This is a genomic window from Xenorhabdus yunnanensis (assembly GCF_028598805.1).
GTDB classification, from domain to species: domain Bacteria; phylum Pseudomonadota; class Gammaproteobacteria; order Enterobacterales; family Enterobacteriaceae; genus Xenorhabdus; species Xenorhabdus yunnanensis.
On record NZ_JAQRFI010000016.1, the window covers coordinates 1 to 90371 of the forward strand.

The window sequence follows — 90371 nt, forward strand, 5'->3', positions numbered from 1 at the left end:
GAGGGCGAGGTTGAAGAGCAGATGGCGGCGCTCTGGTCGGCGCTACTGGGCATCGGGCAGGTGGGTCGCCATGACGACTTCTTTGCTCTGGGAGGGCACTCTTTGCGGGCGATACGCCTGATCAATCTCGTGCAACAGCACTTTGCTGTACACATCGAGCTGTCCCGCTTATTCAGGCATAGCACGCTAACCGATTTTTCCCGCCAGGTGCTACTTGCGGTGCTGACGAATGAATTCAATTCAGATGAGTTGAATGAGCTTGTATCGACGAAAGGTGAGAATAATGAGTAATCTAGATATTGATAAGCTGAGCATTAAAGAGCTTGAGCAGCTACGAGCGCGAGCAAAAAGCAAAGGCCTCAAACAGAACATCAATAAAAAAGATCGGCTGACTAAAGTTGACAGAACAGGTGAACTTCCCGTTTCGTTTGCACAAAAAAGCCAATGGTTTGTTGATCAAGCACCTGATATTGGCAGCGGTTCTAATATTATTCTGGCTTCGCGTATTAACGGTGACCTGAATAGTAAGGTCTGGCAACGTTCTCTAGATCAGATCCTGGCACGACATGAAAGCCTACGCACCGTGTTTATTCAGCGCAAAGGTCAATTGCAGGCTCAGGCATTGGATGTGGGAACCTCTATGCCCATGCAGTTTTTCGATCTGAGTGAACGGACGGATGCACAGCAAGCGCTGTCTGAGATTATTGCTGATAATGAGCTGCAAGCTTTTCACCTTGACCAGGGCCCATTAATTCGCTGCCACCTTATCCGCATGGACAAGCATCAGCACGTCTTCTTACTCACGGTGCACCACATTATTTGTGATGGTTGGTCACTGAGTATTTTTACACAAGAATTAAATGCGCTGTATCAAGGTTATTTGGCAAATAGTGGTGAAACACCCCCTGATTTAGCAGTGCAATACGCCGATTTTGCGCAGTGGCAAAACGAGATGCTGCAAGGGGATCTCGTGGTGAAACAGCAAAAATTCTGGGCGGACTACTTAGACGATATTCCGGTTTTGCTGTCATTGCCTTGGGATCGCCCTAGACCAAAACTGCAGGACTTTCATGCCGGTTATGTCAGCTTTACCCTGGATAGCGAGCTGGCAGCAGGACTACGGGCATATTGCCAGCAACAAGGGTGCACGTTGTTCATGCTATTCATTGCCGCATGGGGCGCACTTTTGTCGAGACTATCCGGCCAGTCGAGCGTGGTTATTGGTACCCCAACCGCAGGGCGAGTACGGCCAGAACTTGAGCCACTGATCGGCTTGTTTATGAATATGTTGGCGATTCGTATCGATGCACCTACGGGGATAACGGCGCAAAGTCTGCTGAAAGAAGCTCGAGACAATATTCTACATGCTTACGATCATCAGGACTTGCCATTTGAAAAAGTGGTTGAGGCCATCGGGGTGGAGCGTAGTCTGGGTCACCTCCCACTCTATCAGACTATTTTTAGCTTACGAACAAATAGTGATGGTGATAGCAAACTGGCACTCTCTGGGTTAACCATTGAAAACTTATCGGTAAGTAAAAGCTATCTGAAAGCGGACATCGAGCTGCATTGTACCGATAGCAGTTCCGGGATAACGGGGGTGATAAGCTATGCCCTCTCCCTATTTGATGAAGCGACGATTGAACGCTATCAATCGTATTTTATTGAGCTACTACGCGGCATTATTTCGCGCCCGGAACAATTACTTTCTGAAATTACACTGATATCAGAAAAAGAACGCAATTGGCTGCTATATGAGATCAATGAGACCTCTCAACCCTTTGATCGAAATTGCTTCTTATCTCAGCGCTTTGAGGAAATTGCGGCGACATACCCAGACGCTTTAGCCCTGGTGTATGGCAATCTTCGCTTCAGTTATCGCGAGCTAAATGGCGCTGCAAATCAGCTAGCCCATGCGCTGATACGCCAAGGTGTCGGCCCTGAAGCGCGAGTCGCGCTCTGTATTGAGCATAATGCGGCGGTTGTCGTTGGGCTTTTGGGAATATTAAAAGCAGGAGGGGTTTATGTCCCTATGGATGCGTCTTATCCCTCTGAGCGTTTAAAAAGCATTCTGGAAAATGTTGAACCCTATCTCGTGTTGGCAGATGCCGCAGGTAAACAGGTACTTAATGCTGAGCTGCTGGCGGAAAACAAGGTGTGGACACTGGATTTAACGAACTGGGCATTCGGGAGTGAGAGCCGAGATAATCCACAGCTAGATACGCTGCATCCAGAGAATTTAGCCTATATCATCTACACCTCCGGTTCGACTGGCAAACCTAAAGGGGTAATGATTGAGCATCGCAGTTTAACCAACTTCTTCATGCAACATGAGCTGCGGTATGGTGCAAACGTTGAGCACCGAATTTTGCAATTCGCTTCTTTTAGTTTTGATGCGAGCATTGTTGAGTTAACGCTCGGGCTGACGCAGGGGGCTGCGCTTTATCTACTGACGCCAGAACAACGTGTTTTCAGCGATATCTTTGTCGACTTTCTCCTAGAAAATAAAATAACGCATCTATTTTTAGTGCCCTCTGTCGTGCTGGCTATCATCAAAAACTCAAGGTTTATTCAGGTTATTAAGGGCGTCACTATTTCCTTGATGGGTGAAGAGGCTCCAGCATATCTGATACGGCAATTGGCAGAACATAATCGGGTTATCAATGATTACGGGCCGACGGAATGTACTGTATTTGCGAGTAGCTGGTTATATCACTCAGAGGCTATCGAAGGACTGGTCAGCTTAGGCAACCCGCTGGTCAATAGCCAACTGTACGTGCTTGATCAGCATCGGCAGCCTGTACCACGTGGTGTGATTGGCGAAATATATATCGGTGGAGAAGTTGTCGCACGAGGATATTTTAAGCGCGAAGACTTAAATCAAATAGCATTTTTGCCCGATCCTTTTATCAAATCTCAGGCGGATAAGCAGATTTATCGCACCGGCGATCTTGGTTATCACTTGAATAATGGCGAGATAGTCTATTGCGGCAGAAATGATAACCAAGTGAAAATCCGCGGGTTCCGCATAGAACTGGGGGAAATTGAGAGTCAACTACGGCAATATCCGCAGGTTTCACGATGCGTTATTATTGCGGCGGTACCAAAAGGGAAAGAGAAACATTTATTGGCCTATTTTACGACCAGTGAACAAGAAGAAAGGATTTCAAGTCAGCTCTTGCGCGACTATCTTTCCGAAAGATTACCCGCTTATATGATACCTACCGCCTTTGTGCAGCTGGATGTTTTACCAACAAACAGTAACGGCAAACTCGATCGCAAAGCGTTGCCGTTGCCAAGTCAGGGAGACTATGCCCGTGAAATTTACGAGGCACCTAAAGGGTCCGCGGAAATCACGCTGATGAAACTCTGGCAGAAGTTGTTAGGAATAGAAAAAATCAGCCGTTATGACAACTTTTATGCGCTAGGCGGTAACTCATTGCTGGTAATACAGTTGAGTTATGAGGCGAGGCAAGCGGGTATCGATTTATCGGTGTTAAAGATTATCCGTAGCCCGATACTGCATAAGATGGCTCAGGATGATCTAGCAAGCGCATTCTCTGTTGATGAGGCATTACCAGCACGGAAAACCGGCTATAAGCCACCGATATTCTTCTTCCCCGCTGGCACCGGGAATATTGAATATTTTTATGAGTTAGCTGCGACTATCGATCCTGACTATCCGATATATGGATTGCCCTGGCTACCTGAGCATGCTGAGCAGGAGCCGACTCTGGAAGCGATGAGCCACCGTTTCCTAAAGATGGTTAAGCAAATCCAGCCAGAAGGCTCTTATCATTTTATTGGTTATTGCTCAGGTTCTGTTGTCATTCACGCGTTGGCGAAACAGCTGATAGGACAGAATGAAAAAGTGGGGTATATCGGGCTTATCGATGCGCTCTGGATTAAAGCGCATGACTATGGATTGAACGAAAAACGTTATTTATTTGGCCAAATAGAGTCCCAGGCCGAACGTATAGAGTTAGATATTGAGCGTTATGATGAATTACGTTCACTTGAAGAAAAACTATCAGTAGAAGAATTGATGCGGTTAGGGAAACAATGGAAATTGATTCCCGAAGAGGTTGACCTTGAGAGACATCGAAAAATCTTACACCAGCAGGTCAATTATGCTTGTATGGTCGATGATTACTACGCCGAACCACTGGATATAGATGTTTATCAATTTAATGCGAGCGAAGATATTACCGAGAGACTGGTAAAAATAGACTGCAAATCCAAATCAATATTTTCTGATAAGTCATGGAAAAAGCGAATTGGAAAATACTTAGGATGGGAGCAGGCTTTTTCTCGCGGTCGTATTCATATCCATAAAGTGCCGGGCGATCATCAGTCGATAATCACTAATCAGGAAAATCGGCAGGTACTAGGTGACATGATTTCGCAAACTCTTGGTGATAGCGGCTTACAGGAAAAAAGCAAAACCGAATTCGATCCTTTGATTCCTTTTGTCACTTATTCTGACAGTGTGGTGCCTTTAATCTGTCTGCCGGGCGCAGGGAACAGTATCACCAGCTTGAGGCACTTTATTAGCGCACTGGAGCCTGGTCGTTCCGTGTATGGCCTGCAACCTCGCGGCATTGAGCTCTCTATGCCACCTCATTCATCATTTCAAACTGCCGCGGCTGACAACCTGAAGGCAATCGCGCGTATTACGGAGAGTGGACCCATTCATTTAGTGGGGCATTCTCATGGTGGTTTAGTGGCGTTGGAAATGGCTCACCAATTAAACCTTCAGGGGCGTAAAGTCGCCTCCATTACCTTGATTGACAGCCAAACACCTCGCTTACTGGATGATGCCTGGAAACTCACGAATCAACAGGCCATGGATGATTTTGTTGAGGCAATATTCAACACGTTGAATATTCGACCTGAAAACATCTTCTGGCAGATTCAACATGGTGATGTTCTGACGGTATTAGCTTCCCTGCACCAATTGCTCGAAGCACATGGGCAAGTGCCAAAGAATAGCACGGTGGACCTTTTGACCGGCACTTTCCATACCTATCTCGCGGCTCGCCGTTGGACTTATACCTCACCACCGACATACCCACAAAACCTGCATATCGTCTTAGCCAGCGAGACTTCACCACGTGTCTTGAAAACAGATAAAAAGCCAGTCGATCTCGGTTTGGCCTGGCAGAAAGAAATTGAGGGTATTCAGTTGGATAGAATAAATGGCAATCATTACAGTATGTTATCTGAAATTAATGGGCCTGAATTGGCACGCTGGTGGCAGAAAAACGTAGCCAAGAAGGAGTGAGCATGCTGATGAGTTTCATCATGTGACTTGATAGGCAGACGAGCTAAATAGCTTAGGCAAACGCAATCCATATAACGAATTGGTAATTTTTGAATAGGGGTTTAATCATGTTTTTTATTATCGAAAATATTTTAATGCCTGAAGAGGTTTTTGAAGCCCAAAGGTTATTAAACGCAGCGAATTTTTTGGATGGGCGGGCGACAGCGGATGTTGGATATAGCGTGAAAAACAATTTGGAAATGAAGGTGGATAAGGATTATTTGTCCGTTGTAAATTTAGTGAGCACAGCGTTAGAAAATTCGACTGAAGTGAATATGCGCGTTGTTCCCAGAGCAAGAACCAACCCTATTGTGAATCGTTACGACGAAGGAATGTATTATCACAATCATGTTGATCTTCCTATTCAAGGAGGGAGTACCCAGATGGGGAAAGCCCCTGGTCGTTACGGGCAAAACTTTCTTCGCACGGATTACTCAATGACACTTTTTCTCAGCCACCCCGAAAGTTATGAAGGCGGGGAGTTGGCTTTGGAGATCGCCGATGAGCTCAAACTGATCAAACTGCCTGCGGGGAGTGCCGTTTTTTACTCGACAGGGGTTTATCATGCGGTGCAACCCGTACTTTCTGGTTCACGTGTTGCAGCCGTATGCTGGTTCCAGTCAATGTTCCAAAACGCTCAGGTCCGCAATCTGCATTGGCAGCAATACTGCTTAGAGAGAGAGCTTCAGCAACAAGGGGCTCACGATCTCGCGGATCAAGCCTCCGCAGTCCGTAATAATCTAATACGGTATTTGGCCGTGATTTGATAATGATTTTTGACCGCTTCTTGTGAAGGGGTTTGGTGCTTAATGCTTTTTATTTAACAAACGTTATCAAGAGATTTGAATGATGAAACAAAACACCTTTATCGATATGAGAGACGAAAACGAAAAGATAGCAGATAACTTTTCTTATATAGAGGTGGATAGAAAAGATATTGATGGGGATATTATATCCGACCTTATTCTTAATGGGGAGCGAAATGGCAGTGTGCTCTATGTGATACGCAACGCTTTTACACCTGATGTTGCTCAATCATTAGTTGATTCATTTGATGCAAAACTAGACGAAACTCAAGGCGGGAACCGACCTTATGATGGTTATGTGAACGCCGCTCAAATTGGTGCGACGCAATTTTTGTTAAAAGGCGAAGAGTATGTAAAAGGTGTAACTGAAAACAACTTAAATCTTGTTCCTGTTGTGAATTCGTTGCGGGATGAGGAAGTTGAGTCTATTTTTTTGACCAGCTTTTTGGAGCAGGTTTTTATTCAGAAAGGAATCCACTTTGGTCCCGCCAGATTAAAGGGAGGGTATGGTTCTTTTATTTCTTTACGCCGCTGGTTGGATAATGGGGAGATGTCTCTTTGGCCGCACGACGATTATGCTCAGCTGTCTATCGCCATGCAAGATAATTTTGAGATTGCTAAAACGCGCCGGGACGTTGTGTCGTTTAATGCTTGCGTGGAAGCGGCTAAAGGCGGAGGCATGTTAAAGGTTTGGAATTATAAACCGAATGAAAATACTCGACGTCGACTTGGTGTAGAGGGAAAAGGCTACCCTTATCCTCTGGAACTGCTTGAAAACTTCGAGGCATTAGAAGTCAAGCTTAACCAGGGAGATGTGTATTTTTTAAATGCGAGCTACTTGCATGGCGTGACTAGCGTCTCCGAAGGAAGAAGATTTAGTGCAGGTAGATTTATTGGCCATATTGGTGACCATAAAATTGTGTATTGGACTTAATAAGAACTGTGGGCTACGCCATTAAATTGATGAGTTCTGAAATAGGTTAATACTTTTTAGACTAAACGCCCGATAAATTTCATGGGGCGTTTAGTCTTTGCCATGTAGTGAAGGGGGTTGAGGGGGCTTTGTTGAATAAATCAGAGTCAACCGACAAGGTTTCTTCTTGCGGGGCACCCGTTATGAGATCCGCGTGCTGTCCGGCATTCCCAACAGCGTTATCCGGTTAAGCGCTTTCGCTATCGCCATCACCTCCCCCACCTGCCCATCATAGTCCCGCAGGCTCAAATTACCACCCAGGAGGGTTTTGATGCGGAACATGGTCGTTTCTGCCACTGAACGCCGGTGATAACCCACTTTCTTTTTCCAGGTATCATTAGTGCGGTAAGCGTCACATACAGGCCGCTTCCTTGATGCGCCCATTTTCGTACAACGCGTTGTAGCCGCCGTAAGCGTCCGCCTGCAGGATACCGTTGTAGCCCGCAAGGTGCTCTGTGGATGGATACCTTTACGATCCGGTGAGTACGCGAACCACACAGCCGCCCACGGGTCAGCAATGATAATGCCTATGCGGAATCGTTGTTCCGGACGCTGAAATATGTGCCGGCGTGGCCGGAGAGCGGCTTCAATGCTCTGACACAAACGCGTGTCTGGGGGAATAATTTTACCGACTGGTATAACGAAGGGCACCGTCATAGTGGGATAAATTATGTGACACCCGGTCAACGGCACAGAGGAGAAGACAAAGTGATTTTAAAACAGCGAGATGCCGTTTATCGTCAAGCTAAGTTCACACATCCGGAACGCTGGCCGCGCAGCACAAGAAACTGGCAATGGATAGAAACAGTGACGTTGAATCCCGAACGAGAAGAACGCGTGGCTTAAATTCATTAATGGTGCCAACTATGTTGACAATTACCGGGGGATTTGAGTTACAGATGGTCAGGATTGAAGCAAAGCTTCAATCCTGACCATCTGTTGTTGTTATGGATTTATACCATCAAAAGGCAAAATAAAGAAAGGATCACATTTTTTTGCTTCACAACCGAAGAAAATTTCTTTATTATTCTTTATAAGAGTAATCATTCCTCCACCATTTATATAATATTTCCATATTTCATTACCTATCTTTGCTTTTCCAACTATGTCACATGGAGTTTGATAGAATATACTATATGGAGAAGAGTCATATTCCTTGCTAAGACTTAAAATATTATTTACATCATTTTTACTTAATTTCCATTTTTTGCATATATCAATAATGTCTCTATCATTGCTATCTGTTATTTCCAATCCCGTTACATTAATTATTTCCACTTTGTTTTTTGAATAAGTATAAGGGCTAAATACTATTAGAGTAAAGATTAGCACCTTCACCTTCTGTTTTATAAGATATTTTATCATGTTCATATATATCACTATCACCTAAATTATAATTACATTTTAGTAAACTAACCAATTTTTTAATTGCTTCATTTTGTTGTGTAGTAGCTTGATCCCAAGACTTAGATGTCTTGTTATAAGCTGCAACAACCTCAATTCCTACACTATCAGTATTCATAGGATATCTATCAGGATATTCTTTTAATTTTTCATGATCATGAATTTTCTTTGTATTCCATCCCCAACCACTTATTTTTTTTGCTTCATTAGTATTGCAATTATTTTCTGCCATACACTTAGACTTTATTCTTCCTATGTGATATGTATATTGTTTTAAGCTGGCTGTTTGTTTTATTGTACCATCCTTATCTATAATAAAATGTGTTCCAATACCAGTTGATTTGAATGATGATATAGCTGGTGACATCTTGGAGCCTCCGGTCCTATGTAATACTGTAGCATTCACGGCACTCATTTCACCATGTTCTAAAGTGCTAACACGATCTTGAGTTATATCAGCGTTTTTAAAAAATCCATCATCATTAACATATGGAATTTGACTTAATACATGCTTAACAAAATCATCTCTTGCTTCTGGAGGTGGACATGTAGCACAGGCTTTACCTGCATTCCATGTATTATTTTCATCATGCTTAGATAGTTCTTTTATTAACTCTTCTTTTTTATTAAAGCAAATATTATCATTAAGTGCTATTAACAGTGTTTTTTCCTTTTCATTGATAGGTTTCATTTAGTCTTCCTTTTGACGATAAATTAATTGAGTTTAAGTAATAAATGATGCTTAAATATAACTCATAAACTAAGGCCTTTCTTGTATGAGCCAAAGTGTATTTATAGGTACTTTTTCAAGTCTCCTCAGCCAATATTTACACTGCCTCCACCGATAACAACACCTCCACAATCAACGGCATCTCCTGTTCTGGCGGCAGGTTTTCCTTCAATAAATACAGAGCCGGAACCTCCCGCTATCGCCCGTGAATGTGATGAATGTGATTCCAAAGCATCTCCTTGTCTGGCCAGATAGGCACCGTCTACCTTAACGCTGCTGGCACCAGTAATAACAGGTGTTGCTGGGTAATCACCATGTTCTGTACCCATATCACCGATTCTGATGGCATTTCCCATATTGTCTTTTCCTAAATTAGTATCAAGATACACATTGATTATTATTAAATATTAAGAAGAAATTTCTTAGCTCTATACCAGCCAGGAGTCCCATCATCAGCCAGTCTGGTTAAAATGGCTTTATCAAACTCATCAATATCAAAATCATCTTCTCTGATAATTTTCTTAAGAATTCCCTCCATAGAACGCGTATCTGTGATTTTTTCAGAAAGTAGATAATCATAGAAAAAAGCTAAAAATGGTAATGAGTTATCGATGCTAATACTTTTTCTAAGGTTTGCTAATTCAGATAGCAGAATAGAGTCAAGTTTCTGTAAATATCTTTCTTTTTGCCTTATTTCTATCAATTCATACTGTTGCTCACTGATTTTGAAAATCTTATATTTCCCCTTGGCGTTATCAGGAAAAGGTTCTCTGATTTTTACAAAGTTATCTGTGCGTTCTTCTTCAAGGTAAACTGTTGTGATCCGCGTGATTGGCCCCAAAAAACAATGCGCTTCCCAATCGCTCAATACCCCCAGAAAATCCCAGATATTGCGTGGATCATAAAAACGGAAAAAGACCGGTTTTTCTTGTTGGGGGAGCAATACTTGCAGGTATTTTCGTAAATGCTGACGCACGGTTTTCATATCCGCGTCGCTGTGAACGAAAATTCCCCACGGGGTTTTGCGGCATTCCAGCCAGATTTTGACCTCTTCAGTAACCTGTACCAGATAAGGGGCAATTTCCACCAGTTCTGGCTGGAGGGGTTCACCATAAAGACAGGCTGAAGGCGGGTCATAGCGCTCCAGCATCAAAAACAGGTCGGATTCCGCCGCACCATCAATAATAGCGTAGAGCTTTTCCTGACTCATTCCTGCTTCTCCTTCTCTTTCATTGGGCAATGGGCAACAAACATTGAGCCTTCGCTTGCGGCGGCCAGCAGGATGGCGGGGTTAGCCGGTGCCAGTAAATCACCGGGGCTGCCACCGGAATTCAGGTTAATCGCCGCGCCTTTGATATCAATACCGCCCGCATGAAGCACAACAAAATTTCCACCGACATTTAATGTGATTTTACTGCCACTTTGCAGAGTGAGATCGCCCTGTGCATCCACACTGACTACCCCCTGAATTTTTTCAGCCAGATCGCCTTTGAGCTGTAATGAGCGATCACCGTCAATCTGCTCAATATAATTGCCCGTGGTTTTATGATCCTGTTGACCTTCTACGGTCACCTTGCGGTTATTGGCTATCACCAGTTCATCGTCATGACCAATGCTGGTTGTGCGGTCATAGTTAATGCGTTCTCCCCGTGAATTGCGCACCTGAATGGCGAGGTTTTTCTGAGCATGAATAAAAACTTCTTCGCGATCTTTCTCATCTTCAAAGCGCAGTTCATTAAACCCTTCACCTTTATGGGTTTTCGAGCGGATAGACATCTGGGTTTTCGCCATCGGCAGGCGGTTTGGTGGAATATTATTGGCGTGATAGGCCCGACCGACAATAATCGGCTGGTCGGGATCGCCGTGGACAAAATCCACCAAGACTTCATGACCAATACGGGGAATGGCAATCATGCCCATTAATTGCCCTGCCCACGCCTGACTGACTCGTACCCAGCAAGAACTGCGGTCATTAAATTCACCGTATCTGTCCCAGTCAAACTGGATACGGACTCGCCCGTATTCGTCACAGAAGATTTCTTCGCCCTCCGGCCCAACAACCGTGGCAATATGTGGGCCTTCCATTTGGGGTTTCGGGTAGGGGGAAGGTCGGTAAGAGTTTTTTCGGGTGGTGAAGGTAAATTGATTAGACAGCCACGTACCGCTACCGCCTGGCTGGGTTTCATCGGCTTGTGGCTGTTGACCTGAATGGGTTATCTGAATTAATTGCCATTGGTCATTAAAAACCTCTCTGGGATGATCCATCAGGTTAAATAACTGCCCCGGCCACATGGCAAAACAGTCACCCTGACCGTTACCAAGCTGAGTGTCCCGGCGCAAGTATTCCAGACGATACTGGCTTGCCCGTTGACCTAACTCATCATCTTTATAGCGGCTGGGAAAATCGTAATAGTGATAGCTGTTCAGTATTCGCTGATTGTCAAGATTGCGCCCTTCATACCAGAATTCCCGATTCCAGCGAGGGTTTTTAAAAGTCCTGTCTTTGGTCGTGATATTGGCAACACCAACGCGTTCTGACCAGCTAAATTGGCGGATACAAGTTGTTTCACCAGTCACATCACTTTCTGGGCGATAGGGGACGGTAATTACCTGATTAAGAGACAGGCAGGAGTCGTGAAATACAATGCGTTGCTCGTGCTGATCCTGATCGAATGTGAAATAGTAAAAAATGCCCTCATCAGCCAGTAAGCGCTGGATAAAGGCCAAATCACTTTCATCGTACTGAACACAAAGTTCTCTCGGCGGATGTTTGTAGCCAAGCGCAAAGAAAAAATTCCGCACCCCATTTTCTCTGAGCAGGCTTTCCACGATATCCATAACAGACTGATTTTGGAAAATCCGGCTATTAACCCGTAAGGATGCGCGCCATAAAGGGGGCTGAATAGTGATATGGTAGTGGCTTTGATGGCGCCCGGTTGATTGCAGTGAAAAATGTGTCACCATACCGGTCACTTGGCGTTCAACCTGCTCATTACGATGTACGGCAAAAGCGGCATTTCTGTCAAGGATATCGGCAAAGTCAATTTCAGGGGTTTTGCAGGTCAGTGTGGCTTCCAGCCGAAAGGGGGAAGAGAGTGACTCATGAAGTGAAAAATCTACGACTGCGAATGTTTGTTCGGGTAAGTTTTCTGTAATCAGTGTGAATATTAAACCTGAGCGATCAAGTAATTGATTGATTTTATCCATTACCCTGCTCATTTGTACTCTCCATAATTTTTTAGTGTATCAATCCTTATTTACTGCCTAAATAGTAAAAATAATTTAATAATGAAACTGTTATTGCATATTTTTGGTACAATACGGGGCAGGATATAATAGAATTGTTTATACATGCAACCATGAATAAAAGTTCAGCAGGGAAATTGTGATTAACTTCTCCTCTTAAATAAAATCAATTAATTACATCATTTTAATTTCACATAATACAACAGATTAAAATCATCCTGACGTGCTGCGCTTGTCTTCTCCGTGTTACCGGGCTAAGCATTAACCCGGTAACACGGAGAGCTGAAAAACACCTGCCAGAAAAAATATTTCCTCACCTTCGCCTCATTTTTTCCCTCACTTTTTATTTTCCTCACTGCGAAAACAGGTGAGGAATCGATTGTTTTTTATCCTTAAAAATCAACGTTTTTTGTGCTCCTCACTTTTTCCGTATATAGGCGAAAAAAGTGAGGAAAACGGTGAGCAGTAAAATCCCTCTCCTCACCGTTCCTCACTTTCGGACTCACTTTTTAATCTTCATTATTCTGGTTAACAATGCTGAGCTCCTGCCCGTGGCGGGTAATCAGTCCGTCCTGTTCTAACTTGGTCAACCAACGGCTGAAATTCTTCACATTCACCCCCATCGACTTTAAATCATCACGTATAAGGGCAATGGAACAAGGCTCTTTCAGGGCAGTGCGCGACCGGATACACTGCCATAATGTCGTGTGGTTATCTGTTTTATTGGGGATGCGTTCAATTTCTTCTTCCTCAACTGGATCGCGTGGCCTGTCAACCAGAACCAGTGATGTAATATTCTCACCGTCTTTATCAGTAAAAAGCTCCACCACGTGCATATCATAGGCTTTGGCTTCCGGCTCTTCGGCATCTTTCATTTTGGTGCAAGTGATAACCAGTGCGCCGCCTTTCTTCCCTTCGCGGCTGATCTTGTATTCAACATCCAGCGCAGCACGAAAGGCACTGGAACCCCTTGCGCCTTTGCTTTCATCTTTACCAGAATGGTGAACCACGAGAATGCTTGCGCCTGTTTTGGCTTTCAGCTCGTCACAACCCCGAACAAACGCGCCCATATCTTTTGAATCATTCTCATCAGCACCGCCAAAACAGCGGGCGAGCGTATCGAGAATAATCAGACGTACAGGCTCGCCTGTTTCCGATTCAACCTGTCGGGCAGCAATCACCAGCTCATGCACTTCGGCAGGCGAGGCCGGAAATACCGGCGTATTAATCAGATACATATTTTCAACCGTCTGGCCGTTGACGATTTCCCATGCTTTGATGCGCCGGGGCACACCGATCCCGCCTTCACCGACCACGTACAGTACAGCACCTTGAGCAACCGATTTTCCAGCCCATGCCTTACCCGTAGCAATATGACAGCCCCACGCCCCGCCAGAAAACTCTTATATGAACCGCTCGCCCCGTAAATACTGCACAGGGAATGCGCCGGAATAATGCCCTTAACCACGTAGTCTAACTGGGCATCAAAGCCTGCTGAACCGACTGACAGCGGTAACTTTGTTTTGCGCTGCGGATAAAGGGTTTTGACATTGTCATGACTGCGGTTTACTTTGGCGTAACTGTTCATTGGCTCCCTCACCTGATATAACCCCTTACTGAATGCCTGCTTTGCGGCTTCAACACCGTGTTGCCGGCGATAATCATCCCAGTCGGCTTTATGTTCTGTAGGCGGTAACGAAATCCAGCCATTCACCGCAAGGGCGGCTTTTTCTGCCGAGATCTTGCCAACGTTATTTTTGGGTTTACCGGTCTTATCCAACTCGCCGGGGCTGTGCCAGTCATTATCTGCGGCAATAATGATTTTTGTATCCGGCCAGCGTTCCCGAACCGCTTTCGCGACAGAGTACAAATTGCCTGCATCTAGGGCTGCCAGAACGGTGCCTTTATAGAGCTGGTTAACGGTGAATGCCGTGGCATAACCTTCTGTAATGATCACCGTGTCTGGATGTCCCTCCAGCGCTGATATGGCGATAAACGCACCTTTCTTTTGGCTACCGGACAGTAATTTTTTCGTTCCATCTGGTTTGATGATCTGCGCACCGGTGACTTTTTTATCCAATGCTGTCAGTGCCAGCATGGCTGAATTATCGAACAGTAGTCGCTGATTAGGGCAGTACAGTCCCTTTGCGGCCAGATAGGGCGATTGCCCGGCGACAGTTTGCGCCATCAGTGCCGCGACTCTTTCGGCAATCGGCTGTGTTGGATAGGTGTTTTCTCTGGCGGGCTTTAGTTCCGGTAAAGGCAATGACTGCACGTTAGCAACAATTTTTGCTGCTTCAAGAATCGAGATCCCTGTGGTTTTTGCCACTAAATCCAGTCCATCACCATAATTCGGGGTATCACATTGGCGGCAGTGCCAGTTGCCGTGATAGTGATCGTCAATAAAGTGGAAACGGTCAGTGCCACCGCAGACAGGGCAGGCACCATGCTTTCCCTTTGCCGGAACATCAATACCGCAAGCAGGCAACAGGTTTTGCCAGGAATACATAGCCGATGTTTTTACGGTCTGGATCAAATCAAGCGGTTTTGGGTTGCCTACTGTTTTTTGAGCTGTAAATTCAGGGCGAGTTTGGGTATGCTGTATCAGCCATCTTTTTTACCTCAATTAACGGTTGTTGGTCAGGTGCCTCAGATGTGTTCCCGCACACTGGGGCGTTGTGTTTTTATCTTGTTCTTATGTCATCTTCTTTTCTGTGTTATGCCGCCCGCGATTCAGCGATACGTTGCGCAATCCAGTCATCAATCTCTGCTTCGATAAAAGCGACTGAGCGCGAGCCGATTTTGACCTGTTTTGGGAATGCTCCGTCACTAATCAGTTTGTAGATCCACGCTTTGCTATAACCCGTTCTGCGCTGCACTTCCGGCAGACGGATCAGGCTGGTTTTCAATGTTGTCACTGTCATTTTAATTCTCCTGTTACCGAGTCCTTGAGCGCTCATCGTGGACGTTGTTTGATGACAGGCGAATTATTTAAAAAGCAAGACTAAATGAACAGCGTTAATTCTTTTTTTCTCGATTAGAATTAATGGGTTGCAAATTTTACTAGCGGTTTTTTCTGTCACGCAGCGGTTTGGCGAAATCATACGGTGTGATGGGTTTTTCCCGGTTTGCATCCAGATAATCCGCCCACCATTGCACCATCAGCCGCCGTTCATCCAGATGTTTGGAGGTGTGAATATACGCCGCTCTAACGTTGTTGCGTTCGATATGGCTTAACTGGCGCTCAATGGCATCATCACTCCACAGGCCGGATTCGCCCATTGCACCACGTGCCATTGTACGGAAACCGTGCCCGCAGATTTCAGTTTGGGTGTTGTAGCCCATATTGCGCAGAGCACTGTTAACGGTGTTTTCACTCATGACTTTCGCGGAATCATGATCACTGGGGAACATCACTTCACAATTGCCGCTCAGTTCCTGTAATGCTTTGATGAGTCGAACAGCCTGATGGCTCAGGGGCACAAGGTGACCGGTTTTCATTTTCATACCGCGTTCAGAGAAGCGAACACCTTTAATGGGTTGTCTTGTGGCAGGAATTTTCCACACGGCGTTTTCAAGGTCGATTTCCTGCCAGCGGGCAAATCTCAGTTCGCTGGAGCGGACAAACGTCAGCAGAGCCAGCTCTACCGCGATTTTGGTCAGTAAGCGCCCGCGATAAGCCGATAAGCGGTTCAGGAAATCAGGTAAACATTCATGGGGCAGGGCGGGATGATGACGGGATTTTGCGGTGGTGAGTGCGCCGGTCATATCATTAGCCGGATTGGTTTCCAGAATATCATTCTGGACGGCATAACGCATAATAGCAGTGATACGCTGGCGCAGACGTTGGGCGATATCGTGTTTACCCTGCTCATCAATGGCCTTGACTGGCGCTAAAAGCTGGCTGGTGCGTAATGTGGTAATATCGCGGGCACCGATATGGGGGAAAATGTACTGCTCAAGATTGCGCAGCACTTTTTGACAGTGGCTGTCGCTCCAGCGTTTGTTACTGGCGTGCCATGCACGGGCGACTTGTTCAAACGAATTGATTTTGGTGGGCGTTGGTGTGCCTTTTTTCTCGGCTTTGGGGTCGATACCCTGAGCCATCAGCTTTTTGGCTTCATCGCGTTTAGCGCGGGCATCTGCTAACAATACTGTCGGATAGACACCGAACGCCAGCCGATCTTCTTTTTTATCGGTCGGACGGTAATACTTCATGCGCCAGTACTTCGAGCCGCGTGCTGTGATTTCTAAATAGAGGCCACCGCCATCAGCGAGTTTGTAGGTTTTTTCTTTGGGCTTTGCAGTTTCGATTTGTCGTGCGTTAAGTTTCATTATTAAGGGCATTCCTTTAATCGAACGGTAAGTGCCCCGAATTATGCCCTTCGCTGCATATTGATTGCAACAGACTAAACTAGACGTAGAAATAGGAATGGATATTGATTTTACTGAATTTAGTATGAATTGTTTTGACTTGGCTGGACTTCACTGGAAGTTGAAGTGGTGCCGGAGGCGGAATCGAACCACCGACACGGGGATTTTCAATCCCCTTGTAAGTTAAGAAAATGTAACATATTGATTTTTTGCTTATTTTGTATGCTCAAACTACTGAGTGTACAACATGAAAATACTTCCTATAATTTCTCCCAAAGGCGGCGAAGGTAAATCCACCCATGCTGCAAATCTGGCTGGATTTTTTGCTGATGCCGGTCTGCACACCCTCCTGATTGACGCCGATTACTCACAGCCCACCTCCAGCAGCATTTTTATCCTGGAATATGAAGCCCCTGCTGGCTTGTATGAATTGTTGATGCAGACGGTCGATCTGAGGGAATCTACGCGGATCATTTCCCGTTCAACGATCCGTAATCTCGATATCATTGTCTCCAACGATCCCGATGAACTCCTGCCGACAGCGATGCTGCACGCGCCTGATGGACGCCTGCGCCTGCGCAATATTTTGCAGCATCCTCTCTTCAATCAGTACGACATCATTATCATCGACTCCAAAGGGGCAACCGGGGTAATGACGGAACTGGTAGTGCTGACTGCCATATATAGTGTGCTGGGGATAATCAAACCGATATTACCGGATGTACGGGAGTTTCTGCGCGGCACGTTACGGATGCTGATCCGCCTTCAATCCTTTGAAAATTATGGCATTCAGCTTCCGCTGATCCAGATACTGGCCAATGGCATTGAAGGCACTAATCTTGACAGGGATACACTTCATGAGCTGACCGACATTATCAACTATCAACGTTATGACGCCTCCGCACTGGGCGGCAGGCAGGTTTATCAGTTGCTGAATACCCGAATAGACCTGCTGGATATCTACAAACTGGGACACGTTCGTGCCCAGCCTGTCCATTGCCTGGAATATAAAACCACCCGCAAAAGCCCCGCTGCGGCGCAAACCCTGCACTGTCTGGCCTGTGAACTGTTCCCTGAATGGAAAGCGAAATTTGATGCCGTGCTGGTCAACCAACCGACGGGGAACGCGCAATGAATGTTATCTGGCGAGCCGTTTGTTTTTGTTATGGTAATGCGGAATTACCGTTTACGGATACGCAGGAGGAGTGGTTTGTGTTTATCGATGCGCCTGATCGGAAAGCGGCGTTGGCGAAATTCCGGACATTATTATCCATTATCTGGGATGTTTTCCCTGAGCAGGTGGATCATTTCAGCCCCCGTCATGAAGCCGAGTTGCATGAACTGTCACTGATGCCCGGTACACCGGATGATTGGGCACTGCTGGAATGCGGCTGGGAAAATGGCCGGCCACAGTATTTAACCGCACAAGATGTGCTGTTCTGGGTCTCTTCCCCGCATCTGCAACAACGGTTAGTGGCTGCGCTGAATAGCGTCAGTCAGGAGGTGAATAATGAAGCGGGATCATGAGGCCTTACAGGCCATCAGTGAAGCGGCGCCCAGCTACGCTTATGCCGAGGTGGGAGTGATTGGCGGACTGGTACTGGACAATGATCGTTGGGATAGCGTGGTTCAGCGGCTGTCTGCCGACGATTTTTTCTTCCCGGCACACCGGATACTCTATCAGGCCATTACTGAACTGAGCGAAAAAACTGTCCGTTTGACCTGATCACCCTGACCGATAGGCTGACACAGCGGGGGCAAATAGACAGCGCTGGCGGTTTTGCCTATGTGGCAGAAGTGTGCAAAAACACGCCCAGCGCGGCCAATATTGACGAATATGCCCGCATTGTGGCCGAAAAAAGCCGGTTACGTCAGTTACTGGCACTGGGTAAATCCCTCAGCGCAGACGTTTTTCAGCCTAATATCCAGTCAGAAACCCTGATTGAGCAGGCAGAACATCAGCTGTTTAATCTGGCGGAAAAAGGTGCAGCCCGGCAACATCAGGCCGTGACCCTGCTGCAAGGGGCGGATGCCCTGATTGCCCATCTGGAACGCATACAGGGCAGCAACGGCATCACCGGGACACCGACCGGTTTTCAGGCGCTGGATGACATGACCTGTGGCTTACAGGCGGGCGACCTCATTCTGCTGGCTGCCCGTCCTTCCATGGGAAAAACTGCGCTGGCGCTGGCCTGTTGCCTCGGTGCAATTCGGCATCGGGACGATGCGGTGGTACAGATTTTCAGCCTGGAAATGCCAACGGCACAACTGATGCTGCGTCTGTCTGCGATGGAAGGCGGCGTGGCGTTAACCGCGCTGCGCAGCGGCCTGCTGGACGATGAACAGTGGGGGCGCATTAGCCAGAGTCTGGAGCAGTTTGCCCAATGGGATCAGCGGCTGATTATCGATGATTGCAGCCATCAGACCCCGGCGTTATTGCGTGCCCGTGCCCGCCGTTATACCCGTCAGTACGGTAAACCTGCCCTGATTATGGTGGATTATCTCCAGCTGATGTGCGCCCCCGGACAGGAAAACCGCACGCAAGAAATCGCCGATATCTCCCGCAATCTGAAAGCGTTAGGCAAAGAGCTGGAATGCCCGATACTGGCGCTGTCACAGCTGAACCGACAAGTCGAAAACCGTATCGATAAACGCCCCAATAATGGGGACTTGCGTGATTCCGGCTCGCTGGAGCAGGATGCTGATTTGATCCTGCACCTTTACCGCGATGAAGTCTATCACGAGGGAACCCCGGATAGCGGGGTTGCCGAAATAATTATTGGAAAGCAGCGTCAGGGACCGACAGGTACGGTGCGTGTGCGGTTTGAGGCGCAATATACGCGTTTTTCTGATTTCGATGGCAGCGGGAGGTAAAGGATGGGACGCAATACACTGAATTTAGGCAATGCCTTGTTACAGCAGGGGCGACAGGCGGTGACCACTCTCAATGACAGCCCGCCGATGGCGGAAATGCCGATGGTACTGACGCTGGATCAACTTCGCCCGAATCCGGATAACCCCCGCACCAGCCGCAATCCCCGCTATGACGATATCAAAGCCTCGATAAAAGCGCGCGGGCTGGATACGGTGCCGAAAATCACACGTGATCCGGACGGTGACGAGGTTTATATCTTCAGTGATGGCGGGAATACGCGCTATCAAATTCTGTCCGAGTTGTGGCAGGAAACCGGGGAGGAACGTTTTTATCGTGTGCATTGCCTGTTTAAGCCATGGCCGGGGCGCCTACAGTGTGTTATCGGGCACTTAGCTGAAAATGAACTGCGGGGCGATCTCAGTTTTATTGAAAAAGCATTAGGGATCTGCAAGGCAAGAGCGATTTATGAAGCGCAGAAACAGAAAAAAATCAGCCTGCGTGAGTTGTCTGCGCTGCTCAGTGAAGCCGGTTTTCCTGTCAGTGCCAGCCATATCAGCCGGATGGAAGATACCGTGCAGTACCTGTATCCGTGGATGCCTAATCTGCTGGAATCCGGGCTGGGAACACCACAGATACGTCCTTTATTGGTGTTGCGTCAGAATGCGGATACAGTCTGGCAGCAACATATCTTCAGTATAAACCCGGAACCAACCGTAATCTTTGATGAGGTTTTTGGTCTCTGTTGCCATAAGTTTGATGCACTGGAAAACTGGTCACCGGAGATGTTCCTCGATGAACTGATTGGCGACTTATTGCAGGCATTGTCGCACCCGCAGCTGAATTATGACCGCTGGGTACTGGAATTAGATCCGAAGGAAAGTAACCGCCGACAACTCTTTGGTGAACAGGCCGCTACGTTTGATCCGGTGCCGGTGCCGGAAGAGCCTGAGACGAATAAAGCGGATCGGGTTCGAGTGCCAGATAGGGAATCGAACCTGCGAATAATGGCTCAACCTGACACGGGTACGGTGCAGATACCGGAGGCAACCCGTTTTCCGGCCGATAAGGTACAAACACCTGCGACATCTCCCCGAAAAAATCCGGTGATCCCACCTTATCAGCCGGATTGTGCTGATAACCCGCCTGAAACAGTGATACCTGTTCCTGAAACCGAATGTCTGCACTTTGCCCGAACCGGGCTGGAGCCGGTCAGTTCCATCTGGGATATTTCGCCGATGCAGGACGATATCGAGCATCTGCAAAACATGGCCTTTCGGCTGGCGTTTGAACTGGCGGAAGTGATGGGCTGCGACGGCGATTTGCTGCCCGTATCGGATGCGGGAGCGGTGGGATTTTGCCTGATTGACGGGCAGGATGCTCATCCTTTTTCGTCTTTATTGCACTCCCTGACCGGAGAAATTGCTAATGATGGCAATGAACTGACATTGACAGCTGTTTTGCTGGGGACGGCCGGACGGGAAGAAGTGCCTTTACTGGACGACACCCAGACCGTGAAGTTCTTACGCCTCATTCGGGTTATCCGTCGTCTGCGTGAGCTTCAGCGTGGGGTCGCACCGGAGATGTTAACGATGTAGCGATATCGGTACGGAGTGCCTGCTTTTCAGTGTGTTGTTCATTCATTGTGTTTTGACTGGCCTGATAGTGGAGGAAGTGTATGAATCATTTATCGCAAGCAACCAACAGTCTGTTGTTGCAGTTGGTGATGGATTTGAAAAACGGCTATATCCGCCGTTGCGAGGCACTGGGGCTGGCACCCTCGGAGATGCTGATGTTACAGAGCCTGACAATTGAAGATCTGCATTATCTGGGCAACAGCCCGGTGTCGGTGCTGACCATCCAGATCCATCACAGTAATCTGGTGCGCATCTTACATCAGGCGCGGATTGAGCAGCAGCGGTTGCAGCGCATTGACCGGGCACTGGAATTAGGCGGTTCTATTGAACTGATGCGGTATTTTTTCGGCTTGTCCAGTCTGGAAATCGCCGCCCGCCGACGTATTTCCGGGGTGACCGTAAAACCGGGACGCAATTCGCCCCTGACAGAAGAGGAAAATCGTGAGTTGTGGCAACGCTGGCAGGCCGCGGCGATTGTCGATGTGGACAGCGCCGAAGGACTGGATATGATGCTGGAGATGGCCGCGCATCATCAACTCTCGCTGACGGCCGTCTGGCATGCGGTGAAAGACTGGCCGCACAACGAAGCGTCTGAATCTGTCAAAAAACAGGCCTGAAAGCCTTCAATGAAAAATAAACAGAAAAGGAAACGATGTCAGGAAAATTAACGGAAATGATGCCCGGCTTGCATGTCCCTGCAACGACACCGCTGTCACTGCGTCGCAAGGCGCAGCATCAGGTGCGGTGTTATCAGCGGGGCGAGCGCAATTACGTCCGGCTGAAAGAAAGAGGCACCGGGTATCTGAAAATCAATGTGGGGTTTGGCGGTTGTTAAGCCGGGATGACGGACAATCGTGGGAGCTGATGCTCCATGAACGTTACAACAATGAAATTCGTAAATAGTCAGTATTGAAGTGGTGTCATTCTGCATCTTGTTCAAGGCAACAGGATGCAGCCCTGACATTATTTTTACCGATTAAATTGAAAGGCAAAGGCCGGAGATACGGGATCATGATAAACCTGTCAGCAGACAGCATAATTGCTCATACCATCGCCAAGATGAAAATACGTCTGGAACAACATTCAGACGATGACGTTTCACAACTGCGCAGTGGTCTGCTGTTTATGGGTAACATTCAGGATGCCTATCCCCGCCGCCTGTTACTGGATGACCGCCTGTCGCCGCTGGATAAAACGGGCTGGATGATGATCAGGTTGTATGCACAGCAAAATGAAGGTGCGGTTTTTCCCAGCTATGACGAATTGCAGGGACTGCTGGCTTCCCCCTATAAAGGCAAGGCATCACGTGAAACCGTCAGCCGGGTGTTGCTGATGCTGCGAATCACCGGCTGGCTGAGTTTATGCAAGCGTATCCGCGATGAGCACGGGCGGGTGCGGAGCAATATCTATGCGCAACACGATGAGCCGCTGACCTGCCGTGATGCCGAAATTCTCGATCCTCACTGGCTGGATACCGTGGTGGAAGCCTGTTGCAGCAAAAACCGCACTATCAGCCAGACGGCCCGGGATGTCCTGACTGACATCAAAGAAGATCCGCTGATGCGTCATCGCCACAGTCATATCCGTTTGCTGGAAGAGAGGCTGAATGCGGTGCAAACACCGCAGCAAAGAGTGATGCGTCAGTCGCTTCAACAAGGAAAACATCAAACCGAACTCAGGGAAATCAAGCTGGGTTCGGAAACCGAACTGAGTCAGTCAAAGGGGCAGACTGAGCTGAATTCGGTATCCGAACTCAGTCTGAAATCAACGCCTTATAGTGATTCAGCTAAACCGAACCGTTATGTACGTTCTTTTACACAGAATGTGAATAAAAAAACATACGTAGATCTGCAATCCGCTGTTTTTCTACCGGAAGGGCTGTGTCGACAACTGGAGCCGGAAGATGTGACGATGCTGAACAGCCAGTTGCAGGCGCTGCCCGCTGAACAGGCGCAGACCGTGTTGAGTTGTCTGGACAAAGCGTTATGGGCCGGAAAAATTGGCAATCCGGTCGGCTGGCTGCTGACGATGATGAAACGGGCACGGGACGGGAAATTATACGGGCAGGCTGAAACTGCGGCTACCACGCCTGCTGCTGCAAAGACATCTGTTGAATTCACTCAACCTGTTGAGCGGCCTGTATCACCTTCCTCGCAAGCCCATGTGCGCAGTGTCGTGAAAGACATCCGTCAGCGACTGACCATGGCGAAATACCGTCATGATAATATTGATTAAAAAGAAAACGACTGTGCCCGTGGCACACGAGATTAAAAAACAGACTGTTTTAACCCGCGTAATGAAGATGGAAAATCCTGCTGTGTTGTCTGAATCAATAGCGGTTGAAAATCATACAAGTGTGCCCGTGGCACACAAGATTAAAAAATAAACTGTTTTGACCCGTGTAACGAAGACGGAAAACCCTATTGTATCGTCTGAGTCAATGATGATTAAAAATCATACGGTTGTGCCCATGGCACACAAGACTAAAAAATCATCATTTCTGACAATAAATAACATCCTTCAATCTTCTCTTTTTCGATAACTGGTTATTCATTGAGCCACCGCCTGTTTTGCCCTGATAGTTTGACTGACTTATCAAGGCTAAACAGGAGTTTTGTGTATGTCTGATGCAGAAGAAAAAACCGCATCTCAGCCGCGTTTACGCGCCGGTGTTTTAACATCTTCGTTAACGATTGAATTACATACCCACTATGCCATTCGATTATGGGCAGGGCGTCGACGGGAAGACATCAGCGAGTCGCATAAGATTACGGAGATCCTGGGGATGCCGCAGGTGATTAGACGGGCGGCCAACATCAGTGTGGATTCCGCAGCGGATAATCCGTATGCCGATGCCTGGCTGGTGAAACTGGAGCAGAAGCTGGAAGCTGCGTCCACCAATCTCCAACAGAGTCTTGCCACCTTGCAGGATATTCTGAATGCTGTACCAAAGCAGATCACCTTATCCGCTGTTTCTTCTGTCGAACCACTGAATATCGGGGTTTACAGTCACTCTCCGTTAGGCTATCGCTGTGTCTGGCTGCTGGTCGGTTATGACCAGCTGGCGATGAAAACGTTTCAGGCTTTTCATTATGGGCTGATTTCACGTGCAGAGCGGGATGCCTTTCTGCACAACGGCAGCCGTGTCATTCGCCAGATTTACGGTCTTGTGCGCTCTTACCATTCACTGGCGGTCACCCGACAGGATATTGCTGAGAAAACCCCGATAGGGCTTGACGCCATTAAACTGCTGGGTGAACCGCATCCCGATATTTTGTCAGGCAAGCAGAGTTCAGCGTTTTCCTCCCCATTACGTTCCACAGAACAAGGTTAATGGAGGTGGAAAGATGCAGCTTTATTTATGTGAAAAGCCCTCTCAGGCCAAAGACATTGCCAACGTTCTGGGCGTAAAACAACGTGGGCAGGGATTTCTCTTTGGTGTCGGTATCACGGTGACCTGGGCCATCGGGCATTTGCTGGAAGTGGCCGCCCCCGAACATTATGGTGAGCAGTTTGGTCCGCCGTGGCGGCTGGAGGTGCTGCCGGTGCTGCCCGTGCAGTGGCAGTGGTCGGTGAAGGAAGCGACAGCGGGACAGTTTGCCGTCATCGAACAACTGTTGAAACAGGCGGAGGAAGTGATTATCGCCACCGATGCCGACCGTGAAGGGGAAATCATCGCTCGTGAGTTGCTGGAATATTGCCGTTTCACTGGTTCGGTCAGGCGGTTGTGGTTGTCGGTATTGGATGAAACCAGTATCCGGCAGGCACTGGCGTCAATTTTGCCGGGTGAGCAGACGGAAGCACTCTATCAGGCAGGGCTGGGGCGGGCACGCGCCGATTGGTTAACGGGTATCAATCTGACCCGTTTGTATACCCTGAAAGCCCAGACGCTAGGGTTCGGGGACGTGTTATCCATCGGTCGGGTACAGACCCCGGCGCTGGCTCTGGTGGTGAACCGAGATAAAGAAATCAGTCACTTTGTGCCGAAACATTACTGGCAGGTGATGGTGAAGCTGGAAAAAGACAACACCCACTTTCAGGCGAAATGGCTGCCCGCCGCGGAGGAGGGCGATGCCGAAAACCGCTGTCTCCGGGAGGCTGTGGCGCAGGCAGTACAACAACGTTGTCAGCAGGCAATGCAAGCCACGGTGATGGCGGTCAGCAAAAAACGGGAGAAAACCCCGCCACCACTTTGCTTTGATTTGGGGACATTGCAGCAGACGGCTTCCCGTCTCTGAGGCATGGGGGCGAGTCAGGTGCTGACGATTGCCCAGTCCTTGTATGAAACCCATAAAGCCACGACTTACCCACGCATGGATTGCGGATATCTGCCCGTGTCCATGCAGGCTGATATTCCGGTGGTGCTTACAGCACTGGTGCGAACCGATCCGGCGATGGCCGATATTATCAGCCAGCTGGACGAACAACTGGTTTCCCGCGTCTGGAATTAAAGATAATTATAACTGATTGAATATAATAAGTATATTTTCATGTTTTCCTTTTGTGCCTCTTTTAGTGCCCCTATATTCTTTCACTTGCTTTAGTTCATGTATCTGACTGATTTTACTTATTTATATTACTTATTGTGTGCTTTTTCATCATTTTAAAGCAAAAAAGCCGTGAGGGTTAAAAATGGTCAAATTGGGCAGCCATTTTACGCTCAGGGCTTGATATAAAAAATTCTCATTTTTACGACGTCGATCACAAATTGAAGCGGGTTATTCCTGTGGTTTATTGCGAGCCTTACGCTCAACTAATCGACCATAACTATCAAAATAACGACTAGGCCAGATCTCTGAAGGGTGGATACCGAGATAATTTGCGATAATCCATTCGCCTTTAGGCCACTGCCTGCTGAGTGCGTTTGCTAATGTTGATGAACTGAGTCCCGTCTTACGGGAGAGCGCTGCTAAGGTTGTACCGCGTTTACGTAATGCTGCGATGATATCGGCCTGATGCCAGTCATTTTTAACGTTGTTAGTCATTCCTGCTACCCCTTCCATTAATTAATATTGATGGTGGCGATCCAGACAGGGTTAGCACTACTGGGAGCTATCTTCCAGCGAGGCCGAAGCCTCCCCCGCCTGAACCGCCATTGAAAGGGCGAGCGCAGACACACTGGTAGAAACTTCCTACCAGTGGATAGCTCTTTGCAAGGGTGCTAATCCTTGACCACTAGATTTTGCTAATGGCGGGAATACTTTAACTGATTGTTTTATCGGACTCAATAACTAAACGACTAAGTTTAACGGCTATAAACCCGCTCTACATAACGCCCGCGACCATCACCGTGCCCCAAATCCATTGAAACCAGTGCCCTTGCCTCCTGACGACTAAAACCATTCTGTTGGTAATAATTCAGTGCATCCTGCGCCCATGCATAGCGTAAACTATGGGGAGAATGGCAGCCTGTTAAACCAATCTTTGTGGTATGTGTCCGCCAGTAGTTCATGGCCTGCTTGAGATCGGGTTTATCAATCAGCCTGCCGCCACGTTGTTCTGCAATAGTAATGGCCTGTTCGACAGCCTCTTTTACCGCTGCGATATCCAGTACACGGGTTTGTCTTGCCCGGCCGCCTTTTGTACCGAAAACAACATGCAGTTTTGGCTCTGGTTGCTCTAACTGTTTGCGCCAGCTTTTCAATGAAGCACTGCATTGCACCGCTTCCTGAGAACATAACCCCAACAATCGGGCAAGTGTCAGTGTGACGGCAAATCCGGCATCACGTTCACGTGCCTTCTGATAAACAACCTGAAACGTGGCATCAGGGATCGCTTGTTTTGTTCCGGCGCGGCTGGTTCCACTTAATCCCAATGCCTGATTGCTTAAACGCGGCGAGGTTTCCAGCTTCTCCCGACCTGCCATGCGAAAGATATTACGCAGTGCGGACATTTCATTTTGCACCGTTCGCTTGGCGATCCCCTGAGACAAACGGGCATCAACATACTGTTCCACATGCTTGGCTTTCAAATTCTTAAGGCTTTTGACCTGAATATTCAGGCTCAATAACAACACGCCTAAACGTTCGGCGATCTGAATGCGATCATGGCAAGTTTTATGACTGCCGCCGCCTTGTCGGGCAAAAAATTTTAATTCCTTAATCAATCGACTCATTAGCTTCTCCCGCGACCTATACCTGACAACATGCAATCTCTGGCGCGCGACCATTCTGGCAAAACAGAAAAACCTGCTTTGCCCTTGATCGATATCTGTGCGCCAGAGTGAACGCAGGTTGAGGTATTGCGGGGTATCGGTTGAGTACGCGGTACTGCCGCCTGTATAAACAGGTCATCCCCACCGGCTAAAAGCCAGCCTCGATATCGTCAAGTTCTCCTTTTTTAATCTAAAAATGCAGTGTCAGATTCACTGCGTGGTGAAGCAGGCGTGAGCCTGTCAGGGTTGTGGTACTCTTTGGCTGCGGCGTCACTTTCAGCGGTAACCCGCAAAAAGTGACGCCTTGAGTTTTCGAACAATCAGCAAAGACTATTAAAGCGTTGAAATACCAACGGGTACAGCAAAACGCCGCCAGATTCAATGTCAAACGGTAGTCATGCGTTAATGGTTTAGCGGTAAAAAAATTGTCTGTTGAATAATTCAGACAGGGATAGATAAAAGTATGAACGGATGCGCAAAAGCCATCCTGTTGTTCATTGAAGATAAACAGGATTTATGTTGATTTGAAAAGTCAGTGTATGAACCCACGTTCAACACCCTTCGGCGACAAGATAAAAACACCTTTTGGGCGTATTTTTAGTTTAATAAACCTTCATTACCAGACAAGGGGTTTATGTCTGACAATATCTGCTTCCAAAGGTGGGCAGATGTACCGCAATGCTTGCTCTCCCTTGCAGGCTACGGGAGTTTTCATTCGCCGCTTAACGCTGATCCTTGCAGGCGATAGGATCGTTTTAGTTACAGCTCCATACATTATCTATTAGATTGAAGCGAGTCAAATGTTTGTTCAAGGTAGAACAACACACAACTTTTACCAGCTAGTAAGATGCCCGCGATAATTATCGCGGGCGCTATTACCCATTACATTTAGTGCCAGTTGGCAGCCAGTACAGGTTGCAGCCGTTGTTGCTCAACATCGCTGAACATTGTAGTTGCAGGAGCTGATGGTGCAAATGCAGCTATGGCTTGAACAAGGTGCTCAATCTCACTATCCATCAAGCGATGACTCTCACCGACCATAATACTTGCTGGTCGTTCAGGAGAGCTAGCATACCAATTATGCAGCATGACCTCCTGTTTGCTACCAATGACCGAAATCTGCAAATCCTGCCCAGCATGCTGGAATCTCAGATTATCAAGACTGATATCCTTTCCTAACACCAATTTGCCCATATCACCGCTAAATTCTAACTTATTGAATCCATGCCCGACTTCTACCGTCGACATAGTACCACTGGTCAAAATATTGTTATTACCATCACCAACTTTTACCTTCGACATAGTACCGTTAGCAACGATATGGTTATTACCATTTCCTACTTCTATTTTAGCCATAGTACTACTGGACTCGATATTGTTATCTCCATCTCCGGCTATGAATTTGCCAACATTGCCGGTAATGATATTATTACCATCACCTAGCGTGATATTGGCATCTCGTCCTGTTACATTGATCTTATTATCACCACGCCCAGCGACTAGTTTATCAACATTGCCGGTAATGATGTTATTACCATCACCTAGCGTGATATTGGCATCTCGTCCTGTTACATTGATTTTATTATCACCACGCCCAGCGACTAGTTTATCAACATTGCCGGTAATGATGTTATTACCATCACCTAGCGTGATATCAGCTCTATGTCCTGTCACATTGATCTTATTATCACCATGTCCAGCAGCTAGTTTATCGACATTGCCAGTAATGGTGTTGTTACCACCACCTACTTTTATCGTCGGCATTGTACTGCTGGATTCGATATTATTATCTCCATGTCCGGCTACTAGTTCGTCGACATTACCAATAATAATGTTATTACCATCACCTAGCGTGATATCAGCTCTATGCCCTGTCACATTGATCTTATTATCACCATGTCCAGCAGCTAGTTTATCGACATTGCCAGTAATGGTGTTGTTACCATCACCTACTTTTATCGTCGGCATAGTACTGCTGGATTCAATATTGTTATCGCCATTTCCGACGATTAGCTTTTTAACACCACCAATAACGGTATTGTTACCATTACCTAGAGTGATATCGGAACTACTTCCCGTCACATTAACCTTATTATCACCATTTCCAGCGACAACTTTATTAAGGTCAGCTTCCACAATGATTGTTTTACTCTCATCTCCCAACGTAACCTCGGCAAAAGTATTTTTAACTATAACAGTATTGGGATCAGTGGTTATTGGTGTCGGTTCTACTACTGGATCAATTTTCGGAATAGTAATTGGTTCCCGATCAACAAGAGGAATCATAATTGCTTCCCAGTCAATAGGTGGAATAGTAATCGGTTTCCAATCAGGAATAGTAATTGGCTTCCGATCAATATCAATAGAAGGTATGCTAGGTGTCAATGAGTCCGGCACTGTAATAGTTGATGTATCAGGAGATTGCGGTACGACTGGTTTGACCGTGGGTACTAAGTCTGGTGCATGTTCCGCAAAAATGAAGTCGGCTGCATCTATCTGTGAAACATCCAGAGTATCGAGATAAAGCAGTTCCACTTTTGAATCAGCGGCGTTTGCCCCATTAAATGTGACGTTAACGCCATGAATTTGTGACAACCCATTGATCGTACCACGATTGCTTTTAGTGATAGAAAGTTGACTAAAGTCAGTGACGCCAACTTGACGCAGATCGATCTTATCGATACCGTGGCGGAATCCACGTAATGCGTTTCTGTAATTGCTAGCACCTGGTTGGGCTGCTACAACGAAAACGTCTGATGTTGCACTATCGTGGCTATAAATAGTCCCATCCAGGCTAAATTTCATCTGACCTTGAGCATCAGTACTGAACAAGACTCTATTGCCTCCGCCATTAAGGATCACTGTTCCCAGGCCTTCTTGTGGTTGGTGCGTTGAGGTGTCACTACTGGTGTAGGTCATTGGCGCGATAAAGGAATCTTGGAATTTGAAATTCTCAGCACTAATTCCAGTGATTTGCTGATTTTTCAGGGTAATATTCTGGTTATTACCCAGATCAACCTTAACATCATCCCCCTGTTGAGTTATTAGCAAGTCAGCAAAGGTTTTTCCACGAAATCCGACCAGATCGATGATTTCGCCACGGGCGGCCTCGAAATTACTGATAATATCGCTGCCAGCTTCACGGCGGTGAACCACAAAGAAGTCCTTACCCGCACCGCCAATCAGCGTGTTGTTTCCACGCCCGCCATCTAGCAAGGCATCAGTATTACCTGCAACCAGCGTATCGTTGCCATCACCGGTGACAATGTTATGAATGCCCGACGGATCCTTGATAGTTAACGCGGCACCGCCAATGCTGGCAACACCGGTCTGCAAGTTGACCGAGGTATCGCGTGAAACCGCCGCCGCATTGAGGGTATTACGCCCACCCGCCACGCCATTAACTGCATCATCCAGTACCGCACGGTTGGCTTGCCCGACCACCGACTGGATATATTCGTCGGTGTAAAAGTAAGTATTATCCGGTGTACTCTTGCTGCCGTACAAACGGAGTGACCAGGCATTTAGTGTGGTTGGCAGGCCCGAATTTGCACTGGTGACTTGCAGCGTCCAGTTACCCGCCGAGTTTTCACCAAAATCGTGGGTCGACATAAAGCTGTACTTGAACGTTCCCGACTGGCTGCTACCCATATCGGTATCACTCGCGCCCGACACATCATCTGGAACCTTGCCCTGACGATTGAGTAATATACTTTGAGTGCCATCAGGAGAGATCAGTTTGAGCGTCAAATCGCCAAGACGACCCACTTCGGCGTCAAAATCAATTTCAATATGTTCGATATTCAGACCGGCATTCATCGCAATGGAGGATGTCAGCGTTTCACCCGCAGCCAGGGTTTTGCCAAGAGCACCGCTGGATGCGCTATAAACATACTCGTTGGCTGCTGTGCTTTGCGTCATCCAGGACTCGGCCAAGCGAACAGCGGCTCGTGCATCGACGGCGCCAAATCCATAATCATTACTGGTGTGCATGCCGCCGCCATTCCAGTGATGGGCGCTATTGTCGCTCCATTCGGTGGATGGGTCATTGACCTTGCGAGCAGATAGTGCAAGGATCTGCTGCACGTCACGATAGCCCAGGTTAGGGTTGGCCTCAAGCATCAGTGCAACAATGCCAGAGACGATCGGTGCGGCAAAGCTGGTGCCTTGCATACTGGTGTAGTCATTGCCGAAGGTCGAACCACGGTCAGTTTTCAGCATATGGCTGGTCGATACCACATTACTGCCCGGTGCAGAAACCAGCAGGCTGGCACCCGGGTTCGAGAAGGGTGAAGAACCAATCTGCAAAGTCGATAAGTCGCTTTGTGCGTTGATCGCACCGACTTGTACAGAAAAACGGTTGTTACTGGTCAGTGACCCCTGGGCATTGCCGCCGGCTTCTCGATTGTTACCACCCGCCGCCACGATGACGGTACCCAATCCGCCACGGCCATTAGCCGCTGCGTACTGCGCATTCAGGCTCAGCGATGCGGCAGTATTAATGGAACCATCCTGAAGATTGCTGAGCGCGAAATCATTGGTGAATCCCCAGCTATTGTTGGCAATGTCAAAGCTGACCATATGCCCAAGTCCCGCAAGGTCGGCTCCGTCATTAGCCAGATAATAGCCACCCAATGTAGCGCCATGGGCAACCCCTACGCCACCAATATTATTCTTCGTGGCAACCATCACACCCGCCACCATCGTCGCATGGTTGGAAACCACGTTTGGCAAGGTACCATTGGCTTGTTGAGTTTGCAGCCAGGCTTTATCAACATTTGCTGCAAGATCGGGATGAGCGATATCAAAGATTTCTGGCCCGGTGGCGAACTTGCCGCCCGGTTCGAACTGACCGATACGCACGCCTTTGCCGGTATAGTCTTTCCAAACCGGCAGGATGTTGGCATCGCTCAGATACCATTGCTGAGCAGCCAGTGGATCGAGCGGGACTTCGGGGGTCAGTAAGGTAGCAACGGCACGCATTGGTGCGGTTTCCCCGCTGCTCAGATCCACTACTGAGGCTGAAGGATTACCGGCTGCATCAGTTACACCATATTTGAAGCTAATGACACCAGTGTAATCTGCATCCGGCGTAAACAAGACATCGCCCTGGGCGGTGAGACTGACCGTACCGCCTATCGCATCTCCAACATTGGCAATACGCAGTGCCCCCTGGCTGTTGAGGTGTTGATCATTGGCCAACAGGCTCTCTGCGGAAATCAGATGAGGTTGGGTACGAGAAAAGACTTTGCCATCCTTGTCGTGGGTGAGGACATCCTCAACAGGCATCGCATTGGGTATTTGTAAATCCACCGCTGAAATATCCGCAAAATTGAGTTTTTGGATATTTTTCAGCGTCACTGTGCCATCACGCCCGGCAACCTTGTCGGTCACGATATATCCACTGTCGGTACGGGTGATTTGGTAGTCGCCGTGGTTACCGTGCAGGCTAACGATGTTAACGCCCCCATCGCCATCAATGGTGGCATTACCGTGTCCTACCTCAATAATGTCATCACCTACACCGCCGAAAATCTTATCGTCTCCGCCACCGGCATGAATGATGCTGCCTCCCTCAGAAGCGTAAATTATATCGCCTTGAGAACCTGCATAGATGACTGACTTTCCACTACCACCAATAATGGTGTTATGCCCACTACCACCGACTAAAACGTCGTTACCCATCCCACCAACCAGAACAGAATCACCGGAGCCTCCCTTGATAAAGACACCATTGGCTCCTCCGCTCCTGATAACATCACTACCACTTCCACCTTGAGCGACGGTTAAACCAGCCTCAGCCATGTTTAGCTCGACGCCTTTGTTGCCAATAATAAGCGCTGTATCGTATCCCCCATTGCCATGAATGTTTTTCGTATCGTCAGAAGCGCTGATAACAAAAACGTCATCACCGGTACCGCCAATATAAGTATTGCTTCCTTCTCCCCCAACCAGCCAGCTGCCAGTTTTTGCTGCAATCAGGGTATCATTACCGCTACCACCATACAGATGACTCACACCTAGCTGTTCTGCATCCAGAGTTTCACCTGTTTCACTCTGGCTGGCGTAAGCCGTGGTCGTGATATCGTTGTACGTAGAAGTCACCCGCGTACCCGTCCCCTGAGTGCTCAGTATGTTGCTGACAGGGTCACCGAGAAAATCAACCGCCAGCATTTCCCGGATTTCGCCATTGATGGTGAAAGATCCACTGGCAACAACTTTGTTCCCATCACGCACTTCGACTTTATCAGAAGAGCTGACATTAATCTGGGTAATACCCAATTCTGCTAATGTCTTGAGCTCGCCCGTATCGACTTTCGCATCGTGTGAACCATCAACCCAAATCCTCAATTGGTTCCAGATAGGATCACGCTCATCAATCATCCCGTCCTTATTGGCATCTGCACTGACCAGTGCACCGAAACCATTCTTGAATTTTTTCTCGCCTGCAGCACCGTTTATCCCGGACTTGCCGCCGTAATACTCAGAGAACATCTGGCTAGCATTTTTTATCTGACCACTACCATCGTCAATGACCAGTATTCCGGTATTGCGATCCGCCCAGCCACTGCGCTTGAGCGTGCCACTGTTATCCATGTCGAACAACACGCCATCACGGATGTCAGTCATGTGTACGCCATTACCACTCAGATCCAATAACAGCGGGTCAACATAAGTGTTGAACGTTGTCATCGCTGATAAGCCGTTCAACGTCACGGCGTTGCGTAGGCCAAAGTCCAGTTTGCTCGAGTCTCCGGACTGGTAGAAGGGTTTGTAGAACTCCGATAGATAGGTGTTGGGCCGCACATTGGGGTCAAGCTGCATTTCACCAGGACGAATACCTCCGGTGGCAAGGCCGGCCATCTGGGTAGAGGTAAAGTCTGTTTTGTTGAGAATATCTCCGATGACAGATATTTTGTGTGTCGCCGCATTTTGGATATAACCGTTGGCGACATCCTGCTGCGCCTTATTTTCGCCCTGAATATGTTTTTGGGGCTGTGGGGAGGAATTAATATCAATGTTAATCAAGTTTGTTGACGGTCCAGGGACACGCTTACTTTCATCCGGGGTTAACCATAAAGTTTTAGTGACATCTCTTGCATCATGATACTCATAATATTGACCATCATGAACCAGATGGTTACTAATGATTTCAGCCCCATTAAATTTTAACAAGTTATTCATAGGAATAATGTTATTTACGGGAAACAGATTTCCTTGCATACCATGCGTATTGTATCCAATGGATGTTAATGAAAAGAATACGAAATCGACGCAACTGTTGCTGTGCAAACTGTATTCTGTATCCCTAAATCCACCTATCTCCTTTGGATTTTGCGAAAATGCGATTAACTTCTTATACTGAGATTCATTCAAAGCTACTGTAACTTCATAAGAGGTCTGTTGGTAGGCGGCATTATCATGAGTTGTTACTCGCCCTTCCCCCCAGGGTTGATCATACACTGACTCGAAACCGTAACTTCTTTCATTACCGTTGCCATCATTTATCACATACCACATATGCCCGCCAGATGAAGAATGCACATCTCCTGCTTTATGTTCGTTCTTATCGGCCTGATAAACATACTTAGCCCCCACCGGAGCAACTTTGTAGGTTACGGTATATTTCTTTTCCATATTTTTTATTTCCTCTAGTTGTTATTTCTCTTGATTTTCTATATAAATTAAATTTTCGGATTGAAATAATTGACCTCAACAAAACTCTCTATGCCATTAAAATCTGGAAGACTCTCCAGGGTAGTAATAACAGCAGAATAACTCCCAGGGGGTAACTCAAGTATTTTGATATTTCGCACAGCCATATTTATACTTCTTCCTTCATAATCTATGCGCTGTCCCCAACCATGCCCTCCTGCATTTATTTTTTTGTCAAAAAAAACCTCATCATCCTTAACAACATGGAGTAAAACAGAGGTTATTATCCCGTCATCATCAGTACTTCCGAAAAACTTACCTCCGAACAATCTAAGTCTTCTTAACATTTCATCGTAGTTATCACCTTTACCCTTATCAAACAGTAGAGCAAATTGATAATTTCCAGTTTTGCTGATTTCAAAATCAAATTTTACTGATTGGCCAGACTTTGTTATATCAATCGGTTTGTAGATATGAATAGGCTTAGAGCAAGCCACCAGCCAGGTACAACTTAAAAAAATTATAATATTGCGCCAATATTTGAACCTTCCGTATACCTGTAATACCTTCATCTCATTACCTCCAACCTTTTCTACAAAAATCAAATTTTCGGATCGTAATAAGTAAATTCTGCAAAACTTTCAATTCCATTAAAATCAGGAATATTTTCCAGAGTGGTAATGACAGCAGAATAACTCCCTGGGAGTAGCTCAAGTATTTTAATGTTACGAACAGCTAGATTTATTCTTCTTCCTTTGTAATCTAAAGACTGTCCCCAACCACGTCCTTTTGCATTTATTCTCTTGTCAAAAAATACCTTGCCATCTTTAACTATCTTAAGTGAGATAGGAGTTATCATTCCGTCCTTATCAATCTCCCCAAACAATTCGAGCCGTTTTTTCAATTCTTCAAAATCATCGCCTTTATCAAACAGCAGAGCAAACTGATAATTCCCTTTCTTACTGATTTCAAAATTAAATTTGACTGATTGACCCGCCTTCGATGCATCAATCGATTTGTATATATCAATGGGTTTAGACCATGCGTTCAACCAGACACAACTTAAAAAAAGAATAATCCAGCGCCAATTCCTAACTCTTTCATGTGTGAGTAATACCGTCATCTCGTTACTCCAAAAAATAAGACTGCGAAAAATATTAACGGGAGCTTATCTCAGCCCCTGTTCCCTTCACGAATACGAATACCCACGTTGTTACCGTTCCCTCAAACTTTCATCTAAGTGCTGTTGCAGCGGACTCAAGAAGTAATCGATCACCCGCCGCTGGTCGGTTTTTATTTCTGCAGTGATCGACATGCCCGGAGACAACGCAACTCGCTGTCCATTGATCAGCAAGTGATCCGACTTTAGACGAATACGGGTGCTATAGATGAGTCCCCGCTTTTCGTCTTCAATGGCATCGTTCGATACGCTCAGCACTTCACCGTCAACGGTGCCGTACTTAGTGAAATTAAAGGTTTCCACTTTAACAGTGACCGATTGACCAATATGTACGAACCCCACATCCTTGTTTTCCAGCATGGCTTCCACTTCTATCGGTTGGTTTGCGGGGACAATGACCATCAGCGGCTGAGCCGGTGTCACCACGCCACCGACAGTATGGACAGCCAGTTGTTGAACTGTGCCGGCCACCGGTGCTTTGAGGATGGTCAGGTTTTCATGATGACGAGCTTTCGTCAGTTCCTGATTCAGGATCGCTGCTTTCTGGTTAGCTTCCTGCTGTAAATCGAGCATGGCGCGGCGATTTTGCGCAACAACCGCTTCACGCCGACGCCGCGCCTCTTCCTGGGCAGCGGTGTTCTGCAAGACACTGGCCTGCTGCACGCTTAACTGACGTTGCAGATCTAGCCGGGCTTGCTCTTTTTCCAGATACGCATGTCGTGACACATACTGTTTCGTCAATAACCGTTGGTAGTCCTCGGCCAATCGCGTAGCGATCGGCAACGTTTTTTGCAGGCTGGTTACCTGGGCCTGGGCAGACTGGATTTCGGCGCTGCGTTGACGGATCTCTGCATCCACCAACTCCAGATTGCTACGGTATTCCTGATATTGCCCTTGAAGCCAACTCTGGGCACTGAGCACCTGATCTGGGTTGGCGTTGGAAATCGTTCCTGCCAGCGACGCCGGCGGCTGTTGTTGATTGATCGCATCAAGCATGGCTGTGCTGCGTGCACTGTCGATACGGGCGGCCAGTAACTCGCTCTGGATCCGGCTGACATCAGCATTCGCCGCCGTCGGGTCGAGTTCGATCAACAACTCGCCCACTTTCACCGCCTGACCGTCATTGACATGGATCGCTCTGACTACCGCCGTTTCGCTGGGTTGAATCAGCTTGGTTTTGCCATTGGGAACGACCTTGCCCGGTGCGACCGCTACCACCTCAATTTTACCGATGCAGGCCCAGAGCACTGCCAATAAAGCGAAGCCCATGATGCTCCAGATGAAAATCCTTGGTGCTGGGTGAACCGGCGTTTCCTGCAACTCCAACGCCGTTGGTAAAAACTGTAATTCATGAGGAAGACGCGGCGGCGTATCCATGTTTTTACGCTGGCGCCAGGCCTGACGCCATATGCTGCGATAGCGCTGCAATAAAGAAAGAGTGGCACTCATACGAAATTATTTTCCTTGAGTCGGGGTGTATTGTCTTGATCACGTCTGCTTCTGGTAACGTTACTAGCCAGTATCATCGACGAAGCCTTCAGCCTTGCTGCATTTGGTACAGTCGTGAATAGTGACCATCCTGACGCGCCAGTAACTCAGCATGGGCACCCTGTTCAACGATCTGCCCGCGCTCCATCACAATGATACGATGAGCGTCGCGCACTGCTGACAATCGATGGGCGATAATAATGACCGTACGTCCTTTGCAAATGCTCTGCATGTTCTGCTGAACCACCCGTTCAGATTCGTAATCCAATGCACTAGTCGCTTCGTCGAAAATCAAAATACGGGGATCACCGATCAAAGCGCGGGCAATAGCCACCCGTTGCCGTTGACCGCCCGAAAGTGACGCACCGTGTTCACCCACTATCGTGTCGTAACCTTCCGGCAGCTCAAGGATGAACTCATGGGCTCCTGCCATTTTTGCAGCATGCATAACCACTTCGAGTGGCGTCCCCGGGTCGCTCAAGGCAATATTTTCACGAATGCTGCGGTTAAATAGCATATTGTCCTGCAACACGACGCCAATCTGCCGGCGCAATGAGGAAACATCAGCCAATGCCAGATCCATGCCATCGACCAGTACCCGCCCGCGCTCCGGTACATAGAGCCGCTGCAACAGGCGAGTCAGGGTACTTTTGCCTGAGCCTGAACGGCCAACCACACCAATAATTTCTCCGGCACCCATGCTCAGGTTGACGCCACTCAGCACCTCAGAGCCATCGGGGCGATAGCGAAAATGCACCTGTTCGAATGTAACCTGCCCTTTAAGCGGCGGTACTGTACTGCGTGTAGACTGAGACAATTCAGTATGGGAATTGAGGATGTCTCCCAGACGCTGCACCGAGACGCCGGTTTGCTGGAAGCTGGTCCATAGCTGAGCCAGACGCATAATAGGGCCGCTGACACGGCCAGCCAGCATATTAAAAGCGATCAGTTCTCCCACCGATAGTTGCCCTTCTATCACAAGGCGGGCACCCAGCCAGAGGGTAGCAACCGTGACAAGTTTGCCGATAAGCGAAACACTTTCGTTAGCGAGCGTCGATAAAGTCTGGGTTTTGAAACCCGCTGCCACATAAGCCGCCATCTGGTTATCCCATTTACGGATGATTTGCGGTTCAACCGACATTGATTTCAGGGTATCAATGCCGTTTACTGTTTCAACAAGAAATGCCTGATTTTCAGCGTTGCGTGTGAAGCTGTCCTGTAACCGCTTACGCAAAAGCGGGGTTATTAAAGCCGAAACCAGGGCATAGAGAGGCAAAGACACCAACACAATGAGGGTCAGCCAGCCACTGTAAAAGAGCATGACCAAAATAAAGACTAAGGAAAAAAAGACATCAATCATCAGCGTAATGGCATTGCCGGTGAGGAAACTACGAATGTTTTCCAGTTCGCGTACACGTGCAACAGAATCACCGACGCGCCTGGCTTGAAAGTACGCCAGTGGTAAATTGATTAAATGCCGAAACAGACCTGACCCCAACTCTACATCAATCCGGCTGGTCGTATGCGCAAACACATAGCTACGCAGACCACTCAAGGCCGACTCAAACAGCATAATGCCTAACAGCCCTGCCGCGACAACATCCAATGTCGTCAGGCCGTGGTGTACCAGCACTTTGTCCATGACCACCTGAAAGAACAACGGTGTCACCAAGGCAAACAACTGCAAGGCAAAAGATCCCAACAAAACTTCGCCCAGCAACTTGCGGTATTTGACGATAGCCGGGATAAACCAGGTGAAATCAAAACGTGAAGATTCACCAGATACACTATTTCCAGAGCGCACGAGTATCAGTTGCCCAGTCCAACGTTGCTCAAGTCCCTCGAAGCTGATAACTTCAGCGCGAGCTGAACGCGGATCCTGAATCAACGCTTGTTCCTGATCGACCTTGGCTAAAATGAAAAACTTCCCCTTCCGGTCAATAGCAATAGCAGGTAATGGTGTGTGTTCAAGTCTGGCAGGTGTGGTGCACACAGCCTTGGCTTTCAGCCCCGATTTCCGTGCAGCCAGCAGCAGCTCCTGCTGGGTCACACCTTGATTAGCGGCAGAGAATTCATGTGATAGTTGTTCGATTGAGATGGCTATGTTGTGAAACTTGGCCAACATGGCCAGACAAATCAGTCCGGTATCCAGTTCCGGGGGAAAATTCGGCGACTCAGTGCTCATTTATTCTTTTTTCCGTATTGCGTATGTGACTATCTTGCAAACTAAAAATATTAAGTCATGCAGTGGCAGCAGATTGGGTATTATTAATTAGCGTTACATATATATTCAATAAAACTTATGTATATCGAATGAAAATTAAAATATTCAGTAGGTTTAACTGTCTACTGTGACTAAATGATAATTAATTGACTTTTAATAAACGCATTAATACCATCACTTAGCACATTCGTCTGAAATTAAATAAAATACTATAAAATACTATAAAATCATTAAGATATGTAATATTGGTAAGGGAATTCAAAATCAACAATATAAATTAAATTTATCTTTAGTGGGGGGTAGGAGGATTGAGCGGTATTGATGTCTGTTTTTCTGAATGGGACAAGGTGCATTGGCCTGTTCCACGGCGCATTCAATAAAAGATTATTTTCATTTCAGCAATTCCATTTGTATCATAATCTGCCAGAGAAGACAGACTGATTGTCTGGTCATCCCTACGTTTTGCTTCAACTGACGCGCTGCGCTTGTCATCTCCGTTCTACCGGGCTAATACATTAACCCGGTAGCACGGAGAGCTGAAAAACACCTGCCAGAAAAAATATTTCCTCACCTGCTCCTCATTTTTCTCCTCACTTTTTATTTTCCTCACTGTGAAAACAGGTGAGGAATCGATAATTTTTTATCCTTAAAAATCAACGTGTTTTATGTTCCTCACTTTTTCCATATATATGCGAAAAAAGTGAGGAATTTGGTGAAGCATAAATTTCCTCTCCTCACCGTTCCTCACTTTCTGACTCACTTTTTAATCTTTATTGTTCTGGTTAATAATCGTGAGTTCCTGCCCGTGGCGGGTAATCATCCCGTCCTGTTCTAACTTGGTTAACCAGCGGCTGAAATTCTTCACATTCACGCCCATAGATTTTAAATCATCACGGACAAGGGCAATGCTGCAAGGTTCTTTCAAAGCAGTGCGCGAGCGGATACACTGCCACAAGGCTGTGTGGTTATCAGTTTTATTGGCGATATGATCGATGTCTTCCTCTTCAACCGGATCACGCGGCCTGTCAATCAGCGCCAGTGACGTAATCTCTTCACCGTCTTTATCGGTAAAAAGTTCAACTACGCGCATGTCATAAGCTTTGGTTTCCGGTTCTTCGGCATCTTTCATTTTGGTGCAGGTGATAACCAGTGCACCGCCTTTTTTCCCTTCCCGGTTGATCCGATATTCAACATCCAGCGCCGCACGAAAGGCACTGGAACCTCTTGCGCCTTTGCTTTCATCTTTGCCGGAATGGTGAACCACGAGAATGCTTGCGCCTGTTTTAGCTTTCAGCTCGTCACAGCCCCGGACAAACGCGCCCATATCTTTTGAATCATTTTCATCAGCGCCGCCAAAACAGCGGGCTAAGGTGTCCAGAATAATCAGGCGTACCGGTTCGCCTGTTTCAGATTCAACCTGCTGGGCTGCGACCACCAGTTCATGCACTTCGGCAGGCGAGGCCGGAAAGACTGGCGTATTGATCAGATACATATTTTTAACTGCCTGACCATTAACGATTTCCCATGCTTTGATGCGCCGGGGCACACCAATTCCGCCTTCGCCGACAACGTACAGCACAGAACCCTGAGCAACCTGTTTCCCTGCCCATGGCTTACCCGTGGCAATATGACAACCCCATGCGCCTGCCAGAAAACTTTTATATGACCCGCTAGCTCCGTAAATGCTGCATAAGGAATGTGCTGGAATAATACCTTTAACCACGTAGTCTAGCTGGGCATCAAAGCCTTCTGAGCCGATTGATAACGGTAATTTTGTTTTACGATTAGGGTAAATGCTTTCAACATTGCCATAACGACGGGTTTCTATTGCGTCACTGTTCATCGGTTCCCTTACCTGAAATAAGCCCTCACAAAATGCCTGCTTTGCTGCCACAATGCCATATTGCTGGCGATAATCATCCCAATCGGCTTTATGTTCTGTCGGTGGTAACGTGACCCAACCATTCACCGCAAGGGCCGCTTTTTCTGCTGAGATCTTGCCGACATTCACTTTGGGTTTACCGTGCTTATCCAGCTCGTCGGGGCGGTGCCAGTCATTATCTGCGGCAATAATGATTTTGGTGTCCGGCCAGCGTTCCCGAATGGCTTTGGCAACAGAAGATAAATTACCTGCATCTAATGCTGCTAGAACAGTACCCTTATAGAGCTGGATAACCGTGAGTGCTGTGGCGTAACCTTCGGTAATGATCACCGCGTCGGGGAACGCTTCCAGCGCTGATACGGCAATAAACGCGCCTTTTTTCTGGCTGCCGGGAAGGAATTTTTTCTCGCCATTGGGTTTAATGATCTGCGCACCGGTGACTTTTTTATCCAGTGCTGTCAGTACCAGCACTGTCGAATTATCAAACAGTAGCCGCTGATCAAGGTGTTTCAGACCCTTTGCAGTCAGATAGGGTGATTGTCCGGCGACAGTTTGCGCCATCAGTGCTGCCACTCTTTCAGCAATCGGTAGTGTTGGATGGGTTTCTTTGGCTGGCTTGGGGGCTGGCAAAGGTAGCGCCAATACATTAGCAACGACTTTTGCCGCCTCAGTAACAGAGATCCCTTTGGTTCTTGCCACTAAATCCAGTCCATCACCATAATTCGGCGCGTCACACTGGCGACAGTGCCAGTTGCCGTGATGGTGATCGTCAATAAAGTGAAAACGGTCAGTACCACCGCAAATAGGACAAGCGCCATGCTTTCCCTTTGTGGGGATATCAATACCACAAGCGGGCAGCAGATTTTGCCAGGAATACATAGCCGAGATTTTCACGGTTTGGATAAGATTAAGCGGTTTTTGACTGCCCGCTGTTTTTTGAACTGTAAATTTGGGGCGAGTTTGGGTATGCTGTGTATCAGCCATCGTTTTTTACCTCAATTAACGGTTGTTGATGAAACGCCCTGTCAGTGTGTGCCGCACTTCGGGGCGTTGTATTTTTATGTTACTTTTCTTATGTCATCTTCTTTTCTGTGTTATGCCGCCCGTGATTCAGCAATACGCTGGGCAATCCAGTCATCAATCTCTGCTTCAATAAAAGCAACGGAACGTGGGCCAATCTTGACCTGTTTCGGGAATTTCCCATCACTAATCAGTTTGTAGATCCACGCTTTGCTATAGCCTGTTCTACGCTGTACTTCCGGCAAACGAATCAGGTTGGTTTTCAATGCTGCCACTGTCATGTCACTTCTCCTGTTACCCAGTCCCTGAAATATCATCGTGGACGTTGTTTGATGACAGGCGGATTATTTAAAAAGCAAGACTTAATGAACAGCGTTAATTGTTTTTCTCCCGATGAAAATTAACGGGTTGCAAATTGTACTAGCGGTTTTTCCTGTCGCGCAGTGGTTTGGCGAAATCATAGGGTGTGATTGACTTTTCCCGGTTCGCATCCAGATAATCCGCCCACCATTGCACCATCAGCCGCCGTTCATCCAGATGTTTAGAAGTGTGAATATAGGCTGCCCGCACGTTGTTTCGTTCGATATGGCTGAGCTGGCGTTCGATGGCGTCATCGCTCCACAGACCGGATTCACCCATTGCACCGCGCGCCATTGTGCGGAAGCCATGCCCGCAGACATCGGTTTGGGTGTTGTAGCCTATGTTGCGTAATATTCTGTTAACAGTGCTTGCACTCATGACTTTCGAGGAACCATGAGCGCTGGGAAACATCACGTCACAGTTGCCACTCAGTGTGTGCAAGGACTTGATAAGTGAAACCGCTTGGTGACTCAAAGGCACAATGTGATCAGTCTTCATTTTCATACCACGTTCAGAAAAGCGAACACCTTTGATGGGTTTTCGTGTGGCAGGAATTTTCCAGACGGCATTTTCAAGATCGATTTCCTGCCAACGGGCAAATCTTAGCTCGCTGGAGCGGACAAATGTCAATAATGTCAGTTCAACGGAGATCTTGAATAGTAAGCGCCCACGATAGGAAGATAAGCGCTTCATGAGATCAGGCAAACATTCATGGGGCAGAGCCGGGTGATGATGAGATTTTGCAGTAGTGAGTGTGCCTGCCATATCGTTAGCTGGGTTGAATTCCAGAATATCATTCTGGACGGCGTATCGCATAATCGAAGTGATGCGTTGGCGTAAACGCTGGGCAGTGTCATGCTTACCTTGTTCATCAATGGCTCTGACTGGGGCCAAAAGTTGGCTAGTGCGTAATGTGGTAATATCGCGTGTGCCAATGCAGGGGAAAATATGTTGTTCAAGGCTACGCAGTACTATCTGACGGTAATGTTCATCCCAACGCTTATTACTGGCATGCCAAGCACGGGCGACTTGTTCAAAGGTATTCACTTTGGTCGGAGAAGATGTACTTTTTTTCTCTGCTTTAGGGTCAATGCCCTGTGCCATCAGCTTTTTAGCTTCATCGCGTTTAGTACGAGCTTCGGCTAGTGACACGGCGGGATAGACACCAAACGCCATCCGGTCTTCTTTTTTATCGGTGGGGCGACGGTACTTCATTCGCCAATATTTGGATCCGCGTGACGTGATCTCTAGATAAAGACCTCCACCATCGGCAAGTTTGTAGGTTTTTTCTTTGGGTTTTGCGGTTTCGACTTGTCGTGCGTTTAATTTCATTATTAGGGCATCTCTGTAATCGAATAGTAAGCATCGAGCGGTAAGTGCCCCAGATTATGCCCCGCACTGCATATTGATTGCAACAGACTAAACTAGACGTAAGGATAAGAAATCATGCTGATTTTATTGGAGTTTATGAAAATTATTTTACTTAGCTAGACTCCACTGGAAATTGAAGTGGTTCCCGTGTCTGGAATGACAAAAAAATCACGGCACACCATGCCATTATTCCCACGCGTCATCCTTTTGATCTCACCCGGTTAACGACCGATGAGCTAAAGGTTTATCAGCTTATCCGTCAATATTATCTGGCGCAATTTCTGCCGGTGCAGGAAACCGATGTGACTGCGGTAACACTGGATATCGGCGGGCAGTTATTCCGGGTGAAAGGCCGGGTGAATGTGATCACAGGCTGGAAGGCACTGTTTGCAGATGGAACGAGAGAACATGAAAAGGAAGACGAGCAGGAAGCCGGTTTACCCCTGCCGGCCCTTAACCAGGGCGATCGCTGTCAGGTGATTGAGGCAAAAATTCAGTCACTGTACACCAAACCGCCGGCACCGTTTACTGAAGGTACCCTGATTGCCGCGATGAAAAATGCCGCCAGTCTGGTCAGTGATCCGCAATTAAAGCAAGTCTTGCGAGAAAGTGCCGGGCTGGGTACAGAAGCGACCCGGGCCGGAATTCTGGATACGTTGTTTAAACGCCAGCTGATTGAGCGAAAAAAGAAAGCGATCCACGCGACGCCGCTGGCGCAGGAACTGATTGCCGGGCTGCCGGCGGTACTGACCGATCCGGGTATGACCGCGTTATGGGAACAATCGCTGGAAGATATTGCACAGGGCAAAGCGTCGCTGGCGGTTTTTATGCAAAAACAGGCGCAGTGGCTTTTGCATTTAGTCGAGCGCGGCAAGGCTCAGCCGCTGCATCTGACGTTGCCGAAAACACCCGAATGCCCGAACTGTGGCGGCCGGATGCGGCAACGGCAGGGAAAAACCGCGCCGTTCTGGGGCTGTGTAAACTATCCGGCCTGCAAGGGGATGCTGAATGACAAAGCGGTAGCCCAATCGCGTAAAGCCCGGCGGAAAAATCAGAACGCATGAAGATCTGGTTGTTGTTTGACGCGCTGACGAGATGCCTGAAGAATCAGCCTGTTTCCTGAAGATCGATGAGCCTGCAACGATCGCCTCCGGGTGGCTGCCAAACTCCCGTAGCCTGAAAGGGAGCGCATTAATGCGGTACATCTGCACCCCTTTGGAAGCAGATATTGTCGGTTCAACGGCAATTAAGGTTTTTTTATTCTTTATCAGAACGTCAGCAACGTCTATGTCTGACACCCGGCGGGAAAACTCTTCCCGTCAGGGATAGGATTTTCTCCGTCACACCGTATTTTTACCTCCATGGAGAACATCGTATGTCTGAGAACACCACAGCCTTAACCAAAAACGACTATTTCAACCTGAATATCAAAGGACTGGGCTACCTGAATAATATCCGCCATGTCAGCACCGCCAGTGGCACGTTCCTGAGCTGTGTGATCAATGCGTTAAATGGCCCCAGTGATAATCCGACCTATGTGCGTTTTGATATCACGGTGGTCGGTAAAGAAACGACCAGTCTGGTGGGTCGTTGCCAGAAAGCGGTGGATGAGGATGTGCGACAAGAAGTCGCTTAATGCATTGTTCTAACAGTAATCAATTTCTGTATAGAACCAGTTGTTCCATCAACTGTAGCCTATCGGGACAGGCGGTACGGGTAACTGTTCGGTCTGAAGCTTCCGAGACAATGTAGCCCTGCGAATAGCCATAGTTAACCGTGAGGATTAACTATGATCTGCGAGCATCAATGCGGAGGGGAGCTAGGCTGGTTGGTATGGTTAGCATATGCGAACTGTTGGTAAACATCGTGACGACCAATGAGCTAAAGATGCTGACAAGCTCAAACCAAAAGGTATGAAGCCGGTCATTTTCCTATCCTCTGAAAATGCATGGACATATGGCTTCCGGTGGATAGACAGAACCTAACCCAACTATTTGTGTATTAAGCGGAACTTGGTAAACCTGTATTTTCGCCCACAAGGCAAAGCGAGCCGCGAGGTAAGCCGATGGAAGTGCAGGCAAAGGAAGATGGAGAAAGCGAACGCTATTCTGTAATGGAATAGATAGGGGTTCAAACTTTGCCCCAATCCGAAAGGATGCAGACTTCCATCAGGTCTTTAATCGTGAACTGTACTGCAAAGTATCTAAATATATTTAGGAGACAAGCAAGTTGAATACGTTTAAACAAGTATCTGCGGTCTCCCGTCCCATAACATGGCATACCATTGATTGGTATTCATGCTATAGAGATGTAAAGAGACTGCAATTACGGATCGCGAAAGCTTCACAGAAAAAGCAATGGCGTAAGGCCAAAGCATTACAACGCATGCTAACACGATCATTTTCAGCAAAGGCTATCGCAGTTAAGAGAGTCACCGAAAATACGGGGAAAAATACCCCGGGCGTTGACGGAAAAACTTGGAATACACCGGAAACAAAATGGGAAGCAATAACTCAGTTGAAAAGAAGAGGTTATAAACCTTCTCCACTCAAGCGGGTTTACATTCCCAAAGCGAATGGGAAGCAACGCCCTCTGGGCATACCAACGATAAAGGACAGGGCAATGCAGGCATTATACCTTCTGGCTCTCGAACCGATATCCGAAAGTCATGCAGACCATAATAGCTATGGTTTCCGGCCTTCAAGGGGAACGGCGGATGCAATTGAACAAATTTTTAGAGTATGTTCAAGGAAAAATGCAGCTCGCTGGATTCTGGAAGGCGATATCAAAGGTTGCTTCGATAACATCAGCCATGAATGGCTGCTTGCCAATATTCCGATGGACAAGCAGATACTTCATAAGTGGCTGAAAGCCGGATATATGGAAGGCGGAAATGTTCACTCGACGATAGCAGGAACTCCTCAAGGTGGGATCATCTCCCCCGTTCTAGCCAATATGGCACTGGACGGAATGGAGAAAACACTGAGAAAAGCCTTCGGGAAACTGAATTCTCGTCAGAATAACAGAAACAAAGTCAAATATGTCAGGTACGCTGATGATTTCGTGGTCACAGGATGCTCGAAAGAGATCCTACTGGAAGAAGTCAAGCCTTTAGTTGTTTCCTTTATGAAACAAAGAGGACTAGAGCTTTCACGCGAAAAAACGGTGGTCACCAACATAGACGAAGGTTTCGACTTCCTCGGGCAGAATATCAGGAAATATGGGAATAAACTGATTATTAAGCCTTCTCGAAAAAGTACTGATAATCTGCTGAAAAAGATCAAAATCATTTTAGATGAAAACAAAACGGCACCTACATGGATGTTAATAGCTAAGTTAAATCCCGTTATCAGAGGCTGGACTAACTATCACAAGCATGTCGCATCCAAGGAAAGATTCAACTATGTGGATTATCAGATCTGGAAGAAAATCTGGCAGTGGTGTGTAAGAAGACATCCCAATAAGAGTAAACGATGGATACGCAGTAAGTATCTCAAATCAAGAGGAATGCGAAACTGGGTATTCTTCGGAATAGATCCAATGGGAAAAGGGTATGAGTTGCTGCGTGCATCATCTACCCCTATCAGAAGACACATTAAAATCGTTAGCGAAGCACATCCGTATGACGAGCAATGGGAATCTTACTTTGAAAGAAGACAAGACGCTAAATGGCTTGAAACTCAATGAGGTAAGAACAAAGTAATAGCCATCTGGCGAAACCAGAGTCAAATCTGCCCGATGTGTGGGCAACGTTTCACCTTGGAAACAGGGTGGCATGTCCACCATAAGATCAAAAAGATCTCAGGCGGAGGAGACGGACTGGATAACCTGGTTCTATTACACCCCAATTGCCATCGAAAGTTGCATGCAAATGAAGCTGGTTCTCCCAAGCGAGAATTTATAAAGGCTTGAGCGGTATGCAGGGAAACTTGCACGTACCGTTCTTAGGGGGCGGTGGCACAGTAATGTGTTGCTGCTACCCGACAAAAAAGTATTGTTGGGTTTTACCTTAAGCAATCCCTCCACCGATATTTTTACCCTGAAACGCGGCGATCATGCCGGTGAACAGCGCGTCAGCCTGAAAGCCCGTTTGATCAAGGTGGACTGGATTAAAATCGGCCAGGACAAAGTGTATCAGGCCGAACAATCCGACTCGACGCCCCCACAGAACGGGGTCGCGCAAACCGAATATGCAGAAAATTCATTCTGATATTCCTTTTATCCCACCGACTTGCCCTGATGTTTCAGGGCAGTCCTTTTATTATCAAAGGCAACAGGATACAGAGATGAATATTACACCAATTGGTGTTCTGGCACTGCAATATTGCCATAAGCAGTTACCGTTAACCGTGTTGCGAAGCCGGGCAGGATTTTATATCGGCACACTGGATGAGGGGGAACCCTGCTCCCGTGAGTCAGTGGAATATTTTGTCCACCGTGAACAGGCGGAATTTGCCCTGAAACAAGGGTGCTGGACGCAGCGTCAGTCAGTATAATCAGGAGGAAATGGAGATATCTTCGCGCGGTGTGAACAAAGTTATTTTATTGGGTCATCTGGGACAAGATCCGGAAATCCGTTACCTGCCAACGGGTGGTACGGTCGCAACGCTGTCACTGGCGACGTCAGACAGTTGGCGGGATAAACAAACCGGCGAAACTCGGGAAAAAACCGAATGGCACCGGGTAGTGATCTTCGGCAAGTTAGCAGAAATTGCGGCGGAGTATCTGCAAAAAGGTGCTTAGGTGTACATTGAAGGCCAGTTGCAAACACGCAAGTGGCAGGATAATCAGGGACAGGATCGCTATTCAACCGAAGTGGTGGTCAATGTGAACGGCACGATGCAGATGCTGGGCAGCCGTGGTGATGCAAAGAATACGACTGCACAACAGGCAGGGCATCAACCCGCACAGAAGCAACCACCTTCTAAACCCATCAGTAAGGAGAGAAAAAATATGCAAACGGTACAACCTTCTGTTTTACTGGAAGAAGAGGATACCGATTGGGATTCGGAGATCCCTTTTTGAGCTGTTTAAACTATTGCCCTGTTATCACAGGGCCTATTCTTATTTTTTGGTAACATCATGTGGTTTGTTTAAATACGAGTTACCAGTGTGGTCAGCTTATTTAGCCACTGACTGAAATGTGGGCACTGGGAACGAATGGTATCTAAACCAATATCACCAACGATTAGTGGGCCATGTAAGGTTTTATGATAATTGGGAATGATTGCCAAAATGCGTTTAGATGGCGCTGTCTGTGGGTTGTTGTTGATATCTTCAGGCGTATCAAATTCATCTTTGATAGCCTGTAGTGCGGCAATCGGTGCATTGTCATCAAGCCAGTCAGCAAATTTTTCGGGTTGGCAGAATAGTAAGGCTTCAAATTCATGCAATAACAGATTGGGAATAAAATTAGCCTGCCCGATATCATTTGCAAAAGCCTGCTCCAGCTGTACTACCCGTTCGTTGGCAGCATTATCCCGTTGGATGTTATAGTCAGGGAAATCGGTCGGCAAACCGTAGTAGTCGATAAGTGTGGTGACGAATGCACTAGGATCTTGTCGGCATAAACGGGTAATTTGGTGTTTTACTTTGCCATAACTCGTGATCCCACCTTTCTGGCTGGAACTTGTCTGAGCTAATATGGGGGTCAGATAGATCTGTTGTGCAAAAAAATAAGGGGCCAGCACATCCCGCACGAAAGTTTCTTCCGTCTGTCCTTCTACAAAAACGTTGATACGGATCATCGCTGTGGTCTCCCGCCGAGTAAGTTTTTCTTCCATAATTCACCCAAGCTATAGTCCTCAAGCCATTCGGACAGGGTTTCATTATCCAGTCGCTTAAAAGTGGAAGCGCCTTGTTGTTTGTCGACCACAATCAGGTCATCAGCATCAAACTGATTGACCAGCTCAACTGACTGAGTAGAAATAATCAGTTGGTGTTGATTACTGGCATTTTTAATCAGCCCGGCCAGTACGTTGATCGCATAAGGATGGAGTCCCAGCTCTGGCTCATCAATAATAATCGAGTCGAGCATGTAATCTTCGGGCTGTAGCAGCACCGTTGTTAATAAAATAAAACGCAACGTGCCGTCAGATAATTCACTGGCTTTAAAAGGAATGTCTTGTTCTTTCTCTGTCCATTCAAGCTGAATATAGTCGGTATTATCCGGCGTGGGCCGCAAGTAAAAATCACCAAAAAAAGGTGCAACCATCTGAATGGTTTTAATAATGCGGGTGTAATGTTGCTGATGATGTTTTTGCAAGCGATACAGAAATGCCGCTAAATTAGCCCCATCTTCCCGCAGATAATCATTATCATTAATCCGGTGGGTCTGTTTAACTTTGGCACTGTCACTCGTGTCGTGAAAATGATATACCCGCCAACGAAGTGTGATCGGCAATGTGTCATTTTCAAGGTTCGTGTGATTCTGATTAACCTGAGATTCAAAATGTCCGGCACCAATATCATACTCTCTATTACTGTCGCAAAAGCGTGATTCATGGCGGAACATCATGCGGTTATCATTAGTCGGTTCCAGTTCAAATTTATAACCATTGTGGCCAAAAGAAAGTTCGGCACTCATAAACTCGGTTTTTTTACGACCAAAATGCAACAGGGTGTCGGGGCCACCCATTCTGCCAACAAGAGATTGTAGGCGCTGATTGAGTAGTACGGAGGACAAACGAAAGAAACTGATGAAATTGGATTTTCCGGCACCATTGGCCCCAATAAGGACATTCAGGCTTCCCATTGGTAAATCACATTTTGCGATAGATTTGTAGCCTGTTATCTTAATTCTGCTTAAGTGGTCATTATTAGTTATTGGTTTCATAATTTTGCCTTTTCAGCATCATGTGACTCAATTGTGCACTATCTTAAGGTAAACAATAAAATAAGTATTGTCTTGGTCGCTGGCTTTGCGTCCTTTTTTAGTGAAATGGAGTAAGTAATATGCAATCGCGGGATAATTGTCTGAAAGCCATTATCAAATGGGCGGAGAATGCAGACAACGTTCAGGCACTGATTCAGACTGGTTCTCTGGCCCGAAAAGATAATTCCAGTGATGACCTTTCGGATATTGATATTGAAATCATTGTATCCGACCCAAAATCACTGATGAAAGATGATCAGTGGATGCATGAATTTGGTGAACTGATTACTGTGCTTCGTCTTGATCCAGATGAACATCAAGCATGGGCCACACGTCTTGCCATTTATAACAATGGCGTAAAAATCGATTTCACCTTGGCGGGTATTGATCGTATTCACCACATGGCAGAGAGTGGAATTCTTGATGAACTCTATGAACGAGGGTATAGAGTACTATTCGACAGAACGTCGATTACCCAAGTGCTTCCTGTTTCAACATACGGATTTCCAGTGAGACAGCTTCCATCACAGTACGAATTCAAAACTTCAGTTGAAGAATTTTGGTTTGAAGCTTTCCACATACCTAAATATTTGTCTCGCGGGGAACTCTGGTTGGTTAAATTTCGTGATAACACGATGAAAGAACTCTTGATGTGTATGTTGGAATGGCATGCACTTGCTCGAAATAATGAGTCGATAGATCTATGGCATAATGGCTTGCATTTAAAGGAATGGACTGATTCGCAAACGTGGACTGAATTGCAAAACACCTTCGGACGGTTTGACACATCTGATGCACTACGCGCATTTGAAGCAACGACTCAACTATATGGGCGTTTGGGACGGGAAGTTGCCCAAATTATTGGTTTCGATTATCCGCAGGAGTGTGAAACCCGCATAACCGAACTGAACAGAAAGGTTTTGTCACAGCATATACTTTGAATATTCTGAATATATTTTATTTACTTGTTAAACTAACACGTTCGATTATTGAATTAGATAACGTAATTCGTTAAAGTAAAAACGCTATCGGCAAAATTCGATAGTCAAGGAATCTCACCCTTGCTAAGAGTAACCCACTGGTAGGAATTTTCTGCCAGTGCGCCTGTTATCGCCCTTTCAATGGCGGTTCAGGCAGGGGAGGCTTCGGCCTCGCCGGAAGGTTACTCCCGGTAGTGAGATCCCTGTCTGAACCACCACCAATAATCAACAGAAGGGGACGCAGGTATGATTAACACTCAACAAGACTGGCACCCAGCCGAAATTATTTGTGCATTACGCAAGCGTGGTACCACACTCGCCGCTTTATCCCGTGAATCGGGACTCAGTTCTTCCACACTGGCAAATACACTATCCCGCCCATGGCCGAAAGGGGAATGGATTATCGCCACCCGTTTGGAAATGGACCCCGCTGAAATCTGGCCCAGCCGTTATTTTGACCCGCGTGGTAATCTGATTGAGCGCAGAGTACGTCAGCAGGTTACAGAATGTCAGTCGGTTGATGAATGCCAACTGTCTGATGAGTGTCAGTCGGTCGACGAAGATCAGCCAGTTGCTGAATAATACTCTGATATAAACCATAAAGTTTAGTGCGATAATATTTTTCAGGGTTTATTCATTATTGTTTGTTTCAGCATTTTTATTTTCAGCAAACACAGTTGAGTTGTTCATTGAATACATCACAGGGTTCCTTGCATAGTCAGGATTATTTTACGACTGAGCAGGAACCTATTTGGCATGAAAATAACTGTGTTAATCGGCTTAATCGCGGTCACACTGGCGGGATGTACCGTTCCAGTAAAGCAACCGCTACCTCAGCCTTCTCAAAATAGCTTTTCTTCCGTTACACTGACACGAAACATCCAATCTGTTTCTCCGGATATTTATCAGCAAATACCTGAAGTCGTCCGCTACGGGCGTTATTTATTGGTGAGTACCAACCCGACAGAAGCCCAGCGTGATCCACTTTCCCAACTGATTGATATCCAGATTCCCGCTTCCCAGAATCCCACTGTTGCCGATGCGATGCGTTATGTATTACGTCAATCCGGATACGCACTCTGTGTGCCTGACAAGAAGAATGACATTTTATATCGCCAACCGCTGCCATCAGTGCACGCTCAGTTAGGCCCTGTCAGGTTACGCACTGCGTTGCAGGTGATGGCAGGTCCGGCCTGGCAACTGGAAGTGGATGAGGTGAAACGTGTCGTTTGCCACCATTTGCGACAGGGTTATCAACTTCCGGTTCCGGCTAAACAACCGCAGCAGGGAGACGGACGTTGATGAAATTACACCAGTTCAGTCTGTTGGCATGGTTGCTTAGCAGTTCGGTCTGGGCAGCCACATCGGCACCGTTAGCTTCACAGCAGACGCAAATGACAGAAAGCCAGCTGCAATCCCTGAAAAGCCCGGCTGAACAGTGGAAGTTAAGTGCCGATGAATATCAGCGTTATCAGCACCTGATGAACGGGCCACGGGGTATCCAGTCGCCGGGGCTTGATCCGTTGACGACATTAGGTATTGAAGCCGAAAATGATACCGAGCGCCGCCGTTATGCTGAACAGTGGGTTAAGTCAGAGTTTGCCCGTACCGAAAAAGAGCTGCGTTTCCAGCGGGAAGTGGATGCTGCCTGGCAGCGGCTGTTTCCTGATGTCTTGCCGGTCAATATGGAAAAATCGCATGAAGTAAATGGTCGGCTGGCATTGTTTGTCAGAGCCAAAGATTGCCCGCAATGTGAAACCCGTTTGGCCGAAGTGCTGGCTGCAAAGCAACCCGTTGATATCTATCTGGTCGACAGTCGGGGCAATGACGACACGCTGCGGCAGTGGGCTAAAGCCCATCACATTCCCGTTGAACGGGTACGCAACCGGCAAATTACCCTGAATCATGATGCGGGTTACTGGTTCCGGTTTGGTAAAGGGCTGATGCCGGTATTGCTGCGACAAGGAGATCAAGGATGGCAGGTCACGTCATTACAATGAAACGGTTGAGCGTATTCCCCATTATCGGCCTGTTATGGATGACTACCTGCCAGGCCGAACTGAATGTGATTGCCGATTTAGGCGGCAAAGATGCCTCGCCTTTTTATGAAGGTATTCATGCTCAAGCGGATGCTGTTTCTGCATTACCACCCTCTTCTTTACCCGAAAAATCAGGTGAAGCCGCCATGTTACCGGTCAACACACCGGAACTGACACCGGGGAAAGTCATCCGCCGCCCACTGCAACTGCCGGGAATTGGGGCGTTATTTCTGATAGGCGATGATCCCGACTCGCGCCAGTGGCTAAGCCAGCATGCTACTATATTGGCAAAATTGCATGCGGTGGGGCTGGTCGTCAATGTCAGGGAAATGGCGGGCTTACAGGCACTGCGTGCTTTGGCTCCGGGGTTACTTCTGTCACCGGCCTCCGGCACAGAACTGGCCCGCCGATTGCAACTGCAACATTACCCCGTGTTGATCACCGACACTCAACTTTCTCAGCAGCCCTCACCATGAGCCGCCGTTATGTGGTTGAAGCCCTGCTACGCCCGGCGGTGGAACTGAATACCGCGGTGGTCTCTGCCGTCGCCGCATTTATCTGCCTCCGGGCACCGTGGGCGATTGCACTTACTCCCTCGGTCAGCTATGTGATGGCCGGGAGTTTTACTGTATTAGCGATAATACGCACATGGCAGGGCATTCAGGTTATCCGCTATCGCCGAAATCTGAGCCGTTTACCGCGTTACCAGATGAGCACCAGACACATTCCCGTCAGTCATCAGCGCTTGTTTCTGGGCCGGGGTTTTCGCTGGCAGCAGAAGCATACCCAGCGTTTGCAGGATACCCGGCGACCGGAAGTAGAACGATTTGTGCAACCCTCTAAGGTTTATCAGTTTGCCCGTTTACTGGAGCATCGAACCGAATACCGTTGGCCGGCATTGTCAAATCTGTTGCGTAAAGATTCCCCGTTAAATCCGGTGCGACCATTGCCTCCGGTTGGGGGCAATCCTATGATCCACGGTATTGAACCGCAGGAAGCCGAAGTGTTTATGGATCTGCGTGAGCGCGTCGGGCATACCCTGGTAATGGGGACGACTCGCGTGGGAAAAACCCGGCTGGCCGAATTGCTGATAACCCAGGATATCCGGCGCGGTGAAGTGGTGATTGTCTTTGATCCCAAAGGTGACGCTGACCTGTTAAGACGCATCTGGGCAGAAGCCCACCGGGCAGGCCGTGGCAGTGAACTGTCCCTCTTTCATCTGGGCTGGCCGGAAATTTCGGCACGTTATAATGCGGTCGGGCGGTTTGGTCGGGTATCGGAAGTTGCTTCCCGTCTGGCGGGGCAATTGAGTGGCGAAGGCAACAGTGCGGCGTTCCGGGAGTTTGCCTGGCGGTTCGTCAATATTGTCGCCCGTGCGTTGGTGGCACTGGGGCACCGGCCGGATTACACGCTTATCACGCGTTACGTCAATAATATCAGCGAACTGTATCAGCTGTATGCCACTAAAGTGATGGAAGACAGGCAGCCCACCCTGCTGGAACAAATCAATCAATCCCTTGGCAAGCTGAAAGAAAAAGATATCCCGCGCAATATGCAGGGGCAGCCGGATGCGTTTCGGCTGTGGGCAATGGAAGTCGCGTTGAGTTCAGACGCGGGTAAACAACTCTACGACCCGATTCTGGACGGGTTACGCTCTGCCGTGCGTTATGACCGCACCTATTTTGATAAAATTGTCGCCTCGTTGCTGCCCCTGCTGGAAAAACTGACCACGGGAAAAATCTCAGAACTGTTATCACCGGATTATCTCAATATGGCCGATTTACGCCCGATTTTCGATTGGGAACAGGTGATCCGCAAGAATGGCATTGTCTATATCGGGCTGGATGCGTTGTCTGACAGTGATGTGGCCTCGGCGGTGGGCAACAGCATGTTTGCGGATTTGGTCAGTGTGGCCGGGCAGATTTATAAATATGGCATGAATGCAGGGTTGCCGGTGCGCCAGGACGGGAAATTGGCGATTAACCTGCATTGTGACGAATTCAATGAACTGATGGGGGATGAGTTTATCCCGCTGATCAATAAAGGTGGTGGGGCCGGTATGCAGGTCACTGCCTATACCCAGACCTCCTCGGATATTGAAGCCCGTATCGGCAGCCCGGCCAAAACCGCGCAGGTGATTGGTAACTTCAATACCCTGATTATGCTGCGGGTACGGGATAACCGGACGGCAGAGCTGCTCACCAGTCAGTTGCCCGAAGTGGAAATCTACAGCAAAACGCTGGTCTCAGGGCACACTGATATCGCTGATGTTGAACAGGGGCAGGATTTTACCTCATCCACACAGGACAGGGTCGGCACAGTCAAAACGCCGCTGGTGACGCCGGCTGAAATGATTAACCTGCCGAAAGGGCAGGCATTCGCCTTATTGGAGGGCGGGCAGTTGTGGAAAATTCGCATGCCTCTGCCCACCGGCGATGACAATGATGCCCTGATGCCGGCGAGTTTGCAGAACATCGCTGAGCATATGCGGCGGCACTATCGTACCAGTGAAAATTGGTGGGAAGAGAAAGGGTGATTTCACGTCATGGCACCGTCAGAAAACCTATCCCGTCAGCCTTCCCAACCACCCCGTAAGCATGGGTTGCTATATCGTGTGTTATGGGAATGGCCGTGGCAGCTCATTGGCTTTATTGTGATGTCGTGGCTGTTCAGTCTGTTACTGGAATACCTTGGTATGGCTTTTTTCTGGCCGGATGAGGGGGCTGCTCACAGCCAGACGATGATGAAAACCGAGCTGCAATTTTTATCCACGGAATTTACCCGGAGTCTGTTGTTGTCAGAACCTTCACAAACGGTTTCTGATTGGCTGGTACAGACCTATCAATGGCTGTTTGTTGACAGTGGTTTTATGTACTGGATACAGGGACAATCGCACTCTCAGCTTAATAGCCGCAATGATTTTATGCGTGAATTCAATACGGTATTACATAGCATATCGGGTTATTTGCGGGAATATGCGCTGGCTACCGTGTTTATCACGATGGTGACGCTGATCCGGCTGGCGATTCTGGTGCTGTCCGTTCCGCTGTTTGTGATGGTGTTTTTGGTCGCGCTGGTTGACGGGCTGGGGCGACGGGACTTACGCCGGTATGGCGCAGGCTATGAATCGAGTTTTGTTTACCATCATGCTAAGCGGGGCATTAAACCTGCCTGCATCATTCCCTGTGTGCTGTATTTATCGTGGCCGGATGTGATGCACCCTACCGTGATATTGCTGCCAGCGGCACTGTTGCTGGGGATGGCGGTGGTGATCACCACATCAATGTTTAAAAAGTATTTATAGCGCACGACGCTGTACGATGGCATACAAAACGGGTTTTGTTTTGTATGCCATCGTCAGCAGACAAGCCGCACCGCGGCGCGTCAGTCTGGCAGTCAAAGACTGCTTTCAACCATCGCAATGATGATGGCAGAAAGTTCGATTTCTGCTTGAGTTGCAGTGATATCGCCGTTAGCTGCTGCATAGGATAAAGTTACTGTGGTTCCCAGTATTGCCATAGGGGCTGTTAATTTACACAGATATTATTTTTTGTGATGAATGATAGGCAATCAGGGGAGGGGGGTAAGCTGAAACCGTCCATCCATTTTCATTTTATCATATTTATCACTTAATGATTCAACAGTGCGGTATTTGTTAACATGGTTGTCAGATTTTTCTTTGATTTTTTCGCAAAAAAAGTAAATTTTTGCGTGAATCCCCCCAATAATCAATCCTGAAATCCATAGGATATATATTGTTAATTTGGTTGTTCAAAACATTTTATATCCAAGGCCTCAAAAAAGATTAAGGCTCATCAAATTATAATATTACTATTTGAAATAATTAAGTTATTTTTCTTCTCGATAAAATAATACTCACACACAATATTGGATGTTACTTATGCCAAATTATAGATTAGATAATTCTTATAAACAGGCTAGCCATCGTTTATCGTTATTAGAACAACAATTAGATCCCCTGACTCAGCGTCGTATAAAAATGCTCGACCTTGGCCAAGGCTCTCGTTGTCTGGAGATTGGCGCTGGAAATGGTTCAATAGCTAAATGGTTATGTAAGTATGTTGGAGCTAGCGGCAGTGTGGTGGCAACGGATATCAATACAACATTACTCGATCATATCGAGCTCCCAAATCTTGAAGTATGGGAGCATGATATTCTAAAGTCGGCGCTACCATGCTCATCGTTTGATTTTATCCATGCTCGTTGGGTTCTTTATCATTTACCATCAAATCTGGAATGTATTATTCAACGGATGATTGATGCGCTTCGTCCTTCTGGAATATTACTATTAGAAGATGTTGACTTTTTCCCAATAAATACTTCGTCATCTGCTGTATATCGTGAGTTCATGACAGCTTTAGTTAATTCAGTCGCCACACCATCCGGAAGAGACGGCTTCTGGATGCGTAACCTACCAGAAATTATTGCCACAACGGAACTGACGCAAGTTGGAGGAGAAGGCGAATTTCCTGTCATTCAAGGTGGGGGGGCGGCAGCGAAATTCTTTGAATTAACTGCGGAACAAATACGTGAAAAAATGCTGACAGAATCATCATTATCTTTGGACATGTTTGAACAGGGTTTACAGCTACTCAACTCACCTGATTTTTGGGCATTTGGAGGGGGGAATATCGCCGTCTGGGGGAGGAAAAAAACCAACACGTTACATGCGTGACCATTTTTCAAAATGCAAGGCTTCAGTCTATCACTGGAGGTTGGAGGTTAGTCTTTGGCTAAGTAAATTCAATAGGCAGATCAATTATTTTCAAGACAATCGTCATTATGCCTTTCATTAGTGAAGAGAAAGAGATAGCCCCAGATGCTATGTACGAAGCCTTAAATTAGGCATCTAAAATCTTTGGACAATTTTAGCTTACAATCCTTATCAGCAAAAACAAAAAAGGTTTAAATCTTATAAATGACTTGAGCGAGTTTTATTTTGCATTTGATGAAAGTCTGGGGGATCCCAATATAGGCGGGAATGGTGTAGCTCAAATAGATTTGTTAACAAACAAGAGCCATTGGGCTTGTGGGTGATAATGACTATATCGGCAGTTATTTGATTATATTATTAACCCGCGGCAATTTTTATCATTAAAAATCCAGATTTGATGTCGCAAAAAAACGCATCAAATCTGGATGTTAAGACTGAATTAATGGCAATATCTGGATGGATTGTTAACCACCTGCGTCATCGACTCAAACCAGTCACAGGCCTGACTGGTCCGGTTGCTTCCCTTTGGATTGAAACAGTAATGTTCGTGCGAAGTATCTTCACAATACCCCACAAATGGCTGGTCAATACGGTGCAGCTGAATAGCTGCCGCCTGCTCTTTGGAAGTCGGGAAAAATGCGCCGCCGACTTCCGCAAACATATCGGTATCGTCCTGTTGTGCGCCACAGTGTTCGCAGTGGTTTATCCAGTGCTGTCGGTGCAGCCGTTGGCTGACAGCTTTGCGCAACGTGTGATGAAAGCCGGGCAGCACATTACGAACGATAGCCGGGATATCAGCGATATAAAACAAAAATGCCGGGCTATCCTGCTCGGTATAGTCTATTTCCGTGCCGGGTTCATCGTCGCTGTCGGCTTCCAGTAGCTGGTGTCCGGCAGGCAGCATAAACGCGGTGACGGTGGTGTCTTCATGGCAGTGCGGGCACGCAGTCCGGGTTTGCGCGAGATACCAGTATTCCGCATGGACATTGTAGAACGGCAGCCATTGCATAAATGGCTCCGGGTCAAAACTGTTGTCGATATACCAGATTTGGGCGGCCGCATCCCAGTGTGCCCCCAACTTGCGTACCTTCTCATAGTCATCATCGGGGACGTGTAAATCAATCCGCAGCATATTGCTTGCTCCCTTCATTGATCAGTGTTGGCTGAATAAATTAGTCAGACTATTTAGCTAATTTTCACCAAAGCATAAAGAGTTTATTGCTGACCGGCAGTAAAAAACCCCGCATTCTCGCACCCTGAAATCCATGACGAGGGGAGTTTTTATGTGTGGTTGCTTTTCTTCAATATCCAGTGCGGCCTGTCTGCTGGGATTAACCGTGTTGTGTGTACCGCTGGCTCAGGCGGCTGAGAAAGATGAGCTGGCCAGTGCCAAACATCTGATTGAGCAGGTACAGATGGCACTGGAGCGCGCCAGTATCGCCGAAAAACAACTTGACCTGTCAGAACTTCCTCGTTATCACTTTGATTATTCACGCATCAGGGCTGATCTCAACACCCTCAAAGCCGGTATCGATCACTACTTAATGCCTTCCCGCGATCAGCCCCGTTATCCCGTACCCATCTCCGGCGATTACCGTCAGGAACATCCGCAATGACCCCGGCACAACGCAATGCCTTTGAAGTGGCCTCAGGACACTTTGATGTCACTTTTTTGTATTTGGTGTGTGTCGGCTTTTTCCTGGCCACGTTGTTTCTGTGGGCCGCCTGGGCTGTGGTGGATGTCTGGAACGGCTGGGCGAATGAAAAAGTACGTAATCAGACCCTCAGCCAGTTTGCCATCCGGACCGCGGTATTGCTGGTCGTGGCTGTCTGGATGTTTGCCAGTTAGTGCAATGTGCAATAAACACAATGAAAAGGAATAGATGGAACATGAAGCACATTTTTAAATTCTGTTGCTGTATCAGAACAAACCTAATGACACGGGTTAGTACACTCATGCTGTTATTTGGGCTTTCCTGTGAATCAGCCTGAGCCGATTTACCGGCTATCGAACCGCCCAAAAGTGGTGGCGGAGGCGGATTGCTGGGGCAGGCGAAAGGGTACGCGCAGGATGGCATTGTGATTGGCGGGTTGATCCTCTCGGCAGTGGCGTTCTTTAAGGTCGCCTCGGCCACCGTCGAAACCTTTTCCGAAGTGCGGGATGGCAAATCGACCTGGACCCAATTTGGTGCCATCGTTGTGGTCGGCGTGGTGCTGTTGGTTGCCGTGATTTGGTTGCTGTCGAAATCGGCCAGCATTATCTTTTAAGGTGATCACCATGCAGACGATCACTTTCTTACCTGACCGTTTAAACGCCGAACCGGTGGTATTTCGCGGGTTCACCACGCCTGAGATGGGACTGGCCGCACTGGCTGGGGTCATGCTCGGACTGGCAGTCAGTATTCCCCTGCTCCCATTAGCCGGTTGGGTCATGCTCCCGACCGGCATGTTGGTCATGCCCTTGTTACTGGTAAGCTTTGGCGGGCGTTGGCTCGCACACCTCAAGCGTGGCAAGCCGGAAAATTATATCTGGCTGAAGCTGGCAGAGAAAAAACGCCGACTGGGTATCGGTGATCCGGCCTTGATTATTGCCGCTCAGGGCTGGTCGTTGCGCCGTAGCAGGAGCCTGCGATGAGCCGGTTTCGTCATGCGGTGAAAAATCGGGATCAGCATATTCTGACCCTGCGAGTGGCGTGCGGTATTTTGGTGTTGGTATTGCTGCTGACCCTGAGCGGCTGGATGGCTTCACCGCGTAATCTCACCATCCATAATCCGCCGGACTTACGCACTGGCAGTACGCGTCCGTGGTGGGAAGTGCCTGCCCCCAGTGTCTACAGCTTTGCCTTTTATATTTTCCAGCAACTGAATGCCTGGCCGAAAAATGGCGCACAGGACTATCCGGCCAAAATTGACGCCTTATCCCCTTATCTGACGCCGGCGTGTCAGGATTTTCTATGGGAAGATGCCAAAACCCGTGCCGACAGTGGCGAGCTGCTTGATCGGGTGCGCGTGGTGTATGAAATTCCCGGCCGGGGCTATGGGACGCGGAGTGTGACGGTACATGGCCGGGATAACTGGGTAGTCCGGCTGGATTTGGTGGCGGATGAATATTATCACGCCGAATCGGTCAAACGGGCGCTGGTGCGCTATCCGCTGAAAGTGGTGCGCTGGGAGGGCGATGCCGAGCGTAATCCGTTCGGGTTGGCACTGGATTGTTACGATGGAATGCCACAGCGGCTGGAGGCAATACCACAACTGTCGGAAGAGAAAAAGGGCGTATTTCAATGAGCAGAGTGCCATTTGGCTGTCGTAGTTTTTGGCTGGGATTGGTCAGCCTCTTACTGTTCAGCGTCAGCGCAAAGGCCGATGAACTGATGAAATGGGAACGTATTCCGTTATCCATTGCGCTCAAAGTCGGTCAGGAGCGGATTATTTTTGCGGACAGAAATGTCCGTGTCGGTTTTCCGCCGTCGCTCAGCGATAAATTGCGGGTACAAAGCGCAGGCGGGGCGATTTACCTGAAAGCCAACAATGCCTTCCCGCAAACCCGCCTGCAATTGCAGGACAGTGAAAATGGCGAAATAATTTTACTGGATATTACGGCTGCCAAAGCGGGGCCAACAGAGCCGGTACGCATTATTTATTCGGATGAAAAAAAACCGGTCTCAAAAGAACAATCACAGTCCCAGAGTAAACCTGAATTGTCGGTGCCCGTTCCGGTCGTTTTAACCCGCTATGCGGCGCAGCAGCTCTATGCACCGTTACGCACTGTAGAGCCGGTTACGGGTATTCAGCCTGTGAACCTGCATTTATCCGGAACCATCTCCACCCTCTATCCGTCAGAGCCGATTGAGATTTCTCCGCTGGCAGGCTGGGGATTGCACAATCACACCGTCGTGGCACTGAAATTGCGCAATCCCACCCAACGAAAAATCATCCTTGATCCACGGGCCTTACAAGGGAAATTTGTAGCGGCAACGTTCCAGCATCGTTGGCTGGGTGAGGCGGGGACACCGGAAGAGACCACGGTATTGTATCTCGTCACAAAAGGGCTGCCGGATAACGCCCTTATACCTGAGCCGGTATCGGTGAAATCGGGAGGACGTCATGCAGGTTAAATCCAATGCGTTGGTGAAAATACTGGTACCGACGGTACTGGTTGTCGGCGGGTTTATCGGCATTAAAAGTTGCAGCTCAACGGAAAATGTAGCGCCCAATACAACCCAAAATAATGCACTGGCGAGCCTGTCCCCAGAAGAGTTACAGGCACTGGGGGTCGGCGGGGATACACCGGAAGATACCCTGCGCACGCTGGTCGGGACGCTCAATACCGTGCGGGCAGAGCAGAAACGCTTAGACCAGCAGAATGCCGATATGCGGAAAGAAAATGACCAGTTAAAAAGTCAGCGTCACGATGTCGCGGGGCAAATAGACGCGGCCGTTGCCGCCATCCGTCAGGAAGATGAACAACGCCGACGCGAGTTACAGGATGAGCAGCAGGGGGTACTGGCACAGATTGATTTGCTGACGGAACGATTAAATTCAACGCCTTTGCCTTCTCAGGATAATCAGATGCCGCTTGGGTTGGGACTGACCGGTAGTCCGTATTCTGCCCATCCAGTCAGGGGGCAGGATGAACTTATCTGGGTGCCCCCTGCTGATGAAAAGTCTTCAGATATGCAAGCTATGGGTAATGGAAAAACTACGGCGCAATTTCCGACTTCTTTTGTAAGTGAACAATCGACAACTGGGCAAAATACACCACAAAATTCCTCGCTTAAGGAAGAAAAGGAAAAACCGGTCTATACCCTGCCTGAAAATGCCACTTTAGTGGGCAGTCAGGCGATGACCGCGTTATTAGGCCGTGTTCCGGTGAATGGCACGGTCACTGATCCGTATCCGTTCAAAATTCTTATCGGCAAAGACAACCTGACCGCCAACGGTATCGAACTGCCAGAGGTGGAAGGTGCTGTTGTCTCCGGCTCGGCCAGTGGCGACTGGACACTGGCTTGCGTGCGTGGGCAGGTCAATTCCATCACCTTTGTTTTTCAGGATGGCATGGTACGCACGTTGCCGGGGGTTGGGCAAAACCAGCAAGGGATCGGCTGGCTGTCTGATGCAAATGGCATTCCCTGTATCAGTGGTGAGCGTAAATCCAACGCCAGCACCTATCTGCCGACCCTGTTTGCGCTGTCAGCCATGAATTCCGCCGGCGATGTCCTGAACGAAAGTCAGCAAACTGCCCAAACCAGCGGCACCGGTGGTATCACGTCAGCGTTAACCGGTAATGCGGGACAGGCGGCACTTGGCAAAGCCGTGGCAGGCGGCATGAATGAGATGAGTGAGTGGCTCAAACAACGCTACAGCCAGACATTCGATGCAGTTTACGTCCCGCCCGGTGCCCGGTTAGTGGTGCATATCACACAACCGCTGGCGATTGATTACGAAGCGAAAGGACGTAAGGTGCGTTACGGCTTGAGTGAGTCAACCCAATATAATCATCAGGATGTATTAGATTAATGGAAAAGCCTGTCTTTCAATGGCTGTTTAGTGCCAGCCAGCCTTATTGCCTGCAAGTGCCCGTTACGTGTCTGTCTGAACCCGCGCGGGTTCAGCTTGACTGGCGTTTTGTCGATAAAGAAGAGTATCGGTTATATCTCTCAGCTGGCAGGGAATACCGGTTGCTTGGTGACGGCGATGTTACTGTCTTTCGTCTGACGGAAATGCAATGGCAGGCGATTGTTGAGGGCAACGCAGAGGCTCAGCCTGAGCAGTGGGAACGCCAGCCTTTTACCTTATCCGAGCTGGCAGTGCACCCCGAATTTGCCACGTTTACTGCCATTGGTACCACGGAGTCTGGATCATGCAGAAAATAAAATATGGTTGGGTAGTGTGTCTGGCGGGGTTATTGGCAGGCTGTTCGACGTCGAAAGAGGCCTTACTCCCTGCCGGCGAACAGACCGTGCTGGCGATGTGGCAGGGAAACAAGGCAGGCCATAGCGCAGCACAGGCAAGACAAACCCTGCGCGTGTGTTAACCCCTGCCGAACGAAACCGGGCACGGGAAGAACCTTACCATTACAGTCGTTCGGTTGAGCATGAAATCAGCCAGCAGTTTCCCCGTTTACCCAATCCCGATATGGTGATGTATGTTTATCCGCATCTGGCCGCAGGCAATACACCGATACCGGGATACAGTACGGTGTTCCCGTTTTATCAGCAGGTGCAGTATGCCCTGCCGGGTGAACGCACGGAGGTACTGTAATGCAAAACATTAACGCATTGAATCGCCCCAGCCAACTGCGTGAGGCGGATGAGGCTGCGGTTTACCGGGCTAACCCTTCCATCATCGATTATCTCCCTTGGGTGGAATATCTGGAAGACGGGCAATGTTTGTTGCTGGACGACGGTATTTCCGTGGGGGCGGTTTACCGTATTGAACCCGTGGCAACGGAAGGTCGTCCCCTTGAACGATTGATTGAGATTCGGGATCAGCTGGAAGATGCGATTCAGGACAGTCTGGAAGAAGACGATATTTCACCGTGGGTGGTGCAGTTTTTTTGTCAGGATGAAGATGATCCTTCCAATTATCTCGATACCTTGCGGGACTATGTGAAACCGTGGGCGCAGGGCACGGCCTTTACCGAGGCTTTTCTGGCAGAATCGGCACGTCACCTGAAAAGCATCGCCCAGCCTGACGGAATATTTCAGGATAGCTTAATCACCGGGCAACCGTGGCGGGGGCAGCAGCGCCAGACCCGAATGGCCGTTTACCGCTGGTTGCCTGCTCATAAATCGAAGGCACACCATCAAACTGTATCGTCGGTGGCGGCACTCAATCAGGTCTGCGAACGGCTGGTCTCCTCACCGGCGTCTGCAGGGATTGTGGCAACTCGGCAAGATGGTGAGCAGATCCACAGCTGGTTGCTGCGTCATTTTAATCCGGCCCCGGACTGGGGCATGGCAAAAGCCGATTTCTACCGCACGGTAAGTTATGAAACACCTACACCTTCCGATCTCCCGGTTAACAATGATTTTGCCGAAAGCCTGTGGTTTACTCCGCCGGTGTCTGATCCCGAAAACGGACTCTGGTGGTTTGATGGCCTGCCACATAAAGCCATTCCGGTTGAACGTCTGCGCCGCCCGCCTGAGCCGGGTACGCTTACGGGCGAAGTGAAACGGGGGGATAATATCAATGCCCTGATGGATATGATGCCGGAAGGTACCGTAGTCTCCCTGACCATCGTGGCGCAGGCACAGGATACGCTGGAAGAGAATTTTACCCGGCTGGCAAAACATGCGGTGGGGGAGAACACCGAATCGGCACGTGTCCGACAGGATGTACAGGAAGTGAAAGAACTGCTGGGGCGGCGGCATAAACTGTACCGCAGTGCACTGACCTTTCTGGTTCGCGGCCAGGATTTGGCTGATCTGGTTCAGCGGGTACACCAGTTATCCTCAACGCTGCTGACCGCCGGATTGCAGCCCGTGCGGCCGGCATTCAGTGTGTCCCCGCTGAATGCCTATTTACGCGCTTTGCCGATGGGCTTTAACCCGCAGAAGGACAAAAAACACTGGTTTACCCGTCTGAACTGGGTGCAACATCTGGCCGGGTTATTGCCGGTGACAGGTCGTTCAACGGGAACGGGGCATCCGGGTTTCAGCTTTTTTAATCGCGGTGGGGCACCGTTGATCTTTGATCCGATGAACAAGCAGGATCGCACTCAAAATGCTCATTTATTGCTGTTTGGCCCGACCGGGGCAGGTAAATCCGCGACCCTGTGTGCTTCCCTGGTGCAATTGATGGCCATCCATCGTCCGCGCTTGTTTATTGTCGAAGCGGGCAACAGTTTTGGTTTATTGGCAGACTATTACGCCAGCTTGGGGTTGACCGTGAATAAAATCGGCATCAAACCGGGTTGTGGCGTCAGTCTGGCACTGTTTGCCGATGCGCATCAGCTGCTGCAACTGAGTCCCAAACAATTGCGTATTAATGAAGCCGATATTCCTGATACGGATGAATCGCAGGATGAAGGCGATGAACAGCGTGATATTCTGGGCGAAATGGAAATTGCCGCCCGACTGATGATCACCGGTGGTGAAAAAAAAGAGGAAGAACGGTTGACCCGTTCCGACCGAGGTTTGATCCGCGAAGCCATTATGATGGCGGCACAGACCAGCTATGCTGAGGGACGCCAGATGCTGGCCTCTGACTTACAAAATGCGCTTTATGTTATCGCCCGCAATCATCAGCAGGATGAACACGGACAACCTTTAATCACGGCACACCGACGGGCACGGGCAGATGAAATGGCCGGCGCTATGTCAATGTTCACGCAGGAATTTGAAGGGGAACTGTTTAACCGCCCCGGCACGCCGTGGCCGGAAATGGATGTCACTCTGATTGATTTAGGCACGTTGGCGCGAGAAAACTATTCGGCACAGATGGCACTGGCGATGGTGTCACTGATTAACACCGTGAATAATCTGGCGGAACGCGACCAGTATCAGGATCGCGAACTGCAACTGGTGATTGATGAAGGGCATATCACCACCACCAACCCGCTGCTCTCTCCCTATATGACCAAAGTCGTCAAGATGTGGCGTAAACTGGGGGCCTGGTTGTGGCTCGCAACCCAAAACCTCGCCGATTACCCGGATACGGCTGAAAAAATGCTGAATATGGCCGAATGGTGGTTGTGTCTGACCATGCCACCGGATGAAGTGGAGCAAATCGCCCGCTTTAAGAAACTGACGGAAGAACAAAAAGCCGTGTTGCTCTCCGCCAGTAAACTCCCCCGCTGTTATACCGAAGGGGTGGTGCTGGCGAAAAAAATCGAAGCCTTGTTTCGGGTGGTGCCACCCAGCCTTTATCTGGCACTGGGGATGACGGAAAAAGAAGAAAAAGCGGAGCGACGGGCACTAATGCGGGCGCATCAGTGCAGTGAACTGGAAGCGGCGGTTTTGGTGGCCAGAAAAATGGATATTGCGCGGGGATTACGTCTTGAATCCAATGGGTGACAGTCGTTTAATTTTCATGTTCGAAAAAAGAATTAAGCGCGGTACTTAAGCTGTTTTTTCGGCATGTTACCCCTTTCAGCATGAATGAAAAGGGTAACAACTCGTGGTGCAAAAAATCCAGTCCACTTGGTACAATAGAACAAAATCTCTGATTATCAGCTTGTTAAGTCTGTCACTGAGCTTTCCCGGTCAGGCTATGCCAGAAGATCAAAACCAAGACCCGCAGGCACAAAAACTGGCCGAAATCACCGCCCAATGGGGCCAACTTACTCAATTGCAATCCCCCAACGAAGCGGTAAAAACAATGGCCGCCCAGAAGTTAACGTCTGCGGTGGCGTCGACACTGACACCGTGGTTAAATCAATACGGCAATGCCCGCCTCACACTCCCTTTCGACAATCATTTTTCGTTAAAAGACATTTCATTTGATTGGTTGCTGCCTTTTTATCAACCAGTTTCGGGTACTGCATTCAGCCAGTTAGGGGTAAAAAACCACCACGGTCAGACAACAACGGCAGTCGGATTTGGCTATCGTTATGTCGCCGATAATTGGTTATGGGGTGCCAATGTCTTCTGGGATGCGTTGTGGCCGGAGCAGCATCACCGTTACAGTCTTGGGCTAGAGGCCTGGCATGATAACGTCAAATTGTCCGCCAATCTTTACCAGCGCTTATCTCACTGGAAAACCGCGAGGCTCACGGATTTTGATGCAAGACCGGCCAATGGCTGGGATATTCAGGCTGAAGCGTATTTGCTTGCTTTTCCTCACTGGGGCGGGCAGTTGAAGTATGAACAATATTACGGGCAGCAGGTTGCATTATTGGGGGAATCAGAACGCCAGAAAAATCCGTATAGCGTCACCGCTGGGCTGACTTACACGCCAGTCCCCTTAGTGACACTGGGCGCAGATTTTCGGCAGGGTAAACAAGGTGTCAATGAGAACCGTTTTACTCTGAACCTCAATTATCAATTGGGTGTTCCGTTCAGCCAACAGCTTGATCCAGAGGCTGTGGCACCATTGCGCAGCCTGAGAGCCGGTCAATCTGATTTTGTGAACCGGCGTAGCGATATGGTGCTGGATTATCAGAAGCAGATCCTGATAACACTAGGCTTTCCGGCATCCGTTAATGGGTATGAAGGCAAGGAAGTGACCTTTGTACCGATTATCCAATCCAAATATCCGCTGGCACGTTTAGAACTGGATACGGCTGAATTGCAACAGGCAGGCGGAAAAATGCTTTATCAGTTGCCGGAGAAAGTGACGTTACGGTTGCCGAAAGCCACGGAAAAACCTGTTCGGCTTGCGGGAATAGCCATCGACAGCCGGGGTAATCGCTCCAACCGGGCAGACATGATGATTATAAGTTTGCCGACCGAAAAACGATTACAGGTGACAGCGAATAAAACGCAGGCAAAAGCCGATGGTGATGACCGTGTGATCTATACCGTGATTGTCACCGATCAGGAAGGCACTCCTGTCCCGAATCAGGCCGTGGTTTGGTCAAGTGATAAAGGTGAATTAGCCCAAACCCGGCAGAACACGGATGCACAGGGGCAGGCAGCGGTTGTGCTCCGCAGCCGTCAGCAGGGTCTGCACACCGTACGCGTTGCTGTCGATGAGCACGTTACCATGGCGCCTTCGGTACAGTTTGATGCGGTGCTGATACCCGTGATTACCGTTGATAAGCACAGCGTTAAGGCGAATGGAAAAGCCATGGCGTCTCTGACTGTCACGGTTAAAAATGCCGACGGTCAACCTGTTCCAAATCAAGCCGTTGGCTGGCAGACCAATCTTGGCTAGTTCTCCTCATTTTCATTAATGACTGACCCGAAAGGGCAGGCCACGGCTTATTTAACCAGCCGGGTGTCAGGAAATGCAGAAGTGACGGTGGCGGTCGGCAGTGAAACGGTGATGGCTTCTCCAATTCGCTTTATTGCCTCGCTAACGCATACGCTTCAGGCGGACAAACAAACCGCTATGGCTGATGGTCAGGACAGCATCATTTATACGGTGAGCGTGCGCGATGCAACGGATCAACCCGTTGCCAACAGTAAAGTACAGTGGTCAGTGGATAACGGGCAACTGCTGGACAGGCAGGAACAGACAAACAGCCAGGGGGAGGCAACAGCCCGGTTAGTCAGCCGCACCGCAGGGATGGCAACAGTGAAAGCAGACGTGTCAGGAAAAACCCTCAATGCCCCTTCGGTGATTTTTAAACGTTTGCTGAAACCCGCTATCACGGTGGACAAAGTCCGGGCTAAAGGTGATGGGCAGGATGCGATTGTGTTAACGGCTATGGTGAAAGATTCACTGGGGTTAACCGTAGCAAATCAGCCGGTGGGTTGGCAAACGGATTACGGTGTGCTGTCTTCAGAGCGCACACAAACTGATAATCAGGGGCAGACACAGATTCAGCTGAGCAGTACATTTTCGGGGCTGCATCAGGTTCAGATTCTGGTTGAAGATAATCAGGTGGCAGCGCCTAGTTGTGACTTTTGATGAAGTTCTCTCATCGGCAATCCGTGTCAATAAAACCCGTGCGGCAGCGGATGGCGAAGACCGGGTGACCTTTACTGTAACAGTGACAGATATTCATGGTCAGGGTGTGCCTGATAAAATCGTCTATTGGTCGGGGAATTTTGGTGAAATGATTTTTGCAGATGACCGGACAGTCAGTCAGGGGAAAGCTACCGCCACCTTTATCAGTCACCATGCAGGCCGGGGTGCGGTATCTGCTCAGATTGGTGAGCAGCAGATTGTGTCTCCGGTTGTGGAATTTATCACACCGTTACGCATTGTTGATACTGTTGCTGTTGACAGTCAGGGTGGCAATGCTAACCAGAAATCCTTTGGTCTCCGGGGGCCTTCAGTATTCTGGCGTGGCGCGAAATTTCGCATTATCACGGGAGGTAATACAGGCAGAGTGAACTGGCAGAGCGATTCCTCATCAGTCACGGTATTGGGTGATACGGTGATGGTGCAGCAACGCCCTGATGGTGTAAGACTCACGGGCACCGATGAGGCGGGGCAACAGGCAGTCCTGACTTTAACGGGTTATACCTAGTTTGAGCGCTCAGGTCTGACGGAAGATTTTTACTCGAATGTAAAACAGATTTGTAAATCACTTGGCAGCCAAATTGCTTCCAAATATGCGCTCGAACAGTTCTATGAGGAATGGGGTAATTTTTATCTTTATGATGGCTGGGTAAGTGAGTTTTATGTGACATCAACGGACTACCTTGCAGCCAGCTCGGGCTCAGCAGAGTATCAGGCAAAATGGGCATTTTGGGCAGAGACAGACCGGTGGGTGAGAAATGCCTGGGCGATGACGGCATTTGCGTGTGGTAAGTAGCAGTATTGAACAGAGTATTCCATTATTTTACCTGTAAGAGAAATGAGCGGCTGTTTGAGCAGTCACTTGAAACGCCGCTATTTTTTCTTCGTTTTGAATGCCTTTTCTTGGATACGGCATCATATCCAGTGGTGATCCTGATTCAGACACAGGTTCCCCCAGAAAAATGCTTATCGTTTCAAGTGCTCATTTCTTTGGATCAACAGATTTTCTCGAGCAATCCGTCTCCATGTATTACGTTTTTCTCATCCCTGACCTGACAGATATCGGTCGATTGATGGGGAGTTCTTAACGAGTTATTCGCCCTCACTAATAAAAAAGTTAGTTAAATATAAATAAATATTGGTTATTATGATGAAAAAAATATTTCATTTATATAAGTAACATACTAACAATGTAAAGCACCCATGGTGATGACATAATTAAATAAATTTAATGGTATAATAAAAAACCTTATTCAATATAAAAAATATTTCACCGCAATAAAATTGTGGACCAATATTCCATGTTGGTGAAAGTGTGTTAATTATCACATTTCAATGTAACTGATAATTCCCATTTCATTTACAGAATAAAATTAAAACAGAAGAAAAGACAAATGCTAAGAATAATGCAGTCACAATACAACTAATTGTTTTTTATGGAAATAGGTTAGAATAAAATATGGTTACCACGCTAAGTGTTTTAAAATTCCGTTAATTGGTTATTTTTCAGGTAAAAATTTAAGAGTAAAATCACATTTTTAACGATAAATAATATATCATTGAGTTTTCGATCACTTTCTCACTGCCAGCATAATGTATAAAAATACGCTTTACTGTCATTAATTAATGGAATAAAAACAACTATGTTTAAAAACAATAAATGGCATGATATGAGAAAAATGGATAATCTGGAGTTTAGAATATTACAACTTCTCAGGAAAAATCCTTTTCTCGCCCAAAAAGAAATTGCTGATATTATTGGCGTTAGTCGTTCAAGCGTCGCAGGATATATCCTTAACCTACAAAAAAAAGGGCATATAAAAGGAAAAGGATACATTTTTTCCAGTGGAAATTATGCCGTAACGGTGGGTGCTTCCAACATGGATATTACCAGCTTCGCTTCGACTGAATTATTAAAGAAAGATTCCAACCCAGGGAAAACAAAATATACGCTAGGTGGTGTTGCCCGAAATGTGGCGCATAACATTGCCGCGTTAAAGAATGACAGTTATTTAATTTCTGTTTTTGGTGATGATTCATATGGAAAAAGACTGTTTAGAGAAACCAGGTTAGCCGGTGTTGATCTTAGCCATTCTCATAAACTAAATGATGAAAGAACTTCAATTTATCATTCAATAGTTGATAGTCATGGTGAACCGCACACATCCGTGAGTGATATGGATATTTTGAAAAAACTCACTCCTGAGTTGCTAAATAAATCTAAAGCTCTCATTGAGCGAGCGGGAATACTGAGTATCGACTGCAATTTGAAAGAAGATGCTCTGGAATGGTTATTTAAAAACTCAGGTAATGTGCCCATATTTGTTAATCCTGTCTCGTCATATAAGGCGGGCATAGTATGTAACTGGCTATCATATATTCATACGATTAGACCCAATCGGCTGGAAGCAGAAAAAATCAGTGGCATTAAAATTAACTCAATAAAAGAGGCTAAGTTGGTAACATCATGGTTTCATGAACAAGGAGTACAGCGGGTAGTTTTAAGCATGGGGGCTGACGGTGTTTACTACAGTGAGCTGGATTATGTATCAGGCCACTCTCCGGCATTTCCTGTTGATATTGTCAATAACACGGGTTCCGGTGATGCAATGATGGCGGGATTAGTTCATTGCGCGTTAGCAGGTATGGATTTTAAGGAAAGTGTATATTTCGCCCAACGCTGTGCTGCACTTGTGCTATCTACTGAATTAACTTATTCACTAACTCTGTCGCCCTTCGATGTTGAAAATTTGCTGGTATTGGATTCATATCGTTAATAATAATTGTGAAATAACATGACTCATCCCGCCGACATTATAAAAATAAAAAGATTTTAGAGTATTTGGCTAAAGCCGGGCGGAAACCCGGCAATTTTTTCAATGTTTCCTGTATAATAAGTATTATTCACTAATTGAAAAGACAGGAAGGGTTTATGTTCGATGAAATGAAATATATCCATTAATGCGGAGGTAATGGACAACGAACCTAAAACTGACAAATAAGTCCGGTATGAACACAATTCTGCAAATAAATATCCCAAAAACCTTGAGGATAACGTTCTAAGTCGCTTTCTAGGACGGTTGGTTTTTGCCAGCTAAAATGATCGAATCCTGCTTTTTTAAGCGCTTTTTCATAGCTCTCACGACTCCAACGGTAAAACGTGAAAGGGCTTGGGGGGGTTGACAGAAATTTTGCCTGGTGACGGAAGCCATTTTTCCAGGGTTCTTCGCTCAAAATCTTAAAACCATAATTCTCACAGTTTCCGCTTCCTAACCGATAATCAGGTGATGCCATATAAGCAATCAATTTGCCGGAAGGTTTCAAATGCTCAGCGGCTGCTTGAAACATCGTTTCCAGTTCTTCTGTGGATTCTGCATAGTGGAATAAAAAAGCGGCGATGATGATATCAAATTTTTCATCTAATTTCATTTCACATACATTTTGTACATGGAATTCAATATTATCACCATACAGTTTTGACTTGATTTTAGCGAGTTTAATCATTTTTTCAGAGATATCGACACCAACCACTTTTGAAGCCCCACGGCGCTGCAATTCCCGCCCAAAATAACCATATCCGCAAGCTAGATCCAGAACTGACTTTCCTTGTATCTCACCGACCATGTTGAGTATATCCCGAAGCTCAGATTGTCGCTGGGCTACCGTATTGGAAAACTGTTCGTAATGTTCTCCAATTGAATCATAGCTTGCTTGCTCTTCCATTATTATGACTCCTGATAAAAAATAGAATAAGGGTACTATTTTATAAAGATAAAGTATCATGAAATAATTAGATATAATTATTTTTGTAACGTGATTAATTTTACACGATAAACAATCTGGTTGAATTAAATCAAAAATAATCAGATGTTGCTATATTCAAGAGCATTGCCCAATTTTAAGCAGAGAGTCACCTGTCTGTGATGAAAACTGAGTATATTTTGCGCCACCATGAACTATTCGGCACACCATTTGTTTACCCAGCCGTCAGGCTACCCAGCAAAGCACAGTGATCAGGAAGTTATTTGGCAACAAGCGGAACAATAGAACACAGTTAGCCCTTCATGTGTATGATCGGCTGATTAAGTGCTTATATCTGCTCGACTTATTGGCCCTTTTTCACATCCGTTTCATCACAACCGATGGTTGGGGCAGTTATGCCAGAGAAATGGAGCCAGGAAATAGTGCGAAATACACATGAGACAGTCAAATTAGTTCCAGTCTTACCGCCGCCGGAAAGGCGCCAAAGTTAATCATCGGAGCGATGATGCGCAAGCTCATCCACGTTGCGTTTGGGGTTCTTAAAACAGAGAAAAGCTTTGATCAAAGCTTACATTGTGTTTGACAGAAAACACAGTATCTGTCTTAAACGATATTTTTATGAGGTGATGTGATGATACGATTCATTTCATTCCTCATTCTTCTTGATCATAGCGTTCAGGATAGTCAATAGCTTACGCATACAAGCAACTAGCGCTACTTTTTTGACCTTCCCTGCCGCTAGCAAGTGATTATAAAACGCCCTAATCACTGGATTAAACCGGGTTGCCCCCAGTGTGGCCATATACAGTGCAGTACGCACTCCGGCTCGTCCACCAAAGATAGTTCGTCGACCCCGCATAGTCCCGGAATCACGGTTAACAGGGGCAACACCCACAAGGGCGCTGATTTCGCGACGTGAGAGTTTGCCCAGTTCGGGCACTTCTGCCAGCAATACTGCGGTGGTAGTCATGCCAATTCCCTTGACGTTACAGAGTGTTTCAGAGATAGATTTAAAATACGTTTTGATACGGTTATTCATATCGTTATCCAGGCGAAACAACTCTTTTCCCAATGCCTCAATAATCACGTTAATACTTTTTCGATTCCGCGGATGAGATAAATGCAGACGATTACGTTCAGCCACTAACATGGTGATTAACTGTCGTCTGCGCACGACCATTGCCGTCAGAACCTGACGTTCTTCATTAGGTATCACGTGAATGAAGCGTTTCCGCTCCGGATGGTGATTTATCACCTCCGCCATCTGAGCCAATACCTTGGCATCAATGCGATCAGTCTTTGCCAGATACCCCATGGCACGGGCAAAATCACGCGCCTGTCTGGGATTAATGACAGCGACATCAAAACCTTCGACTTGTAACGTACATGCCACTGCCGCTTCTAGCCCTCCGGTTGCTTCCATCAGGATCGGTGCAATTGCCTGTTGCTTCAATATAGACACAATGGCATCAACACCCTCAGAATCATTACTCGTAGTGAATGCCTCTACGCCTGCACTAACAGCGATATCCAATGAAGCTTTGGAAACATCAATGCCGACACAAAGTGGATTTGGCTGACTCATATTACCCTGCCTTGTAAATTCGTTATGGGTGACGGACAACTGTTCGGGTTTCAGATGAGTGGCTCAGTGTATGCGCCAATCGCTTCGGAACGGGCTTAAAACCCCAGGTTGGATCAGGCTGCATACACCGCGCCAAATTTAATCGTATTTATTTTAACCTATATTTAAGATACAAGGCTGGACAGCTCAGATGATTGCACAGGCCTTGCGTATTCATGAAAGTACGGTCAGCCGTCACCTAAAAGATTTCATCGCTCAGGAAAAGCTCACTCCAGCCAATGGCGGCTCTGAAAGCCATCTCTCAGCCGAACAAATCGTCGACCTGATTGATTATTTGACGGCAAATTTGATGCACACTACCGCTCAAATTGTGGCCTGTGTCCGATCACGTTGGCAGGTGTCTTTCAGCGTGGGCGGAATGACGAAATAGCTTCACTGCCAGGGTTTCCGCTACAAAAACCAAAGGGAGTTCCTCATAAATTCGATGCGGATAAACAGCAACAATTTATTGATGATTACCAGTCGCTGAAAAACAGAGCGGGTCAGAATGAACCGATCCTATTTATTGATGCGGTGCATCCTTCACAGTCCACAAAGCTCAGTTATGGCTGGATGAAAGCAGGAAAAAATCAGGTAAAAGTGGTCGAAACCACCGGCAGTCGTACCCGTCTCAATATTCTGGGGGTCCTCAATTTACAACGGATTGAAGACACTGTTATCCGTGAATATCCGAGCATTAATGCTAAAAACATCGCGTATTTCTTCGGGGAGATCCGGGAAACTTACCCGCTTTCGCAAAAAATCCATATTATCCTGGATGGTGCGGGTTACCACCGGGCAGAACTGGTGAAAGAGATTGCGTATGTCCTTAATATTGAATTGCATTACCTACCACCTTACAGCCCAAACCTCAATCCGACAGAGCGATTGTGGAAGTATATGAATGAGCAAGTACGTAATAATGTTTATTTTCCGAATGCGAAGACGTTCCGTGAAACCCTTCGTCACTTTTTTCATGTCACTTTGCCAGAAAAAGCGAAAGAACTTACGACTCGACTGACTGACAATTTTCAGATTTTAAAACCTCCATCTTCAAGTTAATTGCGTATAAACAAAGATCGCCGAAACCACTTCTGGCAATAACATGGTAAGAATCCATGGATTCGAATGGAGTATCTTCCAGCCAGATATCAACGATATCTTCATAGTCATCAGGGTTTACAATGCTAAATAATCCATCTCTATAACTGTTCCAACCTTCGTATTTCCAATAATATAATAATTGCCCAGGCAGTTTTCCCAGCCATTTATCCATAGCTTCGTCAGGTACTACTCTGTGTTGAGTAGCCTCTCCCATATCTTCAATGAAAAGCTCAAAATCTTCATCCCGCATCACTTTTTCCCCTTACCTCGACATAATTCAAATATAAGAAAAAAGTGGCTATTTATACAACCACTTTAATCAATAGATAAATATCAAAGAAATAGAAAGTTAAATTTCGAAAATATCAGGGTCAGAAAATTGTCGTAAGATATCAAGGTGAATATGCATATCTAATTTACTGACATTTTCAAGTTTTATTTCGCCACCTAAAATAATGGCAGGTTCAAAACCAAATATTTCGTGCTCACCTAATAGGCCGTATTTTTCTACAGCTTTGGCAAAGATACCTGTTTTTGTGCCGCCTTTTAAATCAATATCGTCGATTGATTTTACAGCAAAAAAAGAAGATATATCGTGATCTAATTCTTTCTTTTCTTTTTTATAAGCTCTTTTAGGAGAATAAAAAAAGGTATTAAAAACACAATCAAGTGTTAAGTTAATTCCGGTTTGTTCGCCGCAGAGGTATAGTTTACCAAAACCACTTCTGGCGATGACGTGGTAAGAATCCATAGATTCAAATGGGGTATCTTCTAACCACATATCAACAATATCTTCATAATCGTCGGGATTGACAATGCTAAACATACCGTCTTGATAACTATTCCAGCCTTCATGTTTCCAATAATATAATAATTGCCCAGGCAGTTTTCCCAGCCATTTATCTATAGAGTCAGATGCTACAGGCTTATGTTGGGTTGCTTCACCCAAATCATCAATGAAACACTCAAAAAATTCGTCTCGCATTATTTTTTCCCTTTACCCCGACATAACTCTAATTGAACGTTCATTTTAGCGTCACCTAACCCACTGTCAATTGCCTCTTTAGCAGCATTATCTAGCGATTTTATTCATTTTCCTCTCCAACTACCTCCTATGGCACTGTTAATTCCGGTATCACCCATCTTCTTAGGTGAATATTGACCATAACCACCTGCGACCATATCTGGTTCGTGCAGTGCGGCCAATCCATCGAATATTTCGTCTGCTTTTTTTTGTGATATTATTTTAGCTTCTTTTACTGAGGTTCCTTTTTTTATCTGGCTGTTAAATATATTTATTTTTATTTCACCTTTCGCACTGTCTCTAAAGTCTTCCTGTGCTTTCCCTGCCAAACTATTCCGTTTATTTTTCTTATAAGCATCCCTGGCAATTTTAAACTCATCAGGTGACATATTATTAATGGCATCTTGCTGCCTACGGAGCTGAGCTGCATACTCTTTCAAAAACGCCTGCCGTTCTTTCTCCGTTTTTAACTTCTTATATCGTTTACTGTTATAAGGTGAAAAACACGGCACTTTAGTCTTTTTAACCCCTTTTACCTTACCACCCTTTTTAGGTGGTTCCTTCGGCTTTCCTGCATCTTCAATCGGTTTGTCATTTTTGGCATCGGCTTTCCTGCATCTTCAATCGGTTTGTCATTTTTGGCATCGGCTTTGGATGCATTCTGCTCAATTTTTTTTCCCGCTTTGGTAGTTGCCTTTGCTTCTCCCTTGGCGGTGATTTTGGAAATCACCTTAGCTCCACCTTTAACTGCACCCTTAATTGCGCCTTTAGGGTTAAAGTCAGCAATGAAATCCCCAAATTCTTCTGCCGACCCCTCCATTGTATACCGCTCCCAATTGGTGTTACTCGCGTTTTCTCTGACAGCGTTGGCGGCATCACGTAGCTGCTTCGAATCCGCCTCATTACCCCAGGCACCCTGCATCATTGCTGAGTGTTCCATTTCTGACGCAGCGGCATATTGAATACCTTTCCATGCGAGTTCTCCAACATCCATGGCAGTATTTCCCAGATTTTTTGCGATACCTGTTCCCACGCCTACCGCTGCGTTACCCACAGCTTTTCCGGCATCTACCACAGCATTGCCTACCTTAGCTAGACCATTCAAAAACCCGCCTTCATCTTGGGTATTCGGCTTGATAACGGGATTAGCTTCTTTAGGCACCTCAGTCGATTTCGGCGGTTGCCCGGTAATTTCCCCTAACGTATTCCCCTCACCGGTCGGGGCATCGTCATGCGCCCGTTTTTTCCATAATGGGTCATCACTCGCCGATTTAGGCGGGATTTTTTTGATTTTAGCCATATCCTTATGCCCCGTTCATCCAGAATTTGTCACCGTGGCGCAGTATCAATTTATTACCGGCACGCACGCTTTTCGAATGCTCATCTGTCTTGGGATGGCATTTGCCGCCCACCGTACCGCTTTTGACGCCATTCGCTACACCGGGTTGATCGCCCAACGTCTGAGGAACGAATGATTGTGCAAAAACCACCACAGGCTTGCCATTGGTGCGCACGGATTTCACTATCGCATCACTGTCGGCCAGTTTGGCAATCACGGGGTAAGGAACAGGGGGTGTGGATGCGCCAATCGGGGTTTTACAGACATCCGGCAAAATACTGATGACCATCCACTGGGTGCCTGTCCGGGCAACGTAGTTATCAGCCATAAATAAGTATCTCCCTTTCGTCTTTGTCATCAGGTGACGCCATTCTTATCAGCGGTGCATCCGGGTCCATTTCAAAACGGGCTTCCATCACCCGGAGAGGCGATGCGGCTTCAATGTGGTAACGGTAAGTCATGGAAAGTGTGAGCGTTTCGCTGTCGATAATGAGGGTATCGGCGTACATCCGTTCCGGGATCATTTCACCACTGAGCATTCTCAACAGGATAAGCGGCCGGTGCCCCAGTAACTGCACATGTAATTCACCGTCACGGGTCAGGTTGAACAGGCTGATACGGATATCAGGGTCGGGAAAGTCAATTTGCTGGTCGTCCGGCGCGTTATTCCAGTAACGAAAACTAAAATTATCGGGGAGATAAGGATGGCGCTCTTTCAGCCATTGTTCATCATAGGTGCCTGCCAGTATGCGGCGGGGCAGCCAGGCACGCCCTATAATACCCAGTCCCGCAGGATGACAGATCTTTTCCGTGATGGACGGCGGTGAATTCAGCCACTGTGTAAAGTGGTCTGCCGTTACCGGGGCATCAGGGTGTTCAATGCGCGGTGCCGGGTAGTGGGCAAGATCTTTTGCCTTCGCATACCACGGGGTGATAAAGCCCGTCCCCAGCGGATTGTATTCCCATGTTGCATGGGCAATGGGGGCATTGTCTTTTTCCGGGTGTTGTTCCCGCTGGGTGTCGGTCAGGCGGGTTTCTTCGGGCACGGAGGCAGCCGCGTCATCCTTTTCATACACTTTGCATTCCCCGCCAAAGGCATCGCGGTAATCCACCGCTAACGTCGTGAATTTTTGGGGCGGTGTCAGTTGCCATTCGCCTTGTGATGTACGCTGAAACTCGCGTTCTCCCCAGACATGCAGGGTTTTATCGATCAGTGCTTGTCCGTCATGCGTGGTGACCTGTAACCGGACAGGTATTTTTTCACAGGCTTCCCCCCTGGCGCATAGGCGACACCATTGACAATCACATCACATTTGAATTTCAGCGGTGCCAAATCACTTTCCTGCAAAACCGATGACTGGTTCATTTCGCCGGAAAAACTATCCTGTACCGTCAGTTCGCCATAAGGGGCTGCCAGTACAGGCTGATAATGCCCCGAACCAACAGGCTGGAGCTGATAGACGATTTTCATGGCAACAACTTGATATTCCTCGTCTTCGGTATCCAGCATTTTGTAATTAATGACAGAAAACGGGGTCAGGTTTCTGAATTCCATCGTTTGGCTCCTTAGTTCAGATCAATGTCTTGCGCACTGATTTGGATAGCATCAGCGGCGTCAAACAGGAATTTGGTGCCCTGGATCGTGACATTGCCGAACTTGTCCATCCGCAGACAGCTGCTGCCACAACGCAGTTCAATCACATCGCCGACCGTAATGGCTAACGATTCGCCGACCGTGTGCGTATGGGTGATCCCGATGTCCTCTTCCTTGTGCTCGAAAACATTGATGGTCTGGTTTTTCTCAACGGTTTCGCTGTGGCTGGCCAGCACATGGGTTTCGCGGTTGTTGAGTACTGTGGTTTTCATGTCTTTTTGCGCATGAATAAACACTTCTTCGCTGCCTTTCGCATCCTCAAAGCGCAGTTCGTTGAAGCCTTCTCCTTTATGGGTTTTGGTTTTAAAGGTGGTACGGGTCTTTGCGGCGGGTAAATCCAGCGGCGGGCGGTTCACTGCGTTATAGACACTGCCCGTGACTATCGGCCGGTCAATATCGCCGTTAAGGTAAGAAACAATCACTTCCTGCCCGATGCGCGGGATGGCCATAAAGCCAAAACCGTTGCCGTTCCAGCCCTGAGCCACCCGAACCCAGCAGGACGCGCTGTCATCGGCTTTGTCGTAGCGGTTCCAGTGGAAATGGACTTTAATTGCGCCGTCTTTGTTAACGAAGATTTCTTCCCCTTCCGGTCCGACCACGGTGGCACTCTCATCACCATCCGCCAGGGGCTTATAATGAAACGGCGGGCGGTAATCGGCATAACCGTCGATAAAACTGAAATTATTGCTGAGCGTGGTGCCCTCGCCGCCATTGTCACCCAATGCCTGTGGGCAGTGCCCCTGATGGCTGATCCCGACAATCTGCCAGCAGGTATTGAGCGGGGCATGGGGATGAGCAGCGATGTTGAAAATTTGCCCCGGCATCAGTTTGATGCAGTTACTTTGCCCGTTGCCACTCTGCATCTGGTTTTTCAGGGCTTCGTGGCGGTACTTAACGAACGGTTTGGCTTCGGCATCCTTCTGAAAACGGCCATAACTTTCGTAAACCGTATACGGCGTCAATGTGCCAACTGCCTGATAGTCCGGGTTGCTTTCCAGATGGGAGAGCGCGTAAAACGGACGTTCGGGATTGAAATCCTTGTTGATTGTGCGCTGGGGTGTCATCCCTACCCCCAGACGAACCTGATAAATCGTATCGATCCCGTGCGCCGTTTCCGGTTGTGCGTTGTAACTGAGCGTCAGGTCTGCTGCCATTGGCAGATGGCTGTCACTGAAAAACAGGGTTTCATCCTCAAACCAGAAGCTGATCCCCTCTTCAGCGGCTAACCGGCAAAAAAAGCATAATCGGATTCCCGCTTCTGGGTGATGTATTCTCGGCTTTGATGGGCATCTTCCAATTTTGAATCAGCGCGAACATGATGTTTTTTCAGCAACAGCTTCATGATATCCGGCACACTTTGCCGGTGATAAATATGGCTGTCCTGATTGAGCGTGAGTCGCCAGAGGGACGGGCGCACCGTAAAGGTATACAGGATTTTGTTACCATCAGTGCCGCACCAGTCAGCATGGGAAATGATCCCGGTGATTTTGCGTTGCTCCAGCACCCCGTGGAAGATTTGCAGTACCGCTTCCTGCATCAACAGCGCGGTTAAATCGATTTCCAGCTTCGGTATAAAGGGATTGCCGGGCAGAGTCTGAACCAGTGTCAGGTTCAGAGTGAACAGTTCGGAAAGCCCTTCCCGCAGGGTAAAATCGGCCACTGCAAATGTACTCTCAGGTAATCCCCCTATCCGACAAACAAAACGTAATCCACTTTTTAGCATTATTGTTTCCTTAATTTTCGGTTTCATCTCATTACATTTCACGGCGCAGTCCGAGTTGATGCGGAAATGCCCATAACGCCGTCTGTTCATCCTGCCGATAAATTTCCAGCATGATGAAGTTATCCCGGACAACAAAGCTCGCCAGCAGTTGGCTGATCACCCGGCAGAACTGGTACATGATGCCGTCATTTTCATAACAAGCAGGATTAAGGTGCAAATGCAGGGTGTTGCCATTAATAACACCCCCCAGTCTCCCTGGACCGTAGTCAAGACGGCTGTCAAATCGGGCGTCCAGAAGTACAATCCCGTCAATATGCTGCTGCATCCGGTGGCTGAGGACGCGATCATGTCCGGCATAGCAATCATACAAACGCAGAAAATTTTTCAGGGACTCGGTATTGAAAAGCAAAAATGGCGTGTGGTTGAGCTTATCAATCAGCGCCCAGTCTGATTTTCCCATCACCATCGGGGGAAGATCCGGTGACACGGGGGTGATATTGCGGGCACGCAGGTGAGAAGGCACGGATTCCTGGGATTCGGTGATATCCCCTGGCTCCAATGTCATGGCCTGCGTATGGTAGCCGATAAAATGCGCGCAGACCGTTTGTGACGGCAGGCGGGTGGCGTCTTTTCCATCCGTACCAAGAAAATGTATCCGGTTCTGGATACGTCCAAGCAGATCGATTGAGAGCCGTGGCTGGAAATAGAGATTATCGGGTTGCCCTTCACCACGCAGCCAGCCACTTTTCTCGCAGAACTGAGCCACAGGCTGGAAATAAAGGGTGTTATCGTGAGATTGTTTTCCGCCGGGTTGCTTGGCCGTTTGGACACCCTGTAACTGGAATAACCGCTCAGTCTCTAATAAAGGAATGGTGTAATGCGCGTTATTTTCTTCAAACGGGATCGGCTGTCTTGACATCGTTTCCAAATGGACGGCAGGGACACAGCCTAACTGGAAAGCATCGCCCAATGTCTCCAGCGGCAGCTCGCCTTCCAGCCTGAATATCAGCTCAAATGACCCGTCGCGGTTTAACGGCAACTCGCGGTAATCCAACGCATCGATGGTCACAAAGTCAAAAGCATGGGGCAGGCAATAATATTCCGTCATCCGTTGCAGGCGGTCAAAATGATTGTGGCCTGTGGGCAGTATATTGTGATGAAAATTCGCATCACAGCCGTGCAACCGGGCGTACCGGAGTCTTTTTTCTTCGTTTTGCGTGCGCAGATAAATATCATCAAGGTGCTGTTCCAGCCACAGACTCAGCTGAGCCGCCCGTTCACGGTCTGTACCAAGAAAAAATTGCAGTAATCCTACCTGCCAACGGTCTGAAACTGCGCCTGTCTGGCGCAATGTCAATATGATCTCGCTGTATTCCCGTGTTTTTTGGATCTGCCTGTTCAGGACAATGAAAGGCTCAATATGCAAAGGGCGGCAAGTGCGAAACCGTAACGTGTGTTCCCCCTCTGCGGTGGTTATCGGTGCACTCTGAGGAATATCTACTGCACCCTGATGAACGCCCTGATGAGGGGTGAATTGAATGATCGTCGTCGGAGGCACAGGGCGCAGGGCATGTGGCCAGATGCGTCCGAGCATGTCATGGGTTATTTGCGGAAAGCTGTCTTCAATAGTGCTGCGCAGATTTGAGGTTAATAATGAAAACCTTCAAACAGGCGTTCAATATCCGGATCATGAAGGGTACTCAGAAAAGGTTTCAGATGCGGAAACTCTACTGCCATCAACTTTGCTTTTTCACGCAAGTAAGCTAATTCTTGCAGGTACAGCGATTCCTTGTTGTTTTTCATTGATTGTTATCTCTAATGTTCCGATTAATAATTAATCGACATTTTGTGAGTAAAGTTTATATAAAATTAATACGCGATAGGTAATGGTGATTTATTGTACATGGGTGTTGAGTTAATTTATTTAATGTAATTCCGTTTTCTCCAGATTTGGGAGAAGTCTGAATCGTTGTGCCAGCCCGCCTCTGAAGGAGAACCGAGCGACAGCGGCGAAAGTGTCAATATCCGCTTTTTTACATTTCGCAAAAAAGAATTGATTGCTGACTTTTCTTTATTTTTTTCGCACGCTTTTCGCTTGTTTTTGGATGCGGGAATGTAGCGATGAGAAAGTGGTATACATTATTCTGGTTAGGATGGGTGGCCGTCTCAGCCGCCAATGCAAAAACGGGAGTTTATACGGACAGCCAACATCCTCCCGTCAATTTTTCCTCGGATACCCCTATCGTTTGGCTGGATGCGGCTGAGCAACAGCAGCAGAAAATCTTCGCTCAGCTTTCTGCCGACCCTCAACACGCTGCGAGACAGGCACAGGCAATACTGCGATTGCCTCAATGGCATCAGCAGGAACAGCACATGATCAATGCTTACCGTACCGTTGTTGAAGCCTGGCAATTAGGCGTGCGTAAATACCCTGCGGTGGTATTTGATGACCGTGATGTCGTGTATGGCACGGCGGATGTGGCAAAGGCGAGCGCCCTCAGGGAGCAGAGTCAACCATGAAGTCACAGCGCCTTGCTTTTCCTGTTGCCATCACGCTGATAGTGGCGTTTGCTTCCTTTGCACAGGCTTCCCTCAACACCGCCCAGATTGTGGTCAGCAGCCTCTCGCCATCCTGTATTCAGTGGCGGGTCAGTGGCATTTGTTACTGGCTGTTTTGTTCCTGGCATGGCTGCTCAGTGAAAACGTCAGTTAAGGTCACTCACCACCTCCCCGAAGCGGTGGTGTCCACCTATCATACGCCCGGCGGCAATCCGTGGTCAGAAATGGCGCAGGTCAGCCGATTATCCGGCGGACTGGAAAACGCCGTCACCGGTGCATTATCCCACCTGACTGCCGGCGGCGGTCACCATAATCGCCAGATTTCAGGCCAGCGCCGTACCAGCCTGCGTTTCAAATACGCCGATGCCATTGGGCATCCCGCCACCCGTCTGATGGGCGGGCAAATCCCTGGTTATTCCTGTCGAAGCGCGGCTACCCCGTTAGTGCCTTATTTTCTCAGCACATTGGATACCGTCGCGTGGCGTACCGGTTTGCCGGAGTCATTCTACCCGGAAGCCCTGATCCCCGGTGAGCGGGAGCTGGGTAGTCAAATGTCCGCCAATCTGTGGGGCCATATTTACCCGCGCTCAGGATTCGTCAATCAGACCGATGATGACAAGGCATCTGCCGTAGTGGCACAGCGGGTGGCGGATATCATTACCCGTGCAGGACAGCCCCATGTTTATCAGGTATTAAAAGGAAAGCCGACTGACGGTTATTGGCCACCCGAACCGGTGACAGAAAATACCGGCACCAAAAATCACCAATGGCAATGGTTATCACCCCGGCTAAACCAGTCCTGCGCGGTGTTTCCTGACGGAGAATATGCTGCTGCGGTCAATGGCAATCAGGCGTATGCCCTGTGGCAACCCTACAGCTGTTGCCAGCGTTGCGGGCAGCGTTTTCTCGGCAGTACCGATATCTGAATAAGGAAATGAACAATGACGAGAATAAATGTGTTATTGCTGATATTGGGCGGACTGGCAACCGCTTCTGTACAGGGTAATACGCCGATTGTGTCCCTCTCATTACCGCAGGTGAATAATAGTGTTCTGGGTTATGGAGCTGAGACCCGTGGTGCTGTCTCCGATACGCTGTTTTATACCTTGGGTGGCGGCTCGGTGATTTCGCAACCGGCCACCCGCAGTTCCCTGACCAGACTGGGCGGACTGGAACTGGGCTGGAGTTCCGATTTGATGTGCGGCAATTTTGATTTGAAAACCACGGTCGGCAATCAGCTAAATGGCATTACAGCCGGGTTTAAAAATCTGATGAGTGAAGTGATCCAGAGCGCAACCGGCGCTGTCGCCAGCTTACCGGCCATGGTCATCCAGCGTGCCAATCCGAGTCTGTATGACATGCTGACCAATGGGGTTTTGCAGGCCAATGTGGCGTTCGATAAGGCCCAGTTTACTTGCCAGAACATGGCCAAACGGATGATGGACTTTGCGCAAAACAGTAAATGGACGCAGTCTGCTGCTCTACAGGAATATAAGACACAGGTGAACAGCGGGGATGCGGATGCGGTGAGAGTGAATAATGCCGGCAGTAAATCCACAGGCACAGGCGGGCATCAATGGATTGGTGGGAAGAAGCAAGGTGGCAAGGGGCAGAATGCCATCCGGCCCACCCGTGATTTAGCCAGTGCAGGGTTTAATATGATGAATCATCTGCCGGTACTGAGTCAGGCTTCAATCAGCCATCAAAATTGTGATGGCGGTGCCTGTCGCCAATTCCAGAATGCCAGCGAAGCGGCGGAGGCGGTGGTAAAAGTGTTGGGTGACCGGGCTATCCGCACCTGTGCCAATGCCGCGGAATGCACCAGTGGGAGTGAATCTCAGCAACCGGGCGCGACGGTGGCCGGCACGGGTTTTGCCCCGATGCTGGAAGAGAGCACCAAAGCCAATATTGAACAGCTGGTGAAACTGGTCAATGGCACGGAAAAACCCACTGCCGCCAATCTGGCCAAACTGAAAACCGGCAGTCTAGCCGTGACCAAAGGTGTTATTCAGGCGTTGCAACGAGACCCGGACAGTGCCGCGTTGACCGCACGTTTGGCGGGTGAACTGGCGATGGCCGAAACCACCGAAACGGCGTTGCTGATGCGGCGCATGCTTATCACTGGGATGTCCGAACCCAATGCTGCGGCGTAATCAGAAGCCCTGGCGGAAGGCGAACGGCGGATTGATGCACTGAACCGGGAAATCAATGCGCTGAAAAATGAGATGATGCTGAAACGGGAACTGTCGCGCAATGCCATCCTGACCATTATTGAGCGGGACACTCAGCGCATCCAAATGCATCCGCAAAAGCAAGTGCCGGAGAGCACCGATGCGCGTTTTTATCAGTTGGAAATGCCCCACAGTGAACGGCGGTAAAGTGATATGGCAGCGATGATCCCCACATTGAGAAAAGGGGTTGTGCTATTACTGATTATCGCTTTGGTGATGGTTATCAGTTTAGCGATAGGCTGGACCGGGCTGTATCAGGCGGAAAAACTCACCGAGATGCACCATTGGGTGACCGAAACCGGGGGATTCTGGTTAGTCTGGCGGTTATGCCTGTATGCCGTACTGGGCTGGGGTAGCTGGAAAATCGGGCAAAGGACAACACATCAGCCAACACACCGTGCAGCGTTGATACGGGTGATGGTGGTCAGCCTGCTGTTTATCCTGCTGGGTGAATATGCCCTGTCAGGGAATATTGAGGGAACAAGATGACCACCAACAGCTATCTGGAATATTTTCTGAAGTTGCTCGGCTGGGTAGTCAACAACGGCCTGTGGCAAATTCTGATTGCCACCGGGCTGTTTACAACCCCTTTAGTGATAAAGGTCATCGCTGTCTGGCTGAAAGTGCGGGAGGGTGGCGAAGAGGACGGTCATGGGGGATTACAGTCGCTTGCCCGTCTCGAAAATACGTTGTATGGCGCCTTTTTCGTGATGGTGGTGTGTTGTGTGCCACTGGTCAATGTCAGCCTCAGTACCCTCCAGTATGATCAGTCCCGCGCCAAAAGCTGTGGCACCTGGACACCGAAAGCGCCGGATAAAAGTGGCTATGCGCCGGTGATCTCCAGCCTGAATAATCAGACGGCGGCGGTGCACCGGTTGTCCAAAGGGTTAACACAGGCGGCAGTGGCCTCCGTTCCCTGCCGGCCGGATTTACGGCAGTTGCGCTTTGAGGTGCAGCACACCCGTATCCGCAATCCGGCACTGGCGGCGGAATTACAGGATTTCACTCACGATTGTTATGCGCTGGCACTGCATCAGTGGAAACAACGGGATCAGGGGAAAACCCCCGATCCGGCTACCCTGAGTGATATCGACTGGCTGGGCAGCCGCACGTTTTTAGCCGGGGATTACCAGACACTGCAATCCCGCACACCCAGAGCCGACTTTCCGTGGCAGCCGAGCCGGGACGATGGGCGGCCTGATACCGGGCAGGGCGGATATCCCTACTGCAAAGCCTGGTGGTCAGCCCCCCAAACCGGCCTGAAAGACCGGGTACTGGCACAGGCCGATCCGGGCTTGTGGCTGCGCCTGTCTGCAACCCTGAACATGTTGGGCAAAAATACGCAGGAATATCAGGAAGCGGTGATCCGCCGTCTGGTCAATCCGGTGAACCTGGCGGTTTCGCAGGAAGGGTATGTCTATGCCGGCTATGGCGGCAATGCTGATCCCACCCTGTTGGATGGATCTAACCGAATCGGGGCTTCCGCAGGGACATTATTGGGCGGATTACTTGGCATGCCGATGTTTGATGCAATACGCCAGGCACTGCCGATGATGCAGGCGGTGATCCTGATGGCGTTGTATATCCTGATACCCCTGATTTTGCTGTTTGCGGCGTATGAGTTTAAGACCGTTTTCACGCTGACGTTCGTTATCTTTGCATTGAATTTTCTGACTTTTTGGTGGGAACTGGCGCGCTGGCTGGACAGCCATTTGCTGGACGCCCTGTACGGCTCGGACACCCACAGCCTGTTTAATCTGGCGGGCATTCAGAACACCTCGGACGATTTAATCATGGGGCTGATAATGGGCACGCTGTTTATTGTACTGCCGATGGTCTGGCTGGGCGCACTGACCTGGGCCGGGGTGCGAATGGGGGATGTGGCCGGGATGATGAACTAGGGCGTGGGGCAGGTCAGGCAATCTGCGGGCATGTTCGGGCAGATGGTGATGCAGAAGGTGTTGTCGAAAGGAAAGTAGTCAAATGAGAGGCTTAAAACTTAAGGGATAGCACGTTATCCCCTGAGTTTAATTTGAATGTGATATTTTCTTTTTTTAATCTATTGATAATTGTTTCGATAATTAAAATAAGTTATGTTGTCGCGTTAATGTTTTAATTCATGCGCTGCTGAATTCAGGTTTTATATTCACATAACTAACACAACAGTTATGACCTGTATCACAAAAAAGTAAATTATTGAATGCCATTTCAGTTAGGATGTCTTATATATAAAGCGCTATACTTTCATGTTTATATCGATATCCTTTTCAGGGTAACAGACGATATTTAATTATTATAGAAGCCTCAAGGGTTGTAACCCTTGAGGCTTCGCTACTTATGGCTTTAGCCAGTTTAAGTAGCGTCAGCTTCTTAAACATAAAACCCCCCGCTATGCGGGTGGAGGCCAAGGGTTATACCAAGAAAAACACCTTTCCGTTACGATATA

66 protein-coding genes and 23 pseudogenes are annotated in these 90371 nt (G+C 47.9%); 52 read left to right on the top strand and 37 right to left on the bottom strand.

What is annotated here, in order from left to right; genetic code table 11:
• The 4 genes from PSI23_RS08705 to PSI23_RS08720 form a co-directional block, all read left to right on the top strand.
• A partial coding sequence (locus PSI23_RS08705; protein WP_273554731.1) for a phosphopantetheine-binding protein occupies window positions 1-291 on the top strand: 291 nt, incomplete at its 5' end.
• On the top strand, window positions 284-5284 hold the full coding sequence (locus tag PSI23_RS08710; RefSeq protein ID WP_273554732.1) for a non-ribosomal peptide synthetase: 5001 nt from the start codon (window positions 284-286) through the stop codon (window positions 5282-5284). The genes PSI23_RS08705 and PSI23_RS08710, both read left to right, overlap by 8 nt.
• A gap of 107 nt (window positions 5285-5391) precedes the next feature.
• Window positions 5392-6090: a Fe2+-dependent dioxygenase gene (locus tag PSI23_RS08715; RefSeq protein ID WP_273549571.1), complete on the top strand. Its 699-nt coding sequence runs from the start codon at window positions 5392-5394 to the stop codon at window positions 6088-6090.
• Window positions 6091-6169: 79 nt separating this feature from the next.
• Window positions 6170-7063, top strand: a complete 894-nt coding sequence (locus PSI23_RS08720; RefSeq protein ID WP_273554733.1) for a 2OG-Fe(II)-dependent halogenase WelO5 family protein — start codon at window positions 6170-6172, stop codon at window positions 7061-7063.
• A 180-nt stretch (window positions 7064-7243) separates the two neighbouring features.
• On the opposite strand, the pseudogene PSI23_RS08725 reads toward PSI23_RS08720, so the two are convergent.
• A pseudogene (locus tag PSI23_RS08725) lies at window positions 7244-7441 on the bottom strand (IS5/IS1182 family transposase); the annotation flags it as partial.
• Window positions 7442-7460: 19 nt separating this feature from the next.
• A pseudogene (locus PSI23_RS08730) lies at window positions 7461-7603 on the bottom strand (IS66 family transposase); the annotation flags it as partial.
• On the opposite strand from PSI23_RS08730, the pseudogene PSI23_RS08735 reads away from it, so the two are divergent.
• Window positions 7604-7948, top strand: a pseudogene (locus PSI23_RS08735) (integrase core domain-containing protein); the annotation flags it as partial.
• A gap of 99 nt (window positions 7949-8047) precedes the next feature.
• Here PSI23_RS08735 and PSI23_RS08740 read toward each other — a convergent pair.
• The 9 genes and pseudogenes from PSI23_RS08740 to PSI23_RS08780 all read right to left on the bottom strand — a co-directional run bounded on the left by PSI23_RS08740 (window position 8048) and on the right by PSI23_RS08780 (window position 16817).
• A complete protein-coding gene (locus PSI23_RS08740) occupies window positions 8048-8434 on the bottom strand; it encodes a hypothetical protein (protein WP_273554734.1) in 387 nt (128 codons plus the stop codon).
• The gene (locus PSI23_RS08745) at window positions 8406-9197 is read right to left on the bottom strand and encodes a peptidoglycan recognition protein family protein (protein WP_273554735.1); all 792 of its coding nucleotides are present in this window, start codon (window positions 9195-9197) and stop codon (window positions 8406-8408) included. The genes PSI23_RS08740 and PSI23_RS08745 overlap by 29 nt, the downstream gene beginning before the upstream one ends.
• A 125-nt stretch (window positions 9198-9322) precedes the next feature.
• The gene (locus tag PSI23_RS08750) at window positions 9323-9592 is read right to left on the bottom strand and encodes a type VI secretion system PAAR protein (RefSeq protein ID WP_273554736.1); all 270 of its coding nucleotides are present in this window, start codon (window positions 9590-9592) and stop codon (window positions 9323-9325) included.
• A gap of 44 nt (window positions 9593-9636) precedes the next feature.
• Window positions 9637-10446, bottom strand: a complete 810-nt coding sequence (locus PSI23_RS08755; RefSeq protein WP_273554737.1) for a DUF4123 domain-containing protein — start codon at window positions 10444-10446, stop codon at window positions 9637-9639.
• Window positions 10443-12455, bottom strand: a complete 2013-nt coding sequence (locus tag PSI23_RS08760; protein ID WP_273554738.1) for a type VI secretion system Vgr family protein — start codon at window positions 12453-12455, stop codon at window positions 10443-10445. The genes PSI23_RS08755 and PSI23_RS08760 overlap by 4 nt, the downstream gene beginning before the upstream one ends.
• Before the next feature lie 536 nt (window positions 12456-12991).
• A pseudogene (locus PSI23_RS08765) lies at window positions 12992-14016 on the bottom strand (helicase RepA family protein); the annotation flags it as partial.
• A gap of 57 nt (window positions 14017-14073) precedes the next feature.
• Window positions 14074-14991, bottom strand: a pseudogene (locus tag PSI23_RS08770) (toprim domain-containing protein); the annotation flags it as partial.
• A 208-nt stretch (window positions 14992-15199) separates the two neighbouring features.
• Window positions 15200-15406 (bottom strand): helix-turn-helix transcriptional regulator, encoded by a 207-nt coding sequence (locus PSI23_RS08775; protein WP_273554739.1) that lies wholly within the window; start codon window positions 15404-15406, stop codon window positions 15200-15202.
• Between the two features lie 139 nt (window positions 15407-15545).
• Window positions 15546-16817: a tyrosine-type recombinase/integrase gene (locus PSI23_RS08780; protein WP_273554740.1), complete on the bottom strand. Its 1272-nt coding sequence runs from the start codon at window positions 16815-16817 to the stop codon at window positions 15546-15548.
• A gap of 286 nt (window positions 16818-17103) precedes the next feature.
• Here PSI23_RS08780 and PSI23_RS08785 point away from each other — a divergent pair, with 286 nt between their 5' ends.
• The 9 genes and pseudogenes from PSI23_RS08785 to PSI23_RS08825 form a co-directional block, all read left to right on the top strand.
• Window positions 17104-17991 (top strand): ParA family protein, encoded by an 888-nt coding sequence (locus PSI23_RS08785; RefSeq protein WP_273554741.1) that lies wholly within the window; start codon window positions 17104-17106, stop codon window positions 17989-17991.
• Complete coding sequence (locus PSI23_RS08790; RefSeq protein WP_273554742.1) at window positions 17988-18383, top strand: hypothetical protein; 396 nt, start codon at window positions 17988-17990, stop codon at window positions 18381-18383. Before PSI23_RS08785 ends, PSI23_RS08790 begins: the two co-directional genes overlap by 4 nt.
• Window positions 18367-19730, top strand: a pseudogene (dnaB-PI, locus tag PSI23_RS08795) (SPI-7-type island replicative DNA helicase). Before PSI23_RS08790 ends, dnaB-PI begins: the two are co-directional and overlap by 17 nt.
• Before the next feature lie 3 nt (window positions 19731-19733).
• Window positions 19734-21326: a ParB family protein gene (locus PSI23_RS08800; RefSeq protein WP_273554743.1), complete on the top strand. Its 1593-nt coding sequence runs from the start codon at window positions 19734-19736 to the stop codon at window positions 21324-21326.
• Between the two features lie 80 nt (window positions 21327-21406).
• The gene (locus PSI23_RS08805) at window positions 21407-21982 is read left to right on the top strand and encodes a DUF2857 domain-containing protein (protein WP_273554744.1); all 576 of its coding nucleotides are present in this window, start codon (window positions 21407-21409) and stop codon (window positions 21980-21982) included.
• A 35-nt stretch (window positions 21983-22017) separates the two neighbouring features.
• Window positions 22018-22268: pseudogene (locus tag PSI23_RS08810) on the top strand (ParE family toxin-like protein).
• A 108-nt stretch (window positions 22269-22376) separates the two neighbouring features.
• Window positions 22377-23600 (top strand): STY4528 family pathogenicity island replication protein, encoded by a 1224-nt coding sequence (locus tag PSI23_RS08815; protein ID WP_273554745.1) that lies wholly within the window; start codon window positions 22377-22379, stop codon window positions 23598-23600.
• A 385-nt stretch (window positions 23601-23985) separates the two neighbouring features.
• Entirely contained in the window at window positions 23986-24699 is a 714-nt protein-coding gene (locus PSI23_RS08820; RefSeq protein WP_273554746.1) for a PFL_4669 family integrating conjugative element protein, read from the top strand.
• A gap of 13 nt (window positions 24700-24712) precedes the next feature.
• A pseudogene (locus PSI23_RS08825) lies at window positions 24713-25813 on the top strand (DNA topoisomerase); the annotation flags it as partial.
• A 270-nt stretch (window positions 25814-26083) separates the two neighbouring features.
• Here PSI23_RS08825 and PSI23_RS08830 read toward each other — a convergent pair.
• Window positions 26084-26350 carry a helix-turn-helix domain-containing protein gene (locus PSI23_RS08830; RefSeq protein WP_273554747.1) on the bottom strand — a complete coding sequence of 89 codons (267 nt, stop codon included), beginning with the start codon at window positions 26348-26350 and terminating at the stop codon, window positions 26084-26086.
• A gap of 260 nt (window positions 26351-26610) precedes the next feature.
• Entirely contained in the window at window positions 26611-27480 is an 870-nt protein-coding gene (locus PSI23_RS08835; protein WP_273554748.1) for an integrase domain-containing protein, read from the bottom strand.
• A 578-nt stretch (window positions 27481-28058) separates the two neighbouring features.
• Here PSI23_RS08835 and PSI23_RS08840 point away from each other — a divergent pair.
• Window positions 28059-28304 carry a hypothetical protein gene (locus PSI23_RS08840; RefSeq protein WP_273554749.1) on the top strand — a complete coding sequence of 82 codons (246 nt, stop codon included), beginning with the start codon at window positions 28059-28061 and terminating at the stop codon, window positions 28302-28304.
• A gap of 103 nt (window positions 28305-28407) precedes the next feature.
• On the opposite strand, the gene PSI23_RS08845 is transcribed toward PSI23_RS08840, so the two are convergent.
• The 9 genes and pseudogenes from PSI23_RS08845 to PSI23_RS08880 form a co-directional block, all read right to left on the bottom strand.
• Window positions 28408-35157 carry an SPM autocatalytic domain-containing protein gene (locus PSI23_RS08845; RefSeq protein ID WP_273554750.1) on the bottom strand — a complete coding sequence of 2250 codons (6750 nt, stop codon included), beginning with the start codon at window positions 35155-35157 and terminating at the stop codon, window positions 28408-28410.
• A 47-nt stretch (window positions 35158-35204) separates the two neighbouring features.
• On the bottom strand, window positions 35205-35747 hold the full coding sequence (locus PSI23_RS08850; protein ID WP_273554751.1) for a DUF5625 family protein: 543 nt from the start codon (window positions 35745-35747) through the stop codon (window positions 35205-35207).
• Window positions 35748-35776: 29 nt separating this feature from the next.
• A complete protein-coding gene (locus PSI23_RS08855) occupies window positions 35777-36298 on the bottom strand; it encodes a DUF5625 family protein (protein ID WP_273554752.1) in 522 nt (173 codons plus the stop codon).
• Between the two features lie 90 nt (window positions 36299-36388).
• A complete protein-coding gene (locus PSI23_RS08860; protein ID WP_273554753.1) occupies window positions 36389-37804 on the bottom strand; it encodes an HlyD family type I secretion periplasmic adaptor subunit in 1416 nt (471 codons plus the stop codon).
• A gap of 88 nt (window positions 37805-37892) precedes the next feature.
• A complete protein-coding gene (locus tag PSI23_RS08865) occupies window positions 37893-40028 on the bottom strand; it encodes a type I secretion system permease/ATPase (RefSeq protein ID WP_273554754.1) in 2136 nt (711 codons plus the stop codon).
• Between the two features lie 802 nt (window positions 40029-40830).
• Complete coding sequence (locus PSI23_RS08870) at window positions 40831-42510, bottom strand: AAA family ATPase (protein WP_373567310.1); 1680 nt, start codon at window positions 42508-42510, stop codon at window positions 40831-40833.
• 156 nt (window positions 42511-42666) lie between these two features.
• Window positions 42667-42933, bottom strand: a pseudogene (locus tag PSI23_RS23195) (primase-helicase zinc-binding domain-containing protein); the annotation flags it as partial.
• 110 nt (window positions 42934-43043) lie between these two features.
• Complete coding sequence (locus PSI23_RS08875) at window positions 43044-43250, bottom strand: helix-turn-helix transcriptional regulator (RefSeq protein ID WP_273554756.1); 207 nt, start codon at window positions 43248-43250, stop codon at window positions 43044-43046.
• 139 nt (window positions 43251-43389) lie between these two features.
• Window positions 43390-44661: a tyrosine-type recombinase/integrase gene (locus PSI23_RS08880; RefSeq protein ID WP_273554757.1), complete on the bottom strand. Its 1272-nt coding sequence runs from the start codon at window positions 44659-44661 to the stop codon at window positions 43390-43392.
• Window positions 44662-44843: 182 nt separating this feature from the next.
• Here PSI23_RS08880 and PSI23_RS08885 point away from each other — a divergent pair.
• The 7 genes and pseudogenes from PSI23_RS08885 to ssb form a co-directional block, all read left to right on the top strand.
• Window positions 44844-45764 (top strand): annotated as a pseudogene (locus PSI23_RS08885) (DNA topoisomerase); the annotation flags it as partial.
• Between the two features lie 31 nt (window positions 45765-45795).
• Window positions 45796-46029 (top strand): hypothetical protein, encoded by a 234-nt coding sequence (locus tag PSI23_RS08890; protein WP_273554758.1) that lies wholly within the window; start codon window positions 45796-45798, stop codon window positions 46027-46029.
• Between the two features lie 46 nt (window positions 46030-46075).
• A pseudogene (locus PSI23_RS08895) lies at window positions 46076-46315 on the top strand (DUF3577 domain-containing protein); the annotation flags it as partial.
• A 614-nt stretch (window positions 46316-46929) separates the two neighbouring features.
• Window positions 46930-48612, top strand: a pseudogene (ltrA, locus tag PSI23_RS08900) (group II intron reverse transcriptase/maturase).
• Window positions 48613-48682: 70 nt separating this feature from the next.
• A pseudogene (locus tag PSI23_RS08905) lies at window positions 48683-48910 on the top strand (DUF3577 domain-containing protein); the annotation flags it as partial.
• A 76-nt stretch (window positions 48911-48986) separates the two neighbouring features.
• Window positions 48987-49196, top strand: coding sequence for a hypothetical protein (locus tag PSI23_RS08910; RefSeq protein WP_273554759.1), 210 nt, complete (start codon window positions 48987-48989; stop codon window positions 49194-49196).
• A 16-nt stretch (window positions 49197-49212) separates the two neighbouring features.
• Window positions 49213-49725 (top strand): annotated as a pseudogene (gene ssb, locus PSI23_RS08915) (single-stranded DNA-binding protein).
• A gap of 68 nt (window positions 49726-49793) precedes the next feature.
• On the opposite strand, the gene PSI23_RS08920 reads toward ssb, so the two are convergent.
• Together PSI23_RS08920 and PSI23_RS08925 are read right to left on the bottom strand one after the other, a co-directional pair.
• Window positions 49794-50447 (bottom strand): DUF4276 family protein, encoded by a 654-nt coding sequence (locus PSI23_RS08920; RefSeq protein WP_273554760.1) that lies wholly within the window; start codon window positions 50445-50447, stop codon window positions 49794-49796.
• Window positions 50444-51535, bottom strand: coding sequence for an AAA family ATPase (locus tag PSI23_RS08925; protein ID WP_273554761.1), 1092 nt, complete (start codon window positions 51533-51535; stop codon window positions 50444-50446). Before PSI23_RS08925 ends, PSI23_RS08920 begins: the two co-directional genes overlap by 4 nt.
• 119 nt (window positions 51536-51654) lie before the next feature.
• On the opposite strand from PSI23_RS08925, the gene PSI23_RS08930 reads away from it, so the two are divergent.
• The 7 genes from PSI23_RS08930 to PSI23_RS08960 all read left to right on the top strand — a co-directional run bounded on the left by PSI23_RS08930 (window position 51655) and on the right by PSI23_RS08960 (window position 57897).
• Window positions 51655-52515 (top strand): aminoglycoside 6-adenylyltransferase, encoded by an 861-nt coding sequence (locus PSI23_RS08930; RefSeq protein WP_273554762.1) that lies wholly within the window; start codon window positions 51655-51657, stop codon window positions 52513-52515.
• Between the two features lie 285 nt (window positions 52516-52800).
• Window positions 52801-53136, top strand: coding sequence for a helix-turn-helix domain-containing protein (locus PSI23_RS08935; RefSeq protein ID WP_273554763.1), 336 nt, complete (start codon window positions 52801-52803; stop codon window positions 53134-53136).
• Between the two features lie 174 nt (window positions 53137-53310).
• The gene (gene pilL2, locus PSI23_RS08940; RefSeq protein ID WP_273554764.1) at window positions 53311-53856 is read left to right on the top strand and encodes a PFGI-1 class ICE element type IV pilus protein PilL2; all 546 of its coding nucleotides are present in this window, start codon (window positions 53311-53313) and stop codon (window positions 53854-53856) included.
• Window positions 53856-54554, top strand: a complete 699-nt coding sequence (locus PSI23_RS08945; RefSeq protein WP_273554797.1) for a TIGR03759 family integrating conjugative element protein — start codon at window positions 53856-53858, stop codon at window positions 54552-54554. Before pilL2 ends, PSI23_RS08945 begins: the two co-directional genes overlap by 1 nt.
• On the top strand, window positions 54530-55069 hold the full coding sequence (locus tag PSI23_RS08950) for an integrating conjugative element protein (RefSeq protein WP_273554765.1): 540 nt from the start codon (window positions 54530-54532) through the stop codon (window positions 55067-55069). Before PSI23_RS08945 ends, PSI23_RS08950 begins: the two co-directional genes overlap by 25 nt.
• Window positions 55066-57129: a type IV conjugative transfer system coupling protein TraD gene (gene traD / locus PSI23_RS08955; protein ID WP_273554766.1), complete on the top strand. Its 2064-nt coding sequence runs from the start codon at window positions 55066-55068 to the stop codon at window positions 57127-57129. The genes PSI23_RS08950 and traD overlap by 4 nt, the downstream gene beginning before the upstream one ends.
• Window positions 57130-57138: 9 nt before the next feature.
• A complete protein-coding gene (locus PSI23_RS08960) occupies window positions 57139-57897 on the top strand; it encodes a TIGR03747 family integrating conjugative element membrane protein (protein WP_273554767.1) in 759 nt (252 codons plus the stop codon).
• A 92-nt stretch (window positions 57898-57989) separates the two neighbouring features.
• On the opposite strand, the gene PSI23_RS08965 is transcribed toward PSI23_RS08960, so the two are convergent.
• Window positions 57990-58112, bottom strand: coding sequence for a hypothetical protein (locus PSI23_RS08965; protein WP_273554768.1), 123 nt, complete (start codon window positions 58110-58112; stop codon window positions 57990-57992).
• Window positions 58113-58494: 382 nt separating this feature from the next.
• Here PSI23_RS08965 and PSI23_RS08970 point away from each other — a divergent pair, with 382 nt between their 5' ends.
• Entirely contained in the window at window positions 58495-59289 is a 795-nt protein-coding gene (locus tag PSI23_RS08970; RefSeq protein ID WP_273554769.1) for a class I SAM-dependent methyltransferase, read from the top strand.
• Between the two features lie 478 nt (window positions 59290-59767).
• On the opposite strand, the gene PSI23_RS08975 is transcribed toward PSI23_RS08970, so the two are convergent.
• Window positions 59768-60460 (bottom strand): DUF5710 domain-containing protein, encoded by a 693-nt coding sequence (locus PSI23_RS08975; RefSeq protein ID WP_273554770.1) that lies wholly within the window; start codon window positions 60458-60460, stop codon window positions 59768-59770.
• A gap of 151 nt (window positions 60461-60611) precedes the next feature.
• On the opposite strand from PSI23_RS08975, the gene PSI23_RS08980 reads away from it, so the two are divergent.
• The 13 genes and pseudogenes from PSI23_RS08980 to PSI23_RS09040 all read left to right on the top strand — a co-directional run bounded on the left by PSI23_RS08980 (window position 60612) and on the right by PSI23_RS09040 (window position 71413).
• Complete coding sequence (locus tag PSI23_RS08980) at window positions 60612-60944, top strand: integrative conjugative element protein, RAQPRD family (RefSeq protein ID WP_273554771.1); 333 nt, start codon at window positions 60612-60614, stop codon at window positions 60942-60944.
• The gene (locus tag PSI23_RS08985) at window positions 60941-61177 is read left to right on the top strand and encodes a TIGR03758 family integrating conjugative element protein (RefSeq protein WP_273554772.1); all 237 of its coding nucleotides are present in this window, start codon (window positions 60941-60943) and stop codon (window positions 61175-61177) included. Before PSI23_RS08980 ends, PSI23_RS08985 begins: the two co-directional genes overlap by 4 nt.
• Window positions 61178-61263: 86 nt before the next feature.
• A pseudogene (locus PSI23_RS08990) lies at window positions 61264-61596 on the top strand (TIGR03745 family integrating conjugative element membrane protein).
• Between the two features lie 10 nt (window positions 61597-61606).
• Window positions 61607-61963: a TIGR03750 family conjugal transfer protein gene (locus tag PSI23_RS08995; RefSeq protein ID WP_273554773.1), complete on the top strand. Its 357-nt coding sequence runs from the start codon at window positions 61607-61609 to the stop codon at window positions 61961-61963.
• Window positions 61960-62616 carry a PFL_4703 family integrating conjugative element protein gene (locus PSI23_RS09000; protein WP_273554774.1) on the top strand — a complete coding sequence of 219 codons (657 nt, stop codon included), beginning with the start codon at window positions 61960-61962 and terminating at the stop codon, window positions 62614-62616. Before PSI23_RS08995 ends, PSI23_RS09000 begins: the two co-directional genes overlap by 4 nt.
• Window positions 62613-63446 carry a TIGR03749 family integrating conjugative element protein gene (locus PSI23_RS09005; RefSeq protein WP_273554775.1) on the top strand — a complete coding sequence of 278 codons (834 nt, stop codon included), beginning with the start codon at window positions 62613-62615 and terminating at the stop codon, window positions 63444-63446. Before PSI23_RS09000 ends, PSI23_RS09005 begins: the two co-directional genes overlap by 4 nt.
• A complete protein-coding gene (locus PSI23_RS09010; RefSeq protein WP_273554776.1) occupies window positions 63436-64848 on the top strand; it encodes a TIGR03752 family integrating conjugative element protein in 1413 nt (470 codons plus the stop codon). Before PSI23_RS09005 ends, PSI23_RS09010 begins: the two co-directional genes overlap by 11 nt.
• Entirely contained in the window at window positions 64848-65204 is a 357-nt protein-coding gene (locus tag PSI23_RS09015) for a hypothetical protein (RefSeq protein WP_273554777.1), read from the top strand. The genes PSI23_RS09010 and PSI23_RS09015 overlap by 1 nt, the downstream gene beginning before the upstream one ends.
• Window positions 65192-65592: pseudogene (locus PSI23_RS09020) on the top strand (TIGR03751 family conjugal transfer lipoprotein). The gene PSI23_RS09015 and the pseudogene PSI23_RS09020 overlap by 13 nt, the downstream one beginning before the upstream one ends.
• The gene (locus PSI23_RS09025) at window positions 65592-68348 is read left to right on the top strand and encodes a conjugative transfer ATPase (protein ID WP_273554778.1); all 2757 of its coding nucleotides are present in this window, start codon (window positions 65592-65594) and stop codon (window positions 68346-68348) included. The pseudogene PSI23_RS09020 and the gene PSI23_RS09025 overlap by 1 nt, the downstream one beginning before the upstream one ends.
• Before the next feature lie 103 nt (window positions 68349-68451).
• Window positions 68452-70149, top strand: a complete 1698-nt coding sequence (locus PSI23_RS09030) for an inverse autotransporter beta domain-containing protein (RefSeq protein WP_273554779.1) — start codon at window positions 68452-68454, stop codon at window positions 70147-70149.
• Between the two features lie 18 nt (window positions 70150-70167).
• Window positions 70168-70848, top strand: a complete 681-nt coding sequence (locus PSI23_RS09035; protein WP_273554780.1) for an Ig-like domain-containing protein — start codon at window positions 70168-70170, stop codon at window positions 70846-70848.
• Entirely contained in the window at window positions 70838-71413 is a 576-nt protein-coding gene (locus PSI23_RS09040) for an Ig-like domain-containing protein (protein WP_273554781.1), read from the top strand. The genes PSI23_RS09035 and PSI23_RS09040 overlap by 11 nt, the downstream gene beginning before the upstream one ends.
• A gap of 315 nt (window positions 71414-71728) precedes the next feature.
• Here PSI23_RS09040 and PSI23_RS09045 read toward each other — a convergent pair whose 3' ends face one another.
• Entirely contained in the window at window positions 71729-71851 is a 123-nt protein-coding gene (locus PSI23_RS09045; RefSeq protein WP_273554782.1) for a hypothetical protein, read from the bottom strand.
• Window positions 71852-72548: 697 nt separating this feature from the next.
• On the opposite strand from PSI23_RS09045, the gene PSI23_RS09050 reads away from it, so the two are divergent.
• Window positions 72549-73682 (top strand): PfkB family carbohydrate kinase, encoded by a 1134-nt coding sequence (locus tag PSI23_RS09050; protein WP_273554783.1) that lies wholly within the window; start codon window positions 72549-72551, stop codon window positions 73680-73682.
• A 208-nt stretch (window positions 73683-73890) separates the two neighbouring features.
• Here PSI23_RS09050 and PSI23_RS09055 read toward each other — a convergent pair whose 3' ends face one another.
• Entirely contained in the window at window positions 73891-74628 is a 738-nt protein-coding gene (locus PSI23_RS09055; RefSeq protein ID WP_273554784.1) for a class I SAM-dependent DNA methyltransferase, read from the bottom strand.
• Window positions 74629-74875: 247 nt separating this feature from the next.
• Between PSI23_RS09055 and PSI23_RS09060 the strand changes: the two genes are divergently transcribed.
• Window positions 74876-75106, top strand: a complete 231-nt coding sequence (locus tag PSI23_RS09060) for a Tn3 family transposase (RefSeq protein ID WP_273554799.1) — start codon at window positions 74876-74878, stop codon at window positions 75104-75106.
• Window positions 75107-75127: 21 nt separating this feature from the next.
• Window positions 75128-75250 (top strand): annotated as a pseudogene (locus tag PSI23_RS23200) (IS110 family transposase); the annotation flags it as partial.
• Window positions 75251-75313: 63 nt separating this feature from the next.
• On the opposite strand, the gene PSI23_RS09065 reads toward PSI23_RS23200, so the two are convergent.
• Complete coding sequence (locus PSI23_RS09065) at window positions 75314-76252, bottom strand: IS110 family RNA-guided transposase (protein WP_273554785.1); 939 nt, start codon at window positions 76250-76252, stop codon at window positions 75314-75316.
• Window positions 76253-76424: 172 nt separating this feature from the next.
• On the opposite strand from PSI23_RS09065, the pseudogene PSI23_RS09070 reads away from it, so the two are divergent.
• Window positions 76425-77353, top strand: a pseudogene (locus tag PSI23_RS09070) (IS630 family transposase); the annotation flags it as partial.
• Here the strand turns inward: PSI23_RS09070 and PSI23_RS09075 are convergent.
• The 8 genes and pseudogenes from PSI23_RS09075 to PSI23_RS09115 form a co-directional block, all read right to left on the bottom strand.
• Window positions 77298-77645: a GAD-like domain-containing protein gene (locus PSI23_RS09075; protein ID WP_273554786.1), complete on the bottom strand. Its 348-nt coding sequence runs from the start codon at window positions 77643-77645 to the stop codon at window positions 77298-77300. The pseudogene PSI23_RS09070 and the gene PSI23_RS09075 overlap by 56 nt on opposite strands.
• A 99-nt stretch (window positions 77646-77744) precedes the next feature.
• Complete coding sequence (locus tag PSI23_RS09080) at window positions 77745-78380, bottom strand: GAD-like domain-containing protein (protein WP_273554787.1); 636 nt, start codon at window positions 78378-78380, stop codon at window positions 77745-77747.
• Between the two features lie 104 nt (window positions 78381-78484).
• Complete coding sequence (locus tag PSI23_RS09085; RefSeq protein WP_273554788.1) at window positions 78485-78859, bottom strand: polymorphic toxin type 15 domain-containing protein; 375 nt, start codon at window positions 78857-78859, stop codon at window positions 78485-78487.
• A gap of 92 nt (window positions 78860-78951) precedes the next feature.
• Window positions 78952-79719, bottom strand: coding sequence for a hypothetical protein (locus PSI23_RS09090; RefSeq protein ID WP_273554789.1), 768 nt, complete (start codon window positions 79717-79719; stop codon window positions 78952-78954).
• 4 nt (window positions 79720-79723) lie between these two features.
• A complete protein-coding gene (locus PSI23_RS09095; RefSeq protein ID WP_273554790.1) occupies window positions 79724-80086 on the bottom strand; it encodes a DUF4150 domain-containing protein in 363 nt (120 codons plus the stop codon).
• Window positions 80079-81313, bottom strand: a pseudogene (locus PSI23_RS09100) (DUF2169 family type VI secretion system accessory protein). Before PSI23_RS09100 ends, PSI23_RS09095 begins: the two are co-directional and overlap by 8 nt.
• 11 nt (window positions 81314-81324) lie before the next feature.
• A pseudogene (tssI, locus tag PSI23_RS09110) lies at window positions 81325-83225 on the bottom strand (type VI secretion system tip protein TssI/VgrG).
• A pseudogene (locus tag PSI23_RS09115) lies at window positions 83167-84938 on the bottom strand (type VI secretion system baseplate subunit TssF). Before PSI23_RS09115 ends, tssI begins: the two co-directional pseudogenes overlap by 59 nt.
• Window positions 84939-85256: 318 nt before the next feature.
• Between PSI23_RS09115 and PSI23_RS09125 the strand changes: the two are divergent.
• The 5 genes and pseudogenes from PSI23_RS09125 (at window position 85257) to PSI23_RS09145 (ending at window position 89904) form a co-directional block, all read left to right on the top strand.
• The gene (locus tag PSI23_RS09125) at window positions 85257-85655 is read left to right on the top strand and encodes a TIGR03757 family integrating conjugative element protein (protein WP_273554793.1); all 399 of its coding nucleotides are present in this window, start codon (window positions 85257-85259) and stop codon (window positions 85653-85655) included.
• Window positions 85652-86620, top strand: coding sequence for a TIGR03756 family integrating conjugative element protein (locus tag PSI23_RS09130; RefSeq protein WP_273554794.1), 969 nt, complete (start codon window positions 85652-85654; stop codon window positions 86618-86620). Before PSI23_RS09125 ends, PSI23_RS09130 begins: the two co-directional genes overlap by 4 nt.
• Window positions 86621-86635: 15 nt before the next feature.
• Window positions 86636-88072, top strand: a pseudogene (locus tag PSI23_RS09135) (integrating conjugative element protein).
• Window positions 88073-88078: 6 nt separating this feature from the next.
• A complete protein-coding gene (locus tag PSI23_RS09140; RefSeq protein WP_273554795.1) occupies window positions 88079-88414 on the top strand; it encodes a hypothetical protein in 336 nt (111 codons plus the stop codon).
• Window positions 88411-89904: pseudogene (locus tag PSI23_RS09145) on the top strand (conjugal transfer protein TraG N-terminal domain-containing protein). Before PSI23_RS09140 ends, PSI23_RS09145 begins: the two are co-directional and overlap by 4 nt.
• The last annotated feature ends 467 nt before the right edge of the window (window positions 89905-90371 follow it).

Coding starts and splice junctions, on each gene's coding strand:
- PSI23_RS08710 (WP_273554732.1), top strand. CDS start 284: ATGAGTAATCTAGATATTGATAAGCTGAGCATTAAAGAGCTTGAGCAG.
- PSI23_RS08715 (WP_273549571.1), top strand. CDS start 5,392: ATGTTTTTTATTATCGAAAATATTTTAATGCCTGAAGAGGTTTTTGAA.
- PSI23_RS08720 (WP_273554733.1), top strand. CDS start 6,170: ATGATGAAACAAAACACCTTTATCGATATGAGAGACGAAAACGAAAAG.
- PSI23_RS08745 (WP_273554735.1), bottom strand. CDS start 9,197: ATGAAACCTATCAATGAAAAGGAAAAAACACTGTTAATAGCACTTAAT.
- PSI23_RS08750 (WP_273554736.1), bottom strand. CDS start 9,592: ATGGGAAATGCCATCAGAATCGGTGATATGGGTACAGAACATGGTGAT.
- PSI23_RS08755 (WP_273554737.1), bottom strand. CDS start 10,446: ATGAGTCAGGAAAAGCTCTACGCTATTATTGATGGTGCGGCGGAATCC.
- PSI23_RS08760 (WP_273554738.1), bottom strand. CDS start 12,455: ATGAGCAGGGTAATGGATAAAATCAATCAATTACTTGATCGCTCAGGT.
- PSI23_RS08775 (WP_273554739.1), bottom strand. CDS start 15,406: ATGACAGTGACAACATTGAAAACCAGCCTGATCCGTCTGCCGGAAGTG.
- PSI23_RS08780 (WP_273554740.1), bottom strand. CDS start 16,817: ATGAAACTTAACGCACGACAAATCGAAACTGCAAAGCCCAAAGAAAAA.
- PSI23_RS08785 (WP_273554741.1), top strand. CDS start 17,104: ATGAAAATACTTCCTATAATTTCTCCCAAAGGCGGCGAAGGTAAATCC.
- PSI23_RS08790 (WP_273554742.1), top strand. CDS start 17,988: ATGAATGTTATCTGGCGAGCCGTTTGTTTTTGTTATGGTAATGCGGAA.
- PSI23_RS08800 (WP_273554743.1), top strand. CDS start 19,734: ATGGGACGCAATACACTGAATTTAGGCAATGCCTTGTTACAGCAGGGG.
- PSI23_RS08805 (WP_273554744.1), top strand. CDS start 21,407: ATGAATCATTTATCGCAAGCAACCAACAGTCTGTTGTTGCAGTTGGTG.
- PSI23_RS08815 (WP_273554745.1), top strand. CDS start 22,377: ATGATAAACCTGTCAGCAGACAGCATAATTGCTCATACCATCGCCAAG.
- PSI23_RS08820 (WP_273554746.1), top strand. CDS start 23,986: ATGTCTGATGCAGAAGAAAAAACCGCATCTCAGCCGCGTTTACGCGCC.
- PSI23_RS08830 (WP_273554747.1), bottom strand. CDS start 26,350: ATGACTAACAACGTTAAAAATGACTGGCATCAGGCCGATATCATCGCA.
- PSI23_RS08835 (WP_273554748.1), bottom strand. CDS start 27,480: ATGAGTCGATTGATTAAGGAATTAAAATTTTTTGCCCGACAAGGCGGC.
- PSI23_RS08840 (WP_273554749.1), top strand. CDS start 28,059: ATGAACCCACGTTCAACACCCTTCGGCGACAAGATAAAAACACCTTTT.
- PSI23_RS08845 (WP_273554750.1), bottom strand. CDS start 35,157: ATGGAAAAGAAATATACCGTAACCTACAAAGTTGCTCCGGTGGGGGCT.
- PSI23_RS08850 (WP_273554751.1), bottom strand. CDS start 35,747: ATGAAGGTATTACAGGTATACGGAAGGTTCAAATATTGGCGCAATATT.
- PSI23_RS08855 (WP_273554752.1), bottom strand. CDS start 36,298: ATGACGGTATTACTCACACATGAAAGAGTTAGGAATTGGCGCTGGATT.
- PSI23_RS08860 (WP_273554753.1), bottom strand. CDS start 37,804: ATGAGTGCCACTCTTTCTTTATTGCAGCGCTATCGCAGCATATGGCGT.
- PSI23_RS08865 (WP_273554754.1), bottom strand. CDS start 40,028: ATGAGCACTGAGTCGCCGAATTTTCCCCCGGAACTGGATACCGGACTG.
- PSI23_RS08870 (WP_373567310.1), bottom strand. CDS start 42,510: ATGGCGCAAACTGTCGCCGGACAATCACCCTATCTGACTGCAAAGGGT.
- PSI23_RS08875 (WP_273554756.1), bottom strand. CDS start 43,250: ATGACAGTGGCAGCATTGAAAACCAACCTGATTCGTTTGCCGGAAGTA.
- PSI23_RS08880 (WP_273554757.1), bottom strand. CDS start 44,661: ATGAAATTAAACGCACGACAAGTCGAAACCGCAAAACCCAAAGAAAAA.
- PSI23_RS08890 (WP_273554758.1), top strand. CDS start 45,796: ATGCCTGAAGAATCAGCCTGTTTCCTGAAGATCGATGAGCCTGCAACG.
- PSI23_RS08910 (WP_273554759.1), top strand. CDS start 48,987: ATGAATATTACACCAATTGGTGTTCTGGCACTGCAATATTGCCATAAG.
- PSI23_RS08920 (WP_273554760.1), bottom strand. CDS start 50,447: ATGATCCGTATCAACGTTTTTGTAGAAGGACAGACGGAAGAAACTTTC.
- PSI23_RS08925 (WP_273554761.1), bottom strand. CDS start 51,535: ATGAAACCAATAACTAATAATGACCACTTAAGCAGAATTAAGATAACA.
- PSI23_RS08930 (WP_273554762.1), top strand. CDS start 51,655: ATGCAATCGCGGGATAATTGTCTGAAAGCCATTATCAAATGGGCGGAG.
- PSI23_RS08935 (WP_273554763.1), top strand. CDS start 52,801: ATGATTAACACTCAACAAGACTGGCACCCAGCCGAAATTATTTGTGCA.
- pilL2 (WP_273554764.1), top strand. CDS start 53,311: ATGAAAATAACTGTGTTAATCGGCTTAATCGCGGTCACACTGGCGGGA.
- PSI23_RS08945 (WP_273554797.1), top strand. CDS start 53,856: ATGAAATTACACCAGTTCAGTCTGTTGGCATGGTTGCTTAGCAGTTCG.
- PSI23_RS08950 (WP_273554765.1), top strand. CDS start 54,530: ATGGCAGGTCACGTCATTACAATGAAACGGTTGAGCGTATTCCCCATT.
- traD (WP_273554766.1), top strand. CDS start 55,066: ATGAGCCGCCGTTATGTGGTTGAAGCCCTGCTACGCCCGGCGGTGGAA.
- PSI23_RS08960 (WP_273554767.1), top strand. CDS start 57,139: ATGGCACCGTCAGAAAACCTATCCCGTCAGCCTTCCCAACCACCCCGT.
- PSI23_RS08965 (WP_273554768.1), bottom strand. CDS start 58,112: ATGGCAATACTGGGAACCACAGTAACTTTATCCTATGCAGCAGCTAAC.
- PSI23_RS08970 (WP_273554769.1), top strand. CDS start 58,495: ATGCCAAATTATAGATTAGATAATTCTTATAAACAGGCTAGCCATCGT.
- PSI23_RS08975 (WP_273554770.1), bottom strand. CDS start 60,460: ATGCTGCGGATTGATTTACACGTCCCCGATGATGACTATGAGAAGGTA.
- PSI23_RS08980 (WP_273554771.1), top strand. CDS start 60,612: ATGTGTGGTTGCTTTTCTTCAATATCCAGTGCGGCCTGTCTGCTGGGA.
- PSI23_RS08985 (WP_273554772.1), top strand. CDS start 60,941: ATGACCCCGGCACAACGCAATGCCTTTGAAGTGGCCTCAGGACACTTT.
- PSI23_RS08995 (WP_273554773.1), top strand. CDS start 61,607: ATGCAGACGATCACTTTCTTACCTGACCGTTTAAACGCCGAACCGGTG.
- PSI23_RS09000 (WP_273554774.1), top strand. CDS start 61,960: ATGAGCCGGTTTCGTCATGCGGTGAAAAATCGGGATCAGCATATTCTG.
- PSI23_RS09005 (WP_273554775.1), top strand. CDS start 62,613: ATGAGCAGAGTGCCATTTGGCTGTCGTAGTTTTTGGCTGGGATTGGTC.
- PSI23_RS09010 (WP_273554776.1), top strand. CDS start 63,436: ATGCAGGTTAAATCCAATGCGTTGGTGAAAATACTGGTACCGACGGTA.
- PSI23_RS09015 (WP_273554777.1), top strand. CDS start 64,848: ATGGAAAAGCCTGTCTTTCAATGGCTGTTTAGTGCCAGCCAGCCTTAT.
- PSI23_RS09025 (WP_273554778.1), top strand. CDS start 65,592: ATGCAAAACATTAACGCATTGAATCGCCCCAGCCAACTGCGTGAGGCG.
- PSI23_RS09035 (WP_273554780.1), top strand. CDS start 70,168: ATGACTGACCCGAAAGGGCAGGCCACGGCTTATTTAACCAGCCGGGTG.
- PSI23_RS09050 (WP_273554783.1), top strand. CDS start 72,549: ATGTTTAAAAACAATAAATGGCATGATATGAGAAAAATGGATAATCTG.
- PSI23_RS09055 (WP_273554784.1), bottom strand. CDS start 74,628: ATGGAAGAGCAAGCAAGCTATGATTCAATTGGAGAACATTACGAACAG.
- PSI23_RS09065 (WP_273554785.1), bottom strand. CDS start 76,252: ATGAGTCAGCCAAATCCACTTTGTGTCGGCATTGATGTTTCCAAAGCT.
- PSI23_RS09075 (WP_273554786.1), bottom strand. CDS start 77,645: ATGCGGGATGAAGATTTTGAGCTTTTCATTGAAGATATGGGAGAGGCT.
- PSI23_RS09080 (WP_273554787.1), bottom strand. CDS start 78,380: ATGCGAGACGAATTTTTTGAGTGTTTCATTGATGATTTGGGTGAAGCA.
- PSI23_RS09090 (WP_273554789.1), bottom strand. CDS start 79,719: ATGGCTAAAATCAAAAAAATCCCGCCTAAATCGGCGAGTGATGACCCA.
- PSI23_RS09095 (WP_273554790.1), bottom strand. CDS start 80,086: ATGGCTGATAACTACGTTGCCCGGACAGGCACCCAGTGGATGGTCATC.
- PSI23_RS09125 (WP_273554793.1), top strand. CDS start 85,257: ATGAGAAAGTGGTATACATTATTCTGGTTAGGATGGGTGGCCGTCTCA.
- PSI23_RS09130 (WP_273554794.1), top strand. CDS start 85,652: ATGAAGTCACAGCGCCTTGCTTTTCCTGTTGCCATCACGCTGATAGTG.
- PSI23_RS09140 (WP_273554795.1), top strand. CDS start 88,079: ATGGCAGCGATGATCCCCACATTGAGAAAAGGGGTTGTGCTATTACTG.